We start from the raw sequence: 108127 nt of genomic DNA on the forward strand, positions 1-108127 counted from the left end.
TGCCCGACATGCTCGCCAACCGGGCGGACGTGTGGAATCTGGGCGAGGTGCTGTCCGGCCGCGAGGACACCTTCGCGCTGAGCTTCGTGGAGAACGCGCTGACCGCCAATCCGGTCCTCGCCCCGCTCGCCGGCCGCTCCCGCGAGGACCTGGCGCTGCTGCTGCGGCTCGCCGCCGAGGACCCCACGGCCCGTCCGGACCAGCTCGAACACCCCTACGCGCCCGCCGAGGTGGACCGGATCACCGCCGTGCTGCGGCATCTGCTGCGGGCCCGGGACACGGTGCTCGCGGTCAACGCCGCGTACATCGCGTCCGCCGCGCAGACCGACGCCACCCGCACCGAGCCGCCGTTCCGGCTCCAGGGTTCTTACCGCAACATGAACCGGATCGCGGAGCGGATCGCGCCCGTGATGAACGACGCCGAGCTGTCCGCCGTCGTGGACGACCACTACGCGGGCGAGGCGCAGACGCTCACCAGCGGCGCCGAGGCCGCGCTCCTGAAGCTCGCCGCGCTGCGGGGCACGCTCACGCCCGCGCAGACCGAACGGTGGGCGGCGCTCTGCTCCTCGTACGTCCGCACCCAGGCGCTCGGCGGGCCCGAGGGCGATCCGATGACCCGCGCGGTGGCGGCGCTGGGGCTGCTCGCGGACCGGATCGCGGCCGTCGAGACGGCGATCGGGCGCGCCGCCGACCCGCGCCACCTGCTGGCGCGGCACCCCGAAGACCGCTGACCGTCCTCGATCAACGGAAGGGAGCAAGGCATGCTGGGTCACGTGTCCTTCCCCCAGCAACCCCAACCCTCGCCGCTCTACGGCCACATGGTCGTCTGCGGAGACGACGCGCTCGCCCAGCGGCTCGCCGTGGAGCTGCGGTACGTGTACGGGGAGCGGGTCACCCTCGTCGTGCCGCCGGAGCCGGGTGCGGTCAGGCCGGACGAGCCGCTGAGCGGGCGCGGGCGGGCGGCCGCGCTGTTCGGGCGGATGGCGTCCGCGATGAACCGCAACGGCGGCGGGCTGTTGCACGGCGCGGACGGGGACTCCCTCGCGGGCGTCGAGGCGGTGCGCATCCTCCAGGCGGCCGAGCCGTCCGACGAGGCGCTGGCCGATGCGGGCATCGCCCGGGCCTCGGCGGTCGCCCTCGTCTACGACGACGACGAGCGCAACATCCGGGCGGCGCTGACCGCGCGCCGGCTCAACCCCCGTGTGCGGCTGGTGATCCGCCTCTTCAACCGGAAGCTGGGCCAGCATCTGGAGACCCTGCTCGACCAGGCCGCCGCCGTCGCGTCCCCGGGGCTCGACCCGGCCGCGATCGACGCCTCCACCACCGTGCTGTCCGACGCGGACACCGCCGCGCCCGCCCTCGCGGCGACCGCGCTCGCCGGGTCGACGCGGGTGATCCGGGCCGAGGGCCTGTTCCTGCGGGCCGCCGAGCGCACCCCGCCGCCGGGCGGCCAGGTCGCCAATCCCGGCCTGTGCACCCTGGCGCTGCTCTCCTCCACCACCCACGACCCGGCGGGCGCGGAGGGCTCCGACAGCAGCGGGGCGGAGGGGCCGCAGCTGCTGCCCGGGCCTGCGGAGATCGCTGCCGCGACCGGGCGCGGCACGGTCGTCCTGGAGGCCGTCACGCAGTCCGGACCCGCCGCCCCGAGGCCCCGGATGAGCGGCCGGAGCGCGCCGCTGAGCCAGTTCTTCTCGCGGCGGCTGCGGTGGTCGGCGCTGGGCGTCGGGCTGGCGGTGCTCGGGCTCGCGGTGGCGTCCTCCCTCACGACCGGCGACCATCCGCTGCACGCGGCCTATCTCACCCTGCTCGACCTGTTCGCGATGGGCGACCCGGCGATCGGTGAGCCCACCGCCCGCCAGGTGATCCAGATCCTCTCCGGCATCGCGGGCCTGATGCTCCTGCCGCTGCTGGTGGCGGGGGTCCTGGAGGCGTTCGGCTCGCTGCGCAGCGCGTCGTCGCTGCGGCGGCCGCCGCGCGGGCTGTCCGGGCACGTGGTGCTGCTCGGGCTCGGCAAGATCGGCACCCGGGTCCTGGTGCACCTGCGGGAGCTGGGCATCCCGGTGGTCTGCGTGGAGGAGGACCCGGACGCGCGGGGCATCCCCCTCGCCCGGCGGCTGCACGTGCCGGTGGTGCTCGGTGACGTCACGGACGAGGGGGTCCTGGAGGCGGCCAAGATCGGCCGCTCCCGGGGGCTCCTCGCGCTGACCAGCATCGACACGACGAACCTGGAGGCGGCTCTGTATGCGAGGTCCCTCAAGCCCAACCTGCGGGTGACGGTCCGCCTCTTCGACGACGAGTTCGCCACGGCGGTCTACCGCACGCTGCGCACGGCGCACCCGCGGGCGATCACCCGCTCCCGCTCGGTCTCCCACCTGGCGGGCCCGTCCTTCGCGGTCGCGATGATGGGCCGGCAGATCCTGGGCGCGATCCCGGTCGAGCGCAAGGTGCTCCTGTTCGCGGCGGTGGAGGTGGGCGGCCACCCCCAGCTGGAGGGCCGCACGGTGGACCAGGCGTTCCGCGAGGGCGCATGGCGCGTCCTGGCCCTGGACGTGGCCCCCGACGGCGCCCCCGAGGGCGCCCTCGTCTGGAACCTCCACCCCGGCTACGTGCTCCACCCCACGGACCGCGTGATCATCGCGGCCACACGCCGCGGCCTGGCGGAACTCCTGGGCCGCCGGGCACTCACGCGACGCTGAGGGGCGCCCCGGGCCGGGGCGCGGGGTTCCGTCCTCAAGCGCCGGACGGGCTTGAAATGCCCCCGCGGACCCGGCCCAGCTGGGCAAACCCAGCCCGTCCGGCGCTTGAGGACGGAACCCTCCGCGCCGGTCCGGGGCGCGCCTCCTCTACGGGCGCCACCCCCGGCGGCACAGGACGACGCGGTACCCGTCCGGGTCCTCCACCGTGACCCCCCACTCGTTCCAGTACGGGTTCGGCGAGCTGACCCTCGTACCGCCGCAGGCGAGCAGGCGGGCCACCAGGTCCTCCGGGACCGGGCCGTCCAGGTACAGGACGAGCAGGTCCTCCTCGGTGGGCCGGGGGGCGACCGGGCCCCGCGTGAGCTCCAGATGCCAGGAGGCACCGGGGTGCCCCACCATGAGAAGGTCATGCGTTCCCGGCTCCCGCCCCGCGTCCGCGCGGAAGAGGACCGTCAGCCCCAGCCCCTCCACCCAGAACCGCTCGGCGGCGCCGAGATCGCGGGAGGGGCGGGCGAGGCGGACATGCGTCTCGGTGGTGAACGACACGGGGGTCCCTTCGTCGGGCGGCGCGGGGCCGCGTTGCCGCAGCGTACGAGGGCCGCCGCACCGCCCGCATCGGCCATCGGTCCTGGTCCCCGGGTCGGAAGGAATACCCGGCCCCCGCCCCCCGTTGTACGGGGCGTTCAGATAGTTCAAGGTTCAACAACAGCGACCAGGAGGCGGACGCCATGCAGTTCGGGATCTTCACCGTCGGGGACGTCACCACCGACCCCACCACCGGTACGACGCCGAGCGAGCACGAGCGGATCAAGGCCACCGTCGCCATCGCGCGGAAGGCCGAGGAGGTCGGGCTCGACGTCTTCGCGACCGGTGAGCACCACAACCCGCCGTTCGTCCCCTCGTCGCCGACCACCACGCTCGGCTTCATCGCGGCGCAGACGAAGAGCATCGTCCTGTCGACCTCGACCACGCTGATCACCACCAACGACCCGGTGAAGATCGCCGAGGACTACGCCACGCTCCAGCACCTCGCGGACGGCCGCGTGGACCTGATGATGGGCCGCGGGAACACCGGCCCGGTGTACCCCTGGTTCGGCAAGGACATCCGCCAGGGCATCCCGCTCGCCATCGAGAACTACGCCCTGCTGCACAAGCTGTGGCGGGAGGACGTCGTGGACTGGGAGGGCACGTTCCGTACGCCGCTCCAGTCGTTCACCGCGACCCCGCGCCCCCTGGACGGCGTGCCGCCGTTCGTCTGGCACGGCTCCATCCGCTCGCCGGAGATCGCCGAGCAGGCCGCGTACTACGGCGACGGCTTCTTCCACAACAACATCTTCTGGCCCATGGAGCACACGAAGAAGATGGTGCGGCTCTACCGCCAGCGGTACGCGCACTACGGCCACGGCACCGCCGAGCAGGCGATCGTCGGCCTCGGCGGCCAGGTGTTCATGCGGAAGAACTCCCAGGACGCGGTACGCGAGTTCCGCCCGTATTTCGACAACGCGCCGGTCTACGGCCACGGGCCCTCGATGGAGGACTTCACCGAGCAGACCCCGCTGACCGTGGGCTCGCCCCAGGAGGTCATCGAACGGACGCTGTCCTTCCGCGACGCGGTCGGCGACTACCAGCGCCAGCTGTTCCTGATGGACCACGCCGGACTGCCCCTGAAGACTGTGCTTGAGCAGCTGGACATCCTCGGCGAGGAGGTCGTCCCCGTGCTGCGCAAGGAGTTCGCCGCGCTGCGCCCGGCCGGCGTCCCCGAGACCGCGCCGCTGCACCCCGCCCACGCCGCCACGAAGGAGAGCTGACCGTGTTCGCCACCGAACCCGTGAGGATCGTCGCCGTATCGGCGGGCCTCAGCAACCCGTCCTCGACCCGGCTGCTGGCCGACCGGCTGGCCGCCGCCACCCGGGACCGGCTCGACGCCACGCAGGACCGCCCGGTCGACGTGCGGGTCATCGAGCTCCGCGACCTGGCCGGGGACATCGCGAGCCACCTGGTGTCCGGCTTCCCGCCGCCCGCCCTGGAGGACGCGCTCGCGGCGGTGACGGGCGCGGACGGCCTGATCGCGGTCACCCCGGTGTTCACCGCCTCGTACAGCGGCCTGTTCAAGTCGTTCTTCGACCTGGTCGAGAACACCGCGCTGACCGGCAAGCCCGTGCTCGTCGCCGCCACCGGCGGCACGCCCCGGCACTCGCTGGTCCTGGAACACGCCATGCGCCCGCTCTTCGCCTACCTGCGCGCCGTCACCCTGCCGACCTCGGTCTACGCGGCGTCGGAGGACTGGGGCGCGTCCGGCGACGAGTACACCGAGGGCCTGCCCGCCCGCATCCGGCGCGCGGGCGGCGAGCTGGCCGACGCCGTCACCGGCGGCCGGGCGGTGTCCCGGGCGCCCAAGACGGCCGGGCTCGACGACGAGGTGGTCCCCTTCGAGCAGCAGCTCGCGGCCCTGCGCACGGCCTGACCGGCCCCACGGAGATCGCCGTTTCGCCCGTTTTGACTAGAGTCGTACGGGAACACGTGATCCGAGCACAACCGCGGAACCGAGCTGGAGGCAGAGATGGGCAGGATCGTGGTGGGCGTCGACGGCTCCGAGTCGTCGGTCAAGGCACTGCACTGGGCCGTACGCCAGGCGGAGCTGACCGGTGACACGGTGGAGGCCGTCAACAGCTGGGAGTACCCCGCTACCAGCTGGGCGTCGATGATGCCGGGCCTCCCGGAGGACTTCGACCCCCAGGCCATGGCCACGGTGTCCCTCACCGAGACCCTGGAGGAGGCTCTGGGCGCCCAGGGCGCCGCCGCCGTCAGCAAGGTCGTCGTGATCGGCAACCCGGCACAGGCCCTGCTGGACCGGGCCGAGGGCGCCGACCTCCTGGTCGTGGGCGCGCGCGGCTACAGCGGCTTCAAGGCGACCCTGCTCGGCTCGGTCAGCCTGCACGTCACCCAGCACGCCTCGTGCCCGGTGACCGTCGTCCGCAACTGATCCGGTACGCGGGGGAGGGCCCCGCACCACGCGTGGTGCGGGGCCCTCCCCCGTACTCACAGCTCCACGACGTCCGCCACCGCGCACGCCACGTTGTCCGGCGCTCCGGCCGCCTCCGCCAGCTCGATCAGCGCGCCCACGGCGGTGGACGGCCCGTCCGCCCCGGCCAGCACCCGTGCCAGATCCCCGCCGTCGACCACCGCCGAGAGCCCGTCCGAGCAGAGCAGATAGCGGTCGCCGGGCAGCGCCTCCCGGACGTCCACATCGGGCCCGGAGCCGTACGGGCCGTCCTTGGCCAGCACCTTGAGGAGCATGGCGCGCTGCGGGTGCGAGAACGCCTCCTCCTCCGTCAGCGAACCGTCGTCGATCATCGACTGGACCAGGCTGTGGTCGTGCGTGATCCGGAACAGCTCGCCCCCACGCAGCAGATACGCCCGCGAGTCCCCGATGTGCACCAGCCCCAGCTGGGAGCCCGTCCACACCATCGCCGTCAGCGTCGTGCCGGACTCGTCCGGCGCCGCGCTCCCCGCCACCGCGTCCCGTACCGCGAGCGCCGCCCGCTCCGCCGCGTCGTGCAGGGTGTTCAGCAGCTCGCCCGCCGGCACCGCGCCCGGCGCGACCGGCTTCAGGGCCTCGATCGCGGCCGTGCTGGCCCCCGCCCCGCCCGCACCGAACCCGTCGGCGACCGCGAGCAGCCGGGCACCGGCGTAGACCGCGTCCTGGTTGGTCTCGCGCACCGCCCCCGTGTCCGTGCGGGCCGCGTAGCGGATTCCGAGTGTGCCCACCGATGTCATGACGTCCTCCGTCGACAGCTGGTCGATGAGGAAGGCCGCGAGGTCACGGCGGGCCGCCGTCTCCGCCTCGACGCGCGCCCAGTACGCCCGGATCGCCGCGGCGGCCGCGCCGGAGTCCAGCGCGATCACCTCCCTGATCCGGGCGAGCGGCATCCCGATCCGGCGCAGCCAGGCCACCAGCCGGGCCGCCCGCACCTGCGCCGGGTCGTAATACCGGTAGCCGTTCACCGGATCGACCAGGGCCGGCGGAAGCAGGCCGAGCTCGTCGTAGCGGCGCAGCGCCTTCGCGGACAGCCGGGACAGCCGGGCGAACGCCCCGATCGTCACCAGCGCCGCGCCGGGGCCCCGCCCCTGCCCGTCCTCCGTCACCGCACGCCTCCTCATACCGGGCGGACTTCCCGCCCCGGCACACTCGATCCTTGGCCTTCCCCCATGGAGAAGGTCAAGGATCGTTGACGTGCGGGTGGGCGCGGGCGTCACTCCCGCGTATAGAAGTAGTAGTACGCGGCGAGCAGTCCGCCGGCTCCGAGGATCAGCCCGATCACCGACGCCGCCAGGATGCTCGCGCCGGACAGGCTGTAGAGGAAGCCGATCGAACCGCCGGTCAGCACCCCGTACGCGGCGGCCCGCAGCTCGCGCGGCAGCCTGTTCTGGATGCGGCCGAGCCCGAAGCAGAGCACCGCGAGCACGGCGCCCGAGACCAGCCCGAGGGCCAGCCGGGTGCCCGTGAGGACCCCGCCGCCGCGGACGATGGCGGTCGCGTAGCAGCCCATGATCACGCCCAGCGTGACCGGGATCGCCCAGCTGAGGACCGGGCGGTGCCGGGCGGGCGTCGCGTGCCTCCCGCGTGCCGGCACCGAAGCTTGTGCGGCCATGGCAGAGAGCTCCTTCCGTCACCCCCGCTTTCCCTCCAGAGCACACCTGGTCGGGCCGCCCGGCAACTCGGATGGCCCACGGCCCGGGGCGCCCCGGCCCCATCCGGGATTCCCTGGAGGGGTGCGGACGTATTTCTCGGTGGCCCTGTCGGCGGTACTGCTGGTGCTGCTGGCCGTCCTGGTGCCACTGAGCGCGCTGTCCGCCTGGGTCGACCTGGAGATCGACGACACGGACCGTTACGTCTCCGCCGTCGCCCCGCTCGCCGACGACCCGGATGTGCAGTCCACCGTCGCCGATCTGATCACCGACAACGCGATGAAGCAGATCGACGTCGGACCGCTCCAGAGCACCGTGCGCGAGTTCCTGCACCAGGCCGTGGAGTCCTTCACCACCACGGAAGCCTTCCAGGACGCCTGGACCGCCGCCAACCGCAGCGCACACGAGACGGTCACCGCCGCGCTGGACGGGCAGAGCGGCGAGAGCGTCACCATCGACCTGGCGCCCGTCACGGAGCAGGTGAAGCAGAACCTGGTGGACAACGGGGTGCCGTTCGCCGACCAGATCCCCGTCCAGCACACCGATATCCAGCTGGTCTCCGCCGACCGCGCCGACCAGCTGCGGCAGAGCTTCCGATGGCTGCGGACCGCGAGCGTGTGGCCGGCCGTCGCGACGATCGTCTTCGCGCTGCTCGCCGTCGCGCTCGCCTGGCTGCGCGGCGGACCCGGCCGCCGGGCCCGCGCCCTGGCCACGCTGTCCGGCACAGCCGTGGCCGGCGCGGGCTTCGCGCTCGGCGCGCTGGTGCTGCGCGGGCTGCTGGCGCTGGCCCGTGACCGGGTGCTCGACGAGGTCCCGGACAGCGACACGGGCGCCGCCGCCGCCGTCTTCGACGCGCTGACCTCCTCGCTGCGCACCACGGTGTGGATCGTCTTCGGCCTGGGCCTGGCCGTCGCGGTGTGCGCGGTGGCGGCCCGGATCTGGGCCCAGCGGGTGCTGCCGGCCCCGCCGGCCCCGGCGGAATGAGGCGGCCGCTCCCGCCGGAGCGGCACGACTGGGAGGTGTACGGATGCGAGCCATCGCCGTCAGCGCGCTGCGGGCCGACCCGGTGCTGGTCGAGCTGCCCAAGCCGGAGCCCCGGCCCGGCGAGGTCCGGGTGCGGGTCGAATACGCCTCGCTCAACCCGCTGGACTGGCAGGTCACGGACGGCTCCGCCGGTGAACTCGCGCCGGTGCCCGGGGCCTTCCCGTTCGTCGTCGGCCTGGACTACGCGGGCCGCGTCGACATGATCGGCGGCGGCGGGAACCGCTTCCGGGTGGGCGACCCGGTGTTCGGGCGGGCGGACGTGGCCGAGGCGTGCGGCGCGTACGGGGAGTACCTGTGCGTGGAGCAGGACTCCGCCATCACCCTCGTCCCACGCGGCCTGACCCCCCGGGCCGCCGCCGCGCTGCCGTCCGCCGGGATGGCCGCCGCCCAGATCCTGGAGGCGGTCGCGCTGCGCGGCCACGAGACCCTGCTGGTCGTCGGGGCGGCGGGCGGGGTCGGCTGCTGTCTGACCCAGCTCGCCCGGGCGCGCGATGTCCGGGTGATCGCGGCGGTGCGCGGTGACGAGCGGTCCAGGATGGGGTCGTTGGGCGCCGCCGCCTCGGTGGACCTGACGGAAGGACCGCCCGCCGAAGCGCTGCGGAGGGCCTGCCCGGACGGCATCGACGCGCTGGCCGACCTGGCGTCGGCGGCCCCGGACGCGTTCGCGGCGTACGCGGCGGCGGTCCGGCCGGGCGGCATCGCGCTCTCCTCCCGGGGCGCCGCCGCCGGGGCCCGGCTGCCCGAGGGCGTCAGGGGCGTCGACTTCCGTCTCGACCCGAGCCCGGTCCTGCTGGACGTGCTGGCGGCGGGCGCGGCGGACGGCATCCTGCGGGTGCCCGTCGACGCGGAACTGCCTTTGGAGGAGGCGCCGTCGGCCCTGGCGCGCAACCGGGCGGGCGGGGCGCGCGGCAAGACGGTGATCGCGCTGCGCGGCTGAGGAGCGGGGCGCGGCTACTCCGTCGGGCCGGGGCCCATTCCGCGCAGCCGGTCCATCTCGCGGCGGTCCCGCTTCGTGGGCCGTCCCGCGCCCCGGTCGCGTACCGGGACCTCGATCGCGGCCTCGCGCGGCGGCGGGGGCGGGCTGTTGTCGATGAAGCACTCGGCGGCCACGGGCGGGCCCACCCGCTTCTTCACGAGCTTCGACACGACGACGACCCGGTCCCGGCCCGCGTGCCGGAGCCGTACCTCGTCACCGACGCGCACCGGCTGCGCGGGCTTGGCGCGTTCGCCCGCAACCTTCACATGACCCGCACGGCAGGCGGCAGCGGCCTGCGCCCGGGTCTTCGTGAGCCGGACCGACCAGATCCAGACATCGACCCGGACGCTGCCCTCCGACTGCGGAGCCTCACCCGAAACCATGCGTCCGACTCTAAGCGGTGGGCCCGGACGGTACGCTCCCGCGTCAACTCGACGCCTACGCGGTGCAGGTGAAGTGGGGGCACGGTGAACGCCCGTACAGGGCCTCAGGACTCGGTCCGGGCTCGGTTCGCTCTCGGTTGTCCCACATGCGGGCCGTGCCGTCGAACGGCCTTATCCGGCCGCTAACCTTACGTATCCGCCCTGGCCAGGGATCAATTCCCGCAGTACGGACATTCATCGCACCCAACTCACGCGAAAGGCTCGCCCATGGGCATTCGGAGCTTGCTGCGCAAGGTGTTCGGCCGTGACCGCACGGAGCAGGACGACCCGACGACGGCCACGGTCCCGCCCCAGGGCGCGCACTCGAGTGCCACGGAACCGGAGCCGGACGAGGCACCCGTCAGGATCTCGGTCCCCGCCCCCGCGTCGTCGGACGAGGACACGGAGGCGCCCTCGTCGGGCGCCAAGGCTGCGAACGAGGACGCCAAGGCGTCGGACCTGGTGGCCGCGGCCTTCGACAACCCGGCCACGCCCACGGTCCCGGCCCAGGGCAAGAGCCCGGACGCGGTGGCACCGGAGGCGCCCGAGGCGGAGACCCCGGCGGCGGCCGCCGAGGCGGAGGCCCCCGAGCCGGTCGCGGAGACGGCCGTGCCCGTCGCGGAGCCGGTGGCACCGGAGGCGGTGGCCGAGGCCCCCGCGCCCGTCGCGGAGCCGGAGCCGGTCGCGGAGACCGCCGCCCCCGTAGCGGAGCCGGAAGCCCCGGGCGCCGAGGCACCGGAGCCGGCCGCCGCGCCCATCGCGGCCCCCGAGCCGGTCGTGGCCACGGAGACCCCCGAGCCCGAGCCGGTCATCGCGAGCGAGACCCCGCAGCCGGAGCCGGTGGCCGAGCCGGCCCCCGTCGCGGCCCCCGAGCCGGAGGCCGCCGCCCCCGCGCCGATCGTCATCGACATGGACCCCGAGCCCGAGGCGGCCCCCGCCGCCCCCGCCGCCCCCGGCAAGCCCGCGCTCAGCCTCGCCAAGGTCAAGGCGCGGGCGCCCGAGCTGGCGGGGGCGTACAAGGCGGCGCAGGCCGGACTGAAGGCGCACGGGCTGACCGGGCTGCGCGCCACCGTCTACCTGGTCCTGGACCGCTCCGGCTCCATGCGCCCGTTCTACAAGGACGGCAGCGCCCAGCACCTGGGCGACCGCACGCTCGCGCTCGCCGCGCACCTCGACGAGAGCGCCACCGTGCGCGTCGTGTTCTTCTCGACCGACATCGACGGCACCGGCACGGTGGAGCTGGACGGACACGAGGGCCGGATCGACGCCCTCAACGCGGGCCTCGGCCGACTCGGCCGGACGAACTACCACCGCGCGGTCGAGGAGGTCGTCGCGCACTACGAGGCGTCCGGATCGACCGGCCCGGCGCTGGTGGTCTTCCAGACGGACGGGCCCCCGGACGTCCGGCAGTCCGCCCGCCAGGCGATCGACGCGGCGGCCCGGCTGCCGCTGTTCTTCCAGTTCGTCGCGTTCGGCGAGACGGACGCCAAGGGCTTCGACTTCCTGCGGAAGCTGGACGCCCCGAACACCGGCTTCCTCCACGCGGGCCCCGCCCCCCGCGAGATCCCGGACGCCACGTTCTACCGCGAGCTGCTGGCCGCGCTCCCCGCCTGGGTGGCCACGCGTTCCTGAGACGCCGGCAGGCGTACGGTCACGGCGAGCCCGCCCCCGGGGCCCGGCACCGCCGTGACCGTACCGTCGTGGGCGAGCGCGATGGACCGCACGATCGACAGGCCGAGCCCCGATCCCCGCCCCATCCGGTCCTTGCCCTCGCCCCGCCGGAACGGCTCGAACAGCCCGGGGATGTCCGCCGCTTCCACCACGGGACCCGTGTTGCGGACCTCCAGCAGGACCCCGCCGCCGGCCGGGACCACCGACACGTCGACGCTTCCGCCGGGCACGTTGTACGTCACCGCGTTGGCCAGCAGGTTCGCCACCAACTGGGCCAGCAGCAGCCGGTTCCCGCGCACCGGGCACGGCCGGGTGTCGAGCCGGACGCCCGGATGCCGGACCGCCTCCTCCGCCACCACCCGGGCCAGGTCCACAGGTTCCCGCTCGCTCCTGTCGAGCCCCCGCTCGCTGCGGGCCAGGACGAGCAGCCCGTCGATGAGCCGTTCGCTGCGCCGGTTGTTGTCCAGCAGCGTCTGCCGGGTACGGACCAGGTCCTCCGGCGTCGGATCGTCCAGACCGACCTGGATCGCCGCGCGCTGGGTGGCCAGCGGGGTGCGCAGCTCGTGCGAGGCGTTGGCGATGAACCGCCGCTGGCCGTCGAAGGCCCGCTCCAGCCGGGCCAGCAGTGCGTCGAGCGTGTCACCCAACTCCTTCAGCTCGTCGTCGGGCCCGCTGGACGCGATCCGCTCGTGGAGCGTGTGCGCGGAGAGCTTGCGCGCCTTGGCCGTCATCGCGTGGACGGGCCGCAGGACCCGCCCCGCCGTCCACCAGCCGACGCCCACCGCGCAGGCCGTCATCACCAGCAGCGCGGCGGCGGACCAGATGAGCAGCTGATGGCCGGCCGCGTCGCTGACGTGGTCGGTGAGGTCGTAGACGGTCGGTGGGCCGAGCCGCCGGTGGCTGACGAGCGGACCGTTGACCGCGTAGCCCGGCTGGACCACGACGGCGGTGTCCGCGATGGCCCGCGCCTGCGAGTCCGTACCGGCGCGGGAGGCCAGATTGACCGTGGCCAGCAGGGCCGTGCCGAGGACCAGGAAGACCCCGCCGTAGACGAGGGCGATGCGGGTCCTGATCGTGGAGTGCGGCAGCCGGGCCGGACGCTTCACAGGGCGTACCCCACGCCCTGGACGGTACGGATCACGGCCGGCTCGCCGAGCTTGCCGCGCAGCTTGCTCATGCAGACCCGGACCGCGCCCGTGAAGGGGTCGGCGTTGGCGTCCCAGGCCCTTTCGAGCAGCTCCTCCGCGCTGACCGTCCCGCCGTCCGCCTCAAGCAGCAGCTGGAGCACGGCGAACTCCTTCGGCGACAGGTCCAGATCCCGCCCGTCCCGGGTCGCCGACCGCCGTACGGTGTCGAGCCGGATGCCGTACCGCTCCAGCTGCGGCGGTACGGGGCGGGCGCTGCGCCGCCGCAGGGCGCGTACGCGGGAGACCAGTTCGGGGAACTCGAACGGCTTGCCCAAGTAGTCGTCGGCGCCCAGGTCGAGCCCGGCGACCCGGTCCTCCATGGAGCCGGCGGCCGTCAGCATCAGGATCCTGGTCCGGGAGCCGGAGGCGACGAGCCCGCGCGCCACGTCGTCGCCGTGCACCCGGGGCAGATCGCGGTCCAGGACGACCACGTCGTAGTCGTGCAGCCCCAGGTACGCCTGGGCGGCATCACCGCTGTACACCGTGTCGACGGCGAAGCCGGCCCGCCGCAGCCCGGTGGCGACCAGCTCCGCGAGGATTTCCTCGTCCTCGGCGACCAGTACCCGCATCGTGATGTCCCTCGCCTCGTGCATGCGTGTCCACTCCCTCCCAGGATGCGTCCTTGATACGGGAAGGGAGGTTTCGCAAAGCTCTCCGGCCGGGGGAGGTTCAGCGGCCCAGCGCCTCCGCGTCCCCCATCACGATGACGGGCTCCATGGCCGGATCGAGGGCGCCCAGGAGTTCCTTCATCCGGTCCTCGGTGACCGAGACACAGCCCTGGGTCGGCCCCCCGTGGTCCACGTGCACCCAGATCCCGCCGCCGCGCTCCTCGCCGAGGGGGCGGGCGTGGTCGAGCGGGGAGGTGCCGGGAACGCGGTTGTAGTCGATGGCGACGACGTAGTCGAAGGAGCCCTCCAGCGGCTCCCCGTGGAACCCCTCGCCCGTCACGCGGAAGTCCGGGCTCAGGTCGTACGGGAGGGCCGTGTCCGGGGGCGCGAGGCGGCCGCCCGCCGCGGTCAGCGTGAAGACCCCGACGGGTGAGCGCAGATCGCCCTCCCAGTGCTCGCCGGTCCAGCCGTTGAGGGCGTTGTGGGCGGGCCAGGGGCCCAGCGTGGCCCGCCAGCCCGGCCCGGCGGGCCCGTCCCGGGTGTAGAGGACGGCGGTCGACCGGTTGGAGTCCACCGAGTCCCCGGTCACCACGAACGCCTGCCGGGCCGTGGCCGGGACCGCCGCCCGGGTCTTCGGCCCGAGGCCGGGCAGCTCCGCGGGCTGCGGCGAGGCGGCCGGCGGCGACGGCATGAGCAGCGCCCCTCGCGGCAGGGGCCCGGCGACGGACGCGGCGGCCCCGGGCGGCCCCGGTACGCCGTTGATCCGCGCCTGCTCCGTGCCTCCACCGCTCATCTCCGTACCGGCGAAGCCACCCGCTCCGCAGCCGGCGAGCAGCACGAGCAGGACCAGGGAGCAGACGACGTGCGGCAGGCGCAGGGGAGCACGCGAAGGGGGCACGGGCACGGAGGGCTCCTCAGCAGTGAATGCGCCGGTGTCGGCCCACCCAGTCATTGCCGCCCGCGTGGCCGCCCAATCCGGGGCGGAGCCCATCCGGCCGTAGCCGTTCAGGTGATTCGTGTGCTTAATCGGAACCGCTCGGAGGTGAACCGGCGCCCGTCACGCGAACAGCCCCCGGCCAGTGGCGGCCGAGGGCTGTTTCACGTGAAACGGGCGGAACTACTTCTGCGCGTCCTTCGCCGGCGCGGCCGGCTTGCGGAGCTGGATGTTGAGCTCCCGGAGGCGGGTCTCCTCCAGGACGGTGGGCGCGCCCATCATCAGGTCTTGCGCGTTGCCGTTGAGCGGGAAGGCGATCGTCTCGCGGATGTTCGGCTCGTCGGCGAGCAGCATCACGATGCGGTCGACGCCCGGGGCGATGCCACCGTGCGGCGGGGCGCCGAGGCGGAACGCCTTGAGCATGCCCGCGAACTCGCGCTCCACGGTCTCGCGGTCGTAGCCGGCGATCTCGAACGCCTTGATCATCAGCTCGGGCTCGTGGTTACGGATGGCGCCGGAGGACAGCTCGATGCCGTTGCAGACGATGTCGTACTGCCAGGCGAGGATGTCCAGCGGGTCCTTCTCCTCCAGGTCCTTCAGGCCGCCCTGGGGCATCGAGAAGGGGTTGTGGGAGAAGTCGATCCGGCCGGTCTCCTCGTCCTTCTCGTACATCGGGAAGTCGACGACCCAGCAGAACCGGAAGACGCCCTCCTCGAAGTGGCCGGCCCGCTTGGCGGCCTCGACACGGACGGCCGACATGATCTTGGAGACCTCGTCGAACTCGCCGGCGCCGAAGAAGACGGCGTGGCCCGGGACGAGCGAGAGGCGCTCGGTGAGCGTCTTGATGTCGCTCTCGGTGAGGAACTTGGCGATCGGTCCCGCCAGCGTGCCGTCCTCGCCGACGCGGACCCAGGCGAGGCCCTTGGCGCCCTGCTGCACGGCGTAGTCGCCGAGGCCGTCGAAGAACTTACGGGACTGGCCCGCCGTGTCCGGCACCGGAAGGGCGCGGACGTGCTTGCCGGCGAACGCCTTGAACTCCGAGTCCGCGAAGACGTCGGAGATGTCGACCAGCTCCAGCTTGGCGCGCAGGTCCGGCTTGTCGTTGCCGTACTTCAGCATCGACTCGCGGAACGGGATGCGCGGGAACGGCGAGGTGACGTGGCGGCCGTTGCCGAACTCCTCGAAGAGCTCGGTCATGAGCTTCTCGATCGGCCGGAAGACGTCCTCCTGCTCCACGAAGGACATCTCGACGTCGAGCTGGTAGAACTCGCCGGGCGAGCGGTCGGCGCGGGCGTCCTCGTCGCGGAAGCAGGGCGCGATCTGGAAGTAGCGGTCGAAGCCGGAGATCATCAGCAGCTGCTTGAACTGCTGCGGGGCCTGCGGCAGCGCGTAGAACTTGCCGGGATTCAGCCGGGACGGGACGACGAAGTCACGGGCGCCCTCGGGGGAGGTCGCGGTGAGGATCGGCGTCGCCATCTCGTTGAAGCCGAGGGCGACCATCTTGGAGCGGATCGAGGCGATCACGGCGGAGCGCAGCATGATGTTGCGGTGCATGCGCTCGCGGCGCAGGTCCAGGAAGCGGTACTCCAGGCGCCGCTCCTCGTTCACGCCGTCCTCGGCGTTGATCGTGAAGGGCAGCGGGCCGGCCTCGCCCAGCACCTCGACCTCGGAGACCTCGATCTCGATCTCGCCGGTCGGCAGGTCCGGGTTGACGTTGTCGGCGCCGCGCGCGGAGACCTTGCCGTCGATCCGGACGACGGTCTCCTTGGTGAGCTTCGCCAGGGCCTCGTTGCCCGGGGTGCCGGGGCGGGCGACGAGCTGCACGAGACCGTAGTGGTCGCGCAGATCGATGAAGAGGATGCCGCCCAGGTCTCGGCGATTGTGCAGCCAGCCGCTCAGCCGGACGTCGGTGCCGACGTCAGAGGCGCGGAGCTCGCCGCAGGTGTGGGACCTGTACCGATGCATCGTCGTTCATCCAGTCTTCGCGGTTGGGGGAAATTCAGCCCTCCCAGGCTACCGCCCGCGACCGGAGCGTTTCATTGTCATTGTCCGCGCCAAGATCGTCCGTGCGCCGGCACCCGTGCCCTCGCCGCGCATGCCGGTTTAAAGTGGGGCAATGCGCACCGAGGATGTGCTGGCCGCGACCGCGACCGGGCTGTGGCGCTGGGACAACGGAGCCGGGACGGTCACGCTCGACGCGGAGGCCGCCCGCCTGCTTGAGCTGCCCGCCGAGCCCGGCGTCTTCCGCGAATCGGAGGTCCGCTCCCGCTTCCACCCCGTCGACTGGAACGAGATCGCCGGGGTGATCGGCCTTGCCGTGGCCGAGGGCACCCTCGCCGAGGCCCGGCTGCGCATCGTGGACGGCAGCGGCCGGGTCCTGCGCATCGTGCGCAGCCGCTCCAAGCCGGTCCCGGCCGGCGAGGACCGCGAGGACTACGTGCTCATCGGCACGCTCCAGGAGGTCGCCGAGCCCCCGCCGGGCGCCGCGGGCACGCACACCGCCATCACCGGCGACTGGCGGCGCTCCCGCGAGGCGTTCCTGCTGGACGCGGGGCGGGCCCTGGCGGAGGCCGGGTCCACCACGGAGGTGCTGCGGGTCGCCTACTCGCTCTCCATGCCCGGGTTCTCGCCGGACGGCCTGGCGGTCTTCGGCGTCGAGGGCGAGCGGCTGACGGTCGTCGGGCAGCACGGGCACTCCCTCAGCGACGAGGGCCCCTTCACCGACATGCCGCTGGACACGGACTACCCGGCCACCGAGGTCGTCCGGACGGGCCGCGCGATCTATCTGCCGACGCCGGAGGAGTACCGGGCCCGCTACCCCGCCATCTGGCCGCTGGCCCGGCGGTTCGGGCGCCGCTCCTGGGCCTTCCTGCCGCTGATCGTGTCCGGGCGCACGATGGGGACCTGGATGGCCGGCTTCCGGCACCCGGTGGCGTTCTCGCCGGACGAGCGGTCGGTGCTGACGACCGTGGCCCGGATGCTCGCCCAGGCGCTGGCCCGGGCGGGCGCGGCGGACACCGAGCGGGAGCTGTCGCTGGGCCTTCAGCGCACGATGATGCCCTCGCTCGGCCCGGGCATCCCGGGGATGACCGTGGCGGCGCGCTATGTGCCGACCGGCGGCGGCCTCCAGGTCGGCGGCGACTGGTACGACCTGATCCCGCTGCCCAGCGGCCGCATCGCCCTCGTGATCGGCGACGTCCAGGGCCATGACGTGCGGGCGGCGGGCCTCATGGGCCAGCTCCGGATCGCGCTGCGCGCGTACGCCTCCGAGGGGCACCGCCCCGACGCCGTGCTGGCGCGCGCCTCGCGCTTCCTCTCCGGCCTCACCGACCCGGACGAGGACGACGACTCCACGGCCGCCCGCTTCGCGACGTGCCTGTACGCGGAGGCGGACCCGGAGACCGGTGTGCTGGACATCGCACGGGCCGGCCACCCGGACCCGGTGGTGATGACCGCCGACGGCACCGCCGTCATCCGGCGGACCGAGGGCGGGCTGCCGCTGGGCGTCGAGGCGGACGCGGACTATCCGACGACCCGGGTCGTGCTGGAGGCCGGGGAGACGATCATGCTCTGCACCGACGGGCTGATCGAGACGGGCGGCCACGACCTGGCCACCGGCTGGGTCCGGCTCCGGCCGATCCTGGAGCGGCACACCGGCGACCTGGAGAAGCTGGCGGACGCGCTGGTGCAGGCGGTGCACGGGCCGGGCTCGCACTACACGACCGGGCCGCTCGCGGACCGGCGCGAGGACGACGTGGCGGTGCTGCTGCTGCGGCGCGAGGGCTCCCTCACCTCCCCGCCCGCGCCCCGGCGGACCGCGCTCTCCATCGCCCAGGCCGAACCGGAGCGGATCTCCACGGCCCGGCAGCTGCTGCGGGAGCTGCTGCACGACTGGACGGACGCGGACCAGGTCGACGCGGCGGTGCTGCTGCTCTCCGAGGTCGCCACGAACGTCCTGGTGCACACGGACGGGGACGCGCTGATGGTCGCCCAGGCCACCGGGACGCCGGGGGAGCGCTGTCTGCGGGTGGACGTGTCCGACGGCAGCGACGAGCTGCCGCACAAACGGCGGCCCGGCGAGATGGCCTCCAGCGGCCGGGGCCTGGTGCTGATGGAGATGCTCGCGCACAAGTGGGGGGTCGACCCGCAGGGCGCGGGCAAGTCGATCTGGTTCGAGCTGAACGAGGCCGAACACCCGGAACCGGCCTTCCCGGACCTGGATCTGGACTAGGGCCTGTCCGGCGGATCTTCGCGGGCCCGCGACGCCTGACAGGCTCTAGGAGCCCTCCTCCGGCGCGACGCGCCCGCCCTTGCGGAGTTCGCCGATGATGCCGAAGGCCGCCGCGCAGAGCGGCACCGCGAGCAGCATCCCGAGGATGCCCGCGACGCTCGCGCCCGCCGTGAGGGCGATGAGGATCATCGCGGGGTGCATCTGGACCGTACGGCTCTGGATCATCGGCTGAAGGATGTGGCCCTCCAGCACCTGGACGGCGAGGACCACGCCGAGCGCCCAGAGCGCGATCGCGAACCCCCGGTCCGCGAGGGCCACCAGCACGGCGACGGCCCCGGAGATGAACGCCCCGAGGTACGGGATGTAGGCGCCGACGAGCACCAGCGCGCCGAGCCCCACCGCGCCCGGCACCCGCAGGATCAGCAGCCCGACCGTGATGCAGACGGCGTCGATGAGGGCGATGAGCGTCGTCCCGCGCATGAAGCCCTCGACGGCCTCGAAGGCCCGCCGGCCCATCGCCTCGACCATGTCGCCGGTGCCCCGCGGGGCGATGCTGTGGGCGAGGTCGGCGGCGCGGTCCGCGTCGCGCAGGAAGAAGAAGGTCAGCAGCAGGGCCAGGACGCTGGTCGCGACGAGGGAGCCGAGGACGCTGATGCCGGTGAGGAGCCCGCCCGCGGCGGTCGCGCCGAACTTCTCGACCAGCTTGCGGCCGCTGGCCTCCAGGTCGTTCACGTCGATGTCGTCCGCGACCTGGAAGTGGTCGACCACCCACTGCCCGGCGTCCTTCAGCGACTGGACGATCTGGTCTCCGGTCTCGACCAGCGCGGCGACGACGATATAGCCGGCGCCGCCGACCACGGCGAGCAGCACCGCGCAGGTGACCGCGGCGGCCAGCGAACGGTTCACCCCGTGGGTGGTCATCCGGCGGTGGACGGGGCCGAGCAGCGCCGTACCGAGCAGGGCGAGCAGCACGGGGGTGACGGCGGTCTTGAGGATGACGCACAGCCAGACGGCGACGGCGGCGACACCGGTGACCAGCAGGACGACACCGCACCAGGCGGCGGTCCGGCGGGCGCCGTCGGGCAGGAGTGGCTTCGGGGTCTGCACCCTGCCAGCCGATCACGGCCCGGCAGCGGTGTCCCGCCCGCGCCGCCGTACGAGTGACGGAGCGTCACACACCGGCGGCGGGGGCGGAGGGCGGGTCACATGCCGTGGACGGCGGGCACGGTGCCGAGGCGGCCGGCCTGGAAGTCCTCGAAAGCCTGCTTCAGTTCGGCCTGGCTGTTCATCACGAACGGCCCGTAGTGCGCCATCGGCTCGCGGATGGGACGGCCGCCGAGCAGGACGACCTCCAGGTCCGGGGTGTGCCCGTCCTGCTTCTCGTCGGCGCGCACGGTCAGCGAGGAGCCGGCGCCGAAGACGGCGGTCTGGCCCATGTGGACCGGGCGGCGCTCCGCACCGACGGTGCCGCGCCCGGCGAGCACGTACGCGAGGCCGTTGAAGTCCTCGCGCCAGGGCAGCGTCACCTCGGCCCCGGGGCGCACGGTGGCGTGGATCATCGTGATCGGGGTGTGGGTGATGCCGGGACCCTCGTGGCCGTCCAGCTCGCCGGCGATCACGCGGAGCAGCGCGCCGCCGTCCGGGGATGCGAGCAGTTGGACCTGGCCGCCTCGGATGTCCTGGTAGCGCGGGGCCATCATCTTGTCGGCCTTCGGCAGGTTCACCCAGAGCTGGAGGCCGTGGAAGAGGCCGCCGGACATGACCAGGGACTCCGGCGGCGCCTCGATGTGGAGGAGCCCGGACCCGGCGGTCATCCACTGGGTGTCACCGTTGCCGATGGTGCCGCCGCCACCGTTGGAGTCCTGGTGGATGAAGCTGCCGTCGATCAGATAGGTCACGGTCTCGAAGCCGCGGTGCGGGTGCCAGGGCGTGCCCTTCGGCTCGCCCGCCGCGTACTCCACCTCACCCATCTGGTCCATCATGATGAACGGGTCGAGGTACTTGTAGTTGATCCCCGCGAAGGCGCGGCGGACCGGGAAGCCCTCGCCCTCGAAGCCGCTCGGCGCCGTGGTCACGGCGAGCACGGGACGGGCCGCGGCGTCGCCGGAAGCGGCCACCTTGGGCAGGGTCAGCGGATTCTCGACGGTCACTGCGGGCATGGGAGCCACCTCCGGGGGACGGTACTGCCATCAATTTAGTTGAATGGTGAACATCCTGCAAGGCGCTCTCCATTCCCGCACGGCCCCGGACAGCGGAGAGGGGCCCGTACCGACGGCGGTACGGGCCCCTTCCAGAAGCGTGGGGGCAGCGGGCGGCGGATCAGCCGTACATGCGGCGCATCGCGAAGTCGACCATCTGCTCGACGGCCTTGGCGTCGAAGACCATCCGGTGCTCGCCCTCCATGTCCAGGACGAAGCCGTAGCCGGTGGGCAGCAGGTCGATCACCTCGGCGCCGGTGATCACGAAGTACTTCGAGTCCTTGCCCGCGTACCGCCGCAGCTCCTTGAGCGTGGTGAACATCGGGATCACCGGCTGCTGGGTGTTGTGCAGCGCGAGGAAGCCCGGATTGTCGCCGCGCGGGCAGTAGACCTTCGAGGTCGCGAAGACCTGCTGGAAGTCCTCGGCGGCCAGCGAGCCGGTCGTGAAGGCCCGTACCGCGTCACCCAACGACGGCGGCGAGGGTTCGGGGTACAGCGGCTGCTCGCCGTAGCCGCCCCCCATCGGCTGCTGCGCGCCCTGGTTCTGGTCGTAGCCGTACATGGGACAAAGAGTAATCGGCCACATCCGGGGCTCAGGGGGTTGCGTCTTATTACTGACGGGTAGCATCATCGTAGAGGTCACCTGATAGGTCCGGGCCACCCCTCCACGGGGCGCTGCGCGCCACTGCTATTGATTACGGAGCCTTCCCATGGGGCACTACAAGTCGAATCTCCGCGACATCGAGTTCAACCTCTTCGAGGTCCTCGGGCGCGACAAGCTGTACGGCACCGGACCGTTCACGGAGATGGACGTCGACACCGCGAAGAGCATCCTTGAGGAGGTCGCCCGCCTCGCCGAGAACGAGCTCGCCGACTCCTACGCGGACGCCGACCGCAACCCGCCGGTCTTCGACCCGGAGACCAACACCGCGCCGGTCCCCGACACGTTCAAGAAGTCGTACCAGGCGTTCATGGACTCCGAGTACTGGCGCCTGGGCCTGCCGGAGGAGATCGGCGGCACCACCTCGCCCCGCTCCCTGATCTGGGGTTACGCGGAGCTGCTGCTCGGCTCCAACCCGGCCGTCTGGATGTACTCCTCCGGCCCGGCGTTCGCCGGCATCCTCTTCGACGAGGGCAACGAGGCGCAGAAGAAGGTCGCCGAGATCGCCGTCGAGAAGCAGTGGGGCTCGACGATGGTGCTGACCGAGCCGGACGCCGGCTCCGACGTCGGCGCCGGCCGCACCAAGGCCGTCGAGCAGGAGGACGGCTCCTGGCACATCGAGGGCGTGAAGCGCTTCATCACCTCGGGCGAGCACGACATGTCGGAGAACATCCTCCACTACGTGCTGGCGCGCCCCGAGGGCGCGGGCCCGGGCACCAAGGGCCTCTCCCTCTTCCTGGTCCCGAAGTACCACTTCGACTGGACCACCGGCGAGCTGGGCGAGCGCAACGGCGTGTACGCGACGAACGTCGAGCACAAGATGGGCCTCAAGGCGTCCAACACCTGCGAGATGACGTTCGGCGACCGCCACCCCGCCAAGGGCTGGCTCATCGGCGACAAGCACGACGGCATCCGCCAGATGTTCCGCATCATCGAGTTCGCCCGCATGATGGTCGGCACGAAGGCCATCGCCACGCTCTCCACGGGCTACCTGAACGCGCTGGAGTACGCCAAGGAGCGCGTCCAGGGCACCGACCTGTCGCAGTTCATGGACAAGGCCGCGCCGAAGGTCACCATCACGCACCACCCCGACGTGCGCCGCTCGCTGATGACGCAGAAGGCGTACGCGGAGGGCATGCGCGCCCTCGTCCTCTACACCGCCTCCGTCCAGGACGCGATCCAGGAGAAGGAGGCCGCGGGCGAGGACGCCAAGGCGCTGCACGGCCTCAACGACCTGCTCCTCCCGATCGTCAAGGGCTACGGCTCCGAGAAGTCGTACGAGCAGCTGGCGCAGTCGCTCCAGACATTCGGCGGCTCCGGGTACCTCCAGGAGTACCCGGTCGAGCAGTACATCCGCGACGCCAAGATCGACACCCTGTACGAGGGCACCACGGCCATCCAGGGCCAGGACTTCTTCTTCCGGAAGATCGTCCGCGACCAGGGCGCCTCGCTCAACGCGCTCTCCGAGGAGATCAAGAAGTTCCTCGCGGGCGCCCAGGACCACGAGGAGCTGTCCGGCGCGCTGGACAGCCTCGCGAAGGCCGCGGTGGACCTGGAGGCGATCGTCGGCACGATGATCACCGACCTCACCGCGACCGGCGAGGACGTCAAGAACATCTACAAGGTGGGGCTCAACACCACCCGGCTGCTGCTGGCCTCCGGCGATGTCGTCGTCGGCTACCTGCTGCTCAAGGGCGCGGCCGTGGCCGCCGAGAAGCTGCCGACGGCCTCCGCGAAGGACGTCCCCTTCTACCAGGGCAAGATCGCCGCCGCGAAGTTCTTCGCCGCGAACGTCCTGCCGGGCGTCGGCGCCGAGCGCGCGCTCGCCGAGTCCATCGACAACTCCCTGATGGAGCTGGACGAGGCGGCCTTCTAGAAGCCGCACAGCACGTCTGCCGGCCGCCGCCCCCGGGATTTCCTCCGGGGGCGGCGGCCGCATGATGGGCGCGGTGGGCCGGGGGGCGGCAGGGAATCCTTTCGGCCACGTCTGGCTACAGTGAAGAACATGAGCTCCTCCCTCCGCTTCGACCGCGGTCACACCGACGATCTGATGGCCTTCCTGATGGCCTCGCCCTCCCCGTACCACGCCGTGGCCACCGCCGCCGCCCGGCTGGAGAAGGCCGGTTTCCGGCAGGTGGAGGAGACCTCGGCCTGGGACGGGACCACCGGCGGCAAGTACGTCCTGCGCGGTGGCGCGATCGTCGCCTGGTACGTGCCGGAGGGCGCCGGGGCGCACACCCCGTTCCGGATCGCCGGGGCGCACACCGACTCACCGAACCTGCGGGTCAAGCCGCTGCCGGACACCGGTGCGTACGGTTGGCGCCAGATCGCCGTGGAGGTCTACGGCGGCACCCTGCTCAACACCTGGCTGGACCGCGACCTCGGTCTCGCCGGCCGGATCTCGCTGCGCGACGGCACGGACCGGCTGGTGTCCATCGACCGGCCGCTGCTGCGCGTACCGCAGCTCGCCGTGCACCTGGACCGGTCGGCCAACACCGACGGGCTCAAGCTGGACCGGCAGAAGCACATGCAGCCGATCTGGGGGCTCGGGGACGTCGAGGAGGGCGACCTCATCCGGTTCGTCGCCGAGGAGGCGGGCGTCGACGCCGAGGACATCACCGGCTGGGACCTGATGCCGCACCCCGTCGAGCCGCCCGCCTACCTGGGCCGCGACCGCGAGCTGCTGGCCGGGCCGCGCATGGACAACCTGCTCTCGGTGCACGCGGCGACCGCCGCCCTCGCCGCCGTCGCCGGACAGCCCGACTCCGAGCTGCCGTACATCCCGGTGATGGCCGCCTTCGACCACGAGGAGAACGGCTCGCAGTCGGACACCGGCGCGGACGGGCCGCTGCTCGGCACGGTCCTGGAGCGCTCGGTCTTCGCCCGGGGCGGCGGTTACGAGGACCGCGCCCGCGCCTTCGCCGGCACGGTCTGCCTCTCCTCCGACACCGGCCACGCGATCCACCCGAACTACGCGGAGCGCCACGACCCCACGCACCACCCGGTCGTCAACGGCGGACCGATCCTCAAGGTCAACGTCAACATGCGGTACGCCACCGACGGCAGCGGCCGGTCCGTGTTCGCCGCGGCCTGCGAGAGGGCGGGCGTGCCGTGGCAGACGTTCGTCTCCAACAACGCGATGCCCTGCGGCACGACGATCGGCCCGATCACCGCCGCCCGGCACGGCATCAAGACCGTCGACATCGGCGTCGCCATCCTGTCCATGCACAGCGCCCGTGAGCTGTGCGGCGCGGACGACCCGTACCTCCTCGCGAACGCGCTGGCGGCCTTCCTGGCCGGCTGACGGCCCGGGCTCCCGGGCGCGGGCGGGAGGCTCCCAACCTCCCGCCCGCGCATGCTCGTTGCCTGGCCGGGTACGCGCTCCGTACACGGCCCGGAGGTCCCGGGCCGCCTGGGAGGCGGAACTCATGGGACTCGGCGGATGCATTCTCCTCATCGGCGCGGGAGCGATCCTCGCCTTCGCGACCGACTGGCAGCTGGACAGCGTCAACGTCGACCTGGTCGGCTGGATCATGATGATCGTCGGCATCATCGGCGTCTTCGTCTACGCGAGCGTCATCCGGCGGCGCCGAATGGTCGTGCCGCCCACCACGACGGTCGTCTCGGACGACGAACGGCACCTGTGACCGGGGGCGATCCGGCCACACCCCCGGAACACCACGGCGGAATCCCCGATATTCTGGGCGCTTGTCCGTGACCCGGAACCGGGCGCGTCAGACGCCGAAGGGGAGCCGCTCGTGGAGTTCCGGCTGCTCGGCACCGTCTGCGTCGACACGCTGACCGGGCCGCTGCCCCTCGGCCCCGCCAAGCGCCGCAGCCTGCTCGCGGCCCTGCTGCTGCACGCCAACACCCCCGTGTCCATGGCACGGCTGACCGACTGCCTCTGGGACGAGGAGCCTCCGCTCCACGCCCGCACGGTCATCCAGGGCCATGTCTCCCGGCTGCGCGCCCTGCTGGTCGGCGCGGACGCGCAGGCGTACGGGGTCGAGCTGGCGACGCTCGGCGACGCGTATGTGCTCCGGGCGCCCGAAACCCTGCTGGACTCCCAGCGGTTCGAGGAACTGCTGATGCTGGCCCGCGAGCAGCGGGGCCCCGCCGACACGGTGCTGATGCTGAAGGAGGCCCTGTCGCTCTGGCAGGGCCCCGCCCTCACGGGCAGCTACGCGAGCGCCCCGCTCCAGGCGGCCGCCCACGCACTGGAGGAGTCCCGCCTCTCGACGGTCGAGCAGCTGGCCCGCGCGTACGGGGAGCTGGGCGAACACCACCGCGCGGCGGCGGTCCTGCGCGCGGAGGCCGTCGCCCATCCCCTGCGCGAATCCCTGGCGGCGGCCCTGATGACCGCCCTCCACCGCTCGGGCCGCCAGTCCGAGGCGCTTGACTGCTTCCACCGCACCCGCCGCCTGCTCGCGGACGAACTGGGCATCGACCCGGGCCGCGAACTGGCGGACGCGTATGCGCGCGTCCTGCGCGGGGAGGGTGGGCCCGGCGGGGCCGACGCTCCCGGGCACGCCGTGGGGGCCGGGGGCCCGGGCGGGGCGTCCGGCGGGCCGCAACCGGCCGACGGGACCGAGACCTCGCAGGCCGGTCGCCCGCCGCATGGCGGGACCGGCGGGTCCGCCGCACCGCGGGCCGGTTCGCCGGTGGTCGCCGACGCGGCCGCCTACGGCAGGCCCGGCGGGGTGCAGGCCGTCGTGCCGGTGCATGGGCCGCCCTCCCCGTACACCGCCGCGGGCGTACCCGCCGATCTGCTGCCGCGCGCGCCGCGCGGGTTCCACGGGCGGGGGCCGGAGCTGACCGCGCTGTCGCGGGCCGCGGCCGGGGAGGCGCCCGTCTGCCTGGTCACCGGGCCGGCCGGGGTCGGGAAGACCGCGCTGGCGCTGCACTGGGCGCGCCGGTCCCCCGCCGCCTTCCCGGACGGCCGGCTCTTCGCGGATCTGCGCGGGTTCGGGGAGACCGCCGAGCCGACCCCGCTCGAAGTGCTGCGGGAGTTCCTGCTCGCGCTCGGCGTCGCGCCCCGCCGGGTGCCGGAGTCCACATCAGGCGCGGCGGCGCTGTTCCGCTCGCTCACCGACCGGCTCAGCCTCCTCGTCGTGCTGGACAACGCCCGCGACTCCGCGCAGGTCAGGCCGCTGCTGCCGGGCGGTGCGGACTGCGTCACGCTGGTCACCAGCCGGCACCGGCTCGACGGTCTCATCGCCTCGGACGCGGCCGTCCCGGTCCCGGTGGACATACTCGAACCGACGGACGGCACCGCGCTGCTGGCCGGGGTCCTCGGCGAGGAACGGGTCCTCGCGGAACCGGTCGCGGCCCGGCGGCTCGCCGAACTCTGCGGCGGACTCCCCCTCGCGCTGCGGGTCACGGCGGCCCGGCTGGCGGGCCGCCCGCAGTGGACGCTGGCCGCCATGGCCGACGAACTCGCCGACGAGCGCAGCCGGCTGTCCTATCTGGACGTGGAGGACACCGGCGTCTCCGCCGCCCTGCGGCTCACTGTGCAGCAGCTGCCGCCGGACGCCGTCCACCACCTCGCCCGGCTCGGCCACCACCCCGGCAGCCACTTCGACCCGTACACCGCCGCCGCTCTCGCCGGCAGCGACCCGGTCACCGCCGGGGCGGCGCTGGAACGGCTGGCCGCCGCCCATCTGGTCACGGAGGCGGGCCCCGGACGCTGGATACTCCACGACCTGGTGCGGCTGTACGCGCGAGGGCTCGACCCGGCGGCGGCGCCGAACGCGCTCATCGGGGTGCTGGACCACTACATCGCGACCGCGCTCGCCGCTGCCGACACGGCGGAACCGGGCGGCGAGCCCTGCTTCGTGCTGCCCGACGGATTCCGCGCGCCCACCGCGACCCGGGACTTCACGGACCGGGCGGAGGCGATGAGCTGGCTGGCCGCCGAACGCGAGGACCTGACCCTGGCGGCCGCCGCCGCCCGGGCCGCCGGGCTGGACGACCGGGCGTGGCGGATCATCCTGCTCCAGTGGCCGCACATGGTCTGGCGGGTCCGGGACGGCTGGGTCCCGATGCTGGAACTCGCCCTGGCGGCGGCCGTCGCCCGCGAGGACCCGTACGCCGAGTCCCGGGTCCGCAATCTGCTCGGCTGGGTTCTGACGGAGGAGGGCAGGACCGGTGAGGCGGTCGCCACGCTGGAGCCCTCGCCCGGTCTCGCCCGGCAGGCGGGGGACCGGCTCGGCGAGGCGACGGCGCTCATCAACCTGGCCATCGTCCAGGCCGAGCGGGGCGGCCTGGACGTGGCGATGGAGGGCTGCGAACGGGCCCTCGAACTGGCCAGGAAGGAGCCCGACGCGCACACCGAGATGCTCGCGCTCCAGCACCTGGCCCGGATGCAGCTCACGGCGGGCCGCCCGCGGGACGCCCTGGACTCCGCCCGGACCGCCTTCGACCTGGGCCCCGAGCACGAGGAGGCGGCCCGCCGGGTGCTGCTGCTGTCCGTCAGCGGTGAGGCCCGCCTGGCCCTGGGCGCGGAGGCGGAGGGCATCCGGCTCCTGGACGAGGCCGCCGCGGAGGCGGAGCGCGCCGGCTACGACGAGGGCGCGGTCCGGGCCCTGGAGACGCTGCTCCGGGTGACGGCGAGCCCGGACCACGTACGCCGCCACACCGAGGCGACCCGCCGCCTCACGTCGGACGGCTGAGCCGCTACGCGTCCATCCCCGCGAGGACCAGCGGCAGCCGGGCCGCGCCGTCCTCCGTGACGCGGACCGGGACGCCCCAGTCCTGCTGGTGGACGTGGCAGGCCGGGTACTCGTTGGCCGGGTCGTCGTCGCAGGACGCGGCCATCGCGGAGACGTGCAGGACGCCCTCGGTGACGCCGTCCGCGAGGACGAGGTCGCGGAAGAGGTCGGTGCCGGCGCCCTCTCCCTCGGCCAGCAGCCCGGGCGGGGTGGAGGAGACCAGCAGTCGCGTCGAGGGACCGTACCGGGTGTCCAGCTTCTGCCCGGCGGGCGCCTGGAAGACGACATCGAGCCGGAGCGCGCCGGGGGCGACCTCGGTGGCGGCCCGCTGGGTGCGGTGCGCCTGCTCGGCGACGCGTACCGCCTCCTCGGGAAGCCGCAGCCGGGTCAGCCGGTGCCGGGCGGACTCCACGACGACGAGGTCCCCGTCCACCAGCACGGCGTCGCTGGGCTCCCGCAGGTCCGTGGCCACGGTGGTGACCTCACCGCTCGCCGGGTCGTACCGGCGCAGGGCGTGGTTGTACGTGTCGCAGACCGCGACGGACCCGTCGGGCAGGGCGGTCACGCCGAGGGGGTGCTGGAGCAGGGCCTGCCCGGCGGCGCCGTCCCGGTGGCCGAAGTCGAAGAGGCCGGTGCCCACGGCGGTGTGCACGGCGCCTTCGCGGTCGACCCAGCGCAGCGCGGACGTCTCCGCGTCGGCGACCCACAGCCGGTCCTCGGTCGCCGCGAGCCCGGACGGCTGCGCGAACCACGCCTCCGCGCCGGGCCCGTCGACCAGGCCCTCGTTGGTGGTCCCGGCGGCGACCCGTACGGTGCCGTACTCGGGGTCGTACGTCCACAGCTGGTGCACCCCGGCCATGGCGATCCAGAGCCGACCGTCGAACCAGGCGACGTCCCACGGCGAGGAGAGGTCCACCTCGCGGGCCGGGCCGCTGGTGGGCACCCCCTGCCACCACTGGCGGCCGGTGCCGGCCAGGGTGGTCGTCTCCCCGGTCGTGAGGTCGAGCGCGCGGATGGCGTGGTTGACGGTGTCCGCGACCGCGATCCGCCCGTCGGGCAGCAGGGCGAGCCCCTGCGGTTCGCTGAAGCGGACCCGGTCGGGCCCGCCGTCCGTGAACCCGCGCTCGCCCGCCCCGAAGTGCCGGCGCACGGTCTCGCCGTCCGGGTCCAGCTCGACCAGGCGGTGCCGGGTGGTGTCGGAGACCAGGAGGCCGCCGTCCGCGAGGAGCAGCGCCTTGCCGGGGAACCGCAGATGCGTGGCGACCGGCTCCGGAGCCACGTACGGCCCGTCGCCGCGTCGCAGGGTGCCCTTCGCCGCGTGCTCCGCCTCCAGCTCCTCGACCAGCTTCTCAATGGCGTGGGCGTGGCCCTCACCGGCGTGCTGGGCGACGACATAGCCCTCGGGGTCGATGACGACGAGCGTGGGCCAGGCACGTACGGCGTACTGCTTCCAGGTGGCCAGCTCGGGGTCGTCGAGGACCGGGTGGTGGACCTCGTACCGCTCGACCGCGTCCACGACGGCCTGGTGCTCCGCCTCGTGGACGAATTTCGGCGAGTGCACCCCGATGATCACGACGGTGTCGCGGTGCTTCTCCTCCAGCTCGCGCAGCTCGTCGAGAACATGCAGGCAGTTCACACAGCAGAAGGTCCAGAAGTCGAGGATGACGATGCGTCCTCGCAGGTCAGCGAGGGTGTACTGCCGGTCGCCTGTATTGAGCCAGCCGCCCTTGCCGATGAGTTCGGGGGCCCTGACGCGTGCACGTGTTGCCATAGGACAAGTCAACATCACCGTGGCGTTCCCGCATTCCACAGGTGGCTCGGGGAACCTGTGAGCCATGAGACTTCTCGTGCGTGAGCGCCTTTTCAGCATCGGTGACGACTACTGGATCGAGGACGCGGACGGCCGCAAGGTCTTCCTGGTCGACGGCAAGGCCATGCGGGTGCGCGACACCTTCGAGCTGAAGGACGCGCAGGGCCGGATCGTCGTGGAGATCCGCCAGAAGCTCCTGAGTATCCGCGACACGATGCTGATCGAGCGGGACGGCGAACAGCTCGCCAAGGTCAAGAAGAAGCATCTGTCGCTGCTCCGCAACCACTACCGCGTGACCCTCGCGGACGGCACCGAGCTGGACGTCAGCGGGAAGATCCTGGACCGCGAGTTCGCGATCGACTACGACGGCGAGCTGCTGGCCCAGATCTCCCGCCGCTGGCTGTCCATCCGGGACACGTACGGCATCGACATCGTGCGGGACGACGCCGACGCGTCGCTGCTGATCGCGGTGGCGGTGTGTGTGATCGTGCTCGCGGAGAAGGACCACGACGACTGATCGCGCCCACTGCGCGAAGGGCCCCTTGTTTCACGTGAAACCGTGAGACGAGGGGCCCTTCGCGCTTCAGATCTTCGGTGCGGCCAGTCCCAGCCGCCGGTCCTTGAGGGCCGGGAACTGCTCCCGGGTCGCCGCGACCTTGGCCGTGTCCAGCTCCACGGTCAGCACCTCCTCGTCCGCGCCCGCCTCCGCGAGCACCTCGCCCCAGGGGTCGACGGCGATGCTGTGCCCGGCCTGCTGAATGCCCGCGTGGGTGCCGGCGGAGCCGACCGCGAGGACGTACGACTGGTTCTCGACGGCGCGGGCCTGCGCGAGCAGCGTCCAGTGGGCGCGGCGGCGCTCCGGCCAGCCGGCCGCGACGACCAGGGTTTCGGCGCCGGCGTCGACCAGGCCCCGGAACAGCTCCGGGAAGCGGAGGTCGTAGCAGGTGGCGAGGCCGAGCGTGGTCCCCGGAAGGGGGACGGTGACCAGGTCCTCGCCGGCGCCCATCATGACCGCCTCCCCCTGGTCGAAGCCGAAGCGGTGGATCTTGCGGTAGGCGGCGGCCCGCTCGCCCTCGGGGGAGAAGACGAGCGTGGTGTTGTAGAGGGTGCCGTCCCCGGCCCGTTCCACGAAGGAGCCGGCGTGCAGCCAGACCCCGGCCTCGGCGGCGGCCTTGGCCATCACCTCGTGCGTCGGTCCCGTCAGCGGCTCCGCCTCGTCCTCGAAGGCCGTGTAGGCGAAGGCGCCGACCGGCCACAGTTCGGGCAGGACCACCAGATCCGCGCCCCGCTGCGAGGCCACCAGCGAGGCGGCGCGTTCCCTGCGGGAGTCGACGGGTTCGTCCGGGTCTACTGCGATCTGGATGAGGGAGGCGCGCACACTACCACCGTCCTGGCATTCGAGCCGTCAAGACCGGCCTACGATCGTCACACGAAAGCACTGCCGGGGTGCCTGCTCGCAGCGTAACTTAGCCACCGAACCTCATTGCTGCCCGCAGCCAGCAGCCCGACCGTCCGCGCCCAGTCGCCCATGCACCGCAGAACCGCACGAGGGGTCCCGTGACCGTCCATCCCAGCCTCCAGACCTACGCCGACGCCTGGACCCACTCCATCGAGTCGATAGCCGAGCTGGTGAGCCCGCTCGCCGAGGGGGAGTGGAACGGCCGCACACCCTGCCCCAACTGGTCCGTGCGCGACATCGTGTCGCACATCATCGGTATGGAGTGCGAACAGCTCGGCGACCCGCGTCCGATCCACACCCTGCCGCGCGACCTGTTCCATGTGCAGAGCGAGTTCGCCCGCTACATGGAGATGCAGGTCGACGTCAGGCGTCACCACACCGCGCCGGAGATGACCTCCGAGCTGGAGTACACGGTCATCCGCCGCTCCCGGCAGCTGCGGAACGAGACGCGGGACCCGGAGACCATGGTGCGGGCGCCGCTGGGCAAGGAGCAGACCCTGGAGACGGCGCTGCGGATGCGCGCCTTCGACGTCTGGGTGCACGAGCAGGACCTGCGGACGGCCCTGGGCAGGCCCGGCAACCTGGACTCCCCCGGCGCCCTGGTCGCCCGCGACATCCTGCTGCTGGGGCTGCCGAAGGTGGTGGCCAAGAGCGCGGGCGCGCCGGCCGACTCCGCCGTGGTGCTGGACGTCCACGGACCGCTGGAGTTCATGCGCACCGTACGGGTCGACGCCGAGGGACGCGGTTCGCTGGACGTCGCCCCGTCGCTCGGGCCCGCCGCGACGCTGTCCATGGACTGGGAGACGTACGTACGGCTGGCCTGCGGCCGGGTGCGGCCCGCCGCCGTGGCGGACCGGATCAAGACCGAGGGCGACCAGGAGCTGGCCGACGCCATCCTCCAGCACTTCGCCGTCACCCCGTAAGGCGTCTCGGCCGGGTCACACCGGCACGTGCACCGCTTCCACCCGGCTGATCACGTGGTGGTCGCGCTCGCGGCGCGCCGCCCTCGCGCGCAGCCGCAGGATCTGCGCGACGCCCAGCGCCTCCAGGACGAAGACCGACGAGAACGCCACCCGGTAATCGTCACCGGTCGCGTCCAGCAGCACGCCGACCGCGAACAGCGTGGTCATCGAGGCGACGAAGCCGCCCATGTTGACGATGCCGGACGCGGTGCCCTGGCGCTCCGGCGGGTTGGCCGGGCGGGCGAAGTCGAAGCCGATCATCGAGGCCGGCCCGCACGCCCCGAGCACCACGCACAGGACGACCAGCAGCCACATCGGCGCATGGTCCCCGGGGTGGAAGATCGTCACCGCCCACAGCGCGGCCGTCGTGCCGACCGTGCCGAGGGCGAGCGGGACGCGGGCCGCGTGGTGACGGGCGATCACCTGCCCGTAGACGAGCCCCAGCGTCATGTTCGAGAGCACCACCAGGGTCAGCAGCTCACCGGCGGTCCCCCGGCCGAGCCCCTGGTCCTCGACCAGGAACGGCATGCCCCACAGCAGCAGGAACACCATGGCCGGGAACTGCGTGGTGAAGTGCACCCACATCCCGAGCCGGGTCCCGGGCTCCCGCCAGGAGGCGGCGATCTGCTTGCGTACGTACGTCCCGCCGGCGTGCTGCGCGGGCGGCGGCTCGTACCCCTCGGGGTGGTCCTTGAGGAAGAGCAGGAGCAGCACCAGCACCACGACCCCGGCCAGCGAGCTGCCGACGAAGGTGGTCGTCCAGCCGAGGCCGTGCAGGGAGCGGGCGATGACCAGCGTGGAGATCAGGTTGCCCGCCATCCCGAAGAGGGCGGCGACCTGGCCGATCAGCGGTCCGCGCCGGGCCGGGAACCAGCGCGTCCCCAGCCGGAGCACGCTGATGAACGTCATCGCGTCGCCGCAGCCCAGCAGCGCGCGGGAGGCGAGCGCGGTGCCGTACGAGGGGGAGAGCGCGAAGCCGAGCTGGCCGAGGGTGAACAGGACGGCCCCGAGGGTCAGGACCCGCTTGGTGCCGAGCCGGTCGACCATCAGGCCGACGGGTATCTGCATGCCCGCGTACACGAGCAGCTGGAGGATGGAGAAGGTGGAGAGCGCCGAGGCGTTGACGTCGAACCGGTCGGCGGCGTCGAGTCCGGCGACGCCGAGGCTGGTCCGGAAGATGATGGCGACGAAGTAGACGGCGACGCCGATGCCCCAGATCCTGACGGCACGCCGGCCGCCGGGCGGGTCACCGGGCAGGGGCAGGGTGGGCGCGGCGGCGGAACTCACCGGTCCTCACCCCGGACCAGCACCTTGACCCGGCCGACGTGGCGGCGCACGACGTGGGCGGCGCCCTCCGCGTCACCGGACCTGATCGCCTCCAGCAGCTCGCCGTGCTCCGCGATGTTGGCGGCGATCCTGTCCGGGTGGGCCTCCATGACGGCGACGCCCATCCGCAGCTGGCGGTCGCGCAGCTGGTCGTAGAGGCGGGACAGGATCTCGTTGCCCGCGTGGCGGACGATCTCGGCGTGGAAGCAGCGGTCCTTCACGGAGACGGTGGCCAGGTCGCCGGCGTCGGAGTAGTGCCGCTGCTCCTCCAGGAGCGCTTCCAGCCGGCTGATCAGCTGCGGGGACGCGGGCACCGCCTTGCGGGCGGCGAACTCCTCGACCAGCAGCCGGGTCTCCACCACGTCCGCGATCTCCTGGGCGGAGACGGCGAGCACCAAGGCGCCCTTCTTCGGGTAGAGCTTGATCAGCCCCTCGACCTCCAGGCGCAGCAGCGCCTCGCGCACCGGCGTGCGCGAGACCCCCACGGCCTCGGCGAGGTCGCCCTCGGTGAGCAGGGTGCCGCCCTCGTAGCGGCGGTCCAGGACGGCGTCCTTGACGTGCGTGTAGACGCGCTCGGCGGCCGGGGGCCGCTTCGCGGGCGGGGTCACGGGTGCGGGTGCGGGGGCAGGCATGGACACAGCATAGATACAACATGCACGCAAGCACCGTCCGGTCCACGATGTGGGCGACAGCGAAGGCCCTAGCGCCCGACGGACAGCAGCAGCGTCGTGCTGCCGTCCTCCTCGGTGATGTCCCTGACGTGCTGGAGCCCCACCTTTCGCAGGGCCGCCAGCGAGGCCGTGTTCGGCTCGGCCACGGTCGCGTACACCTGGTCCAGGTCCAGCACCTCGAAGCCGTACGCGACGATCGTCCGCGCCAGTTCGGTGCCGAGGCCCTGGCCCCACGCGTCGGGGGCGAGGGCGTAGATCAGTTCGTGGCCTTCGACGACCTTCGACGGCTTGATCTCCGCGTGGCCGACTATCAGGCCGTCCAGGCGTACGGCCCAGACATCGAAGGCCCCGGGCTCGTACACATGCGTGAAGATGCGGGTGAACAGGGCGCGGTAGCTTCCCTCGGGCTCAGGGCCGTCGCCCATGTAGCGGGAGACCCGCTCGTCCAGGAAGAGGCCGACGAAGTCGTCCTCGTCGGCGGGCACATACGGTTCGAGGACCAGGCGCTCACTGCGCAGGGAAGGGGTCATGCCGGGGGACGCTATCCCAGCGGCTACGCGGACGTCCCGTCGTTTTCCACCAGCCGCAGCGTCGGGCGCTGGGGCGCGAACTCGCCGAGGCCGAGGGCCGCCTCGCGCCAGTGCGCGGCCAGTTCGAGCAGGCGCTCCTCGTCCTGGCGGTAGTCCGGCTCCGGCACGTCGGGCACGGTCCGCCACAGGATCGTCGCGGCGAAGCGGACCGCGTGCAGCGCGGCCGTCGTATGCGCCTCGACCCCGTCCTCGCCCAGCTGCCGCAGCGCCTCCAGGCGCTCGGCGAGGGCCACGAGCTCGCCGTAAGCCCTGACGGACTCCTGCGCACGCACGACATCGTCCACGACTGCCTCCGGCCTCTGGGGCGCTCGGATGTGACGCCGATGGTAGCCCCTGGCCACCGCGCGCCAGCGCCTCGTGGACGCCGCGGGCCGCCCCGGCGCCCCCGGATATCGCAAAAAATCACCCATGCGTGGGCCCAACCACGCGGGGCAGTCGTTCGTCTTATCAGCGCGGCGGCACCCTCATGTGGCCGCCTTTCAGGGGCATTTGGAGTGTTCACTGTGAAACTCGGCATTAAGGGCATAAGGCGCGGTTCGGCGACCGTGACGGTGGCCCTCACCACGGGCGCCCTGATCGCGGGCGGTGCGTTCGCCTCCACGGCACAGGCCGCCGCTCCCAAGGCGCCCTACTTCGCCAAGGCACGGGCCGCCGCGCCCAAGGCGCCCTCGATCGTCGCCAAGGGCGGCTTCGTGATGAACAACGGCACCGGAAGCACGCTGTTCACCAAGGCCGCGGACACCCGCCGCTCCACCGGCTCGACGACGAAGATCATGACCGCGCGCGTGGTGCTGGCCCAGAAGGGCCTGAACCTGGACTCCAAGGTCACGATCCAGAAGGCGTACAGCGACTACATCGTCTCCAAGGGCGCGTCCTCGGCGCGGCTGATCGTGGGCGACAAGGTCACCGTGCGCCAGCTGCTGTACGGCCTCATGCTGCCGTCGGGCTGCGACGCCGCGTACGCGCTGGCGGACAAGTTCGGCTCCGGTTCGACGCGCGCGGCGCGGGTGAAGTCGTTCATCGGCAAGATGAACAGCACCGCCAAGACGCTCGGCCTGAAGAACACGCACTTCGACTCGTTCGACGGCATAGGGAACGGGTCCAACTACTCGACCCCGCGCGACCTGACGAAGCTCGCGAGCAGCGCGATGAAGTACTCCACGTTCCGCTCGGTCGTGAAGACGAAGTCGACCAAGCAGAAGGTCACGACGAAGAGCGGCGGCTACCGCTACATGTCGTGGACCAACACGAACAAGCTGCTGGGCACGTACAGCGGCGCGATCGGCGTGAAGACGGGCTCCGGTCCGGCCTCCAAGTACTGCCTGGTCTTCGCCGCGACCCGCAGCGGCAAGACGGTGATCGGCACGGTGCTGACCTCGACGTCGGAGGCGACCCGCACGTCGGACGCGAAGAAGCTGATGGACTACGGCTTCAAGAAGTAAGCCGTTTGTACGGAGCTGGGCCCCGCACACCTCGGTGTGCGGGGCCCTTCGCTCTTCCCCGTGTCAGCCCGTCCCACACAGCTCCCGGTCGACGAGCGCGGTCATCGCCTTCTGCGTCTCCTGCCCACCGTCGCTGTTGATGTAGACCGCGGCGCTCCGCCTGCCGTCCGCCGTGGCACCGGTCCAGGTGGTGTAGCCGAGCAGTTCGCCCCGGTGTCCGAAGTAGGTGCCGCCGCAGGACAACGGGATCTCGGCGATCCCGAGCCCGTACTTCACGCCCAGCTCGGGTGCGTCCACGGCGTCCGTCAGCTCGGCCAGTTGCGCCGGAGCGAGCAGGCGGCCGCCCAGCAGTGCGGCGTAGAAGCGGTTCAGGTCGTGCGCCGTGCTGATGACCGCTCCGGAGCCGAAGGCCATGCTCGGATCGAGCGCCGTGACGTCGGTGGCCTCCTCGGTGCCGAACGCGGCGTAACCGTGGGCGTGCGGGCCAGGAACGAAGGGAAGAACGCCGGGCACGGAGGTGCCGCTCAGGCCGAGTGGCCTGATGATCCGCGCCTTCACCTCATGCGCCCAGCTCCGGCCGGTGACCCTCTCCACGATCATCGCGGCGAGGACGTAGTTGGTGTTCGAGTACGACCAGCCCTTGCCCGGCGGGAACCTGGGCGCGTCGCTCACCGCCAGCCGCACCAGTTCCCCGGGGGTGTAGGTACGAAACCGCTCCGCCCGATAGCCCGCCGCGCTGTTCAGCGCGGAGATCTCGGGGGCCACGTCCCGGAGGCCGCTGGTGTGTTGCAGCAGCTGTCGTACGGTGATGAGACGGCCGTCGTTGCCGTGGCCCCGGACCACACCCGGCAGCCACCGCTCGACGGTGTCGTCCAGGGACACACGGCCTTCCCCGACGAGTTGCAGGACAACCGCGGCGGTGAAGGTCTTGGTGGCACTGCCGATCCGGAACCTGCCGTTCCAGGGCATCGGCTTCCTGGTGCCCGCCACGGCCGCCCCGGCCCGCGCGATGGACCGGGCGCCCGGTCCGGAGACCTCGGCCAGCACGCCCACGGCCCCCGTCCCGTGAATCGCGTCCACCTGCCGTTGGAGCGGGTCGGCGGGACGGGGCGGTGCCGCCACGGCGGGCAGTCCGGTCGCTGTGGCGAGGAGGGTGGCCGTCAGCCCGGCCAGGACGGCGAGGCGCCGGCGGCGCCGTAGTAATGCGCGCATGATGGTCCGTTTCTCTGTGCCGGAACGGTGGTTCGCCGTCGCCGGTGATGGACCCTCATCGCACCAGCCGCGAAGCGGCCGGGCCATCCCGCGGCCCCCCGGAGGCCGGCGCGGTCAACCCCCGCGGGATACGGGGGCGTTCCCCCGAACCGGCCGCCTCAACCAGCCCTTCTTCAGCCCGCCGCCGGAATGAACCGCGTCCCCTCCACACCGCCGTACCGGTCGATCTCGATCGGGGCCGCGTTCGGGTCGGTCTCGCGGTCCTTGCCCGTCTCCCCGTCCAGGACGACCGGCCGTTCGCCCACCTCGCCGTACAGGGCACCGTGCCAGAAGCCGGTGACCCCCGGCACCGAACGCCCGGAGTCGGCGGCCAGGACCCACTTGCGCCGGAACGTGGTCGCGTCGATGACCACGATGCCCCGGTCCGAGACGTTGTAGCCGTCCTTGGAGCACGCGACCAGCGACCGCGCGTCGTCCAGGCAGCGGTAGTCCGGCTTGTCGATGATCAGGCGGAGCTTGCCGTCGACCGCGTCCACGACGTCCGTGTGGCCGTCCCGGTTCGCACTCAGCAACGCCGACGCGGCGCGGGCGGGCTGCCGGGCGCCCGCGACGGTCCACCGCTGCTTCCCCGTCTTCGCGTCGACGCCCAGCAGCCGGCCCTGGTGGTATCCGGTCTCCTCGCCGCCGGCCACGACGCCCTCGGCGAGATTCAGCGCCCGGTAATCGCCCTTCTTCCAGCGGACGGCCCCGGTGGCGGTGTCGAGGGCATACGTGGTGTCCGCGTCGGTGACCACCGCGGTGCCGGCGTCCACCCCGACGACCTGCGGCGCGAGGTTCCCGTCGGCGCCGATGGCGGTGGCGGCCATCCCGGTGGCGCTGGGGTCGGACGGGATCTCGGCCGACCACGCCCGCTTGCCGGTGGCCGTGTCGACGGCGGCCACCTCGATGACGAACCGGTCCGGCACGGTCCCCTCGCCCGGCACCCGGCGGTCCCACGCGGCGTAGACGGTCCGCCCGTCGTCCGAGACCAGGGGCGCGACCCGCTCCGTCCCGAAGCCGCCCCGCTCCCCCTCGTGCTTGGTCGCCACGTACCACCGGGAGTCGCCGGTCCGGGTGTCGATCGCGTCGATCCCGCGCTGGTCGTCGACGTACGCGACCCCGTCCGCAAGCGTCACCGCGGGCCGCAGGGCCTCGCCGCTCGACGTGCTCGGCTGCTGGGCGCCCGTCAGGTCGACCGCGTTCCCCTCGAAGCGCACGGGCGGGTCGTACGCGCGCCGCGCCGGCTTCTTCGCGTCCCCGCCACCCTTGGCCCCCTCGGCCGCCTTCGCACCCGCCGCACCGTCGCCGCCGCCCCCGCAACCGGTCAGCGACACCGCCGCCAGCACCGCCCCGGCCGTGGCGACCGCCCACCGGTGTGCCGTCCTTCTCCCGCCCATCGCTCCCCCTGGCCCGCTCTTCGCGCTCTTTGCGATCACAACGACCTTAACGGGCAAGGACTTTCGGGGACGAGGCCTCCCCGAAAACCGGTGGCGATCCGCAGGCCCGCGCCGCTACCGTCCAGCCCGGCCCCGCCGTTCGCGGCGCGGCGCCCCATCCGCCTTCCCCTGAAAGGGCGTTCCGTTGTACATCGCGTGAGACCTCCCCACTGCTGATCGGCCGCGCGTCGCACCCTGTGCGCCGTGCCGCTTCCCGCTGCGGATTTCTCACACGGAAACCGGTGTACACCTGTGCTCACCCATTGGGCCGTCATGCCCACACGCCTGCCCCTCGTCCTGCGCCGCTGCCACGCCTGCGCGTCCGGCACCTTCCGGGCGCACGGCAAGTTCCGCGTCAACGCGAACCACAAGCTGCTCGACGCCTGGCTCCTCGCGCTCTGCACGGGGTGCGGGGACACCACCAAGGTCACGGTCCTGGAGCGCACGCACGTCCGCTCCGTACGACCTGAGCTGCTGGACCGGATGCACGCCAACGACCCGGTCCTGGCCGGCGAACTCCTCCGGGACGGCGTCGTGCGGCGCCGCAACCGCATCGCCCTCGACTGGACGGGCGCCTGGCGCCTGGACACCGGGGGCGCGGATCACCTGGACCGCGAGGTGGCCGAGGTGTCGGTCCGCTTCGACGCGCCCGTCCCCGTCCGCCCGCTGCGCCTGGTCGCGGACGGCTTCGGCCTCTCGCGGGGCGAGACGGAACGCCTGCTGGCCGAGGGGAAGCTCGTCTCGCCGGTCCGCCTGACCGGGCGGACGTCGACGGACTTCGGCTTCCTGCTGAAGCGGTGAGGCGATGAGGCGGCGGGGGCCGGCGCCGCGAAGCACCGGCCCCCGCACCACCGTCAGTGCGCGGCGAGCCGCCCGACGAGCCCGATCGCGCGGGCCAGCAACGCGCGCTCCTCCTCGCTCAGTTCCGCGTCGATCGCGCGGGCCAGCCAGTCGGCCCGGCGCTCCCGCTCCTCCTCCAGGAGGGCGCGCCCGGCCTCCGACAGTTCGACCAGGCTCTTGCGACCGTCGGTGGGGTGGGCGCGGCGGGTGATCAGCCCCTGGTCCATCAGCAGCCCGACCGCGCGCGCCATCGACTGCGGCCGCACGCGCTGGTTGGCGGCGAGCTCGCTGGTGGTCAGGGCGCCGTTACGGTCCAGCTCGCCGAGCACGGCCACCTGACCGAGCGGCATCTGGTCCTCAAGCTTCACGCGACGGGTGAGCTTGCCCATCGCTGTGCGCAGCTCGGCGGCGATGGAGGCGGATTCCGGGAGGGGCATACCGCACTTTAACGCGGGGTCGGAATCAGGACAGTGGCACACACAGCAATGCTGTTCAGCACAACTGCACAGCTGTACTGAACAGCATTGCTGTAGAGTCGTTCTCGCCGGGTCCCGCGCCACTGTCGTCGCAGCCGGACCGCGGCACGCGACAACGGGAAGGACTCCCATGACCGCCATCACTTCCGTCACCGGCCGCCGCGTCCTGGACAGCCGGGGCAACCCCACCGTCGAGGTGGACGTGGTCCTGTCGGACGGCTCGCCCGGCCGGGCCGCGGTCCCCTCCGGGGCGTCGACCGGCGCCCGCGAGGCCGTGGAACTGCGCGACGGCGACCCGGCCCGCTGGCACGGCAAGGGCGTGGACCGGGCCGTGCGCCACGTCAACACCGAGCTCACCGAGGCCGTGCTCGGCCGGGACGCGGAGGACCAGGCCGGGCTGGACGCCGCGCTCGTCGCGGCCGACGGCACCGCCGCGAAGTCCCGGCTCGGCGCCAACGCGATCCTGGGCGTCTCGCTGGCCGCCGCCAAGGCCGCCGCCGCCGCGCACCGCCTGCCGCTCTACCGGTACCTGGGCGGGTCGGACGCCCGGCTGCTGCCCGTCCCGATGATGAACATCGTCAACGGGGGCGCCCACGCCGACAATCCGCTGGACTTCCAGGAGTTCATGATCGCCCCGATCGGCGCGGAGACCTTCGCCGAAGCGGTCCGCATGGGCTCGGAGGTCTTCCACACCCTGCGCCGCGACCTGCTCGCCGCCGGCCACTCCACGGGCGTCGGCGACGAGGGCGGCTTCGCGCCCGCCCTCCGTACGGCCGAAGAGGCGCTGGACTTCGTCGTGGCGGCCGTCGAGCGCACGGGGTACCGGCCGGGCACCGACATCGGGCTGGTCATGGACCCGGCGACGTCGGAGTTCTTCCGCGACGGGGTGTACGACTACGCGGGCGAAGGCGTACGCCGCACCCCGGCGGAGCACGCGGACTACCTGGTGAAACTGATCGACGCCTACCCCGTCGTGTCGGTCGAGGACGCGATGGCCGAGGACGACCTCGACGGCTGGCGCGAGCTGACCGCCCGCGTCGGCGACCGCTGCCAGCTCACGGGCGACGACGTGTTCTGCACCAACGACACGCTGCTCCGCGAGGGCATCGCCTCCGGGGTCGCCAACTCGATCCTGGTGAAGGTCAACCAGATCGGCACCCTGACGGAGGCGATGACCACGGTCTCCACCGCGCACCGCGCCGGCTACACGGTCGTCATGTCCCACCGCTCCGGCGAAACGGAGGACACCACGATCGCGGACCTCGCCGTCGCCACGGGCTGCGGCCAGATCAAGACGGGCTCCCTGTCCCGGTCCGACCGCACCGCGAAGTACAACCAGCTGATCCGCATCGAGGAGGAGCTCGGCGCGGGCGCCCGGTACGCGGGCACGGAGGCGCTGCGCGCCCGGTAGGCCCCCAGCACGCCGGCGTAGTGCGCGCCACGCCACCCGGCCCGTCGTCGCCGATGACGTCTGAGGCGTAAACGGCGGCCCAGGAGGTGCAGCACAGGGAGACCGGCCGAGCACTCCGGACGGCAGCACGGCGTCTGCCGCGATGCCGTCCGGGTGGAGCCGCCGCAGCCCGATGATCATCTGAGCCGTAGACCCCCGCTTCCGGGGCACACGCCTCCTATGACCTCATCGCGGAGTGGAGCGAAGGGCGGGGCCATCCTGGCCGGGTGCGCGCTGCTGGTGCTGACCGCCTGCGGGCACGGCGGGCCGGACGGGCGCGGCGGCACGGACGGGCGGCCGGGAGCGGAATTCCGGACGGCCTCCCTCGCGCAGGGCGCCCGGCTCGTCATCACCACCCAGGGCGGGGTGCGCGTCGTCGGGACGGACGGCGACCGTGTCACGGTGGACGACTCGGTCCTCGCCCACGGGGACGATGCCCACGGGGACGACGGGGACGGGGATACGTACACGCTCGACCTGCCCTGCGACGAGGGCGACGACCGGGCCAGGGCGAACTGCGGCGGGATGCCGCTCGTCCGCGTGCCCGCCGGGGTCTCGCTCACCGTGCGGGCGCGCAACGCCGGCATCGACGTCAGCGACGTACGGGGCGGGCTGAGCCTGAGCACCGTCAACGGCGACGTCACCGTGCAGGACTCCGGCACGAAGGACGCCCGCCAGCACCTGGTGACCCGGAACGGGTCCGTCCGCGCGACCGGCCTCAAGGGCGCCGGCGTCGAGGCGGAGACGGTCAACGGGGACGTCGACCTGGGGTGCGCCACCTCGCCGGGCACGCTCAGCGGCGTGACCCGCAACGGCTCCGCGCGCGTCACGCTCCCGGCCGGCACTCCCCCGTACGCCACCGAGGCGCACACCGTCAATGGCCGCTCGACCTCGGACATCCCGGTCGCCGAGCGCTCGGACGACGCGCACCGGCTCACCCTGCGCACGGTCAACGGCGACACGGAGGCCCGGCGGGGCTGAGGCGCAGGCCAGGACAGCGCGGACCATCGACCGTATATTCGTAAAATGCGCTTTGTGGACATCGCGCCGTTCCCGCCCGCCCGGCCGGGGGCCGTGGGGTGAGGGACCCCGGGAGGCTTGAGGCGCTGCGGCTGGCGGGGCTGACCGCGGCGGCCGATCCCGGCATGGACCGGTTCGCGCGGCTGGTCACGCGCGTCCTGCGCGTCCCCGTGTCCCTGGTCTCGCTGCTGGAGGCGGACCGGCAGGTGTTCCCCGGCATGGTCGGGTTGTCCGGCCACTGGGCGGACCGGCGCGAGACCCCGCTGAGCCACTCCTTCTGCCAGCACGTCGTCGCGGACGGCAAGCCGCTGATCCTCAGCGACACCCGGGCGCATCCCCGTACCTGCGCCAGCCTCGCCATCCCCGACCTCCAGGTGATCGCGTACGCCGGCATGCCGCTCACCGACGCCGACGGGCACGTCCTGGGCTCGCTCTGCGCGATCGACCACCGGCCCCGGGAGTGGACGGCGGACGAGCTGCACGACCTCGAAGACCTCACTGCCGCCTGCTCGATGGAGCTGCGGCTGCGGATCGCCTCGGAGCTGATCCAGCGGGACCGCGACCACGCCGGTCTCCTGCTGCGCGCCTCGATCGAGCTCGCCCATGCCCGCGATCTCACGGACCTGACCCGCCGCCTGCGCCACCTGTTCAAGGGGCCCGCCGAGCCCGCGTTCGTGGGCCTGATGCTGGCCGACGGCCCGGGGCTGTGGCGGGTGATCGACCCGGACGACGCGCGACCGGTGGAGAGCACCCTCCACCGGCTCGGCCGGGACGCGGACTTCCCCAGCGCGCAGGCCATGCGCGAACAGCGCACCGTCTTCGTCCCGGACCACGCGGCGCTGGTGGCCGGCTTCGGGCCCGAGGCCGTCGCCGGATACGACTCGCTGGGCCTCCAGTCCGTGCTGTGCGTCCCGCTGCCGAACGGCCACGGCGTGCTGACGTGGTGCTGGTCCCGCCCGCACGTCATGGCGCCGACCGAGGAGGCGGTGCTCACCACGGTGGCGGCGTACGTGAGCCAGGCCGTGGAGCGCACCCGCTTCGTCGCGAACCGGCTCAGCACCGCGGAGCAGCTCCAGGCCGCGATGCTGACGGAGCTGCCGGAGGTGCCCGGCCTGGACATGGCGGCCCTGTATCTGCCCGCCGCCGACCAGGACATGGTGGGCGGGGACTGGTACGACGCGTATCCGCTGCCCGCGTCGCTCATGATCTCGATCGGTGACGTGATCGGCCACGATGTCCGGGCCGCCACCGTGATGGGCCAGATCCGCAGCATGCTCCGCCAGGCCAGCCTGGACGACCCGGCCCACTCGCCCGCCGCCGCCCTGCACGCCATCGACAAGGCCATCGGCGTCCTGCCCCTCGGCATGGGCGCCACAGCGGTCCACGCCCGCCTCGACCTCGACGCCGACCGCTGGCGCCTTACCTGGTCCAACGCCGGACACCCCTCGCCGCTCCTCTACACCCCGGGCGCGGGCGTCACGCCTCTGACCGACCACGACCTCCTCCTGCTCGGCCTGCCGGACGCCCCACCCCGCGAGGACCACACCCACGACCTGCCCCCGGGCAGCGTGCTCCTCCTGTACACGGACGGCCTGGTCGAACGCCGCGACACGGACATCGACGCGAGCACCGCCCACACGGCCGCGCTCCTGTCCCACCACGCCGACAAACCCCTCCCCCTCCTCCTCCAGACCCTCTCCACCGGCCTCGCGGAGATCCCGCAGCGGGATGATGTGGCGGTGCTGGCAGTGCGGGTTACGCGGCCTGGCTCGACCACAGGAAAAGGGTGACGTCGGTGGTGGAAGAAGAAGCCAAAGACGACCCGGATGCGCTGGCATCCGCTCGGGAACACCGTTGGGCCGAGCGCTATCAGCACGATGAACCTCTGCTGCCCTACCTCGACTGGTGGCCCTGGCCCCTGGACGAGGTCGCCTATCGCGACGGGGACCCCGCGACCGGCATGGTTGCCGTGGACCTGCTACCCGTACGCGATGGCGTCGGCCCAGAGGCCGTCATCATCCGCCAGCCACGCCTGGCCCCGCCCTTCACGTACGGCTGGCCTGGCGCCGCCTGGTACCCGGAGGACGACCCGGACCTCATCGTGCATGCCTACGAGTGGGAAGAGGGGCCCTGGCGATGGACAGTCTTTGTGCAACGTGTCGCCCTCTCGGCCGAGGACGTGGGCCGAGTACGCGAAAGCATCGGCTGGCGACGCGGCTGGACCCTATGAGAGAGCAGCCGGTCCCACGCGGCTGAGTCCCCGAAACGGTGCTCGGGCGGGCCGAGCATCACCATGACGGCGGCTGGCAGTCGGTCACGGTTGCTGCCGGCGCAGCGCGGCCTGGAAGGCGTTCCACGCGGTGGGGTTGAGTACGAGGACGGGCCCGGCGGCCCGCTTCGAGTCGCGGACGGCGACGGTGCCGGGGACGTTACGGGCCACCTCTACGCACTCCTGACCATTGTTCCCGCCGCTGTAGCTGGACTTGACGAACTCATACGCGGGCACGCGGTCTACAGCTCCTTGAGGATTCCGTCGATGAGCACAAGCGAGTTGCGCTGTGCGAGCGCGACTCGCGTCATGCGATCGAAGAGCCGGTCATGGCGCTCGGCATCAGTATCGCTCTCCAGCCACAGAGTGGTCGAGGTGGTATCCATGTGGACCACATCGAGCGCCCCGGGTTCGGCGAAGGACACGATGGTGAACGCGCTCGTCATGCCGGGGTGCGCACCCGCGAGGTAGGGCATGATCTGGAGTCTCACGTTCGGGCGGCGGGCCATGTCCATCAGGTGGCCGAGCTGCTCCCTCATCACCTGTCGCCCGCCGACGAGTTGGCGCAGCGCGCTCTCCTGAACGAGCGCCCACAGCTCCAGCGGGCGGTCACCGGTAAGGCGGGCCTGCCGGGCCATACGGGCCTCGACGAAGGGTTCGATCTCGTCCGGGTCCTCCCAGGACCCGTTGCCCACGGCCAGCGCACGGGCGTAGTCGGCGGTTTGCAGGAGCCCCGGCACGATGGCCAGTTGCCAAGTCCGCAGCCCCGTGGCGATGTCCTCCAGCGCCACGTACTCGACCATCGCGTCGAGTCCCGGGTACTGGTTCCACCAGCCGCTGGCCTTGCGGCGTTCGCGGTCGGTCTTGGCGAGCGCCAGCAGCCTGCCCACCGTGGTCTCGTCGGTCTCGCCGTAGAGGTGGCAGAGGGCCCTGACGTCCGGGTCCCGCATGGGCACAAGCCCGCGCTCGATCTTCGCGACCTTGGCGACCGACGCGGTCAGCGCCTCCGCCGCGTGCGCCTGGCGCAACGAACGCGCCTCCCGCATGCGCAGCAGCTCGCCGCCCAGGCGGCGTCCGAGCACGGTGGAGACCGTACGGCCCCGATCCGGATTGCTACCCGCCACAGCCCACTCCCTCCCACGCGGTCCGCCTCAGTCTGAAGCTCCGATCCCTCGAACACCAATTAGGGCAGAAAATTCTCTGCGCGAATCACTTGCTGCCCATGCGCAGGCTCCACTACTTTCGGTTGCACGCAGATCACGCAGTGATACGCAGCGGAAGCGCACCGCCGTGCCTGCACAGGCACCGGCCGGCAATGCCACCGCTCCACCCAGAGAGGCCCCCGCTATGACCGCAGCCCAAGCCCTCCCCGACAGCAACCCCCCACTCCACGAGGACCGGCTCGACTACACCCCCACCGCCCGCAGCGTCACCCTCGCCCGGCGACGTGCCGCGCGGCTCGTCACCGCCTGGGGGCACCCCGAGCGCGCCGGGGAAGTCGCCCTCCTCGTATCCGAGTTGGCCACCAACGCGCTGATCCACGGCAGCCTGCGGGGGCGGCTCATCCGGGTGCGGGTCGTCCTCACCAGTGCCGCCCTCCGCGTGGAGGTCACCGACCCCCGGGGTGAGCGGCTGCCCGGGATTCGGGCGGCCGGCGGCGACGAGTGCTACGGGCGGGGGCTCGTCATCGTGGACGCCGTCGCCGACCGATGGGGCGTCGAGCCCCACACCGTCGGGAAGACCGTGTTCGCCGAACTGCGCCTCGCCACCGTCACCCCGCGACCTCGCGCCGCAGCGTGAACCAGAACGTCGGGAACGGATTCGTGCCCGGGGTCACGTCGGTCAGGCGCCACCCCGCGAACCGGGTCTCCAGCTCGTCGGCGGTGACGCCCGAGATCGGGTCGTCGAACACGTCGGGCCCGTACCCGAACATCAGCAGCGTCGCCCCCGGGGCGGCCCGCTCCGTGAGGCCGGCCGCGTACGCGTCGCGGCGGTGCGCGGGGATGCCGCAGTAGCAGCTCAGGTCGAAGAACAGGTCGTACGGGCCGGGCGCACCCACCTCGCCGAGCCGGGTGGCGTCCCCGCAGAGGATGTCGACGTCGACACCGGCCGCCTCGGCCCGCTCCCTCGCCTGCCGCACCGCACGGTCGACCAGATCGACGGCCGTCACCCGCCAGCCGTGGCGGGCCAGGTACACCGCATTGGTCCCCATGCCGCAGCCGAGCTCCAGGGCACGTCCCGGCCCGGGCGCGCCGGGCCCCTCCACCAGGGCGACGAGTTCGGGCGGGGTGACACCGGTGTCCCACGGCGGAGCACCGTCCCGGTAGTAGTCCTCCAGCATGCGTCGTACGGCGGCCTCCTGGTCGAGTTCGGCGGCCGTGCTGGGCTCACTCATCGCTCCTCCAGAATACTAGAGTCGAACTTCAGTGTTCGACTCTAGATATAGGCTCGCACCATGGACAGCGTCAAGGGACCCGGCACGCGGAACGCCAAGCGCCCCGACGGGCGGGCGGAGCGTTCACGGCTCACCCGGGAGAAGATCGTCACGGCGGCACGGGAGCTGTTCGTCGCGCAGGGGTACGGGGCGACGAGCCTCCAGGAGGTGGCGGACCGCGCCGGTGTGGCCGTCCAGACCGTGTACTTCGTGTTCCGGAACAAGCGCGCGCTGTTCAAGGACGTCGTCGACACGACGATCGCGGGCGACGCCGAACCGGTCGCCACGATGAACCGGGACTGGTTCCGCGACGCCTGCGCCGCACGTACCGCGAGGGAACAAGTAGCCGCCCACGTAAAGGGCGTGCGCGAGATCCTCGGCAGGGTCGCACCGATCGTGCCGGTCATCGCGACGGCCTCCGCGACGGATCCGGAGATCGCCGCGCAGTGGCCGGCGGACCCGGACCCGCGTTACGTCGTCCAGCGCGCGGCGGCCGAGGCGCTGGTCCGTAAGCCCGACGTGCTCCCCGGCGTCGACGCGGACCGCGCCGCCGACCTGCTGTACGGGCTGCTCAGCCCGGAGTTGTACCTGGTCCTCGTCCGCGACCGGGGATGGGCGCCCGACGCCTGGGAGGAGTGGGCCCGTACGACCCTGACCGCCCAGCTCTGCGGCGGGGCCGGTTGACCGCCCGGGCCCGGCGCCGGGACGAACGCCGCTACCGCGCCGGGCCTCCGGTGGACGCCGGACGAAGCGTACGGCTCAGCCGCCCTGCCCCGCGCTGCCGATCGGGCCGACCCTCACCGGGTCGCCGGAACCGTCCGTGACGGGCAGCGAGGGCTTGCCCGGCCAGGGGAGGGTGACCGGCTTCGTCTCGTTGGGCGGGGTCACCACCAGGCCGGTGATGCGGACGCCGGAGCCCCCCGTCTCGTTCAGCGGGTAGGTGACGGAGAAGGCGATCGACTTCCCGCTCTTGAGGACGTACGGATCTCCGGGCTCACCCTTGCGCTCGGCGGACAGCGTTCCCGCGTCGGTCTTCAGGTCGACGCCCGCGAATCCCGCGATCACACAGTCCTGACCACTGGTGTTCTTCATCTCCACCGCGACGGTCCCGTCGCGGTCGCCGTCGATGAAGTTGTCGATCGCCGTGATCTTCAGCCCGTCGGTGCGGCACTTGGCGGCCGTGCCGGACTGGTCGGTCCCGGTCCCGGCAGAGTCGTCCTTCCCGCCGGAACTCGCCTCGGGGGAGGCCGGGTCCGAGCCGCCCGAGCCCGAATCACCGCTGGACGGGGACGCGGTCGCCACGGACGACGGGTCGGTCTGCGCCGCGGCATCGTCGTCGTTCTGGCAGGCCGTGAGCGAGAGTCCTGCGGCGACGGCCAGGGCGGCGAAGGTGATCTTGTGAGCGCGCATCGTTTCGTCCTCGGTATCCGTTGACAGTTCCGATCAGCAAGAACCGTCCGGGGCGGGTACCCGTTGCGCCCAACCGGTGTCTCATACACCCTTGTTACAAAGCCGAGGGGCCCGCGCGAACCTCGCGCGGGCCCCTCGTACGGACGACTACGCCCAGGTGATCAGCCGCTTCGGCTGCTCCAGGATCGCGGCGATGTCCGCCAGGAACTTGGAGCCCAGCTCGCCGTCGATGAGACGGTGGTCGAACGACAGGGCCAGCGTGGTCACCTGACGGGGCTTCACCTTGCCCTTGTGGACCCACGGCTGGAGCTTGATCGCGCCGACCGCGAGGATCGCGGACTCGCCCGGGTTGAGGATCGGCGTACCGGTGTCGACGCCGAAGACGCCCACGTTGGTGATGGTCACCGTGCCGCCCGCCATCGCGGCCGGGGACGTCTTGCCGTCCCGGGCCGTGGCGACCAGCTCACCCAGGGACGCGGCCAGCTGCGGCAGCGTCTGGTCGTGGGCGTCCTTGATGTTCGGGACGATCAGGCCGCGCGGGGTGGCGGCGGCGATGCCCAGGTTCACGTAGTGCTTCTGGACGATCTCCTGGTTCGCCTCGTCCCAGACCGCGTTGACCCCGGGGTTCCGCTTGATCGCGACCAGGAGGGCCTTGGCGATGACGAGGAGCGGGTTGACCCGCACCCCCGCCATGTCCTTGTCCTCCTTCAGCTCCGCCACGAGCTTCATCGTGCGCGTCACGTCGACGGTCACGAACTCGGTGACGTGCGGAGCGGTGAACGCGCTGCCGACCATCGCCTGCGCGATCGCCTTGCGGACGCCCTTGACCGGGATACGCGTCTCGCGGGCACCCTGCTGAACAGGAACTTCCGCTTCCGCGACCACAGGCGCCACGGACGGCGCCGAAGGAGCCGCAGGTGCCTCCGGTGTCGCCGCCGCGTGCACGTCCTCGCGCGTGATGACACCGCCGACGCCGGTCGGGGTGACCGTCGCCAGGTCGATGCCCAGGTCCTTCGCGAGCTTGCGGACCGGCGGCTTGGCCAGCGGACGGGCCTCCGGAATCGCGGCCGTGCCCTGCCCGTTGAGCTCGGCCTGCACCGCGGCGGGCGCGGCGGCCGGGGGCGCGGTCTCGGCGCCCTTGCGGGCCCGGCGCTTCGTGGAGGACTCGGCCACCCCGTAACCCACCAGGACGGGCTGGCGGCCCTTGGGCGCCTCGGCCTCGGGGGCCGGGGCGGCGGCGGGCTCCTCGGCAACGGGGTCTCCCGACCCCGGCGCCACGTCCACCGCGATGATCACCTGGCCCACGTCGACCGTGGTGCCCTCGGGGAAGCGCAGTTCGTGGACGACGCCGTCGAACGGGATCGGCAGCTCGACGGCGGCCTTCGCGGTCTCGACCTCACAAACGACCTGGCCGTCCGTGACGGTGTCGCCGGGCTGTACGTACCACTTGAGGATCTCGGCCTCGGTCAGTCCCTCGCCCACGTCGGGCATCTTGAACTCACGGAAGCGAGCAGCGTTGGAAGTGTCGGTCATCGTGGTCACGCTCCTCTCTCCTCAGTACGCCAGCGAGCGGTCGACGGCGTCGAGCACCCGGTCCAGGCCCGGCAGGTACTCCTCCTCCAGGCGCGCCGGCGGGTACGGCGCGTGGTAGCCGCCGACCCGCAGCACGGGCGCCTCCAGGTGGTAGAAGCACCGCTCCGTGATGCGGGCGGCGATCTCGGCCCCGGAGCCGTAGAAGACGGGCGCCTCGTGGACGACGACCAGGCGGCGGGTCTTCTCGACGGACGCCTGGATGGTGTCGAAGTCGATCGGGGACATCGAGCGCAGGTCCACGACCTCCACCGACTTGCCCTCCTCCTGGGCGGCCGCGGCGGCCTCCAGGCAGACCTTGACCATCGGGCCGTACGCGGCGAGCGTGAGGTCCGTGCCGGTGCGGGCGACGGCGGCCGCGTGCAGCGCGCCCGGGATGGACTCGGTGTCGACCTCGCCCTTGTCCCAGTAGCGCCGCTTCGGCTCGAAGAAGATGATGGGGTCGTCGCTCTGGACGGCCTGCTGCATCATCCAGTACGCGTCCGACGCGTTGGACGGGGAGACCACCTTCAACCCCGCGACGTGCGCGAACAGCGCCTCGGGCGACTCGCTGTGGTGCTCGACGGCGCCGATGCCGCCGCCGTACGGGATGCGCACGACGACCGGGAGCTTGATCTTGCCGAGCGCGCGGGCGTGCATCTTCGCGAGCTGCGTGACGATCTGGTCGTACGCGGGGAAGACGAAGCCGTCGAACTGGATCTCCACGACGGGCCGGTAGCCGCGCAGGGCCAGGCCGATCGCCGTACCGACGATGCCGGACTCGGCGAGCGGGGTGTCGATGACGCGGTCCTCGCCGAAGTCCTTCTGGAGGCCGTCGGTGATCCGGAAGACGCCGCCGAGCTTGCCGACGTCCTCACCCATGATGAGGACCTTCGGGTCGGTGTCGAGGGCCTTGCGCAGCGACTCGTTGAGCGCCTTGGCGAGGGACATCTTTTCCACGGCCATGGTTACTCGCCCTCCTCGGCGAACGATGCCTGGTAGGCGGCGAACTCGGCGCGCTCCTCGTCGACGAGCGGGTTGCCATCGGCGTAGGCGTGGTCGAAGATCGCCATCCGGTCCGGGTCGGGCATCGCCCGTACCGCCTCGCGGACGCGCTTGCCGAGGGTCTCGCTCTCCTCGTCCAGGGCGGTGAAGAACGCCTCGTCGGCCGCGCCCTGCTTCTCCAGGTACGTACGCAGGCGCAGGATCGGGTCCTTCGCCTCCCAGGACGCGCGCTCCTCGTCGGCCCGGTACTTCGTCGGGTCGTCCGAGGTGGTGTGCGCGCCCATGCGGTATGTGAACGCCTCGACCAGGGTCGGGCCCTCGCCGCGCCGGGCCCGCTCCAGGGCGGAACGGGTGACGGCCAGGCAGGCCAGGACGTCGTTGCCGTCGACCCGGACACCGGGGAAGCCGAAGCCCTGGGCGCGCTGGTAGAGCGGCACCCGGGTCTGCTTCTCGGTGGGCTCGGAGATCGCCCACTGGTTGTTCTGGCAGAAGAAGACGACGGGGGCGTTGTAGACGGCGGAGAAGGTGAACGCCTCCGCCACGTCGCCCTGGCTGGAGGCGCCGTCGCCGAAGTACGCGATCACGGCCGAGTCCGCGCCGTCCTTGGCCACGCCCATGGCGTAACCCGTGGCGTGCAGGGTCTGCGAGCCGATGACGATCGTGTACAGGTGGAAATTGTTGGTGTTCGGGTCCCAGCCGCCGTGGTTCACACCGCGGAACATCCCGAGCAGATTGGTCGGATCGACGCCCCGGCACCAGGCCACACCGTGCTCACGGTAGGTCGGAAAGACGTAGTCGTCGTCGCGCAGGGCCCGGCCGGAGCCGATCTGGGCGGCCTCCTGGCCCAGCAGCGAGGCCCACAGGCCCAGCTCGCCCTGGCGCTGGAGGGCGGTGGCCTCGGCGTCGAAGCGGCGGGTCAGGACCATGTCCCGGTACAGGGCGCGCAGTTCGTCCGCGCTCAGGTCGATCGAGTAGTCCGGGTGCTCGACCCGCTCGCCCTCGGGCGTCAGCAGCTGTACGAGCTCGGGCGTCGAACCCTCCGGCGTCTTCGCGGGCGTTTTCGCGGCGCTGGTCCGCTTGCTGCTGCGTCGCGGTTTACGCGCGGCAGCAGTGCTCTCCACGGTCACGTGCGTGCTCCTCCGTCGGTCCGGCCCCCGGGGTCTGCCGGGAGACCAGTGCGGCTCGCCTGTGTCCGTACCCGTGCACGGGGTGGGTGCCGCTCGGTCCGGGAAACAGGCGTGACAGGTGCCCCGGCGAGCGCCCTGTCCAAGGCACGTTACCCAGTGGTTCCCGTATCTGCGAAACCCTCCCTGACCTGCGATTTTGCTTGGATATCCAAGTAAATCGAGGAATTCGGGAAGCCTCGCTGGTCACAGCACTGATCACAGCCTCGCAGGCCGCCGGAACAACGGCACGTTATCCCGCCCGGCAGCGGCAGGGAAGGGGTGAGTGTGTGAGACTGCGATTGTGCGCGAAAATGGAAAAATCACCGTATTCCTACTCGACGATCATGAAGTGGTCCGGCGCGGGGTCCACGAGCTGCTCTCGATGGAGGACGACATCGAGGTGGTCGGCGAGGCCGGCACGGCGGCCGACGCACTGGTGCGGATTCCGGCGGTCCACCCCGATGTGGCCGTGCTCGACGTCCGCCTGCCGGACGGCAGCGGGGTCGAGGTCTGCCGCGAGATCCGCTCGCAGGACGACTCCATCCACTGCCTGATGCTGACCTCTTACGCGGATGACGAGGCGCTGTTCGACGCGATCATGGCGGGTGCGTCGGGCTATGTGCTCAAGGCGATCCGGGGCAACGAACTGCTGGCGGCGGTACGGGACGTGGCGGAGGGGAAGTCGCTGCTGGACCCGGTCGCGACCGCGCGCGTGCTGGAGCGGCTGCGCGACGGGAAGCGCGGGCGGGACGACGAGAAGCTGGCGAACCTCACGGACCAGGAGCGCAAGATCCTGGACCTGATCGGCGAGGGGCTGACCAACCGGGTCATCGGCGAACGGCTCCACCTCGCCGAGAAGACGATCAAGAACTACGTGTCCAGCCTGCTCTCCAAGCTGGGCATGGAGCGCCGCTCGCAGGCCGCCGCCTACGTGGCACGGCTCCAGGCCGAGAAGCGCTGAGAGGGGACTTTGGTCCCGGCGAAACGGGGGCCCCGGCCTCTTATACGGGCCACACGCCCTGGCCGACAGTGGAAGGCATGTCCACCGAGGAACTCCACGCGATCGACCTGCTCGGCCGGGTCCCCTACGGCCGGCTGGCGACCAGCATGCGGGCCCTCCCGATGCTGACGGTGGCCCGGCACATCGTCATCGACGGGCGCGTCGTGCTGCGCATGCACAGCGGGCTCGGCCACCACGGCGCATGCGACGGCGCGGTCGTGGCCTACGGCGCGGACAACTTCAACACCGCCCCCGTCGGCACCGAGGACCTGTGGTCCGTGCAGTTCACCGGGCCCGCGCGGGTCGTCGAGCCGACCCCCGCCCAGCGCGAGCGCTTCGGGCCGCCGCCCGTCGAGGTCAACGGCGAGCCGTTCGCCCCCTCGTACCTCTGGCTCGAACCCCACTTCGTCACGGTGCACACTCTGGACTTCCACGCAAGCCGGCAGATCCGCAACGCAGCGTGATCTAACATCTGACGCGTGTCGCGCTCATCTGTCGCCTTCCCGCCGGTTCCGCCGGTCGGCGAGGTGCTCCGCCGCTACCCGGACGCCGGTACGCCGCTCACCTGCACCCCGCTCTCCCAGGGCCTGCTCAACCACGGTTACCGGGTGTCCACCACGCGGGGCTCGTACTTCCTCAAGCACCACTCGGACGACACCACCCGCGCCCGCGCCACCATCGTCCGCCAGCACCGCGCGACCCGCCGCCTCCAGTCACTCGGAGTGCCCGTCGCCCCGCCCGTCCGGGCCCGCGACGGCGAGACCGTCACCGAGATCGGCGGCCGCTGCTACGCCCTCCACCCCTGGGTCGACGGGCTGCACCGGGGCGGCGCCCAGCTCACCCTCGCCCAGTCGACGCGTCTCGGGACGCTCCTCGGAGCCGTACACACGGGTCTTGCGCGGGTCATGGGATCCGAGCGCGACACGGGGACCGGCGGCGGGCATCCGCCCGGGTACGCGAGCCCGGAGGCGGCCGACACCTTCGCGCTGATCGGCGACCTGCTCGCCGCCGCGCGCGGACGCGCCGGGCGGGACGCCTTCGACGAGCTCGCCGAGCACCGGCTGCGCGAGCGGCGCACTCTGCTGGAACGGTACGCCGACCGGCGGCCGCCCGACCCGGGGGCGCCCGCGACCGGCTGGGTGCACGGCGACTTCCACCCGCTGAACGTGCTCTACCGGGGCGCCGACCCGGTCGCGATCCTGGACTGGGACCGGCTGGCCGTCCAGCCCCGGGCGGAGGAGGCGGTCCGGGCGGCGGCGATCTTCTTCGTGCAGCCGGCCGGCGCTCTGGACCTGGCGAAGGTGCGCGCCTATGCCCGGGCCTACCGGCGGGCGGCCGGGGCGGACGCCGGCGAGCTGGCGGCGGCGGTGCACCGGGTCTGGTGGGAACGGCTCAACGACTTCTGGATACTGCGCTGGCGCTACTGCCTGGACGACCGGAGGGCCGACCCGCAGTTCCCCGCGGTGTCGGCCCTGGCGGTCTGGTGGACCCGTGAGTACGAGGCGGTGCGCGCGGCCTTCACGGGGTGAGCGGGGGTCAGTGAGCGGGGCTCAGTTGCCCGTTCCCGTGCCCGCCGTGCCCGCCGTCGTCCCGGCGGAGGCGCCTTCGGCGACGCCGCCCGGGGCGCCCTCCGAACCTTCGGCCGCGCCCTCGCTGGCACCGGCGTCGGTGCCCTCGCTGGTACCCGTGGTGCCGCCGTCGCTGGTACCGGTGCTGCCGCCCTCGGTGGTCGTACCGGTGTTGCCGGTGTTCCCCGTACCGCCGTTGTTGGAACCGTTGCCGCCGTTTCCGTTGGAACCGTTGCCGTTCCCGCCGGAGCCGTTGTCGTTGCCGCCGTTGTCCGTGCCGCCCGTGCCCGGCTGGGGCGAGCTGGCGGACGGGGACTCGGAGGTCTCGCTCGGGGTGGGCGACGGCGACCAGGTGTCGTCGTCCCAGCCGCCGCCGGTGCTGTCGCCCGGCTGCTGGGTGTCGTCCTGGGTGTCGTCGGGCGTCGGGGTGGGGGAGTCCTCCGTCGGCGTCGGCGTGCTGGAGGTCTCCGTGGGCTGCTTCTCGTGCTTCTGGCCGCCGCCGTTCGCCGCGTTGAGCGCGATGGCCACGCCCGCACCGACCGCGATCAGGGCGAGCACGACGAACAGCCACAGCTTGCCGCGGCCGCCACCGCCCTGCCGGGTGCTGCCCCCGTCGTAACCCCCGTCGTCCGGGTTCATCGGCGGCAGGATCGGGGACTGCGAGGTGTCGCCGTGCTGCGGGTAGCCGCCCATGGCGCGGGTGCCGGCCATGCCGCCGGGCGGGGTGCCGGGGCCGTCGTTGAGGACGACCGGGCCGGTGTTCCACGTGCCGGTGTGGCCGCCCTGCACCTGGAGCATCTGCAGGCCGTACTGGACCAGGCCGCGCATCTCCTCGGCGCTCTGGAAGCGGTCGTCCGGGTCCTTCGCCAGCGAGCGCATGACGAGCCCGTCCAGCTCCGGCGGCACCGAATCCAGGATGTTCGACGGCGGGACCGGGGTGTCCTGCACATGCTGGTACACCACGGACAGCGGCGTCTCACCCGTGAACGGGGGCCGCAGCGCCAGCAGTTCGTACAGCAGGCAGCCGGTGGCGTACAGGTCGGAGCGGTGGTCGACGGCCTTGCCGAGCGCCTGCTCGGGGGAGAGGTACTGCGGCGTGCCCATGACCATGCCGGTCTGGGTCATCGTGGACTGCGCGCCGTGCAGCGCGCGGGCGATGCCGAAGTCCATCACCTTGACCGCGCCGGAGTGCGTGATGATCACGTTGGCGGGCTTGATGTCGCGGTGCACGATGCCGTGCTGGTGCGAGTAGGCCAGCGCCTCCAGGACCCCGGAGACGATGATCAGCGCCTGCTCCGGCGGCGGGGCCTCGGCGTTGATCAGCAGGTCGCGGATGGTGCGGCCCTCGACCAGCTCCATCACGATGTACGGGACGGTCTGGCCGGCGACGGTGTCCTCGCCGGAGTCGTACACGGCGACGACCGCGTGGTGGTTGAGCCCGGCGACCGACTGCGCCTCGCGCGTGAAACGGGCCTTGGAGACCGGGTCCTCGGCGAGGTCGGAGCGGAGCAGCTTCACCGCGACGGTGCGCCCGAGCCGGACGTCCTCCGCCGCGAACACCTCGGCCATGCCGCCCCGGCCGAGCCGGTGGGTCAGCCGGTAGCGTCCGTCGCCGACGACCCCGCCGATGCCCCAGGAATCGGTGCCATCCGGAACGCCGCCGCCGTTTGCTTCGGGTTCGGGTGCCATCAGTCCTCGCCGTCGTATCTGTCCGCGTCTGTCCGCGCGTCCGCGCGTCCGCGGGGTCTCACGGTGCCTTGCTGCGTCGCCGGCTTCGCTGCCGGCCGCATTGCCCCGTCACGCTACAGCCTCGGTAGGACAGGCCGATTCGGCGCCGGACCGGCCATCCAATCGGCTGGCGCGCCGCCGACGCAAATTCCATGCTGATCCTGTAACGCTTCCGAGACGCTTCCAGCGCGTACGGTCACGGAACGGGCACCCGGCTTGACGTGTCGTACCCCTACGGCAGACTTGGCCAGTAATTACGGATGATCGCGTGAGTCGCGCGCCGAGTTCCCGGGAGTCGCGCGCCGAGGGGGAAGCAAGTCATGAGCCACGACGGCGGACACGGTTCGCAGGGTCGTTACGCGGGCGGGTCCGTCGCCGGCGGCCGCTACCAGCTGCGCGACCTGCTCGGCGAAGGCGGGATGGCGTCCGTATACCTGGCGTACGACTCCGCCCTCGACCGGCAGGTCGCGATCAAGACACTCCACACCGAGCTGGGCCGCGAGCAGTCGTTCCGTGAGCGCTTCCGCCGCGAGGCCCAGGCCGTGGCCAAGCTCCAGCACACCAACATCGTCTCGGTGTTCGACACGGGCGAGGACGAGCTCGGCGGCGCGCTGATGCCGTACATCGTCATGGAGTACGTCGAGGGCCAGCCGCTCGGTTCGGTGCTCGCGGCCGACATCCGCTCCCAGGGCGCCATGCCGGCCGACAAGGCGCTCAAGGTGACCTCGGACGTGCTGGCCGCGCTCGACACCAGCCACGAGATGGGCCTGGTGCACCGCGACATCAAGCCGGGCAACGTCATGGTGACCAAGCGCGGTGTCGTGAAGGTCATGGACTTCGGCATCGCCCGCGCCATGCAGTCGGGCGTGACGTCGATGACGCAGACCGGCATGGTCGTCGGCACCCCGCAGTACCTCTCCCCCGAGCAGGCCCTCGGCCGGGGCGTCGACGCGCGCTCCGACCTGTACTCGGTCGGCATCATGCTCTTCCAGCTGCTGACCGGGCGGCTCCCCTTCGACGCGGACTCCCCGCTCGCCATCGCGTACGCGCATGTGCAGGAGGAGCCGGTCGCCCCGTCGGCGATCAACCGCTCGGTGACGCCGGCGATGGACGCGCTCGTCGCCCGCGCGCTGAAGAAGAACCCGAACGAGCGCTTCCCGAGCGCCGCGGCCATGCAGGACGAGATCGCCCGCGTGCTGAGCGCCGGCACCCACACCGGTGCCCCGGTGATCGTCGGGGACGCCGGTGCCCCTGCCAACAGCGGTTCCGGCGTCGGCTCGGCGGTCTTCCCGCCCGTCGACCAGTCCGCGCCGGCCCCGCAGAGCGTCCAGACGCCGTACCAGCCGGGCCCGTACCAGACCCCCGGCCCGTACGGCCCGGCGACGCCGGCGCCCGTCACGAACCCGTCGTACGGCTACCCGCAGACGGGCGCCCCGGCCTACCAGAGCCCGGCACCGATGCAGCACCAGACGCCCGCGCCGTACACGGTGTCCCACCAGGCGCCCGCTTCGGGCGGCGGCTCCAAGCGGAACATGCCGGTGATCATCGGCTCGATCGTCGTGGCCCTGGTCGCGATCGGCGGCCTGATCACGGTCATCGCACTCAACGGCGACGACAAGGGCGGCGCGGACGCCAAGGCCACCGAGTCCCCGGCCGGCGATCACCGCGATCCGGAGCGGAACCGGACGATCGAGACCGAGAAGTGCACGGACGCGGACGAGAATCTCGACGATCCGAGCAAGGTCGACGCTCCGAACTTCATGTACAAGGACATCCTCTCGGTGCGCGCCTGCGCGGACGCGGCGGGCTGGACGCTCAAGGTGAAGAAGGTCCCGGGCAACGCGTACGCGGAGGACCAGGTCGTCAATCAGTTCCCGTCGTCCGGGGCCGCGATGTCGGAGACCGGCGCGCACTTCGAGCTGGAGATCGCGACGGGGGACCCCGCGTAGTTCCCCGCCCGCGGGCGGGAGCCATCCGTACGCCTCACCCGGGATGCCGGTCGTGCCGTCGCGTGTGACGGTGACCGCATGGCTTCGGGACGGCTCCGCGCGCGCTCCTCTCGGGGCGTGGCCTGCCTGGCGCTGACGGCGGCCGCGTCCCTGGGGGCGGCGGCTCCGGGCGCCTCGGGGACGCCTTCGTCCTCCGCTTCTCCTTCGCCGGGCGCTTCCTCTTCGTCCTCCGCTTCTCCTTCGTCCTCCGCTTCTCCTTCGTCCTCCGCTTCTCCTTCGCCGGGCGCGTCCCGGCCCGTTGACGCGCAGTCTCCGCTCGCCGGGTGGCCCGCCGGGGCGGGGCGGCAGCGGCCCGGGCGGTCGGCCGCCGAGGTGGCGCGGCAGGACGCGCTGGAGGACCGGGAGCCGCGGCCCTCGCCCTCCGAATCCGCCGCCGTGCCGGTCTTCACCCCCGACCCGGCCGACTTCCGCGATCCCCCGCCCGAAGGCCGGCAGGCCCTGAGCGGGACGACCGTGCGGCGGTTCCAGCAGCTGTCGCTCGGCGCGGGAATCGCCCTGGTCGGGCTGGGTCTCGGCTTCCTGGCCCTGCGGATGCGCCGGGCCCGCTGACCGTGCGGGGCTCCTTCCGAACCGCTCCCCGAAGACTTGCGTTGATCAACATACTCGGTATACATACTCAGTATGTCGATCCGTCATGGGCTCCTCGCCCTCCTGGAGCGCGGGCCGCGTTACGGCTCCCAGCTCCGCACCGAATTCGAATCGCGCACCGGCGCCACCTGGCCGCTCAACGTCGGGCAGGTGTACACGACGCTGAGCCGGCTGGAGCGCGACGGCCTGGTCGTCCAGGACGGCGAGGACGACCAGGGCCACGCCCTCTACTCGATCAGCGACGCCGGGCGCACCGAGCTGCGCGCCTGGTTCGAGACGCCGGTCGACCGCAGCAACCCGCCCCGTGACGAGCTGGCCATCAAGCTGGCCATGGCGGTCGGGGCGCCCGGCGTCGACATCAAGGCCGTCATCCAGGCCCAGCGCCACCACACGGTGAAGGCCATGCAGGACTACACCCGCCTCAAGGCGCGGTCCCTCGCCCAGGCCCCCGCCAACCGCGACGAGGTGGCGTGGCTGCTCGTCGTGGAGCAGCTGATCTTCCAGGCCGAGGCCGAGGCGCGCTGGCTCGACCACTGCGAGGCCCGGCTGATCCGTCTCGCCGAGGCCGCCGCCACGGAGCCGGAGGAGAGCCCGTCCCCGGGCCCGGCCGCCCGCACCGCCGCGCGGCCCTCCGCCCGCTCCCGCACGCGCCGCTGAGTCCGGCGCCTCTACATCCACCGTTCCGAGAGGGAACCATGTCCCTGCACGTCCCGTCGCCGTACGCCCCGCCGCTGCCGGTGGACGCACCGGTGCTCGAACTCCGCTCGCTCACCCGCACCCACGGCACCGGCATCGCCGAGGTCCAGGCGCTGCGCGGCATCAGCCTGTCGGTGCACGCCGGTGAGCTCGTCGCCGTCATGGGCCCGTCCGGCTCCGGCAAGTCCACCCTGCTCACCCTCGCCGGCGGTCTCGACACCGCGAGCGGCGGCCAGGTGATCATCGAGGGCCAGGACATCTCCGCGCTCGGCCGCAAGGGCCTCGCCGCCCTGCGCCGCCGCAGCGTCGGCTACGTCTTCCAGGACTACAACCTGATCCCCGCCCTGACCGCCGCCGAGAACATCGCCCTGCCCCGCGAGCTCGACGGCGTCTCGGTCCGCAGGGCCCGCAGGGAGGCCCGCGCCGCGCTGGAGGAGATGAAGCTCCTGGAGATCGCGGACCGCTTCCCGGACGAGATGTCCGGCGGCCAGCAGCAGCGCGTCGCCATCGCCCGCGCGCTGGTGGGCGACCGGCGCCTGGTCCTCGCCGACGAGCCGACCGGGGCACTCGACTCCGAGACCGGCGAGACCGTCCTCGCGCTCCTGCGCAACCGCTGCGACCAGGGCGCCGCCGGGGTGATGGTCACGCACGAACCGCGTTACGCGGCCTGGGCGGACCGGGTCGTCTTCCTCCGGGACGGTTCGATCGTGGACCAGACACTGACGGCCGGGGCCGACTCGCTGCTGGCCGCCGGGGGAGCCGAGTGAGCCTCTTCACGGGGTGGCGCGCCGCCCTCCGGATAGCCCGCCGCGACGCCCTGCGGGCCAAGGGCCGCAGCGCCCTGGTGGTCGCGATGATCGCGCTGCCGGTCCTCGGGGTGACGGCCGCCGACATCACGTACCGCAGCGCGGATCTGAGCCCGGCCGAGGAGCTGACGGCCGAGATCGGCGCGGCCGACGCGGTGTACAGCGATGTCGGCCTGGGTCCGATCCAGCAGATGCCCGACGGCAACATGTACGACAGGGCGAGCGGCAAGGAGCCCTCCGAGGCACCGAAGCCGGTCGACATGCGCGCCGTGTTCCCGAAGGGCGTACGGGCGATCAGCGAGCAGTCCGTGTCCGCGACCGTCACCACCTCGTACGGCATCGCGAGCACCGAGATCATCGAGCTCAGGACCTCGGACCGGATGGCCCGGAGCCGGATCGACCTCGCCGGGGGCGCGTTCCCGCGTTCCACCGGCGAGCTGGTGGCCACCGAGGCGTTCCTGAAGTCGGCGGGCCTGCATGTGGGCTCCGACGTCACGGTGACGACCTCCGGCAGGAAGTACACGATCACCGGCGCGGTGGAGCTGCCCGCCGACCTGGACGCGAAGGCGCTGTACGCGGAACCGGGCGCGGTGATCGCCCCTTGGGCGGCCCTGGCGAAGCACGACAAGAAGGTGCCGGCGCCCCAGCCGGGCGAGACGCGGTGGCTGGTCGAGGGGGCCGGGGAGGCCGGGATCGGCTGGCAGGACGTGCTGGCCGCCAACAAGGCCGGTGCCCTCGTCACCTCCCGGCAGGTCTTCGAGAACCCGCCGCCGGACTCCGAGATCCCGCTGCTGCGGACGAACCCGCAGTACGCCGCCGACCGCAGCTTCACGTCCGACGAGACCAGCACCGCGCTGATCACCGTGGTCGCGATGGCGCTCCTGGAGGTCGTGCTGCTGGCCGGGCCCGCGTTCGCCGTCGGCGCCCGCCGCTCCCGGCGCCAGCTCGGCCTGCTCGGCACGTGCGGCGGCGACCGGAGCCAGGTCCGTGCCGTGGTCCTCGGGGGCGGTCTCGTCCTCGGCGGCGTCGGCGCGGTCGCCGGTGTCGTGACGGGTCTGGTGCTGACGGTGGTGTTCCGGCCGATGATCGAGGGCTGGGCCGGTCACCGCTTCGGCTCCCTCGCGCTGCATCCGGCCGAGCTCCTGGTCATCGCCGTGCTCGGTCTGGTCACCGGCCTGCTGGCGGCGTTCGCCCCGGCGATCGTGGCCGGCCGGCAGTCCGTGCTGGAGTCGCTGACCGGCCGGCGCGGGGTGCGCCGAAGCTCCCGGGTGCTGCCGATCACGGGCGCCTGTGTGCTCGCGCTCGGTGTGCTCATCGCCGTGTACGGGGGCACCGGCGGCAACTCCACGCTGGTCGCCGGCGGTTCGGTCGTCGCCGAGCTGGGCCTGCTGGCCTGTATCCCGGTGATCGTCGGGCTGCTGGGCCGGCTCGGGCGCAGGCTCCCGCTGTCGCCCCGGATGGCGCTGCGCGACGCGGCCCGCAACCGGGGCCGTACCGCTCCGGCGGTGGCCGCCGTGATGGCCGCGGTCGCGGGCTCCGTCGCCATCGCGACGTACATGTCCAGCAATCTGGCCGAGAACGACTACGCCTATATGCCGATGCTGACCAAGGGCACGATCGCCCTGTCGGCCGGCGACCCCGAGGCTGCCGAGCGGCTTCCGGCGGCCCGTGCCGCCGTCGAGCACGACATGGCGGTGACCGGCCGCCGGGCCGACATCTCCCGGGTCTGGGCGGGCAGCGACTGCAACGTCTACTTCGAGGAAAACGGGAAGGGCTGCGGCGCCCTCTCGCTGGTCAAGCCGACCGGCAAGGGCCACACCTGCCCGCTCGACACCGAGGGCGCCAAGGAGCTGGCCACGCGGCTCTCCGCCGACGAGCACCGCGCGATGATGCGGACCCCCGCCTGCGTGGACGTGCACAACTCCACCGGGACCTTCACCGACGACAACATCGTCGTCGGTGACGCGGCGCTGCTCGGCACGTACGTGAAGCTGCACGACCCGGCGGCGGCCGCCGCCCTGAAGGCCGGCACCCCGGTCCTGCTCAACGAGGCGTACGCGGAGAACGGCGAGGTCACCCTCAAGGCCGTCCACACGTACAACGCCAAGGACAAGAAGAACCGCAGGCTGCACCCCGGGCCCGCCCGGAAGACGACGGACCGGCTGAAGGTGTACATCGCGAAGGCCGAGTACGCCACCACGCCCGGCCTCCGCATGATCCTCCCGCAGCGGGCCGCCGAACGCCTCGGCCTGCACACGGAGCCGCTCGGCAGTGTGTACGCCGTCGGCCACGACCCCACGGACGCGGAGAGCCAGCGGGTCTCCGCGTCCATCGACCAGGCCGGGGGCGGTCTCTGGGTGCAGACCAACTCCGGGCCCAACGACCGGGGCAGCACGATCCTGCTGATCCTCACCCTGTTCGCCGGGGTGGTGACGGTGGGCGCCGCCGCGATCACGACCGGTCTGGCCAAGGCGGACGCGGAGGCCGACCTCACCACGCTCAGCGCGGTCGGCGCGCCCCCGCGCGTGCGGCGCTCGCTCTCCGGGTTCCAGTGCCTGGTGGTGGCGCTGACCGGGGTGCTGCTCGGGACGGTGGCGGGTCTGGTGCCCGCGGTGGCGCTGCGGCTGGTCGATCTGCGCGAGGCGATGGAGTACATGCGCGAGCAGCCCATGGAGTCCGCGTACACGCCGATCGTGCTGCCCTGGGCGACCATCGGCCTGCTGGCCGTGGCGGTCCCGCTGCTGGCGGGCGGCCTCGCGGCGGCCTTCACCCGCTCCCGGGTGGCCCTGGCGAGGCGGGCCGGCTGAGAAGCTGCGCCGTTCGGTGCCCCCGGGGACGGTGGATCACCCGTTTCCGGGGGCACCACAGTGTTGAACACCATGTGTGCGAGACAATGGCGGCATGGAGATGCCGAGGAATGAACGGTCGCAGGAGCACCCCCAGGTCCTCGTAGTGGGGCAGGACGGAATGGCGATCGGCGGCGGTGGCACGGACGACGAGTCGCGGGAGGTCCCGGTGACGGAGATGGTCGAGCAGCCCGCGAAGGTCATGCGGATCGGCAGCATGATCAAGCAGCTCCTGGAGGAGGTCAGGGCCGCTCCTCTCGACGAGGCGAGCCGGGTGCGGCTCAAGGAGATCCACGCCGGTTCCGTCAAGGAGCTGGAAGACGGCCTCGCGCCGGAGCTGGTGGAGGAGCTGGAGCGGCTGTCCCTGCCGTTCACCGAGGACTCGGTCCCCTCCGAGGCGGAGCTGCGGATCGCCCAGGCCCAGCTGGTGGGCTGGCTGGAGGGCCTGTTCCACGGCATCCAGACCGCGCTGTTCGCCCAGCAGATGGCGGCCCGCGCCCAGCTGGAGCAGATGCGCCGCGCCCTGCCGCCCGGCAGCGGCCCGGAGGAGGACGGCGGAATGGACCCGCACGGCCCGGTCCGCTCGGGGCCGTACCTGTAACCGACCACGCACCAAGGGCCCGGCACACGACGGTGTGCCGGGCCCTCTCCGTACGCGTGTTTTCAGGCGGTCGTCGGCGGCTGGAGCAGCACCTTGCCGATATGGGTGCTGGACTCCATGACGCGGTGGCCCTCGGCGGCGTCCCGCATCGGCACCGTGCGGTCGACCACCGGCTTCACGACGCCCTCCTCGATGAGCGGCCAGACGTGCTCGCGGACGGCCGCCACGATCGCCGCCTTCTCGGCGAGCGGGCGCCCGCGCAGCGACGTCGCGGTGACGGCCGCCCGCTTGTTGAGCAGCATGCCGAGGTTCAGCTCGCCCTTGGCGCCGCCCTGGAGCCCGATGATCGCGAGCCGGCCGTTGACGGCGAGCGCCTGCACGTTCCGGTCGAGGTACTTCGCGCCCATGAGGTCGAGGATGACGTCCGCGCCGGCCCCGGCCGTGGTCTCGCGGATCTCCTCCACGAAGTCCTGCTCGCGGTAGTCGATCAGGATGTCCGCGCCCAGTTCGGCGCAGCGCGCCAGCTTGTCGGGGCTGCCGGCGGTCACGGCGACCCGTGCGCCGACGGCCTTGGCGAGCTGGATCGCCATGGTGCCGATACCGCTGGACCCGCCGTGCACCAACAGGGTCTCGGCGGGCCGCAGATGGGCCACCATGAACACGTTGGACCAGACCGTGGCCGTCACCTCGGGCAGCGCCGCCGCCCGCACGAGGTCGAGACCCTTGGGTACGGGGAGGAGCTGGCCGGCCGGGACGGCGACCTTCTCCGCGTAACCGCCGCCCGCGAGGAGCGCGCACACCTCGTCGCCGACGGCCCAGCCGGTGACCCCGGGCCCGAGGGCCGAGACGCGGCCGGAGCACTCCAGGCCCGGGTAGGGGGACGCTCCCGGCGGCGGGTCGTAGAAGCCCTGGCGCTGGAGAACATCGGCCCGGTTGACCGCACTGGCCACGACGTCGACGAGGACCTCGCCGTCGCCGGGGACGGGATCGGGCACCTCGGCCCAGACGAGCGCCTCGGGGCCACCGGGTTCGGGGATCGTGATCGCATGCATGGCCGCGAGGCTACTCCGTGGGCGGGCCGGTCTCAGGAACGCGGGATGCCCTGGTGCGGCGGGTGGGCGGGCGGCTCGTTCGAGGCGCGGACGATGGTGATCAGGCGGTCCGTCAGCTGCAAGGGGCTCGCCGCCGGGTCGTCGTAGCCGAGGAGCCGGTGGCCCCGCAGCACGTTGACGACGAGGTCGTCGGTCTCCCGGACGCTCTTACCGACCTCGCTCTTTATCACCGGCCGTTCGACCAGATCGAGGCCGCTGCCCTGCTGGATGAGGTCCTCCATGACCGTACCCGCGCTGGGGCTGAGCACGGAGAGGCCGAGCAGCCGGCCCGCCGCGCTGGCACTGGTGATGACGGCGTCCGCCCCGGACTGGCGCAGCAGCGGGGCGTTCTCCTCCTCGCGGACCGCGGCCACGATCTTCGCGCCCCGGTTGAGCTGGCGGGCGGTCAGCGCGACCAGCACCGCGGTGTCGTCGCGCTGGGTGGCGATGATGACCTGACGGGCCTTCTGGAGCTCGGCCCGCAGCAGCACATCGCTGCGCGTGGCGTCCCCGAGGACACCGGTGAAGCCTTCGGCGTTGGCGACCTCTATCACCTTGGACGCCGGATCCACGATGACGATCTGTTCCTTGCTCAGCCCGGTGGCGCACAGGGTCTGGATGGCCGAGCGGCCCTTCGTGCCGAACCCGACGACGACAGTGTGGTCACGCAAGTTGGTTCTCCAACGCTTCAGCCGGAAGTCCTCCCGGGTCCGCTCCGTGAGGACCTCAAGGGTGGTGCCGACCAGGATGATGAGGAAGAGCACGCGCAGCGGTGTCACGAGCACCACATTGATGAGACGGGCCCCGTCGCTGTACGGGGTGATGTCGCCGTACCCGGTGGTCGAGAGGGTGACCGTCGCGTAGTACACCGAGTCCAGCAGGTCGACCTTGCCGTCGGCCGCGTCGTGGTAGCCGACCCGGTCGACCCAGACGATGAACACGGTGATGGCCAGCACCATCAGAGCCATCATCAGCCGCTTGGCGACCTGGCGTGCCGGCCCGTCCACGACCCGGCGCGGAAGCATCACCCGGGTGGGGACGACCTGTTCGTCGGCCCGCCTGGCCATGGCGTCATGGCCGGGAAGTTTCACGTGAAACACCCTTCAGTCCACGGCGTCGCCGAGGCCCACGGTAGATCGAGGATCTCCACCTCGGTGCCGGACCGTACCCCGCCCGGCTCCACGACGGCCAACCCGTCTGCGGCGGCGATCCCGCGCAGCATGGCGGGACCGTTGTAGTGCAGTGGTACGACGTGCTCTGCCCCGCCCGCGGTTCCGGGTTCTCCGGCCGCCGCCCGGTGGACCACGGGCACCAGCCGGGTGTCATGTGGGTGCCCGTGCACATCGTCGCGCACGGCCACCCGGTACGGGTCGTCGGGGGTGCGCCCGGCCAGTCCGCCGAGGAGCGGCCCGGCCAGGGTGAGCAGTCCGGAGACGGCGGCCAGGGGGTTGCCGGGCAGCCCGACGAGCCAGGGCCCGTCGGAGGGGAGCCGGGCCAGCAGCATCGGATGGCCGGGACGCACGGCGACCCCGTCGACCAGGAGCTCGGCCCCGATCCGGTCGAGGACGCGGTGGACGTGGTCGACGGGCCCGGCGGCGGTGCCACCGGTCGTGACGATCAGGTCGGCCTCGGAGCCGGTGAGCGCCTTCTCCAGAGCCTCCGCGTCGTCGCCGAGGCGCTGCGGTGGTGTGGCCTCGGCGCCCAGCGCGTGCAGCCAGGGCCCGATCATGGGGCCCAGCGCATCGCGGATCAGCCCGTCGTGCGGCAGCCCGGCGGTCAGCAGTTCGTCGCCCAGCACCAGGACGTCGACGCGCGGCCGGGCGCGGACGGGCAGCTCGTCGTACCCGGCGGCCGCCGCAAGACCGAGCACGGCGGGCGTGACGACCGTCCCGGCGGGGAGCAGGATCTCCCCCGACCGGCATTCCTGGCCGCGCGGCCGGATGTCCTGACCCTGGCTCACGGACCGCTGTGCGTACAACAGCCCCTTGGCCTCGTGCGCGTGCTCGCTGCGGATGACGGCGGTGACCTCGGCGGGGATACGGGCACCCGTGGCGATGCGCACGGCCTCCCCGTCCGGCAGCGGGGCGCGCGCGCCGTGCCCCGCGAGGATGCCGCCGCCGTCCCGGATGCGCCAGGGGCCCGGCCCCGCGACGGCCCACCCGTCCATGGCCGAGGTGTCAAAGGACGGCAGATCGGTGAGCGCGGCCAGCGGCTCCCCCAGGACCCGCCCCAACGCCGCCCCGAGCCCGAGCAGCTCGGTACGCACGGCACCCCGCTGCCCGGCCCGGGTGGCGACGGCCCGCGCCGCCCGCCAGGAGACCGCCTCGTGTTGAGGGGCGCCGGGCCGGCCCCCGGCGGAGGAGGCGTCGGGCCGACGGCTCGGCCCGCCTCCGGCGCGGGGGGCTTCGGACGGGGAGTCGTCCGGCCGGGCGGACGCGTCGGAGCCGTGACTCTCCGGCCGATCCGAGCGGCCGGGGCCGCTCAGCGGGGCGTCCGGCCGGGGGTCCGGCGCGGCGGCGGGGCGGTCGCCCGGACCAGCGGGACGGCGGGGGGCGCCGCCCGCATGGGCGGCGGGTACGCCGGGGCCGGGGCCTGTCGGCCGGTCGGCGGGGTCGGGGCCGGGGCCTGTCGGCGCGGCGGGGCGGTCGCCCGGCTCAGCGGGACGGCGGGGGGCGCCGCCCGCATGGGCGGCGGGCACGCCGGGGCCTGTCGGCCGGTCGGCGGGGTCGGCGCGGTCGGCGCGCTCACCGGGGGCCGGGGCATCCGACCAGTCGTCGTGGAGGCTGGTGAGCCAGTCGCCCGGCGAGGGGGAGTGGTCGCTCGGGGGCCCGGCGGGCCCATCGGACGGCGGCACGTCCTCCGCGTTGCGGGGCGACTGGTTCACGAGGGCCAGCGCCTGGGCGACGGCCCGCTCCTCGTCGGCCCGCGTCTCCGCCTCGGCGGCGGCGCGCGTCTCCGCGACGGCGCGCGGGCGGCCCTCGGCGCGCTGGCCGCCCCCGGCGCGACGCCCGTCCGCGGACGCCGCGTCGCCGCCGAGGTCGCCGGAGCCTTCCGGCGTCCCGGACCCCCCGGCCGCCTCGGAGCACCCGACACCGCCTCCCGGAGCAGCGGGTCCCCCGGACCCCGTCACGGTGTCTCGTTCTCGTCCGCCCACCGGAGCGCGAGCGCGGTCGCCTTGCGGGCGGCCTCCGCCACGGCCTCGGGCCCTCCGCCGTCGCCGCTCGCCTTCGCCGCCGCGTATCCGACGAGGAAGGTCGTCAGGGGCGCGGCGGGCCGGGCGACGCCATGGGCGGCGTCACGGGCGAGGTCGAGCAGGAGGCCGGTGTCGACGTCGAGGTCGATGCCGAGTTCTTCCTTGACTGTGGTGATCCATTCGTCCAGCACCGTCCCATGTTCTCTGATCCGGGCCCGGGCCGAAGCGATGTCCTCCCAGGTGTCGCAGTCGAACGAGGCGAGGGGGCCCGCCGCCACCCGGCACAGCGTCAGCTCCTGCGTGAGCAGCCGCAGCGGCAGCCCGCCCAGCCCTCCGTGCTCGGCGGCGAGACAGGCCAGTTCGCGACGGAGCGGCTCGCCCCGGTAGACGGCGACGAGCGGCTGGTCGCGCCCGCCCTCGTCGGAGCAGAGGGCGCCCTCGAAGCCGTCCCGCCCGGAGGCGGCCAGCAGGGCCGAGACCGTATCGGCGCCCAGGAACGGCAGATCGGCGGAGAGCACGAGCACCCGCTCCGCCGAGGTGTGCCTGACCCCGGCCCCCAGCGCGGCCAACGGGCCTCCGCCCGGAGGGGCTTCGCGCGCCCAGGTCACCGCACGCGCGGTGGGCCGCCGGTCCCCCACCACCACGGTGGTCCCGGCGTCGGGGCAGGCGGCGAGGACCCGGTCGAGGAGCGGACGGCCGCCCACCCGCACGGCGGGCTTGTCGGCACCGCCCAGCCGCTTGGCGGCCCCTCCGGCGAGAACGATGGCGTCGTACGCGGTCATGGACCGAGTATGCGGGGCCCGGGCACCCGGGCCCGCGCCGCCCTACACGCTCCGCAGCAGCAGCGCCGGCTGCTCCACGCAGTCCGCCACGTACCGCAGGAAGCCCCCGGCGGTGCCGCCGTCGCAGACCCGGTGATCGAAGGTCAGCGAGAGCTGGACGACCTGGCGCACGGCGAGTTGGCCCTCGTACACCCACGGCTTGGGGACGATCCGGCCGACGCCCAGCATCGCGGCCTCGGGGTGATTGATGATCGGCGTCGAGCCGTCCACCCCGAAGACTCCGTAGTTGTTGAGCGTGAACGTGCCGCCGGTCAGCTCGGCCGGGGTCAGCGTGCCCGTTCTGGCCGCCTCGGTCAGCCGGGCGATCTCGGCGCCGATCGACTCCGTGGTGCGGGCATGGGCGTCCCGTACGACGGGCACGACCAGGTCCCGGTCGGTCTGCGCGGCGAACCCGAGGTGGACCTGCGGCAGCCGGACGATCTCGCGCGCCTCCTGGTCCACCGTGGAGTTCAGCTCCGGGTGGCGGGCCAGGGCCGCCGTGCAGATGCGGGCGAGGAGGGCGAGCACCGACACCTTGGGCGCACCGGCCCCGGCGGCGCCGTTCATCGCCGCGCGCGCGGCCATCAGCTCGGTCGCATCGGCGTCGACCCAGCAGGTGGCGTCGGGGATCTCCCGCCGGCTGCGGGCCAGCTTGTCGGCGACCGCTCCCCGTACACCGCGCAGCGCGACCCGCTCCCCGGCGGGCGCGGAGGAAGCGGCGGGCTCCGGGGCGGGCGCCTCGGCGGCCGACCGGATCGCGGACTCGACATCGGCGCGCAGGATCAGCCCGTCGGGCCCCGACCCGGCGAGCCGGCGGAGATCCAGATCGTGCTGCCGCGCGAGCCTGCGGACCAGCGGGGACACCACAGCGACCGGCCCGGACGCGAGGTCGGCGACGGGGGCAGGGGCCTGGGCAGGTGCCGGGGCCGCAGCCTGGACGGACACAACGGGCACGGCGACGGCCGCCTTCAGCCCCTCCGGCCGGACCCGCCGGCGCCGCACCGGCGGCGCCCCGGTCCCGTACCCCACCAGCACGTTCCCGGACCCGGAATCCGTGCCTGAGTCCGTACCGGAGTCCGCGTCCGCGCCGCCCCCGGTGCCTTCCACGGGCGATCCCACGGCCACGGTCAGCAGCGGCGCGCCCACCGGAAGCTCGGTGCCCTCCTCGCCGAAGCGGGCGGTCACCACACCCCCGTACGGGCAGGGCACCTCCACCATCGCCTTGGCCGTCTCGACCTCGACCACCGGCTGGTCGATGGCGACGACGTCCCCGACCTCCACCAGCCAGCGCACGATCTCGGCCTCGGTCAGGCCCTCGCCGAGATCCGGGAGCTTGAACTCAAGAACCTGAGGCATCAGTTGTCCGCCTCCCACTGGAGCCGCGCCACGGCGTCGAGGACCCGGTCCACACCGGGAAGGTGGTGCCGCTCCTGCATCGGCGGCGGATACGGGATGTCGAACCCGGCGACCCGCAGCACCGGCGCCTCCAGGTGGTGGAAGCACTGCTCGGTGATCCGGGCCGCGATCTCGCCGCCGGGGCCGCCGAAGCCGGTGGACTCGTGGACGACGACCGCGCGCCCGGTGCGGCGGACGGAGGCGGCGACGGTCTCGTCGTCGAACGGCACCAGCGAGCGCAGATCGACCACTTCGAGGTCCCAGCCCTCGTCGACCGCCGCCTGCGCGGCCTCCATGCAGACCGGCAGGGACGGCCCGTACGTGATCAGCGTGGCGCTGCGACCGGGGCGGCGCACGACGGCCCGGCCGATGGGCTCCACGGCGGTGGGGTGCTCCGGCGACCAGTCCGCCTTCGACCAGTACAGCCGCTTCGGCTCCAGGAAGACCACCGGGTCGTCCGAGGCGATCGAGGCCCGCAGCAGCCCGTAAGCGTCCTCGACGGTGGCAGGGGTGACGACATGGAGACCGGGGGTCGCCATGTAGTACGCCTCCGAGGAGTCGCTGTGGTGCTCGACGCCCCCGATGCCACCGCCGTACGGCACCCGCACGGTGATCGGGAGCGGCATCGCGCCCCCGGTCCGGTTCCGCATCTTGGCGACATGGCTGATGAGCTGCTCGAACGCCGGATACGCGAACGCGTCGAACTGCATCTCGACCACAGGCCGCAGCCCGTACATCGCCATCCCGACCGCCGCCCCGAGGATGCCCGCCTCGGCGAGCGGGGTGTCCGTGCAGCGCTCGTCGCCGAACTCCTTCGCCAGGCCGTCCGTGATCCGGAAGACCCCGCCGAGCGTCCCGACGTCCTCCCCGAGGACGTGCACCGTGGGGTCCTCGGCCATCGAGTCGCGCAGCGCGCGCCCCAGCGCCTGCGCCATGGTGGCGGGCTTGGCCTTCGCCGTCCGTTCGCCGGCCGTCACCGCTGCCGTGGTCATCGCGCCGCTCCCCCATCCGTGCCGTGCTGGTCGTTCTCCGCGGCCAGCTCCTGGCGCAGCCGGGCCGCCTGCTCCCGCAACTGCGCCGTCTGCTCCGCGTACACATGGGTGAAGAGGTCCATCGGGTCGAGCTCCGGGTCCGCGTTCATCCGCTCCCGCAGCGCCGCCGCCATTCGCTCGGCGGCCGCCCGTGCCTCTTCCACCCCCTCCTCGTCGAGCAGGCCGCGCCCGGTCAGCTCGCGCTCCAGGAGCTGGACGGGGTCGTGGTCCCGCCACGCCTCGACCTCGCTGTCGCCGCGGTAGCGGGTCGCGTCATCGGCGTTCGTATGGGCGTCCATGCGGTACGTGACCGCCTCGACCAGCGTCGGACCGCCGCCGCTCCTGGCCCGGGCGACCGCCTCGGAGAGCACCTGGTGCACCGCCGCCGCGTCGTTCCCGTCGACCAGTCGGCCGGGCATGCCGTACCCCACGGCCTTGTGGGCCAGGGACGGCGCCGCCGTCTGCTTGGCCAGCGGTACGGAGATGGCGAAGCCGTTGTTCTGCACGAGGAAGACCACCGGGGCCTTCCAGACCGCCGCGAAGTTCAGCGCCTCGTGGAAATCGCCCTCGCTGGTGCCGCCGTCGCCGACCATCGCCAGCGCGACCACGTCGTCGCCCTTCAGCCGCGCCGCGTGGGCCAGGCCCACGGCATGCGGCAACTGGGTGGCGAGCGGGGTGCAGAGCGGGGCGATGCGGTGCGTACGCGGGTCGTAGCCGGTGTGCCGGTCACCCCGCAGCAGCGTCAGCGCCTCGACCGGATCGAGGCCCCGGGCCACCGCCGCGAGCGTGTCGCGGTAGCTGGGAAAGAGCCAGTCCCGCTCCTCCAGGACCAGGGCGGCCGCGATCTCGCACGCCTCCTGGCCCGTGCTCGACGGATAGACCGCCAGCCTGCCCTGCTTCGTCAGGGCCGTCGCCTGGGCGTTGTACCGCCGCCCGCGCACCAGCTCCGCGTAGAGCCGCAGCAGCAGCTCGGGATCGGCGTCGGCCACCGCGTCCGTACCGAGGACCCGGTACGGCTCCGGGTCCGGGAGCAGCGGCGCGGGATCGGTCAGCGGCTTCCAGGCCGGGGGCGGCGTGGGCCGGTAGGCGGCAGCACCGGGCAGCTCTTGGACCGTCATGACAGGCACCTCCGAGCATCGAGGGGTGTCGACATATGGTGATATATCGAAAACAGCGTGAAGCACAGGTGTGGCGTGCCTCACCTACCGATTGTTCGGTCGCGAGCGCATTTTGGCTACAGGCACCGCCAGCCTGTGGACAAACGGTTTTCCACAGCCTGGGATAGGGGCAGGTCGTCCAGGACGGGGAGGCGCGGGAACATGCCAGCTGAACAAATGGCCGACGGGGCCGAGGGGCCGGGCCAGGTTCCACCGGCACGCCCGCTCGATTCCATCGACCACGCCATCCTGCGACTGCTCCAGACGGACGGACGCGCCTCGATACGGTCGGTGGCCGACCGCGTCCATGTATCGCGCGCGAACGCGTACGCCCGGATCAACCGGCTCATCGAGGACGGCGTGATCCGGGGCTTCGGCGCACGGGTGAACCACGAGCGGGCGGGGCAGGGCGCCTCCGCGTACATCACGCTCAAGATCGTCCAGAACTCCTGGCGGACGGTCCGCGAACAGCTCCAGGCACTGCCGGGGGCCACCCATATCGCACTGGTCAGCGGCGACTTCGACGTCCTGCTCCTGGTGCACACGCCGGACAACCGGACGCTGCGCGAGCTGGTGCTGACCCGTATTCAAGCCATTCCGGAAGTACTGTCCACGCGCACGCTGCTGGTGTTCGAGGAAACAGACCTGGACCCGGGCCCGGACCGCCCCACAGAGCTCGCCTGAGCGGATACGGGCAGGTCGGCCTATGCGGTGGTCAACGGCGGTCCGGACCGGCCTTCATGCCGTCCAAGGCCAGCCGCACCACCGTGTCGGCGAGGCGTTCCCCGTCCGCGCCGCCGTCGGGCAGCGGGCGGTACCACTCCACGAGCGAGTTGACCATCCCGAACAGCAGCCGCGTCGCAAGCCGTATGTCCACGTCGGAACGGAGATCGCCGTCCGCGACGGCCGCCTTCAGCAGTTCGGCGACCCGCTGGTCGAACTCGCGCCGCCGCTCCAGGGCCCAGCGCTCGGTCTTCGTGTTGCCCCGGACCCGCAGCAGCAGCGTGACGTAGGGGAGTTCGGCTATCAGTACCTCGACGGTACGGCGCGTGACGTACTCGACCCGCTCGATCGCGCGGCCCCGCGTCGCCCCCGGCTCGTCGAGGATCCCGAACAGCCCGTCGAGAGCCCGGCTGACCGCGCGGCGCAGCAGCTCCTCCTTGCCCGCGACGTGGTGGTAGATGGACGACTTGGAGATTCCGGCCGCCTTGGACAGGTGCTCCATGGAGGTGCCGTCGTAGCCGCGCTCGTTGAACACACGGACGGCGACGGTCAGCAGAGTCTCCGGTGTGTACGTGTCCCGCTTGGCCGTGGTCATGTCCGCGATCCTCCCCTACGAGTTGTCCACAGGTTTCGTGGGCCCCCTTGTCCCGACCGATCGTTCGGTTACTCTAACTCTGTCCGCCCGTCCCTGCCCAGCTCGATGAGGAGTTGGTCCGCCCATGGCCGCCGAGCTCTCCCCGCACCTGCTGTCCGAGAAGCACCGCCCCACGCTGGACCGGGCCCTCGAAGCGATCCGCACGCGTGACTACTGGTCCCCGCACCCCGAGCACCCGAAGGCGTACGGAGAGGGCGGCGCTCCGGGAAGCCTCGGCGCCGCCGAGGGCAAGGCCGCCTTCGACGCCGTGCTGCGCGGCCGCCTCGACCTCGGCCAGCCGGGCACCGACGGCTGGACGGGCGGGGAGGTCTCTCCGTACGGCCCCGAGCTCGGCGTCGAGTACCCGCACGCGGATCTGGACGTGCTGCTTCCGGCGATGCGTGCGGGCATGCCGGCCTGGCGCGAGGCGGGCCCGGAGACCAGGACCCTGGCCTGTGTGGAGATCCTGGCGCGGATCAGCGCCCGCACCCATGAGTTCGCCCACGCCGTGATGCACACCAGCGGCCAGGCGTTCATGATGGCGTTCCAGGCCGGCGGCCCGCACGCCCAGGACCGTGGCCTGGAAGCCGTCGCCTACGCCTACGAGGAGCAGCTCCGCGCGCCCCGGACGGCCGACTGGTCGAAGCCGCAGGGCAAGCGCGATCCGCTCGCGCTGCACAAGACGTTCATCCCGGCGGGCCGCGGCATCTCGCTGCTGATCGGCTGCAACACCTTCCCCACGTGGAACGGCTACCCGGGCCTCTTCGCCTCCCTCGCCACGGGCAACCCGGTCCTGGTCAAGCCCCATCCGCGCGCGGTGCTTCCGCTGGCCCTGACGGTCCAGGTGGCGCGCGAGGTGCTCGCGGAGGCCGGTTTCGACCCCAATCTCGTCGCCCTGGCCGTCGAGCGCCCCGGCGAGGGCATCGCCAAGACGCTGGCGGTCCGCCCCGAGATCAAGATCATCGACTACACGGGCTCCACGGAGTTCGGCGACTGGCTGGAGGCCAACGCCCGCCAGGCCCAGGTCTACACGGAGAAGGCCGGCGTCAACACGGTCGTCGTGGACTCCACGGACGACTACCGCGGCATGCTCGCCAACCTCGCGTTCTCGTTCTCCCTGTACAGCGGCCAGATGTGCACCACCCCGCAGAACGTGCTCATCCCCCGCTCCGGCATCACCACGGACGCCGGTGACAAGTCGTACGACGACGTGGTCGGCGACATCGCCGCCGCCGTCACCGGCCTCCTGGGCGACGACGCACGGGCGAACGGCCTGCTGGGTGCCCTGGTCAGCCCGGATGTGAAGGCCCGCCTGGAGTCGGCGACCCACCTGGGCGAGGTCGCGCTCCCGTCCCGCGAGGTGACCAACCCGGACTTCCCGGACGCCACCGTCCGCACCCCCGTGATCGTCAAGCTCGACGCCGCCAAGACGGACGGCGAGGCCCCCTACCTCTCGGAGTGCTTCGGCCCGGTCTCCTTCGCGGTCGCGGTCGACTCGACGACGGACGCCCTGGGGCTACTGCGCCGCACGATCCGCGAGAAGGGCGCGATGACGGTGGGCGCGTACACCACGTCCCCGGAGGTGGAGCGCGCGGTGGAGGACGTCTGCCTGGACGAGTCCGCCCAGCTCTCCCTGAACCTCACCGGCGGCGTGTACGTCAACCAGACGGCAGCGTTCTCCGACTACCACGGCTCAGGCGGCAACCCCGCGGCCAACGCAGCCCTCTGCGACGGCGCCTTCGTCTCCAACCGCTTCCGCACGATCGAGGTCCGCCGCCAGAACTGAGACCGCACGAAACCCACAGCGCATCCCACCCTCGCCTGCGTACATTCCAGCCCCGCCGGCGTTTGAGGCGCGGGGTCCGGGGCGGAGCCCCGGTTTCGGGAAGGGGCGGGTAGGGGAAAAGGCCCGCCGCAGGCGCCTGCCCCCCCCCCCCCGCCCCCCCCCCCCCCCGGCCCCCCCCCCCCCCCCCCCCCCCCCCCACGACCGTACGCGAGGGCTACTCGCCCACCACCACCTCGGCGACCTGCGGCGCGGCCGAACCGGCCTTCCAGGCCAGCCGCACCGCGTCGGCGGTGCGTCCGGCGGTGTCGATGGCGGTGTACGCGCCGTGCAGCGCGCCCACGGTGTGCCAGCTGCCGTCCGCCGTACGCAGCTGGACGTCGGCGGCGGCCTCGGAGCCGGAGGGCCGCAGCACCGTCACCGAGCCGACCGGCCGCGCGGCGACGAGGTCCACCTCCAGCGACTCGCCCTTCGCGGCCGCCCGCGCGCCCCGGTACACGGTGCCCGGGTCTCCGTCGGCGGCCGCGCGGAGCGAGGAGCCGGTGGCGGCGGGCGGGTTGCCGGTGACCGCGCCGTCCGTGGTCGTGACCTGGAATTCCCGGACCACGACCCAGCTGCTCTGCCCGGCGGTGGCCCGGGCCCGCACATAGCGCGCCTTCGTCCCGGCGGGCGGGTCCGCCGTCACGTCGGGCTTCCCGGAGAAGTCCGCGAGCTTCTGCCAGCTCTTGCCGTCCGCCGAGTACTCCAGGACTCCTTCGTGGAGGTAGTCGTCGGTGCTGCCCGGCTTGGCCATGGCGAGCGCGATGGGGCCGATGGCCCGGGACTCGCCGAGGTCGACGGTCAGCTGGTCCCCGACCGCGGGCGCCCCGTCGCTCCAGAAGTACGTGGAGTCGTCGCCGTCGAGCATCCGGGCGGCGGTGTTGCTCTGGTACGTGCCCAGGCTGGTCGAGGCCGTGGGCCTGCCGCTCACGCCGAGCAGCCGGTCGTACTCGGCGGTGGCGGCGTCGGTGAACCCGTCCAGCTGCCCGTCGCCGACCAGCGCCGGCACCTTGCGCCCGTCGAGCCCGGTGTACGTGAACGAGGCGGCGCGCTCCACCTGTGCGGGCAGCCGCTGCCGGAGCTCCCACGCCTGGGCGCCCTTTCCGGCGCGGGCGGCCTCGACCATGCGCAGGGCGGTGCGTGCGGCGGTGGCCCAGGACTCGGTGGCGTCCAGCCAGGGGCCGGAGTCCGCGATGAAGCCCCGGTCCGGGAGAGCGGCGCGCAGCCGGGCGGGGGCCGCGCCCAGCGAGGCCAGGACGGCGTCGAGCCGCCTCGCGTCCCCGGACTCCCAGTAGCGGGCGAAGGCGGCGGACAGCTCGGGTGCCTTCGCGGTGTTGAGCGCGGAGCTGTAGTTGACGTCCGCGAAGGCCCGCAGCGCCTTCGCGGTCCGGGCGTCGCCGCCCGCGTACTCCTCGATGCCCTTGCCCCAGGACTCGCGCGGGTCGTAGGCGGCGTCGTTCCAGGAGTAGTCCGCGACGGTGTACAGCGAGAGCTTCGACGCGTACGGCTGGATCATCGGGTTGGCGGTGATACCGGCGAGCCGCCCGGGCAGCCCCTTCTCGCGGCCGTTGAAGGGGCCGAGCAGCAGCCGGTCGGTGGCGTAGTCGTTGACCGGGTAGTTGTCCCAGGTCAGGATCGGGTGTCCGAACACCTTCCGGGCGGCGTCCGCCTGAGCGACCGTCATGGTCGGCGCGACGACCCCGACACCGGTCCACTCGACCAGCACATCGGGGTCGAGCTGTTCGGAGAGGGCCGTCTTGTACGCCGACGGGCTGACGTTGTAGTACTCGGTGGGGACCATCTGGAGCGGCTGGGCCCCGGGGTGGGTGGCGATGAACTCCTGGTTGACCCGGTTGAGCAGGTGGGCCTGGGCGGCGCCCGCCGCGCCGCCGCCGGTCCCCCACTTCGCCTTGTCGGCGTCGCAGTTCCAGTCGGTGTAGCTGATGTCGTCCAGCGGGACCGCGAAGGTGCGGACGCCGATGTCCCACATCGTCCGGAACTTGTCGACGAGCGCCTTCACGTCCGCGTCGGAGCTGTAGCACACCGAGAGGCCGGGCGAGAGGGCGTAGGTGAACTCGACGTGCCGCAGGGCCGCCCGGTCGGCGAGGTCCTTGATCTGCGCCAGCCGGTCGGCGGGGTAGGGCTCTCGCCACTTGGCCCGGAGATAGTCGTCGTCCTTGGGCGAGTACACGTAGATGTTCATCTTGTGCTCGCCGTAGTAGTCGAGCTGGTCGAGGCGGGCCTCGTGCGACCAGGGGGTGCCGTAGAAGCCCTCGATGACCCCGCGCAACGCGGTGCCGGGCCAGTCGCGCACGGCGAGTCCGGCGACCTGGCCGCCCGGGTGTCCCCGGTGCGGCAGGACCTGGCGCAGGGTCTGCGCGGCGTAGTAGGTGCCGGTGGCGTCCTTGCCGGCGAGGACGATCCGGCCGGCGCCGATCCCGAGGACGTAGCCCTCGGCGGGCAGTTCGGCGGGCCCGTCGAGCTTCTGCGCGGCGAGCGCGGCGGTGTCACCCGCGTACACGGTGAGCCTGCCGGGGACGGGGCGCCGCGCGCGGACGACGTGCTGGGCGCCCGCCTTGCGCAGGGCCGTCTCCACCACGTCGAGCGTGGGTGCGTCGGCGGTCCCGCCGGCGATCAGGGTGACGGTGGGGGTGAGGGTCACCCGGTCGGGGCGGGGCTCGGCGGACTGGGGGGTGGGGGTGATCGTGGGTGTGTCCCGGGCCTTGGCCGGTGCGGGTGGGGCATCTGCTGCCCGGGCGGACGGTCCGGCGGCCAGCATGCCGCCTGCGAGCAGGGCAGCGGCGGCGGTGAGAGCGGTGATGCGGGGCGGGCGAGGCGTCACAGATCCTCCATTGGTCACTCAAGACACCAAAGTCGCGCAACACAACGGGACCGAATGCAACATCCTGGCGCTTACATGTCAATGGTCTGGACAACATTAATCCGCTGACCTGCGGCTTCATGGCCGACCGACCCTTGCGTGACTACCGGGCGAAGAGCTCGAAGGGGACCGCCGGACGCCCGCCGAAGCGCTCGGAGGCGGCCTCGGCGTTGCCGGTGAGGAAGGTGCGGCAGTAGGTCTCGGGGTCCTCGTCCGTGAGGACTTCGATGTAGGTGCGGTGGGCCAGAAGGGACTGCACGGACCGCTCCAGACCGGCGGTCGCGTCCACCGCGTGAGTGGGCGTGGACGATCCCGCCACGGCCACCCAGCGCACCCCGTCCCACGGTTCGAGGCCCTGCGCCCCCAGCTCCGGGAAGATCCAGCGGTTGCCCGCGTCCGCCGCCGCGTCGAGCGTGGCGCGGCCGACGGCGCGGTGGTCCGGCGTGTTCCACGCGACACCGCCCCAGGTGTCACGGTGGTTGAGCGTGATCACCAACTCCGGGCGGTACCGCCGCATGGCCGCCGCGATGTCCCGGCGGAGCGGGATGCCGTACTCGATCACCCCGTCGCGGTGGTCCAGGAACTCGACCCGGGAGACCCCGACGGCCGCCGCGCTCGCACGCTGCTCCCGCTCGCGCAACGGCGCGCACTTCTCCGGTTCGAGGGTGTCGATACCGGCCTCGCCCCTGGTCGCGAGCAGATACGTGACCTCGCGTCCGGCGTCGGTCCAGCCGGCCACCGCGGCCGCGCAGCCGTACTCCAGGTCGTCGGGATGTGCGACCACGGCGAGCGCGCGCCGCCAGTCCTCGGGCATGGGCTTCAGCTGCTCGGTCATATCCGCAGGCTAACGGGCAAGGCGACGGTGAGACCCGTGACACGGCGGACTGCGATACCCAGGGGGGTATCCTTGGCCGTCCGGGGCAGGAGAGAGCGAGACCTGTCCCGTACCCCGGTGAACGAAAGGAACACAGCTCGTGACCAGCCCCGTATCCCTCTCCCCCGCCCAGGCGGCCGCCCGCCTCACGGAGTTCACCGTGATCGACGTACGCGCACCCGGCGAGTACGCGGCGGGGCACGTGCCGGGGGCGCTGAACATACCGCTCGACCGGCTCGACGAGGCGCTGCCCGCGCTCAAGTCCGCGTCCGCCCGGGGCGCGCTGCTCATGGTCTGCGCCTCGGGCAACCGCTCCACGCGCGCCTGCGACCTCCTCTCGGCGGCCGACATCCAGGCGGCGACGCTCACCGGCGGCACCTCCGCCTGGGCGAGCGAAGGCCACGGCCTGGAGCGTCCGGAGGGCGCGCGGGCCACCTGGCCGATGGAGCGCCAGGTCCGGCTGGCGGCCGGCTCGCTCGTGGTGGCCGGGCTGCTGGCGGGCGTCAGGTACCCGGCCGCGCGCTGGCTGTCCGCCGGTGTCGGCTCCGGTCTCGTCTTCTCCGCCGTCACCGACACCTGCGGGATGGCAGCGGCCCTGTCGAAGCTCCCGCACAACCGCGCGCCGCGCTCGGCGCCGGACCTGAACGCGACGCTGGACGCCCTCCAGGGCTGAGCCGTCGCGGGGCCGGTCCCGTACGGCCGGCCCCGGACAGTGTGCGTCAGGCCTCGTCGCGGACCAGCGCGAGCAGCCGGTCCAGGACGCGGGGCCCGCCCGCGCGCAGTCCGTCGTGCTCGAACTCGTCAGTCACCCAGGTGCGCAGCCCCCGGATCGCGGCGGCGGTGCGCAGCGCGTGGGCGGTGTCCACGTACATGTCGTCGTGGTAGACGGCGGCGGCCACCGGGACCTCGTTGGCGGCCAGGCGCTCGGAGTCGTACAGCGGCTCCCAGTCGCTGCGGGCGGCCAAGAGCGCGGCCGTCTCGCGCAGCGGGCGCAGTGCGGGGTCCACCTCGAAGTGCCAGGGGTGGATGGACTCGCCCGTGAACAGGACCGGCCCGTCACCCGCGAGGGCCGTCGCGGCGTCGAAGCGAGGGAACTCGGCGCGGACCCGCTCGGCCGCCCAGTCCGTGGGGCGCCCGCCCTGGCCGTAGATGGCCTCGTGCATGAGGGCGTACAGGGGGTGTCCGGCGAAGGAGGTCGCCGTGCGCATGGCCTCCTGGAAGGTGTCGGAGAGCTCGGTGCCGTGCGGGGTGCGGACGAAGGCGTTCTCCAGGAGGTAGTGCAGCTGGTGGCTGCCGCTGCCGCCGCCGAGCATGATGCCGAGGGACTGGAAGCTCTCGGGCGTCAGCCGGTGCCCGGCGCTCTCGGGGCGGTGCTCCGCGAGGTGAGCGGTGATCTCCCGGGCGCGTTCGACGTCCTGCGGGTAGCGGGCGTAGTGCGCGGCGACCTTCCGCTCGATACGGGGATACGCGGCCCGGTAGACGTCGTCCGCGTGGGCGTCGAGGGAGGGCAGGCCGCCGGTGATCAGGACGGTGTTCAGTCCTTCGGGGGCGGACGAGAGGTAGCGGACGGCGCAGAAGCCGCCGAAGGACTGGCCGAGTACGGTCCAGGGCGCGCCGCCGGTCAGCTGCGGGCGGATGAACTCGCAGTCGCGCACGATGTTGTCCGCGCGGAAGTGCGCGAGGTAGTCGGCCTGCTCGCGCGGCCCGCCCCGCAGCGGCAGGGTCTGCCGGTTGGCCGGCGTCGACAGGCCGGTGCCGCGCTGGTCGAGCAGGAGCACCCGGAATTCCCGCACCGCGCGCCCGAGCCATGCCTCCGCGCCGGTGAAGCGCCGGGCGCCGAAGCCGGGACCGCCCTCCAGATACAGCAGCCAGGGCAGCTCCTGGCCGGCCCTGGACGCGGCCACGATCTCCCGGCCGAAGACCTCGATCTGCTCACCGCCGGGGTCGGCGTGGTCGAGCGGGACGGTGAAGCGGTGGTCGGTGAGGACGAGGCCGGGCTGCCGGTAGCTGTTCAAGGGTGCTCCTGGATCGGACGGTTCCCGGACAGTTCAGCACACCGGTGTGCCCCGGACGGTCGCGGCCCGTGTGCGGCCGGGGCGGCGGGCTCCTACCGTGCTCTCATGATCCGGTTCGAACAGGTCGGCAAGGTCTATCCGGACGGCACGGCCGCGGTCGACGCCCTTTCCTTCGAGGTCGCCGAGGGAGAACTGGTCACCCTGGTGGGCCCTTCGGGCTGCGGCAAGACGACCACGATGATGATGGTGAACCGGCTGATCGAACCGACCTCGGGCCGCATCCTGGTGGACGGCCGGGACATCATGAAGACCGACCCGGTGAAGCTGCGGCGGGGCATCGGCTACGTCATCCAGCAGGTGGGGCTCTTCCCGCACCGGACGGTCCTCGACAACACGGCGACCGTGCCGGCGCTCGTCGGCTGGAAGCGGTCCCGGGCCCGGGAGCGGGCGGCCGAGCTGCTGGATCTGGTGGGGCTCGACCCGTCGGTGTACGGCTCCCGCTATCCCGCGCAGCTCTCCGGCGGCCAGCGCCAGCGCGTCGGCGTGGCGCGGGCCCTCGCCGCCGACCCGCCGGTGCTCCTGATGGACGAGCCGTTCGGCGCGGTGGACCCCGTGGTGCGCGAGCGGCTGCAGAACGAATTCCTGAAGCTCCAGTCGAGGGTGAGGAAGACGGTTCTGATGGTCACCCACGACATCGAGGAGGCCGTCCGGATGGGTGACCGGATCGCGGTGTACGGGCAGGGGCGCATCGAGCAGTTCGACACGCCGGGCGCGGTGCTCGGCTCGCCCGCGACCCCGTATGTGGCGGAGTTCGTCGGCGCGGACCGGGGGCTGAAGCGGCTGTCGGTCACGGCGATCGAACCGGACGACCTGGAGCAGCCGCCGCTGGCCCGCCTCGACGAACCGGCGGGGGCGGCGGCGGCCCGGCTGGCCGCGGCCGGTGCGCGCTGGGCGGTCGTGCTGAACGAGGCGGGCGAGCTGCACGGCTGGGTGTCGGCGGACGCGCTGCGGATCGCCGGGGACGAGGGCACGGTGGGTGAGCTGGCCCGCCGGATGGACGCGTGGGTGCCGGTGGGCGCGCCGCTGAAGCGGGCGTTCAGCGAGATGCTTCAGCGGGACGCGGGGTGGATCGCGGTGCTGGACGGGGCCCGGTTCCTCGGGGTGCTGACTCCGGCGAAGCTCCATGAGGCCCTGCGGCGTTCGGTGGACGCGGACGCGCAGGGCGTGGGGCGCGACGAGGTGCGGTTCGACTCGGTGGCGGACGCCTGAGGGGCGCGCCGGTGCGGGTCAGGCGTCCGCCGCGTACTGCCAGAAGTCGCGCATCAGCGCCGGCGGGGTGGGGCCGGTCATCTCCACCTGGCTGAGCATGATCGCGGCCGTGCCGGTGGCCGGGACGATGTGTGCCGTGGTGCCGGTGCCGCCGACCCAGCCGTAGCGCCCCGGCACGTTGTACGGGGCGGTCCTGTCGACGTCCACCGCGCCGCCGAAACCCCAGCCCTGGCCCTCGGTGAACAGCCCGCTGGCCTCGCGCTGAGCGGGGGTCAGGTGGTCCGTCGTCATCTGTCGCACGGACGCGGGTGACAGGAGGCGCCGGCCCTCCACCGTGCCCTCACCGAGCAGCATGCGGGCGAAGGTGTGCAGGTCGTCCACGGTGGAGACCAGGCCACCGGCTCCGGACGGGAAGTCCGGCATGCTGCTCCACTGCCCGGCCGGGGTGTCGACCAGCACCAGCCCGCCGTCCGCGCCCGGCCGGTACAGGGCGGTGAAGCGGCCGCGCTTGTCGGCGGGGACCGTGAAGCCGGTGTCGCTCATGCCGAGCGGTCCGAAGATCCGCTCGGCGAGGAACTCCGGCAGCGGCTGCCCGGCGACCCGGGCGATGAGCACGCCGAGGATGTCGGAGCAGGTGTTGTACAGCCACTCCCGGCCCGGCTGGGCGAGCAGCGGGATGCGCGAGAGCGTGTCCATCCAGGCGTCCGGGGGCGCGACATCGCGCGGCAGCGGCGAGCCCTGCTTCAGCTCGCTGAACAGGAGGCGGGCGGCGGGCAGTGAGAAGTCGGACGGGAAGCCGTACCCCGCGCGCGAGGTCATGAGGTCGAGCAGGGTGAGGGGGCGTGACGCCGGGACGACGTCGTCCGGTGGGCCGTCCGGGGCGCGGACGACGACGGGTGCCGCCAGCTCGGGCAGCCAGGGCGCGACCGGGTCCTCCAGCGCGATCCGCCCGTCCTCGACCAGGATCATGGCCGCGGCGGCGACGACCGGTTTGGTGACCGAGGCGATCCTGAAGACCGCGTCCCGGGTCATCGGCCTGCCGTCGTCCGTACCGGCACTCCCCACGGCCGCCACCTCCACGCGGCCGCCGCGCGCCACCAGGCCCACGGCGCCGGGGACCGATCCGTCGTGGACGTACTTCTCGAGAACTTCGCGCAGGGTGCTCATCGCTCCGCCTTGTCCGGGGGTATCGAAGGGTTGACCGGTGCGGCGGCCCGGACTCATCGGTCCGCGCGCCGCAGTGCGGGCTCATCCCTTCTCGCCGGGGATGAGGTGCTCGGAGCGCAGATAGGCGCGGGCCACGTCCTCGGGGAGCCGGCGCCAGCTGTCGACCTGTTCGTTGAGCCGGGCCAGGTCCGCGGTGGTCAGTACGGTGTTCAGCTTGCCCAGGGCCTTGCGCACCCCGGCGCCGCCGGCGCGGGCCCGGTTGACGACGGGGACGAGGTAGTCGGCGTTCTGGAGGTGCTTGTCGTCGGCGAGGAGGACGAGCCCGAAGTCGTCCAGGGTGGCGTCGGTGGTGGTGGTCAGCACCATCTGGTCGCGGCCGCTCTGCACGGCCTGCTTGGCCTGCGTGGTGCCGACGCCCTTGGGGTCGACGGCGGTGATGTCGATGCCGTACGTCTTCTTCAGGCCGGGCGCGCAGTACGGGCGCTGGACGCACTCGTCGCCGGCCGCGAGGCGTACGGGCAGTCCCGAGCGGCCGAGGTCGCTCAGGGTCTTCAGGTGGTGCTTGCGGGCGTAGGCGGCGGTGACCGCGAACGCGTTCTGGTCGACGGCCCGGCCGGGGTCGAGGACGGTGAGCCCGCGCGGTGCGGCCAGGGCGCGCAGGGCCTTCATCGTGGCGGCGAGGTCCGGTGAGCCGACGGGGGCGGCGTCGGCGCCGTGCTCCTTGGCGTTGAGCCAGTCGGCGAAGGTGGCCGCGTATTCGGGGACGACGTCGATCTGGCCGTTCTCCAGGGCGGGTTCGTAGATCTCCCGGTTGGTGACCGAGATGATCTTGGTGGAGTATCCGGCGCGGTCCAGCAGCAGGGCGTACATCTGGGCGAGCAGGTCGCTCTCGGTGAATCCCGCGGAGCCGATGGTCAGGTGCTTGCTGTCGCCGGGCGGGGCGGTGACCGCGCCCTGGTTCTCCAGGGCCGGTCCGCTGGTGCAGGCGGTGGCCGCCAGCAGCAGGAGCGCGGCGAGCGGGCGGGCGGCCCTCATGCGGTCTCCTCCGCCACGCGCAGCCCGAACCGGCGCGGCGCGAACCGCTGGGCCGCCTCGAAGACCCCCTCCACGACCAGGGCGAACGCCGCGACCAGGACCGCTCCGGCGACCACCTGCGGGGTGGAGGCGAGGTTGAACCCGGCGGTGATGATGCGGCCCAGCCCTCCGCCGCCCGCGAGCGCCGCGATGGTGGCCGTGGCGACGAGTTGCACGGCGGCGATGCGCACCCCGGTGAGGATGAGGGGCAGGGCGAGCGGGACCTCGACCTGGAGGAGCAGTTGGCGGCCCGTCATACCCATGCCCCGGGCGGCTCGGACGACGTCCCGGTCGACCTCGCGCATGCCGACGTACGCGTTGGTGAGCAGCGGGGGCACGGCGAACAGGACGAGTGCCACGACGGTCGGGCCCTCGCCCCAGCGGCCGACCGGGGTGAGCAGGAGCAGGACCAGCACGGCGAAGGTGGGCACGGCGCGCCCCACGTTGGAGATGTTGACGGCGAGCGCGCCGCCCCGGCCGAGGTGGCCGAGGAGCAGGGCGACGGGCAGCGCGATGAGGCAGCTGATCAGCAGGCAGACGGCGGTGAGGTAGAGGTGCTGGCCGAGCCGGGCCCAGATGCCGTCCTGGCCCTGCCAGTGCGCGGAGGTGGTGAGCCAGGACCAGGCGTCCGTCAGGGTGTTCACGACCGGCTCCTCGTCCACGGGGTGAGCAGGCGTTGCAGCAGCAGGAGGAGCAGGTCGGCGGCGACGGCGATGACGACGCACAGGACGGACGCGGTGAGCACCTGGGCCTTGAAGTACGTGTTCATCCCGGCGTAGATGAGGTTGCCCAGCCCGCCGTAGCCGACGATCGCGCCGATGGTGACCAGGGAGACCGCGGAGACGGTGGCGATGCGCAGCCCGGCCATCGCGGCGGGCAGGGCGAGCGGGAGTTCGACGGCGACGAGCAGCCGTACGGGGCCGTAGCCCATGCCCCGCGCCGCCTGCCGGGTCTCCTCGGGGACGGCGCGCAGCCCGGCGAGTACGTTGCGCACGAGCAGGGTCAGCGAGTAGAGGACGAGGCCCGCGACGACGAGCGAGGCGGAGAGTCCGTACACCGGCAGCAGCAGGGAGAACATGGCGAGCGACGGGATGGTGTAGAGGATCGTCGTCACGCCGAGGACGGGTCCGGCGGCCCAGTGCCAGCGCCGTGCGGCGAGGGCGAGCGGCAGGGCGAGGGCGAGGCCGATGAGCACGGAGACCGCGGTCAGCTGGATGTGTTGCAGCGCCGCTTCCCAGAGGATGTGGCGGCGGCTGCTCAGATAGGCGCCGCAGACCCACTCGTTGCGCGCGAGGCAGTCGTCGGGGGGCGCGGTCACCCGTCCATTGCAGCCCGTACGGCGCGGGGGCGCGCGCCCGGATCGGCCGATCGGGCCGCCGCGCCCCCGTTCGACCGTCAGGAGGCGGCGGCCTTGTCGAGGATCGCGGCCAGTTCGTCGGGGCGGGAGATCATCGGCCAGTGGCCGGTGTCCATCGTGACCAGCTCCCACCGCTCGCTCGTCAGCAGGCGGGCCGCGTCCTCGCTGGGTTCGGGACCGTCGAGGAGGCACTTGATGTAGGTCGCCGGCAGCTCGCCGAGCGGGCGGTCCAGCACGGCGGGGTCGCTCAGGGCGGCGCCCGGGTGCGGCGTCGCGCCGGCCAGGAAGCGCGCGATCTGTTCGTCGGTCATGTCCTGGCCCTCGAACTCGGCGGCCTCCGGGAGGGCCCAAAGGCCGCCGTTCGCGTCGAGCTGCGCCTGGAGCGCGTCCGGCCCCTGCCACCACGCGGAGACGAACGACTCGCCGTCGGTGGGCACGCCGGCGTCCACGAAGACGACACGGGTCAGCCGGTCGCCCAGGCGCGCGGCGGCCTGGCCCACGGGAATGCCCGAGTAGCTGTGGCCGACGAGGACGACGTCGCGCAGACCGAGCCGCTCCACCTCCTCGACGATGTCGTTCACATGGGTCTGCCGGCCGACCGGCCGTTCCCGCTTCTCACCGAGTCCGGACAGGGTCACCGGATGGACACCGTGCCCGGCCGCGCGCAGGCCCGACGCCACGTCGTCCCACACCGATCCGTTCAGCCAGGCGCCCGCCACCAACACGAATTCAGTCATGCCGGGGACCCTAACCGAGGGGTCCGACAACGACCTCAGACCGCGTCGGCGCCCATCGCCCGTGCCGGGGAACGGAGTTCCAGGATCTCCAGGACGCGCCCGCCCCAGCGCAGGTTCTCCTCCTCGAAGGACCGCCCGCGCATCAGGGTCAGATAGGGGCCGACGCGGTCGGTCTCCGCGAGAAAAGCCGCCTCGTCCCGGCCGTCGAGCAGGCGCAGGCGCAGCCGTTCGTAGCGGGCGAGTTTGGCGCGCGCCCACTCCATGCGCTCCTCGACCGAAGCCCGTACCGCCTCGGTGTCGCCGACGTCCACGGCCTGGATCATCACGAGCAGTTCGTCCCGGATGGCCGTGGGCCGGGGCGCCTCGGCGGTGAACGCGCCGAGCGCGTCGCGGCCGGCCGGTGTCAGCGTGAAAAGGCGCTTGTTCGGCCGGCGCTCCTGCTCGACCACGCGCGCCTCGATCAGGCCGTGCTCGGCGAGCCGGTCCAGTTCCCGGTAGAGCTGCTGGGGGGTGGCCGACCAGAAGTTCGCCACCGAGACGTCGAAGACCTTCGCCAGGTCGTACCCGGACGCCTCGCCTTCGAGCAGGGCTGCCAGGACCGCGTACTTGAGGGACATCTGGACACGCTAGCACCCATGTGATTAATGTCGTTCGCACCTATTCAACAAATTGACTATGGAGGTCGGGATGCTCGCTTTCCGCAAGGCGGTCGAGGCGCACGATCTGGCGGCGGTCGAGGCCGCGCTGGCCGATGACGTCGTCTTCACCAGCCCGGTGGCGTTCAAGCCCTACCCGGGGAAGCCGGTCACGGCCGCGATCCTGCGGGCCGTCTCGGAGGTGTTCGGGGACTTCCGCTACGTACGGGAGATGGCGAGCCCGGACGGGCGCGACCACGCGCTCGTCTTCACCGCGAAGGTCGGTGACCGGGAGATCACCGGCTGCGACTTCCTGCATCTGAACGAAGAGGGCCTGATCGACGACCTCATGGTGATGGTCCGCCCCCTGTCGGCCGCGCAGGCGCTGGCCGCGGAGATGGGGGCGCGGTTCGAGCGGATCAGCCGGGAGGCGGCGGCGGGCTGACCGGCGCGGGGAAGCACGCCGGGGCGGCCGGTATCGCGGTGTCGCATGCGCAACGTGGGCGTATCGTCACTTTTATGGGCAATCGCGGTCACGCGACGGATTCGGCGGAGTCCCGTCTCGACGCGGTGGTGGAGCGCGCCATGCGGGACACGGGCGCCACCGTCGCGCTCCTCTACGTGCTGCCGCCCGGGACCTCGATCCTGCGGCTGGCCGTACTCGCCGGGGTCCCGTCCGAGATCGCCGACCCCTGGGTAAGGGTTCCGCTGTCCGCGCCGCTGCCGGTGTCGGACGCGCTGAAGGACCGAGGGCTCGTCTGGCTCGGCAGCCAGGAGGAACTGGCCCGGAGGTATCCACGACCCGCGCTCGTCCTGCCGTACAACTTCTCGCTGGCCGCCTCCCCCGTCTTCGCCGGTGCCGAGAGCCTCGGCGGTCTTGTCCTGCTGTGGCCGAGCTCGCACCCCGAGCAACTGACTGAGCAAGAACGGGCGACGGTGCGCGGCATCTGCGACGACGCGGCCCGGGCGCTGGTCCGGGCCCGCGAGCGGGGGCATCCGATCACCGCCGACCACGGGCTGTGGGTGATCCCTCCGGTCGCCGCCGCGCCTGCCGCCCCCGTCGAAGCGGTCGCTGCGGCGGACTTCGTCGCACGGCTGCCGGGCGGCTTCTGCACCCTGGACACAAGCGGCCGTATCACCCACATCAACGAGGCCGGAGCCGATCTGGTAGGGGCGCGCGCCGAGGAACTGAGGGGGACTGTTCCCTGGGAGTCGCTGCGCTGGCTCGCCGACCCGCACTCCGAGGACCGGTACCGGGGAGCCCTGGTCAGCCGGGAACCGGCGTCTTTCGTTGCTCTGCGGCCACCGGATCACTGGATCTCGTTCAGCCTGTATCCCGACGCCTCCGGCATCAGCGTGTACATCACGCCGGTTGACAGGGGAGCGCCACCCGCAAGGATCGCCGGCCACGCCCCGCCCTTCACCCCGGGCAGGGCATTCGCCCTCTACCACCTGATGCACCTCGCCGCGACGCTCACGGAGGCCGTGGGCATCCAGGACGTGGTCGAGCTGATCGCCGAACAGCTGGTGCCCGCCTTCCGCATCCAGGCGCTCGCCGTGCTGACCGTGGCGGAGGGCCGGCTGCGCATCGAGGGGCACCGGGGCTTCGGCGACGAGCTGATGGAGTGCTTCGAGGGCGCGCCCCTGACGTCCGACGCCCCCGTGGCGCAGGTGCTGAGCACCGGCGTGCCCGCCTTCTACCGGACCTTCGACGAGTTCCGGCGCGCCTTCCGGCCCGCGTCCCTCCAGGAGGGCCTGGCCGCGTGGGCCTTCCTGCCGCTGTTCGCCTCCGGGCGCCCGGTCGGCACGCTGGTGTTCGGTTACGACCGGACGCGCCCCTTCGAACCGGAGGAACGGGCCCTGCTCACCTCGATCGCCGGGCTCATCGCCCAGGCTCTGGACCGGGCCCGCCTGTACGACACCAAGGAGCAGCTGGCCCACAGTCTCCAGGCCCATCTGCTCCCCCACACGCTGCCCCGGATCGGCGGGCTCGACGTGGCCGCCCGCTATCTGCCCGCCACCCGGGGCATGGGCATCGGCGGCGACTTCTACGACGTCATCCCGCTCGACTCCACCACCGCGGCCGCCGCCATCGGCGACGTGCAGGGCCACAATGTGACGGCCGCCGCCCTGATGGGGCAGGTGCGCACGGCGGTGCACGCCTCGGCCGGCGCACCGCCCGCCGAGGTACTGGCGCGCACCAACCGGCTGCTGGCCGACCTCGACGCGGACCTGTTCACCAGCTGCCTCTACGTCCATCTGGACCTGGCGGGCCACCGCGCCCTGCTGGCCACCGCCGGCCACCCGCCGCCGCTGCTGCGCCACCCCGGCGGGGAGACGGAGGTGCTGCGGCTGCCGCCCGGGCTGCTGCTCGGCGTCGACCGGGACGCCCGGTACCCGACGACCGAGATCCCGCTGCCGCCGGGCGCCGCGCTCGCGCTGTACACGGACGGGCTCGTGGAGGTCCCGGGCATCGATATCGACCGGTCGACGGCGGCGCTCGCCGAGCAGTTCGGCCTGAACACCGGCCGCCCGATGGAGGCCGTCGCCGACAGCCTCGTCCGGTACGCGAAGGACGCCACCCCGGGCAGCGACGACATCGCGCTGCTCCTCATCGAGGCGCTGAGGGACGAGGGCGGCTGAGGCGGGGCTGCGGGCGCTTCAGCCCGCCGCCCCGAACGACCGGTCCGCCGCCACGAGTTCCCCGGTGCACGGGTGCTCCGGCGCGCCCAGCACCCGCCCCGCCGCCCCCGTCTCCACGATCCGGCCGTCGTCCATCACCGCGATCCGGTCCGCCCGGGCGGCGGTCGCCAGGTCGTGGGTGATCAGGACCAGCGCGTCGGTGTGTCCCGAGCGCAGGAGTCCGCCGAGCAGGCCGAGCACCGCGTCCCGGGTCAGCGGATCGAGCCCGGAGGTGATCTCGTCGCAGACCAGGACCCGGGGGCGGGCGAGGACCGCGCGGGCCAGTGCCGCGCGCTGGAGTTCGCCGCCGGAGAGGTGGGCGGGCAGGCGCGCCGCCTTCGCCTCCGGGAGCCCGAGGGCGCTCAGCAGTGCCAGCGCCTCGCGCCTCGCCCCGGCCGGGGCCGCTCCGCGCAGGCGTACCGCCGTCCGCGCGACCTGGTCGAGCACGGGGCGGTACGCGTCGAAGGCCGCCTTCGCGTCCTGGAACACGTACTGCACAGCGGCCACCTGGCTACGGGACCGGTCGCGCAGGCCGGCCGGCAGGGGCTCGCCGTCGAGGAGCACGTCTCCGTCGTGGCGGGGGTGCAGACCGGCCACACAGCGGGCCAGGGTCGTCTTGCCGCTCCCGGACCGGCCCACGACGGCGAGGCATTCACCGGCGCGGACGGCGAGCGAGACGCGGTCGAGCACGGGCTTCCGGCCGTGACGCGCGACGAGGGAACGCACGTCGAGCACCACGCCGTGCCGCCCCGCACCGCCCAGAGGTGCCCGGTCCCGCCCGTCCCCCGGGCGCGCCTCCCGCACCCGGCCTTCCTCCAGGACCACCACCTCGTCGGCCAGCGCCCGGACGACGTCCGCGTCGTGACTGAGCAGGAGTACGGCGATCCCCTGCCGGGCCACATCGGCCAGCAGGTCCACGATCCCGCGCTTCGTCAGCGGGTCCTGACCGGTGGTCGGCTCGTCCGCGACGACGGCGCGGGCGCCGAGCAGCAGCACCTGGGCGAGGACGACGCGCTGTTGCTGGCCTCCGGAGAGCTGGTGCGGGAAGCGGCGCAGGAGCCGTCCGTCCGCCGGCAGCCGGACGCGGGCGAGCGCGTCGAGCACGCGTTCCCGCGCCGCCGCCCGGCGCGCCCGCCGGGGCAGGTGCCGGACGCGGTCGCGCGCCACGTCCAGGAGCAGCGCGCCGATGCGGCGGGCCGGGTTGAGCACGGCTGCCGGATGCTGCGGCACGTAGCCGATGAGGCCCTGCGGGGCCCGTACGCTGCCGGTGACCCGGGCGCCGGGCGGGTACTCGCCGAGCAGGGCGAGCCCGGTGGTGGTCTTGCCGCTGCCCGATCCGCCGGTCAGCGCGGTGATCCGGCCGGGCCGCAGGCTGAGGTCCACGCCGTCGAGCACGGCACGCCCGGCAACCTCCACCCGCAGCCCCTCGATCACGGCGACCGGCTCGCGCGCGGCGGTACGTACAGGGGTCATCGGTTCTTCTCCGTGCGGTGCGGGCGGATGAGCGCGGCGTCGGCGAGCAGGTTGCCGCCCATGGTGAGCGCGACGATCAGCAGGGCGGGGACCACGGTCGCCCACGGCTGCACGGACAGGCCGGTGCGGTTGCGGTCCACCATCACGGCCCAGTCGGCCGCGTCCGGGGCCACGCCCACGCCGAGGAAGGCGGCGGTGGCCACGAGGTACACCGTGCCGGTGAGGCGGACGCCGATGTCCGCGGCGAGGGTGCGGCCGATGGACCGCCCGACGTAGCCGAGGGCCAGGCGCGCCCAGCTCTCGCCCTGCATGCGCAGCGCCTCGACGGCGGGCCGCGAGGCCGCCTCCGCCCCGGCGGCCCGGACGATCCTCGCCGCGTCCGGGATGCCGACGAACGCGACCACGGCCGCGAGCCCGGCCGGGCCGGGCCGCACGGCGGCGGCCACCAGCAGGACGGCGAGGAGGGACGGCACGGAGAGCAGGACGTCCAGGGGACGCATCAGCACCTCCTCCAGCCAGGTCCGGCGGGTGAGGGCGCAGACGAAGCCGACGGGCAGCGCCACCGCGTACGTCAGGGCCGTCGCCGCGACGGCGACGGTGACGACGGACCGGCCGCCGAGCAGGACCTCCCGCAGTACGTCGCGCCCGATGAAGTCGGTGCCGAGCGGGTGACCGGATCCGGTGGTCAGCGAGGTGCCGCGCGGTCCCGCGTCACCGGCGAACAGCGGCCCCGCCAGGGCGATCAGGAGCGGAACGCCGAGGACGAGGAGGCCGGGGACGAGCCGTGCCGCGCCCGGGGTGCGGGGGTGCGGACGGCCGACGACGATGCGCTTCAGCCCGCGCCGGGAGCGGGCCACGGCCACAGCCATCATGCGGCCACCTCGGTACGGGGGGCGAGGCGGTGGGTGACCAGGTCGGCGCCCAGGTTGAGCAGGACGGTGACGAGGCCGAACACCACGGCGAGCCCCTGCACCGTGGGCAGATCGCGCTCCGCGACCGCGTTCATCAGGACGGTGCCGAGCCCGGGGACCACGAACAGGGCCTCCACGACGACCACTCCGCACAGCAGCCAGTCGACCGTGCGGGCCAGTTGCTGGGTGGCCGGGGTGAGGGCGTTGGGGAGGGCGTGCGCGTAACGGACACGGGTGCGGGAGATCCCGCAGCGGCGCGCCTGTGCCACGTACGGGGAGGCCAGCGCGTCGAGCATGCCCGCGCGGACGAGCCGGGCGAGGGAGCAGACCGGGCGCGCGAGCAGGACGAGGACGGGCAGGACGAGCGCGGCGAAATGGGAGGCGAGCTCGGTGCCGTACCCGACCGCGGTCGGCGGGAACCAGCCGAGCCGCAGGGCGAAGACGGTGACCAGCAGGGCTCCCAGGGCGAATTCGGGAACGGCGTACAGGGTGAGCAGCACCGCGCTGATGGTCCGGTCCGCCTTCCCGCCCTCGCGCCGGGCCGCCAGGACGCCCAGGCCGATCCCCGCCGGGACCAGCAGCAGGACCGTCGGTACGGCGAGCAGCAGGGTGGGGCCGATCCCGTCGGCGAGCGCGGCGGCGACCGGCCGGCCGGAGGTGAGCGAGGTGCCGAGGTCGCCGTGGAGCAGACCGGCCGTCCAGTCGAGGAGGCGTTCGTGGGCGGGCCGGTCGAGGTGCATGGCCGTACGGACGGCCTCGATGCGTTCGGGGTCGGGCTGGTCGCCGGCGAGGGCGACGGCGGCGTCACCGGGCAGGGCCTCGGTGGCGGCGAAGACGAGCAGCACCACGGCGGCGGTCTGCGCGCCCCCGAGCAGCAGCCGGCGCGCCGCCCAGCGTCCGGTCGCGTTCACGCCAGCCACACCTTGTCGAAGCGGGCCCAGTCGAGGGTGTTGGCGGGGGCCTGCCGCTCGATGCCCCGGACAGTGCGGGCGGTGCCGAGTATCCAGTCGGCGAAGCCCCAGATGAGGAACGGCCCCTCGGTGTACAGGCGGCGCTGCATGCGGGCGTAGACGTCCGCGCGCTGTCCCGGGTCCTTCGTGGACTGGGCCTGCCGGTACAGGTCGTCGAAGTCCTGATGGCGCCAGTGGGTGGCGTTGGTGGTGGAGTCGGTGAGCAGCCGCTGCGAGAGGTGCGACTCGATGGGCATCGCCCCGGACCGGTAGCAGCACAGCGTGCCGGAGTCGAGGATGTCCTTCCAGTACGTGTCCTTGCTGCCGGTCCGTACGCGGACGGTGATGCCCGCCTTCGCGGCCTGGTCGCGGAAGACGGCGGCCGCCTCGGTGAAGCCGGAGGCGACCGGTGAGGTGTCCAGCGTGATCCGCAGGTCGTCGGCGCCCGCCTCCTTCAGCAGCCGCCGGGCGCGCCCGAGGTCCTGCTCGCGCTGCGGGAGGCCGTCCGCGTAGTACTCGTACCCCTTGCCGAAGAGGTCGTTGCCGATCTCGCCGGCGCCGGAGAGAGCACCGCGTACGAGCTCCGCGCGGTCGGCGACGAGGAACAGCGCCTGGCGGACGCGGCGGTCGTCGAAGGGCGGCCGGTCGGACTTCATGGCGAAGGACTGCATGGCGCTGTTGCGGAGCCGCACGATGGTCACGCGCCCGCCGTGCTCATGGGCGCGGGCGGTGGCGGGGTTCAGCTCGTGGGCGTACTCGACCTGGCCGCCGAGCAGGGCGTTGACGCGCGCGGACTCCTCGTCGGCGACGACGAATTCGAGCTCGTCCAGATGCGGCGCGCCCTCCCAGTAGGCGTCGTTGCGGCGCAGGAGGGTGGAGCGGCCCGGTGCGAAGGAGACGAGGCGGAAGGGTCCGCTGCCGACGGGTGCGTGGTCGAAGTCGCCCTCGCGCGCCGACGCCGGGATGATGTACGCGCCGAACGCGGCCATGATGTTGGGGAATTCGGCGGTCGGGCGCTTGAGGACGAACTCCACGGTCCGCTCGTCCAGAGCCCGGCTGGCGGCCAGGTCGATCGGTTCGAGCGAGGCCCTGGCCCGGAAGGCGCGCTTCGGGTCGGCTATGCGGCGGTAGCTGTGCAGGACGTCGGCGGCCGTTACGGGTGTGCCGTCGTGGAAGACCGCGGAGCGCAGGGAGACCTTCCACCGCTTCAGGGTGGCGTCCGGCTCCCAGGAGGCGGCGAGGCGGGGCTGTGCGGAGAGGTCGGCGCCGTAGTCGGCGAGCTTGTCGTAGAGGGCCTTGGCGCGGGCGGCGTCGGCGAACAGGTTGCTGAGGTGCGGGTCCAGGGTCTCGCTCGCCCCTCCCCCGGCGAAGGCGGCCCTCAGCCGGCCGCCGCGCTTCGGGGTGCCTGCTTCTTCCTTCGCGTCGGAGGTGCCGGGGGTGCCCGCGCAGCCGGCGAGGGCGAGGGCTCCGGCCGCGCCGGCGGCTCCCGAGGCGATCAGGAAGCCTCTGCGGTGCGGACCGGGGAAGTGGTCGTCGTGCATCACGGGTGTCCTTGCTGTGGGGTGGGTTTCGGGGACCGGCTCAGGCGCGCCGGGCGATGAGGTGGAGTCGGTCGCCGGTCGTCGTGCCCGCCGGGACCGCGCCTTCGCGCCAGGCGGGTTCGGTGCGGGGTCCCGGCCCGTCGTGCAGGGCCAGCACCTCGAATCCGGCCCCGGTGACGGTGCGGTGCAGTTCCTCGGGGAGCAGCAGGCGCCAGGCGGAGCGCTGTTCGACCGGGGGCGAGCCGTCGTCCGTGGTCCAGGTGCGGGACCGGTGCAGGAGGCGTCCGGCGGCGTCCACGCGGAGCCGGGTGACGGAGCCGTAGGTGACGCCCTCGTGGGTGAACGCATGGGTGGCGGGGGCGCCGTCGCGGTGCGCGCGGCCGAGGAAGTAGGCGCCGTTGCGCATCTCCGCGACGAGCAGCCCTCCGGGGGCCAGCGCCCGGTGACAGGCGGCGAGGCATCCGTCGAGTTCCGCGTCGGTCCGGCAGTAGAGCAGGGCGCTGTCCAGGCAGACCACGGCGTCGAAGCGCCCCGCCCCCAGGTCGAAGCGGCGCAGGTCCGCGCGGAGGTAGCGGGGGCCCGGGTGGTGCCGGGCGGCGTACCGGAGCATCGCCTCGGAGAGGTCCGCGCCCGTCACCGTACGGCCGGCCGTGTGGAGATGGGCGGCGTCGCGGCCGGTGCCGCAGCCGATGTCCAGGACGCGGGCGCCGGACCCATGGGTGCGCAGGCAGTCCTCGGTCCAGCGTCCGGCGAGCCTTTCGGCGTCGGGGAAGCGGGCCTCGTACAGGGCCGGGTTGTCGGTGAGCAGGTTCCCGTCCTTCATCGCGGCCCCCTCACGCCCGGACCGGCAGGGGCGCCGGCGCGGCGGGCAGGGCCCCGGCGCGGTGCAGCCGGGCGACGGCGGCCGCCGAGGCGAGCCCGAGGCCGGCACAGCACACCCAGGGCAGCCAGCCGGCGCCCGTGCGCGCTCCGGTGTCCATCGCCCAGCCGACGGCGGCGTTGCCCAGGGCGGCCGCGATGCCGGAGACCACGTAGAAGACGCCGAAGTAGGTACCGGTGAGGCGGGACCGGCCGAAGCCGGGCACCAGCTCCATGACGAAGGGCTGGGCGACCATGAGGCCGGTCTGGAGAAGCAGGGCACCCAACAGGACGGGGACCATGCGCAGCGCGGTGCCGGGCATGTCTCCCGGGTCCGTGCCCGGTCCGGAGGTCACGAGCAGGGGCGGTACGAAGGCCGCGGCCATGAGCGCGAGGCCGCAGCTGATCCAGCCCGCCCGGCTGCCACGCCGTTGCAGCGCCCTGGTGATGCGCAGCTGGAACCCGAGCCCGGCGAGTGTCGCCACGACGAGGACCGGTCCTGCCGCGCCGTCCCATCCGGTGGCCCGGCGGGCGCCCTCGGGGAGCAGCAGATAGAGCTGGCTCTCCAGGGCGATCATGGCCACCATGGCCAGGGCGAACGCCATGAACGCCCGGTTCCCCACCACTTCGCGCCAGTCGGCGAGCACGCTCTCCTTGGCCGGGGCGACCTGTCCGGCGGGCAGCATCAGGGCCTGGGCGACGGTCAGGAGCGCGAAGAGCCCGGCCGCCGTGAGGGCCGCCGCCCGGAAGTCGACCAAGAGCAACGCGCTGCCGAGGAGGGGGCCGACGAGGGCCCCGGTCGTCGCGAACACGTTGAACAGGGCGAACGCCTCGGCCTTGCGCTCCCCCGACTCCTGCGCGAGGTAGGCGCGGACGGCCGGGTTGAACAGCGCGCCGGCCAGCCCGCTGAGCACGGAGGCCGCAAGCAGCACGGCCGTTCCGTCGCCGAGGGCGAACAGGCCGAAGCCCACGGTTCGCAGCGCGCACCCGGTGATGATCACGCCCCGCGCGCCCAGCCGGTCCGCCGCCGAGCCGCCGATGACGAAGAGCCCCTGCTGGCTGAGGTTGCGCACGCCGAGGACGGTGCCGACGGCGGCGGCGGACATGCCGAGGTCGCGGCTCAGGTGGACGGCGAGGTAGGGGATGAGCAGGTAGAAGCCGGTGTTCACGCCGAGTTGGTTGACCAGGAGGAGGCGGACGGCGGGGCTGAAGCTTCGGATCTCGCGCCAGGTCGTCACGGCCGCACCTCTGCCGGGGCGGGCGCCGGGCTCGGATGTACGCCGAGCCCCGGCCGCGCACTCGCGCGTACGGTTCCGTCGTCGCCGCCGATGCCGGTCCAGGGGTCGTGGGCGAGCAGGAGATGGCCGTCCAGGTCGGTCCACCGGGCCCGGTCGGCGAGGTGGACGGCGGGGGCGATGCCGAGTGAACTGGCGGTGAGGCAGCCGAGCATGAGATCCGTTCCGCTTCCGGCGATCAGTGCGGCGATGCGCAGGGCCGCCCCGGGTCCGCCGCACTTGGCGAGCTTGACGTTGATGCCGTGGACGCGGCCGGCGAGGCGGCGGGCGTCCTCGAAGGAGACGGCGTCCTCGTCCGCGACGACCGGCAGCGGTGACCGCGCGGCGAGCCGGGCCAGCCCTTCCGGGTCGCCGGGGGCGACGGGCTGTTCGACGGCCTCGACGCCCAGTTCGGCGAACCGCCCGAGCAGCCGGGGCGCGGCGGACCGGCTCCAGCCGCCGTTCGGGTCGAGCAGCAGGCGTACGCCGGGGGCGGCGGCGCGGACCGCGCGGACCCGGGCGATGTCGTCCTCGGGGTCCGCCGATCCGGCCTTGACCTTGAGCACCGTGAATCCCTGGTCCGCGAGGCGGCCGGCGAGGGCGGCGGCCCGGGACGGCGTGGTGATGCCGATGGTCCGGGCGGTGGCGGCGGTGGGCGCGGCGGCGGCGCCGAGGAGCCGGTGCGCGGGTTTCCCGGCGCGTTTGCCGACGAGGTCGAGCAGCGCGGACTCGACGGCGGCCGTGACCGCCGGGGGCGCGTCGGTGGCGATCTCGGGCAGTGCGGCGAGGGCGGTCTCGGGGTCGGGGAAGCGGGCGAGTGCGCGGGAGGACCGCTGCAGCCACTGGTGCAGGGCCCCCGTGTCCAGTCCGTAGTACACGCTGGTGACGGCTTCGCCGTGGCCGTGGAGTCCCTGGTGCCCGACGGAGAGCCGGACGGCGTGCCGGGCGGTCGTGGTGGACCGGGAGATCCGCAGCGGCTCGGCGAGCCGGAGTTCGACGGTGGTGAGGGCGCACTTCATCGGAGCTCCCGGGGGCCGGTGACCGTGGTGCAGCGGGTCCAGCCCGTGGCCTCCGCCGCGCCGGGGTGGGAGATCTCCACGGGGCGGGTTGCCGGGGCGTGCGTGCGCAGGCCGTGCAGCGCGTTGAAGCCGTCGTCGAAGATGCTGCCGAGGTAGCGGTGCGGTCCGTCGGGGAAGACGGTGGCCACGACCGCGCCCGGGTGCACCCGGGCGGCCCAGGCGGCGACGAGGGCGACGGCCCCGGTGCTCCAGCCGCCGCTGACGAAGTTGCCCCGGGCGAGCCTGCGACAGCTGTCGGCGGCTTCGGCCGGGCCGACCCAGTGGACCTCGTCGAAGCGGTCGTGGGCGACGTTGCGGGGATGGATGCTGCTGCCGAGGCCGCGCATGAGCCGGGGGCGGGCGGGCTGGCCGAAGATGGCCGAGCCGGTGGCGTCGACGCCGATGAGCCGCAGCGCGGGCCAGTGTGCGCGCAGCGGGGCGGCGGTGCCGGCGCTGTGTCCGCCGGTGCCGACGCTGCACACCAGCACGTCCACCCGGTCGAGCCGGCCGGCGATCTCGGCGGCGAGCGAGGCGTATCCGGCGGTGTTGTCGGGGTTGTTGTACTGGTCGGGCCAGTAGGCGTCGGGCAGTGTGGCCCGCAGTTCGTGGAGCCGGGCGAGGCGGGCCGCCTGCCAGCCGCCCCGCTCGGCCGGGCGGTCGACCAGTTCGAGCCGGGCGCCGTGCGCGCGCAGCAACTGCCGCATGGACGGTTCGAGTTCGGAGTCGCCCACCAGGATCACGGGGTGCCCGAGCGCCTGGCCCGCGAAGGCGAGGCCGATGCCGAGGGTGCCGGACGTCGACTCCACGACCGGTGCGCCGGGGCGGAGTTCGCCGCGCTCCTCGGCCCCTTGGAGCATCGAGACGGCGGCGCGTGCCTTCATGCCGCCCACCCCGGAACCTTCGAGCTTGGCCCAGAAACCGGGGTGCGGACAGGGCAGGGGCGCGGTGATCCGGGCGAGCGGGGTGCGCCCGACGAGGCCGAGCAGTTCGCGGTTGCCGGCGGGGCGCAGGAGTGCTGTGGTCACCGGGTGCCTCCGTACTGGTGGATGGTGCCGGGGCCGCCATCGAGCCAGAAGAAGGGGTACGGCTCCGCGGACACGGCGGTGACCCCGGAGCCGATGAGCCGGGGCAGCACCGCGCTGCCCGTCTGGGCGAACATCACGAGCTGCTTGCCGTGCCGCAGGGCATGGACCCTGAGCTGTTCGAAGGTGCCGTTGCCGAGGGTCATCCCGGAGGCGAGGACGGCGTCGCAGCGGGTGAGCAGGTCCGGGGCGTCCGTGCGGACCGGCTCGTCCCACTCCGTGGCGCCGCCCTTGAGATCGCAGGGCACGTACCGCAGTCCGCGCTCACGCAGCGCCTCCAGGAGCGAGTTGACGACGCCGACGACGAGCACCGTGCGGCCGGGCGGCAGGTCGAGCAGGCCGACGACGGCGCGCGCCCTGGCCCGCGACTTCTCCAGGGATCCCCCGGCGGGCAGCGGCGATGGCCGGGCGCCCGAGGCGGGGCCGTGGGGCAGGGCGTGCATGAGGACGGTGTCGAGTGCGGCGATCCGTACCGGCCGCAGCGGGTGGGCGAGGAGCGTGGCGGCGTCGGTCCCGACGCAGTCGTCGGCCGTGCCTTCCGGCAGCTCGTCCGGCTCGACCGCGCAGGAGCCGACGGCGGCGCCGATGCGCAGGCTCAGCACCTCGTTGCGGTAGCCGCCGGCCCGCCCCGTATGCCGGACGGACTGGCGGGTGGTGAAGGCGGTGCTGACGCGGAGGGCCCTCGGATCTTGCCCGTACGCGCCGGCCAGGACCCGGGAGACCAGCTCCTCGCACGAGCCGGGGGCCGGGGCGGTGGCGGTGTGCGCGGTCATCGGGACACCACCCGGGGGCGGAGGCCCGCCAGCAGCGCTTCCACGCGGGCGCGGGCGCCCGGCCCGTCGGTGTCGCCCGCCATCACATGTCCGAGGTATCCGTTGTTGCTGCCCTCGGCGGTGACCCGGGTGCCGGGCGCGGCGAGGCTGAGCTCCAGCACGTCGTCGGCCTCACCGACCGCGTCGCCGCCGCCGACGCCGTCCAGCACTCCCCCGGTGCCGGGCACCAGGAAGCCGATGGCGGCGCTGCGCAGTCCGGTGTCGTGCGGCCGCAGATCCGGCTCCTCGCCGAGCGCGACGCTCACACAGGCGGCGGCGAGGTCGATACCGGTGACGTGCCGGACGAGTTCGGTGATGCGGTTGCCGGCCGGGCGGGGGTTGACCTCCACCACGCGGGGTCCCGCGGGCGTCAGCTTGACCTCGGTGTGCGCCACCACGTCGTCCAGGCCCAGCGCCTCGATCGCCCGGACCGCCGTGTCCCGGGCCGCGTGGGCGTCCTGTTCGGTGAGGTCCGCCGGGAACATGTGCCCGGTCTCCACGAAGGCCGGGGCGCCGCCGATGCTCTTGTCGGTCACCCCGATCACCCGGGTCCGTCCCCGGTGGGTGACGGTCTCGACGCTGACCTCGGGGCCGTGCAGCAGCTCTTCCAGCAGGACCACCGGGGAACGGCGCTGCCCCCGCGCGTTGACCGGGAAGTCGGCGAGGGCGCGGTGGGCTTCGGCGAGCTGCGCCTCGTCGTCCACGCGGCGCACCAGCATCCCCGCGCACAGGTCAACCGGCTTCACGACCAGCGGCAGCCCGATCCGCGCCGCCGCCTTGGCGGTGCCGGGCCAGTCGGCGCAGACCGCGTAGCGCGGTCCGGGCACTCCGGCGCGGGCGAGGACGTCGCGGGTGGCGTCCTTGCGGCAGGCGTTCTCCATCGCTTCGGGCGCGGGGCCGGGCAGGCCCAGACGGGCCGCGATACGGGCGGCCACCGGCAGGTAGTAGTCGCAGGAGGAGACCACCGCGTCGAAACCCAGGGCCCGGTGGGCGCGTTCCGCGAACGGCAGCAGGAGGTCCGGGTCGTTGGTGGGGGCCGTCAGGACGTTCCGGGCCGAGAGCAGCGGGTGCCGGGTGCCCTCGGGCGCCGAACGCAGGTAGTGGTGCAGATCGCGGGTGAGGAAGGTGAACTCGTGCCCGCCCTCCCGGATGGCTCTCGGCAACAACCTGCTCATCGACCCGACCCAGCTCTCGACCATCAGCAGATGAGCCACAACTCCCCCTGTTCGGACGCACGGTTGCGTAATTCCGGGCACACGTCGGCGGACGGCCGACAGGCTGCGCACCCGACCCCGCATACGTTAACGACAATCGTTTTCATTGTCATCTACGTGTCGGAGTCCCGTGCTTTTCCGCCGATTTGCGCGGGCCCGGCGGGCGCGGTTGATTGGAATGAGGTACGTGCGTCGCCCGGCGAGAGACGGGTGACCGCCGAGAGACGAGTGACCGCCGTGCGTGGTCCGCGATGTGGGGTGAGTCCCGTGCTGTTCGCCGACCGGACCGACGCGGGCCGGCGGCTCGGCGAAGCCCTCCGGCCCCTCGCGCAGAGCGATCCCCTCGTGCTGGGGCTCCCGCGCGGCGGTGTGCCGGTGGCCTTCCGTGTCGCGCAGGAGCTCGACGCCCCGCTCGACGTCATCGTGGTCCGCAAACTCGGCGTCCCGCGCCACCCGGAACTGGGCTTCGGGGCCATCGGGGAGGGCGGGGTCCGGATCATCAGCGACGACATCGTGCGCCGGGCCGGCGTGTCGGACTCCGAGATCGCGGCCGTCCAGGAGGCGGAGGAGACCGAACTGCGGCGGCGGGCCCGGGAGTTCCGGGGAGATCGGCCCCGCGTCCCGCTCGCCGGGCGCACCGTGGTCCTGGTGGACGACGGGATCGCCACCGGCGCGACCGCCCTCGCCGCCTGCGCGGTGGCCCGGGCGCAGGGCGCCGCCCATGTGGTGCTGGCCGTGCCGGTCGCGCCGCCGTCCGCGGCGGCCCGGCTGCGGAAGGAGGCGGACGAACTGGTCTGCCTGTCGTCACCGGCCGCCTTCTCGGCGGTGGGCGAGTGGTACCGGGACTTCGGCCAGACGCCGGACGAGGAGGTCGTCGCGCTGCTGGCCCTGGCCGCCCGGCAGACCGGTCCCCGGCTGACCAGCGACGTCCTGGTGGAGGCCGGCGGGGTCGACCTGCCCGGCACCCTCACCCCGGCCGGTGGCTCCGGGGCGCTCGTGGTGTTCGCCCACGGATCCGGGAGCAGCCGGCACAGCCCACGCAACCGGTCGGTCGCGGCGGCGCTGAACCGGGCCGGCCTCGGCACGCTGCTGTTCGACCTGCTCACCGCGGACGAGGAGGCGGAGGGCGGCCATGTCTTCGACATCTCGGCCCTCGCCGGCCGCCTGGTGGACGCCACCGCCTGGGTGCGGGGCCATGCGCCCGGGCCCCTCGGCGTGTTCGGTGCCAGCACGGGCGCGGCCGCCGCGCTCCAGGCGGCGGCCGTCACGGGCGCGGACCGGGACACCGGCATCGGGGCGGTCGTCTCGCGGGGCGGCCGGCCCGATCTGGCGGGGGCCCGCCTGGGCGAGGTCCGCTCCCCCACCCTGCTGCTCGTGGGCGGTCGGGACACCCGGGTCCTGGACCTGAACCGCCGGGCTCAGGCGGAGCTGCGCTGCGAGAGCCGGCTCGACGTCATCCCCGGTGCGACGCACCTCTTCGATGAGCCGGGGACACTGGACGAGGTCGCGGAGCGGGCCCGCGACTGGTTCGTCGAGCACTTGGCGGACGGGGCCGCCTGACGGGGCCACGAGCACCCAGGTCCACCGTTCCGACGACAATTCCCGGGACGAGGCAACCCCGGGCGCCGATCCGTGGTCTTGATCCACAGCAAGGCGGCACGCCGCACACACGACCACTCTCGCCCCTCCCCCCTGAGCACGGACCGGAGAACCGGCCAACTATACGCTACGTGTATACATGCACTGCATAGTCATGGCCGCGGCCGCCCGTGCCCGCGCGAAAGGCTTCCATGCACAGCAAGGCACTGGCGCCCGAATACCAGGGCGCCCTCACCAAGATGTCCGTGAACGCCTCACTCACGGACGTACTCGCCGAGGGCGTACGCCACTTGGAAGAGGCCGAACGCTCCGGCTCCGCCCGGGAAGTGGCCCGCGCGGGTCTCGCCGTGGCCGAGGCGCACCGCAGGCTCGGCCAGGTCCGGGACGCCGACTCAGCGTGGAAGGCGAGTTACCGCGCCGCCCGCTCGGCGGACGACGTCGGGGCGATGGCCTGGGCCCTGTGGAGCGGCGGCACGCTGGCCCGCCAGCGCGGCCGGCTCCGGCTCGCGTTCCGGCTCCTGGGCCTGGCGGCGGACATGGGCAAGAGGGGCGGGGACGTCGTGGCCCGGGGCTACTCGCTCGCCGGCCTCGCGGAGACCGGGCGCATCCAGGGCGACTACCGGACCGTCGCCGCGCTGCACGAGCAACTGCTCGCCGAGGCCCGGGCACGCGGCGAGGCGCGCCACACCGTCTGGGCCCTGGAGGGCATCGCGCAGATCCACCGCAACACCGGTTCCTTCGACACCGCCCTGGCGATGTTCGAGGAGGCGGCCCAGCTCGCCGGTGACGCCGACGACCGGCGGGGCCGGGCCTGGGCGCTGCGCGGCATGGCCGACATCATCTCCGTACGCGACAACGACCCGGACCGTGCGCTGGAACTGCTGGCCGAGGCCGAGGTCACCTGCCGCGAGATGAAACTGTCGAGCGCCCTGGCGTACAACCACAAGATGCGCGCCAACGTGCTCTACCGCGCCGGACGCCATGAGGAGGCCCGGCAGGGCTACGCGGGTGCGCTGGAGGAGTTCCGGGCGATGGCGGAGCCCCGCGGCGAGGCGCTGGCGCGGCTCGGACTGGTGAAGTCGCTCGCCCGGCTCGGGCGGGACGCCCGGGAGACGGCCGCCGACCTGGACGCGCTGCGGGCCACGCTCGACCGGATCGGGCTGCTCAACGCCCGGGACATGGTCGACCGGGCGTACACGGAGCTGGGCGTGGAGCGGGCCGGGGACAAGGCGGCGGACGCGGGCGGTGGGCGATGACGTCCCCGACGGCCTCCTCCCCGGTGACCGCACCGCGCATCCTGGCCCGCTGCCGCGCCCTGGTCCGCCCCGCCCTGTCCCGGGCCGTGCGCCAACTGCACCCGTGGCACGCCGAGATCACCGCGTTCTCGCTCGGGTGGGACGGGGTGGACGGCGACGACGTGCCGGGCGCCCAGGGCAAGGGCGTACGCCAGGCGCTGGCCGTGCTCGGCGCGGAGGCCGTCGGGGCGGAGGCCCGGGACGCGGTGCCCGGAGCGGTCGCCGTCGAGCTGATCCACACCTTCTCGCTGCTCCACGACGACATCATGGACGGCGACGAGACGCGCAGGCGGCGTGCCACCGCCTGGAAGGCGTACGGAACCGGCCCGGCGGTCCTCGCGGGGGACGCGTTGTTCGCCCAGGCGGTGCGGACACTCACCGACGCGCCGGGCAGGCAGTGCGCGCCGGCGATGCGGCTGCTCGCCGGGACCCTCACCGACCTGGTGCACGGCCAGGCCGACGACCTGCTCTTCGAGTCGCGGCCCTGGACCGGTCCCGACGCCGTGCGGGCGCACGAGTACCGGCAGATGGCCGAGCGCAAGACCGGTGCGCTGCTGGGCTGCGCCGCCGGTCTGGGCGCCCTGCTCGGGGGCGCCGGGCGCACGGAGGCCGACGCGCTGGCCGCGGCGGGGCGCCACCTGGGCGTGGCGTTCCAGGCGGCGGACGATGTGCTGGGGATCTGGGGCGATCCCGCGGTCACGGGCAAGCCGGTGCACGGCGACCTCGGGCGCGGCAAGAAGACCTATCCGGTGCTCGCCGCGCTCGCCGCCGGCGGACCGGCCGCGACGGAGCTGGCGGCGCTGCTGCGCGGCGGACCGCTCGACGAGGAATCGGTGCGGCGGGCCGCCGGGCTGGTGGAGGAGGCCGGCGGGCGGGCGGCCGCCACGGCGGAGGCGCACGGTCACCTGGAGCGGGCGCGGGCCTGCCTGGAGAGCGTCGCGTCGGCGCCCGGTGCCCTGGAGGAGATGCTCACGCTGTTCCCGTACGTCGTGGACCGCGCCCTGTGACAACGGCCGCGCCGCCCCTCGTTCCGGCGGGCGGCGCGGCCGCCGTCACCGGTGCATCGACGCGCCCTTGAGGATCTTGTCCACCGCGTTGCGGGGGCCGTGCACCACGATCCCCACCAGGTCCAGCGAGTCCCGGTGCACCGCGCGCACCGCGGCGCGGTTGTCCCGGTCGTTGCCCGTCGCGAAGAGGTCCGAGGTGAACACGGACAGCGCCACGCCCCGGGAGACCGCACGGGTGTGGGCGGTGGTGAGCGTCTCCTTCGGGCCCTCGAAGACCATGACCGGCTGGCGGAACATCGGCAGGTACGGGGTGTCGTCCGCGTCGGTGTAGGGCTCGCCGATCAGCTCCGGGGCGGCCGTGGCGAGACCGCTGACCAGGAAGGCGGTGACGTTCAGCCGCTGCCAGGTCTCCAGGTCGTCGCGGAGCAGCACGGCGATCTTGGTGTCGAAGCGGACGGGGGCGGGTGCGGTGGTCTCGGCTGTCATGCCCCCGAGCCTGCCGGGCCGCCCGGGGCCAGGTCTTGTACGAACTTTGCACGTGGGGGCGCGGCGTACGATCGGCGTATGGCCGCAGCACGTCCCGAGATCACCGCGTGGTCGCCGCCCGTGGAGGGGATCGCCGAGGTCTTCCACGCCCATTTCACCGACCACGCCTACCCCATGCACACGCACGACGCCTGGACGCTGCTGGTCGTGGACGAGGGCATGGTGCGCTACGACCTGGACCACCACGAGCACGGTGTGCTCACCCACACGGTGACGCTGCTGCCGCCGCACGTCCCGCACAACGGTGAGGCGGCCACCCCCGAGGGCTTCCGCAAGCGCGTGCTGTACCTGGAGACCGGCCAGGTGGACGAACGGCTGATCGGCCGGGCGGTGGACCGGCCCGTGCTGCACGACCCGGCGCTGCGCACGCGTATCGACAGCCTCCACCGCACGCTCGCGGACCGGGGTGACGAGCTGGAGGCGGCGAGCCGGCTCGCCCTCGTCGCGGAACGGCTCGGGCAGCATCTGCGCGACCGGGTCGGCTCCGCCCCGTACGTCCACGACGGCAGGATCGCGCACCGGCTGCGCGAGCTGCTGGACGCGACGTACGTCGAGGGCATCACGCTCCAGGAGGCCGGTGTGCGGCTGCACGCCCATCACGCCCATCTGGTACGGGCGTTCAGCCGCGAGTTCGGGATGGCACCGCACCAGTACGTCACGGGCCGGCGGGTCGACCTGGCGCGCCGGCTGCTGCTGCGCGGGGTCCCGGCGTCGGCGGTGGCCGCGTCGGCCGGGTTCTACGACCAGTCCCATCTGACCCGCCACTTCAAGCGGATCGTGGGCACGGGCCCGGGCCACTACGCCCGTACGCGCGGCGCGTGAGCCTCCGCTAGCGGCGCTCCAGCACACCCCGGACGAAGGCCGCCTGGCCCGCGTGCTGGAGGTCGTCCGACAGGACGCTGACCAGCCGCACTCCCAGGGTGACGGGCGGGTCCCACCCTTCGTCCACGACGCGGCTCAGCGCGTGGCCGTCCAGGCCGCTGATGTAGGCGAGCGTGTTCTCGTGGACGGCGTCGTAGTAGCCGAGGAGCAGATCGGCCGAGCCCACGCGGACGGCCGCGACCTCCTTGCTGCTCTGCCCGTAGCCGGTGGCGTCGGCCGGGAGCGGCAGGTCGAAGCGGCCGGCCCAGTCCTGGGCGGTCCAGAGCTGTTCGGTGCCGGCCGCGTCCGCGATGTGGTCGTCCTGGACGCGGGTCAGATGCCAGACGAGCCAGGCGATCGAGTTGGCGTCGTCGTCGAGCCGGGCGTGGAGGTCGTCGGGGGCCAGGCCCTCGACGGCCGCGTGCACGGTCTCCTGGATGCGGGCGTACCCATCGGTCAGGATGTCGGTGACGTTCATGCGTTCAACCATGGCCGTTCGTCTTCCCCCGTGCGGCCACCGACACGCGCCGGGGCGGGGGGGGGGGGGGGGGGGGGGGCCGCCCCCCCCCCCCCCCCCCCCGCCGGGGGGGGGGGGGGGCCACACCCAGGGGGGCCCCCCCCCCCCCCCCCCCC

The 108127-nt window shown here is 73.1% G+C and carries 99 protein-coding genes (1 of these 99 only partly in view); 42 read left to right on the forward strand and 57 right to left on the reverse strand.

Going from position 1 to position 108127, the window contains the following annotated elements; translation table 11 throughout:
* On the forward strand, positions 1–731 hold the final stretch of the coding sequence (locus tag ACIQZN_RS18740) for a DNA repair ATPase (RefSeq protein WP_403994652.1). It extends 4147 nt beyond the left edge of the window; only the last 731 of its 4878 coding nucleotides appear in the window; its start codon lies off the left edge, out of view; the stop codon is at positions 729–731.
* 30 nt (positions 732–761) lie between these two features.
* Positions 762–2696, forward strand: a complete 1935-nt coding sequence (locus tag ACIQZN_RS18745; protein WP_403994655.1) for an NAD-binding protein — start codon at positions 762–764, stop codon at positions 2694–2696.
* Positions 2697–2843: 147 nt separating this feature from the next.
* Here ACIQZN_RS18745 and ACIQZN_RS18750 read toward each other — a convergent pair whose 3' ends face one another.
* Positions 2844–3242 (reverse strand): VOC family protein, encoded by a 399-nt coding sequence (locus tag ACIQZN_RS18750; RefSeq protein WP_403994658.1) that lies wholly within the window; start codon positions 3240–3242, stop codon positions 2844–2846.
* 182 nt (positions 3243–3424) lie between these two features.
* Between ACIQZN_RS18750 and ACIQZN_RS18755 the strand changes: the two genes are divergently transcribed.
* The 3 genes from ACIQZN_RS18755 to ACIQZN_RS18765 all read left to right on the forward strand — a co-directional run bounded on the left by ACIQZN_RS18755 (position 3425) and on the right by ACIQZN_RS18765 (position 5679).
* On the forward strand, positions 3425–4504 hold the full coding sequence (locus ACIQZN_RS18755) for an LLM class flavin-dependent oxidoreductase (protein WP_403994661.1): 1080 nt from the start codon (positions 3425–3427) through the stop codon (positions 4502–4504).
* A 2-nt stretch (positions 4505–4506) separates the two neighbouring features.
* Positions 4507–5160, forward strand: coding sequence for an FMN reductase (locus ACIQZN_RS18760; RefSeq protein ID WP_403994664.1), 654 nt, complete (start codon positions 4507–4509; stop codon positions 5158–5160).
* A 96-nt stretch (positions 5161–5256) separates the two neighbouring features.
* The gene (locus ACIQZN_RS18765; RefSeq protein WP_328901065.1) at positions 5257–5679 is read left to right on the forward strand and encodes a universal stress protein; all 423 of its coding nucleotides are present in this window, start codon (positions 5257–5259) and stop codon (positions 5677–5679) included.
* A 56-nt stretch (positions 5680–5735) separates the two neighbouring features.
* On the opposite strand, the gene ACIQZN_RS18770 is transcribed toward ACIQZN_RS18765, so the two are convergent.
* Both ACIQZN_RS18770 and ACIQZN_RS18775 read right to left on the reverse strand, forming a co-directional pair.
* Complete coding sequence (locus ACIQZN_RS18770) at positions 5736–6857, reverse strand: MerR family transcriptional regulator (protein WP_403994667.1); 1122 nt, start codon at positions 6855–6857, stop codon at positions 5736–5738.
* A gap of 92 nt (positions 6858–6949) precedes the next feature.
* A complete protein-coding gene (locus ACIQZN_RS18775; RefSeq protein ID WP_403994670.1) occupies positions 6950–7348 on the reverse strand; it encodes a hypothetical protein in 399 nt (132 codons plus the stop codon).
* 121 nt (positions 7349–7469) lie between these two features.
* Here ACIQZN_RS18775 and ACIQZN_RS18780 point away from each other — a divergent pair, with 121 nt between their 5' ends.
* On the forward strand, positions 7470–8369 hold the full coding sequence (locus ACIQZN_RS18780; RefSeq protein WP_403994673.1) for a hypothetical protein: 900 nt from the start codon (positions 7470–7472) through the stop codon (positions 8367–8369).
* A gap of 43 nt (positions 8370–8412) precedes the next feature.
* The gene (locus ACIQZN_RS18785; protein ID WP_403994676.1) at positions 8413–9366 is read left to right on the forward strand and encodes an NADP-dependent oxidoreductase; all 954 of its coding nucleotides are present in this window, start codon (positions 8413–8415) and stop codon (positions 9364–9366) included.
* Positions 9367–9380: 14 nt separating this feature from the next.
* On the opposite strand, the gene ACIQZN_RS18790 is transcribed toward ACIQZN_RS18785, so the two are convergent.
* Entirely contained in the window at positions 9381–9788 is a 408-nt protein-coding gene (locus ACIQZN_RS18790; protein ID WP_403994679.1) for an RNA-binding S4 domain-containing protein, read from the reverse strand.
* Between the two features lie 267 nt (positions 9789–10055).
* Here ACIQZN_RS18790 and ACIQZN_RS18795 point away from each other — a divergent pair, with 267 nt between their 5' ends.
* Positions 10056–11459: a VWA domain-containing protein gene (locus tag ACIQZN_RS18795; protein WP_403994682.1), complete on the forward strand. Its 1404-nt coding sequence runs from the start codon at positions 10056–10058 to the stop codon at positions 11457–11459.
* Here ACIQZN_RS18795 and ACIQZN_RS18800 read toward each other — a convergent pair.
* The 4 genes from ACIQZN_RS18800 to aspS all read right to left on the reverse strand — a co-directional run bounded on the left by ACIQZN_RS18800 (position 11408) and on the right by aspS (position 16192).
* Positions 11408–12604: a sensor histidine kinase gene (locus ACIQZN_RS18800; RefSeq protein ID WP_403994685.1), complete on the reverse strand. Its 1197-nt coding sequence runs from the start codon at positions 12602–12604 to the stop codon at positions 11408–11410. The genes ACIQZN_RS18795 and ACIQZN_RS18800 overlap by 52 nt on opposite strands.
* Complete coding sequence (locus tag ACIQZN_RS18805) at positions 12601–13254, reverse strand: response regulator transcription factor (RefSeq protein WP_403995112.1); 654 nt, start codon at positions 13252–13254, stop codon at positions 12601–12603. Before ACIQZN_RS18805 ends, ACIQZN_RS18800 begins: the two co-directional genes overlap by 4 nt.
* 100 nt (positions 13255–13354) lie before the next feature.
* Complete coding sequence (locus ACIQZN_RS18810) at positions 13355–14197, reverse strand: L,D-transpeptidase family protein (protein WP_403994688.1); 843 nt, start codon at positions 14195–14197, stop codon at positions 13355–13357.
* 213 nt (positions 14198–14410) lie between these two features.
* On the reverse strand, positions 14411–16192 hold the full coding sequence (aspS, locus tag ACIQZN_RS18815; RefSeq protein ID WP_403994691.1) for an aspartate--tRNA ligase: 1782 nt from the start codon (positions 16190–16192) through the stop codon (positions 14411–14413).
* 151 nt (positions 16193–16343) lie between these two features.
* On the opposite strand from aspS, the gene ACIQZN_RS18820 reads away from it, so the two are divergent.
* Positions 16344–18458, forward strand: a complete 2115-nt coding sequence (locus tag ACIQZN_RS18820) for a SpoIIE family protein phosphatase (RefSeq protein WP_403994694.1) — start codon at positions 16344–16346, stop codon at positions 18456–18458.
* 45 nt (positions 18459–18503) lie between these two features.
* Here the strand turns inward: ACIQZN_RS18820 and ACIQZN_RS18825 are convergent, their stop codons facing one another.
* The 3 genes from ACIQZN_RS18825 to ACIQZN_RS18835 form a co-directional block, all read right to left on the reverse strand.
* Positions 18504–19565: an AI-2E family transporter gene (locus tag ACIQZN_RS18825; protein ID WP_403994697.1), complete on the reverse strand. Its 1062-nt coding sequence runs from the start codon at positions 19563–19565 to the stop codon at positions 18504–18506.
* 95 nt (positions 19566–19660) lie between these two features.
* On the reverse strand, positions 19661–20617 hold the full coding sequence (locus tag ACIQZN_RS18830; RefSeq protein ID WP_403994700.1) for a pirin family protein: 957 nt from the start codon (positions 20615–20617) through the stop codon (positions 19661–19663).
* A gap of 160 nt (positions 20618–20777) precedes the next feature.
* The gene (locus tag ACIQZN_RS18835; RefSeq protein WP_018101996.1) at positions 20778–21218 is read right to left on the reverse strand and encodes an SseB family protein; all 441 of its coding nucleotides are present in this window, start codon (positions 21216–21218) and stop codon (positions 20778–20780) included.
* 148 nt (positions 21219–21366) lie between these two features.
* On the opposite strand from ACIQZN_RS18835, the gene ACIQZN_RS18840 reads away from it, so the two are divergent.
* The 4 genes from ACIQZN_RS18840 to ACIQZN_RS18855 all read left to right on the forward strand — a co-directional run bounded on the left by ACIQZN_RS18840 (position 21367) and on the right by ACIQZN_RS18855 (position 27988).
* Positions 21367–23193, forward strand: coding sequence for an acyl-CoA dehydrogenase (locus ACIQZN_RS18840; protein ID WP_403994703.1), 1827 nt, complete (start codon positions 21367–21369; stop codon positions 23191–23193).
* A 129-nt stretch (positions 23194–23322) separates the two neighbouring features.
* Complete coding sequence (locus tag ACIQZN_RS18845; RefSeq protein WP_403994706.1) at positions 23323–24621, forward strand: M18 family aminopeptidase; 1299 nt, start codon at positions 23323–23325, stop codon at positions 24619–24621.
* A 124-nt stretch (positions 24622–24745) separates the two neighbouring features.
* Complete coding sequence (locus ACIQZN_RS18850) at positions 24746–24964, forward strand: DUF6458 family protein (RefSeq protein WP_403994709.1); 219 nt, start codon at positions 24746–24748, stop codon at positions 24962–24964.
* Positions 24965–25075: 111 nt separating this feature from the next.
* Complete coding sequence (locus tag ACIQZN_RS18855; protein WP_403994712.1) at positions 25076–27988, forward strand: BTAD domain-containing putative transcriptional regulator; 2913 nt, start codon at positions 25076–25078, stop codon at positions 27986–27988.
* Between the two features lie 4 nt (positions 27989–27992).
* Here ACIQZN_RS18855 and ACIQZN_RS18860 read toward each other — a convergent pair whose 3' ends face one another.
* Positions 27993–29798: an NHL domain-containing thioredoxin family protein gene (locus tag ACIQZN_RS18860; RefSeq protein ID WP_403994715.1), complete on the reverse strand. Its 1806-nt coding sequence runs from the start codon at positions 29796–29798 to the stop codon at positions 27993–27995.
* Between the two features lie 64 nt (positions 29799–29862).
* On the opposite strand from ACIQZN_RS18860, the gene ACIQZN_RS18865 reads away from it, so the two are divergent.
* Entirely contained in the window at positions 29863–30354 is a 492-nt protein-coding gene (locus tag ACIQZN_RS18865) for an LURP-one-related/scramblase family protein (protein ID WP_403994718.1), read from the forward strand.
* 66 nt (positions 30355–30420) lie between these two features.
* On the opposite strand, the gene ACIQZN_RS18870 is transcribed toward ACIQZN_RS18865, so the two are convergent.
* The gene (locus ACIQZN_RS18870; RefSeq protein ID WP_403994719.1) at positions 30421–31215 is read right to left on the reverse strand and encodes a carbon-nitrogen family hydrolase; all 795 of its coding nucleotides are present in this window, start codon (positions 31213–31215) and stop codon (positions 30421–30423) included.
* Between the two features lie 179 nt (positions 31216–31394).
* Here ACIQZN_RS18870 and ACIQZN_RS18875 point away from each other — a divergent pair, with 179 nt between their 5' ends.
* Positions 31395–32219 carry a maleylpyruvate isomerase family mycothiol-dependent enzyme gene (locus ACIQZN_RS18875; RefSeq protein ID WP_403994722.1) on the forward strand — a complete coding sequence of 275 codons (825 nt, stop codon included), beginning with the start codon at positions 31395–31397 and terminating at the stop codon, positions 32217–32219.
* A gap of 15 nt (positions 32220–32234) precedes the next feature.
* Here ACIQZN_RS18875 and ACIQZN_RS18880 read toward each other — a convergent pair whose 3' ends face one another.
* The 4 genes from ACIQZN_RS18880 to ACIQZN_RS18895 all read right to left on the reverse strand — a co-directional run bounded on the left by ACIQZN_RS18880 (position 32235) and on the right by ACIQZN_RS18895 (position 35129).
* The gene (locus ACIQZN_RS18880) at positions 32235–33545 is read right to left on the reverse strand and encodes a nitrate/nitrite transporter (RefSeq protein WP_403994725.1); all 1311 of its coding nucleotides are present in this window, start codon (positions 33543–33545) and stop codon (positions 32235–32237) included.
* A complete protein-coding gene (locus ACIQZN_RS18885) occupies positions 33542–34216 on the reverse strand; it encodes a GntR family transcriptional regulator (RefSeq protein ID WP_403994728.1) in 675 nt (224 codons plus the stop codon). Before ACIQZN_RS18885 ends, ACIQZN_RS18880 begins: the two co-directional genes overlap by 4 nt.
* A gap of 68 nt (positions 34217–34284) precedes the next feature.
* The gene (locus ACIQZN_RS18890) at positions 34285–34785 is read right to left on the reverse strand and encodes a GNAT family N-acetyltransferase (protein ID WP_403994731.1); all 501 of its coding nucleotides are present in this window, start codon (positions 34783–34785) and stop codon (positions 34285–34287) included.
* A 23-nt stretch (positions 34786–34808) separates the two neighbouring features.
* Positions 34809–35129 carry a hypothetical protein gene (locus ACIQZN_RS18895; protein ID WP_403994734.1) on the reverse strand — a complete coding sequence of 107 codons (321 nt, stop codon included), beginning with the start codon at positions 35127–35129 and terminating at the stop codon, positions 34809–34811.
* Between the two features lie 219 nt (positions 35130–35348).
* Between ACIQZN_RS18895 and ACIQZN_RS18900 the strand changes: the two genes are divergently transcribed.
* Positions 35349–36287 (forward strand): D-alanyl-D-alanine carboxypeptidase family protein, encoded by a 939-nt coding sequence (locus tag ACIQZN_RS18900; protein WP_403994737.1) that lies wholly within the window; start codon positions 35349–35351, stop codon positions 36285–36287.
* Between the two features lie 63 nt (positions 36288–36350).
* Here the strand turns inward: ACIQZN_RS18900 and ACIQZN_RS18905 are convergent, their stop codons facing one another.
* On the reverse strand, positions 36351–37499 hold the full coding sequence (locus tag ACIQZN_RS18905; RefSeq protein ID WP_403994740.1) for a serine hydrolase domain-containing protein: 1149 nt from the start codon (positions 37497–37499) through the stop codon (positions 36351–36353).
* Positions 37500–37672: 173 nt separating this feature from the next.
* Entirely contained in the window at positions 37673–38935 is a 1263-nt protein-coding gene (locus ACIQZN_RS18910; protein WP_403994743.1) for a PQQ-binding-like beta-propeller repeat protein, read from the reverse strand.
* A 291-nt stretch (positions 38936–39226) separates the two neighbouring features.
* Between ACIQZN_RS18910 and ACIQZN_RS18915 the strand changes: the two genes are divergently transcribed.
* Complete coding sequence (locus ACIQZN_RS18915; RefSeq protein ID WP_403994746.1) at positions 39227–39775, forward strand: DUF1062 domain-containing protein; 549 nt, start codon at positions 39227–39229, stop codon at positions 39773–39775.
* Between the two features lie 53 nt (positions 39776–39828).
* Here ACIQZN_RS18915 and ACIQZN_RS18920 read toward each other — a convergent pair whose 3' ends face one another.
* Positions 39829–40251: a MarR family winged helix-turn-helix transcriptional regulator gene (locus ACIQZN_RS18920; protein WP_018101980.1), complete on the reverse strand. Its 423-nt coding sequence runs from the start codon at positions 40249–40251 to the stop codon at positions 39829–39831.
* Between the two features lie 169 nt (positions 40252–40420).
* Here ACIQZN_RS18920 and eno point away from each other — a divergent pair, with 169 nt between their 5' ends.
* The 4 genes from eno (at position 40421) to ACIQZN_RS18940 (ending at position 44990) form a co-directional block, all read left to right on the forward strand.
* The gene (gene eno / locus ACIQZN_RS18925) at positions 40421–41701 is read left to right on the forward strand and encodes a phosphopyruvate hydratase (protein WP_403994749.1); all 1281 of its coding nucleotides are present in this window, start codon (positions 40421–40423) and stop codon (positions 41699–41701) included.
* A gap of 219 nt (positions 41702–41920) precedes the next feature.
* On the forward strand, positions 41921–42721 hold the full coding sequence (locus tag ACIQZN_RS18930) for a DUF4097 family beta strand repeat-containing protein (protein ID WP_403994752.1): 801 nt from the start codon (positions 41921–41923) through the stop codon (positions 42719–42721).
* 98 nt (positions 42722–42819) lie between these two features.
* Positions 42820–44550: a GAF domain-containing SpoIIE family protein phosphatase gene (locus ACIQZN_RS18935; RefSeq protein WP_403994755.1), complete on the forward strand. Its 1731-nt coding sequence runs from the start codon at positions 42820–42822 to the stop codon at positions 44548–44550.
* Positions 44547–44990 carry a hypothetical protein gene (locus ACIQZN_RS18940; RefSeq protein ID WP_403994758.1) on the forward strand — a complete coding sequence of 148 codons (444 nt, stop codon included), beginning with the start codon at positions 44547–44549 and terminating at the stop codon, positions 44988–44990. The genes ACIQZN_RS18935 and ACIQZN_RS18940 overlap by 4 nt, the downstream gene beginning before the upstream one ends.
* 84 nt (positions 44991–45074) lie before the next feature.
* Here ACIQZN_RS18940 and ACIQZN_RS18945 read toward each other — a convergent pair whose 3' ends face one another.
* Complete coding sequence (locus tag ACIQZN_RS18945; RefSeq protein ID WP_403994761.1) at positions 45075–45266, reverse strand: DUF397 domain-containing protein; 192 nt, start codon at positions 45264–45266, stop codon at positions 45075–45077.
* 5 nt (positions 45267–45271) lie between these two features.
* Positions 45272–46153: a helix-turn-helix domain-containing protein gene (locus tag ACIQZN_RS18950; RefSeq protein WP_403994764.1), complete on the reverse strand. Its 882-nt coding sequence runs from the start codon at positions 46151–46153 to the stop codon at positions 45272–45274.
* A gap of 223 nt (positions 46154–46376) precedes the next feature.
* On the opposite strand from ACIQZN_RS18950, the gene ACIQZN_RS18955 reads away from it, so the two are divergent.
* Positions 46377–46829, forward strand: a complete 453-nt coding sequence (locus ACIQZN_RS18955) for an ATP-binding protein (protein ID WP_403994767.1) — start codon at positions 46377–46379, stop codon at positions 46827–46829.
* On the opposite strand, the gene ACIQZN_RS18960 is transcribed toward ACIQZN_RS18955, so the two are convergent.
* Entirely contained in the window at positions 46801–47424 is a 624-nt protein-coding gene (locus ACIQZN_RS18960) for a class I SAM-dependent methyltransferase (RefSeq protein ID WP_403994770.1), read from the reverse strand. The two genes, ACIQZN_RS18955 and ACIQZN_RS18960, sit on opposite strands and share 29 nt — an antisense overlap.
* Positions 47425–47484: 60 nt before the next feature.
* Here ACIQZN_RS18960 and ACIQZN_RS18965 point away from each other — a divergent pair, with 60 nt between their 5' ends.
* Positions 47485–48147 carry a TetR/AcrR family transcriptional regulator gene (locus ACIQZN_RS18965; protein ID WP_403994773.1) on the forward strand — a complete coding sequence of 221 codons (663 nt, stop codon included), beginning with the start codon at positions 47485–47487 and terminating at the stop codon, positions 48145–48147.
* A gap of 75 nt (positions 48148–48222) precedes the next feature.
* Here the strand turns inward: ACIQZN_RS18965 and ACIQZN_RS18970 are convergent, their stop codons facing one another.
* The 4 genes from ACIQZN_RS18970 to pdhA (ACIQZN_RS18985) form a co-directional block, all read right to left on the reverse strand.
* The gene (locus tag ACIQZN_RS18970) at positions 48223–48873 is read right to left on the reverse strand and encodes a DUF4232 domain-containing protein (RefSeq protein WP_403994775.1); all 651 of its coding nucleotides are present in this window, start codon (positions 48871–48873) and stop codon (positions 48223–48225) included.
* A gap of 147 nt (positions 48874–49020) precedes the next feature.
* Positions 49021–50415 carry a dihydrolipoamide acetyltransferase family protein gene (locus tag ACIQZN_RS18975; RefSeq protein WP_403994778.1) on the reverse strand — a complete coding sequence of 465 codons (1395 nt, stop codon included), beginning with the start codon at positions 50413–50415 and terminating at the stop codon, positions 49021–49023.
* 12 nt (positions 50416–50427) lie between these two features.
* Entirely contained in the window at positions 50428–51408 is a 981-nt protein-coding gene (locus ACIQZN_RS18980) for an alpha-ketoacid dehydrogenase subunit beta (RefSeq protein ID WP_403994781.1), read from the reverse strand.
* Positions 51409–51410: 2 nt separating this feature from the next.
* Positions 51411–52574: a pyruvate dehydrogenase (acetyl-transferring) E1 component subunit alpha gene (pdhA, locus tag ACIQZN_RS18985; protein ID WP_403994784.1), complete on the reverse strand. Its 1164-nt coding sequence runs from the start codon at positions 52572–52574 to the stop codon at positions 51411–51413.
* Positions 52575–52914: 340 nt separating this feature from the next.
* On the opposite strand from pdhA (ACIQZN_RS18985), the gene ACIQZN_RS18990 reads away from it, so the two are divergent.
* The 3 genes from ACIQZN_RS18990 (at position 52915) to ACIQZN_RS19000 (ending at position 55142) form a co-directional block, all read left to right on the forward strand.
* Positions 52915–53574 carry a response regulator gene (locus tag ACIQZN_RS18990; protein WP_403994787.1) on the forward strand — a complete coding sequence of 220 codons (660 nt, stop codon included), beginning with the start codon at positions 52915–52917 and terminating at the stop codon, positions 53572–53574.
* Between the two features lie 77 nt (positions 53575–53651).
* A complete protein-coding gene (locus tag ACIQZN_RS18995) occupies positions 53652–54077 on the forward strand; it encodes a pyridoxamine 5'-phosphate oxidase family protein (protein ID WP_391264968.1) in 426 nt (141 codons plus the stop codon).
* Positions 54078–54140: 63 nt separating this feature from the next.
* A complete protein-coding gene (locus tag ACIQZN_RS19000) occupies positions 54141–55142 on the forward strand; it encodes a phosphotransferase (RefSeq protein WP_403995115.1) in 1002 nt (333 codons plus the stop codon).
* A gap of 21 nt (positions 55143–55163) precedes the next feature.
* On the opposite strand, the gene ACIQZN_RS19005 is transcribed toward ACIQZN_RS19000, so the two are convergent.
* Positions 55164–56870, reverse strand: coding sequence for a protein kinase (locus ACIQZN_RS19005; protein ID WP_403994791.1), 1707 nt, complete (start codon positions 56868–56870; stop codon positions 55164–55166).
* Between the two features lie 359 nt (positions 56871–57229).
* Here ACIQZN_RS19005 and ACIQZN_RS19010 point away from each other — a divergent pair, with 359 nt between their 5' ends.
* The 6 genes from ACIQZN_RS19010 (at position 57230) to ACIQZN_RS19035 (ending at position 64455) form a co-directional block, all read left to right on the forward strand.
* Positions 57230–58858 (forward strand): protein kinase, encoded by a 1629-nt coding sequence (locus ACIQZN_RS19010; RefSeq protein ID WP_403994794.1) that lies wholly within the window; start codon positions 57230–57232, stop codon positions 58856–58858.
* A gap of 372 nt (positions 58859–59230) precedes the next feature.
* Entirely contained in the window at positions 59231–59467 is a 237-nt protein-coding gene (locus ACIQZN_RS19015) for a hypothetical protein (protein ID WP_403994797.1), read from the forward strand.
* A 72-nt stretch (positions 59468–59539) separates the two neighbouring features.
* Positions 59540–60163, forward strand: coding sequence for a PadR family transcriptional regulator (locus ACIQZN_RS19020; RefSeq protein WP_403994800.1), 624 nt, complete (start codon positions 59540–59542; stop codon positions 60161–60163).
* Between the two features lie 38 nt (positions 60164–60201).
* A complete protein-coding gene (locus ACIQZN_RS19025; protein ID WP_403994803.1) occupies positions 60202–60969 on the forward strand; it encodes an ABC transporter ATP-binding protein in 768 nt (255 codons plus the stop codon).
* A complete protein-coding gene (locus ACIQZN_RS19030) occupies positions 60966–63815 on the forward strand; it encodes an FtsX-like permease family protein (RefSeq protein WP_403994806.1) in 2850 nt (949 codons plus the stop codon). Before ACIQZN_RS19025 ends, ACIQZN_RS19030 begins: the two co-directional genes overlap by 4 nt.
* A 94-nt stretch (positions 63816–63909) precedes the next feature.
* Positions 63910–64455: a bacterial proteasome activator family protein gene (locus ACIQZN_RS19035; RefSeq protein ID WP_403994808.1), complete on the forward strand. Its 546-nt coding sequence runs from the start codon at positions 63910–63912 to the stop codon at positions 64453–64455.
* Positions 64456–64517: 62 nt separating this feature from the next.
* On the opposite strand, the gene ACIQZN_RS19040 is transcribed toward ACIQZN_RS19035, so the two are convergent.
* From ACIQZN_RS19040 to pdhA (ACIQZN_RS19070), 7 genes are all read right to left on the reverse strand, one after another.
* Positions 64518–65507, reverse strand: a complete 990-nt coding sequence (locus tag ACIQZN_RS19040; protein WP_403994810.1) for an NAD(P)H-quinone oxidoreductase — start codon at positions 65505–65507, stop codon at positions 64518–64520.
* 32 nt (positions 65508–65539) lie between these two features.
* On the reverse strand, positions 65540–66613 hold the full coding sequence (locus tag ACIQZN_RS19045; RefSeq protein ID WP_403995118.1) for a potassium channel family protein: 1074 nt from the start codon (positions 66611–66613) through the stop codon (positions 65540–65542).
* 20 nt (positions 66614–66633) lie between these two features.
* Positions 66634–68400 (reverse strand): molybdopterin-binding protein, encoded by a 1767-nt coding sequence (locus ACIQZN_RS19050; protein WP_403995121.1) that lies wholly within the window; start codon positions 68398–68400, stop codon positions 66634–66636.
* Between the two features lie 272 nt (positions 68401–68672).
* Positions 68673–69521 (reverse strand): NTP transferase domain-containing protein, encoded by an 849-nt coding sequence (locus ACIQZN_RS19055; RefSeq protein WP_403994813.1) that lies wholly within the window; start codon positions 69519–69521, stop codon positions 68673–68675.
* A gap of 42 nt (positions 69522–69563) precedes the next feature.
* Positions 69564–70916, reverse strand: coding sequence for a dihydrolipoamide acetyltransferase family protein (locus ACIQZN_RS19060; protein WP_403994816.1), 1353 nt, complete (start codon positions 70914–70916; stop codon positions 69564–69566).
* Positions 70916–71947: an alpha-ketoacid dehydrogenase subunit beta gene (locus ACIQZN_RS19065; protein ID WP_403994819.1), complete on the reverse strand. Its 1032-nt coding sequence runs from the start codon at positions 71945–71947 to the stop codon at positions 70916–70918. Before ACIQZN_RS19065 ends, ACIQZN_RS19060 begins: the two co-directional genes overlap by 1 nt.
* Entirely contained in the window at positions 71944–73104 is a 1161-nt protein-coding gene (gene pdhA / locus ACIQZN_RS19070; protein WP_403994822.1) for a pyruvate dehydrogenase (acetyl-transferring) E1 component subunit alpha, read from the reverse strand. The genes ACIQZN_RS19065 and pdhA (ACIQZN_RS19070) overlap by 4 nt, the downstream gene beginning before the upstream one ends.
* Before the next feature lie 216 nt (positions 73105–73320).
* Here pdhA (ACIQZN_RS19070) and ACIQZN_RS19075 point away from each other — a divergent pair, with 216 nt between their 5' ends.
* Entirely contained in the window at positions 73321–73827 is a 507-nt protein-coding gene (locus ACIQZN_RS19075; protein WP_383165682.1) for an Lrp/AsnC family transcriptional regulator, read from the forward strand.
* Positions 73828–73858: 31 nt separating this feature from the next.
* On the opposite strand, the gene ACIQZN_RS19080 is transcribed toward ACIQZN_RS19075, so the two are convergent.
* Positions 73859–74461 carry a TetR/AcrR family transcriptional regulator gene (locus ACIQZN_RS19080; protein ID WP_018101939.1) on the reverse strand — a complete coding sequence of 201 codons (603 nt, stop codon included), beginning with the start codon at positions 74459–74461 and terminating at the stop codon, positions 73859–73861.
* Positions 74462–74585: 124 nt separating this feature from the next.
* On the opposite strand from ACIQZN_RS19080, the gene paaN reads away from it, so the two are divergent.
* Complete coding sequence (gene paaN, locus ACIQZN_RS19085; protein ID WP_403994825.1) at positions 74586–76286, forward strand: phenylacetic acid degradation protein PaaN; 1701 nt, start codon at positions 74586–74588, stop codon at positions 76284–76286.
* A 214-nt stretch (positions 76287–76500) separates the two neighbouring features.
* Here paaN and ACIQZN_RS19090 read toward each other — a convergent pair whose 3' ends face one another.
* Both ACIQZN_RS19090 and ACIQZN_RS19095 read right to left on the reverse strand, forming a co-directional pair.
* A complete protein-coding gene (locus ACIQZN_RS19090) occupies positions 76501–79164 on the reverse strand; it encodes a beta-N-acetylglucosaminidase domain-containing protein (protein WP_403994828.1) in 2664 nt (887 codons plus the stop codon).
* A 142-nt stretch (positions 79165–79306) separates the two neighbouring features.
* The gene (locus tag ACIQZN_RS19095) at positions 79307–80038 is read right to left on the reverse strand and encodes a PIG-L deacetylase family protein (protein ID WP_403994831.1); all 732 of its coding nucleotides are present in this window, start codon (positions 80036–80038) and stop codon (positions 79307–79309) included.
* A gap of 139 nt (positions 80039–80177) precedes the next feature.
* Between ACIQZN_RS19095 and ACIQZN_RS19100 the strand changes: the two genes are divergently transcribed.
* Entirely contained in the window at positions 80178–80750 is a 573-nt protein-coding gene (locus tag ACIQZN_RS19100) for a rhodanese-like domain-containing protein (RefSeq protein ID WP_403994834.1), read from the forward strand.
* Positions 80751–80796: 46 nt separating this feature from the next.
* On the opposite strand, the gene ACIQZN_RS19105 is transcribed toward ACIQZN_RS19100, so the two are convergent.
* Complete coding sequence (locus ACIQZN_RS19105) at positions 80797–82092, reverse strand: alpha/beta fold hydrolase (protein WP_403994837.1); 1296 nt, start codon at positions 82090–82092, stop codon at positions 80797–80799.
* Between the two features lie 105 nt (positions 82093–82197).
* Here ACIQZN_RS19105 and ACIQZN_RS19110 point away from each other — a divergent pair, with 105 nt between their 5' ends.
* Positions 82198–83361, forward strand: coding sequence for an ABC transporter ATP-binding protein (locus ACIQZN_RS19110; protein ID WP_403994840.1), 1164 nt, complete (start codon positions 82198–82200; stop codon positions 83359–83361).
* 18 nt (positions 83362–83379) lie between these two features.
* Here ACIQZN_RS19110 and ACIQZN_RS19115 read toward each other — a convergent pair whose 3' ends face one another.
* From ACIQZN_RS19115 to ACIQZN_RS19140, 6 genes are all read right to left on the reverse strand, one after another.
* Positions 83380–84528, reverse strand: coding sequence for a serine hydrolase domain-containing protein (locus ACIQZN_RS19115; protein WP_403994843.1), 1149 nt, complete (start codon positions 84526–84528; stop codon positions 83380–83382).
* 81 nt (positions 84529–84609) lie between these two features.
* Complete coding sequence (locus tag ACIQZN_RS19120) at positions 84610–85563, reverse strand: ABC transporter substrate-binding protein (RefSeq protein ID WP_403994846.1); 954 nt, start codon at positions 85561–85563, stop codon at positions 84610–84612.
* Complete coding sequence (locus tag ACIQZN_RS19125) at positions 85560–86246, reverse strand: ABC transporter permease (RefSeq protein WP_403994849.1); 687 nt, start codon at positions 86244–86246, stop codon at positions 85560–85562. Before ACIQZN_RS19125 ends, ACIQZN_RS19120 begins: the two co-directional genes overlap by 4 nt.
* Positions 86243–86920: an ABC transporter permease gene (locus ACIQZN_RS19130; RefSeq protein ID WP_403994852.1), complete on the reverse strand. Its 678-nt coding sequence runs from the start codon at positions 86918–86920 to the stop codon at positions 86243–86245. The genes ACIQZN_RS19125 and ACIQZN_RS19130 overlap by 4 nt, the downstream gene beginning before the upstream one ends.
* 77 nt (positions 86921–86997) lie before the next feature.
* Positions 86998–87696: an alpha/beta fold hydrolase gene (locus ACIQZN_RS19135; protein WP_403994855.1), complete on the reverse strand. Its 699-nt coding sequence runs from the start codon at positions 87694–87696 to the stop codon at positions 86998–87000.
* A 35-nt stretch (positions 87697–87731) separates the two neighbouring features.
* Complete coding sequence (locus tag ACIQZN_RS19140; RefSeq protein ID WP_403994858.1) at positions 87732–88313, reverse strand: PadR family transcriptional regulator; 582 nt, start codon at positions 88311–88313, stop codon at positions 87732–87734.
* A gap of 70 nt (positions 88314–88383) precedes the next feature.
* Between ACIQZN_RS19140 and ACIQZN_RS19145 the strand changes: the two genes are divergently transcribed.
* Positions 88384–88776, forward strand: a complete 393-nt coding sequence (locus ACIQZN_RS19145) for a nuclear transport factor 2 family protein (RefSeq protein ID WP_403994861.1) — start codon at positions 88384–88386, stop codon at positions 88774–88776.
* 74 nt (positions 88777–88850) lie between these two features.
* Complete coding sequence (locus tag ACIQZN_RS19150) at positions 88851–90974, forward strand: SpoIIE family protein phosphatase (protein WP_403994864.1); 2124 nt, start codon at positions 88851–88853, stop codon at positions 90972–90974.
* 18 nt (positions 90975–90992) lie between these two features.
* On the opposite strand, the gene ACIQZN_RS19155 is transcribed toward ACIQZN_RS19150, so the two are convergent.
* The 10 genes from ACIQZN_RS19155 to ACIQZN_RS19200 are packed head-to-tail and all read right to left on the reverse strand — an operon-like array spanning position 90993 to position 102186.
* Complete coding sequence (locus ACIQZN_RS19155; RefSeq protein ID WP_403994867.1) at positions 90993–92486, reverse strand: ABC transporter ATP-binding protein; 1494 nt, start codon at positions 92484–92486, stop codon at positions 90993–90995.
* Positions 92483–93355: an ABC transporter permease gene (locus ACIQZN_RS19160; protein WP_403995125.1), complete on the reverse strand. Its 873-nt coding sequence runs from the start codon at positions 93353–93355 to the stop codon at positions 92483–92485. The genes ACIQZN_RS19155 and ACIQZN_RS19160 overlap by 4 nt, the downstream gene beginning before the upstream one ends.
* Positions 93355–94308, reverse strand: a complete 954-nt coding sequence (locus ACIQZN_RS19165; protein WP_403994870.1) for an ABC transporter permease — start codon at positions 94306–94308, stop codon at positions 93355–93357. Before ACIQZN_RS19165 ends, ACIQZN_RS19160 begins: the two co-directional genes overlap by 1 nt.
* Complete coding sequence (locus ACIQZN_RS19170) at positions 94305–95888, reverse strand: ABC transporter substrate-binding protein (RefSeq protein ID WP_403994873.1); 1584 nt, start codon at positions 95886–95888, stop codon at positions 94305–94307. The genes ACIQZN_RS19165 and ACIQZN_RS19170 overlap by 4 nt, the downstream gene beginning before the upstream one ends.
* A 40-nt stretch (positions 95889–95928) precedes the next feature.
* A complete protein-coding gene (locus tag ACIQZN_RS19175; RefSeq protein ID WP_403994877.1) occupies positions 95929–96711 on the reverse strand; it encodes a class I SAM-dependent methyltransferase in 783 nt (260 codons plus the stop codon).
* A 10-nt stretch (positions 96712–96721) separates the two neighbouring features.
* Positions 96722–97984, reverse strand: coding sequence for an MFS transporter (locus ACIQZN_RS19180; RefSeq protein ID WP_403994880.1), 1263 nt, complete (start codon positions 97982–97984; stop codon positions 96722–96724).
* On the reverse strand, positions 97981–99039 hold the full coding sequence (locus ACIQZN_RS19185) for an enolase C-terminal domain-like protein (protein WP_403994883.1): 1059 nt from the start codon (positions 99037–99039) through the stop codon (positions 97981–97983). Before ACIQZN_RS19185 ends, ACIQZN_RS19180 begins: the two co-directional genes overlap by 4 nt.
* Positions 99036–100103, reverse strand: a complete 1068-nt coding sequence (locus tag ACIQZN_RS19190; protein WP_403994886.1) for a PLP-dependent cysteine synthase family protein — start codon at positions 100101–100103, stop codon at positions 99036–99038. Before ACIQZN_RS19190 ends, ACIQZN_RS19185 begins: the two co-directional genes overlap by 4 nt.
* Complete coding sequence (locus ACIQZN_RS19195) at positions 100100–100933, reverse strand: Rossmann-like domain-containing protein (protein ID WP_403994889.1); 834 nt, start codon at positions 100931–100933, stop codon at positions 100100–100102. The genes ACIQZN_RS19190 and ACIQZN_RS19195 overlap by 4 nt, the downstream gene beginning before the upstream one ends.
* The gene (locus tag ACIQZN_RS19200; protein ID WP_403994892.1) at positions 100930–102186 is read right to left on the reverse strand and encodes an ATP-grasp domain-containing protein; all 1257 of its coding nucleotides are present in this window, start codon (positions 102184–102186) and stop codon (positions 100930–100932) included. Before ACIQZN_RS19200 ends, ACIQZN_RS19195 begins: the two co-directional genes overlap by 4 nt.
* Before the next feature lie 267 nt (positions 102187–102453).
* On the opposite strand from ACIQZN_RS19200, the gene ACIQZN_RS19205 reads away from it, so the two are divergent.
* The 3 genes from ACIQZN_RS19205 to ACIQZN_RS19215 all read left to right on the forward strand — a co-directional run bounded on the left by ACIQZN_RS19205 (position 102454) and on the right by ACIQZN_RS19215 (position 106087).
* On the forward strand, positions 102454–103746 hold the full coding sequence (locus tag ACIQZN_RS19205; RefSeq protein WP_403994895.1) for a phosphoribosyltransferase family protein: 1293 nt from the start codon (positions 102454–102456) through the stop codon (positions 103744–103746).
* A 230-nt stretch (positions 103747–103976) separates the two neighbouring features.
* Entirely contained in the window at positions 103977–105041 is a 1065-nt protein-coding gene (locus tag ACIQZN_RS19210) for a tetratricopeptide repeat protein (protein WP_403994898.1), read from the forward strand.
* Positions 105038–106087, forward strand: a complete 1050-nt coding sequence (locus ACIQZN_RS19215) for a polyprenyl synthetase family protein (protein WP_403994901.1) — start codon at positions 105038–105040, stop codon at positions 106085–106087. Before ACIQZN_RS19210 ends, ACIQZN_RS19215 begins: the two co-directional genes overlap by 4 nt.
* 45 nt (positions 106088–106132) lie before the next feature.
* Here ACIQZN_RS19215 and ACIQZN_RS19220 read toward each other — a convergent pair whose 3' ends face one another.
* Positions 106133–106573, reverse strand: a complete 441-nt coding sequence (locus tag ACIQZN_RS19220) for a DUF2000 family protein (RefSeq protein ID WP_403994904.1) — start codon at positions 106571–106573, stop codon at positions 106133–106135.
* 78 nt (positions 106574–106651) lie between these two features.
* On the opposite strand from ACIQZN_RS19220, the gene ACIQZN_RS19225 reads away from it, so the two are divergent.
* Complete coding sequence (locus ACIQZN_RS19225; protein WP_403994906.1) at positions 106652–107455, forward strand: AraC family ligand binding domain-containing protein; 804 nt, start codon at positions 106652–106654, stop codon at positions 107453–107455.
* 7 nt (positions 107456–107462) lie between these two features.
* Here ACIQZN_RS19225 and ACIQZN_RS19230 read toward each other — a convergent pair whose 3' ends face one another.
* Positions 107463–107972: a DUF664 domain-containing protein gene (locus ACIQZN_RS19230; protein ID WP_403994909.1), complete on the reverse strand. Its 510-nt coding sequence runs from the start codon at positions 107970–107972 to the stop codon at positions 107463–107465.
* Positions 107973–108127: the final 155 nt, after the last annotated feature.

The sequence above is a fragment of the Streptomyces sp. NPDC097595 genome (genome assembly GCF_044761525.1).
GTDB lineage: Bacteria > Actinomycetota > Actinomycetes > Streptomycetales > Streptomycetaceae > Streptomyces > Streptomyces drozdowiczii_A.

Excerpts from the sequence above, each read along its gene's own strand:
- ACIQZN_RS18745 (WP_403994655.1), top strand. The coding sequence starts at position 762 with ATGCTGGGTCACGTGTCCTTCCCCCAGCAACCCCAACCCTCGCCGCTC.
- ACIQZN_RS18755 (WP_403994661.1), top strand. The coding sequence starts at position 3,425 with ATGCAGTTCGGGATCTTCACCGTCGGGGACGTCACCACCGACCCCACC.
- ACIQZN_RS18765 (WP_328901065.1), top strand. The coding sequence starts at position 5,257 with ATGGGCAGGATCGTGGTGGGCGTCGACGGCTCCGAGTCGTCGGTCAAG.
- ACIQZN_RS18770 (WP_403994667.1), bottom strand. The coding sequence starts at position 6,857 with ATGAGGAGGCGTGCGGTGACGGAGGACGGGCAGGGGCGGGGCCCCGGC.
- ACIQZN_RS18775 (WP_403994670.1), bottom strand. The coding sequence starts at position 7,348 with ATGGCCGCACAAGCTTCGGTGCCGGCACGCGGGAGGCACGCGACGCCC.
- ACIQZN_RS18785 (WP_403994676.1), top strand. The coding sequence starts at position 8,413 with ATGCGAGCCATCGCCGTCAGCGCGCTGCGGGCCGACCCGGTGCTGGTC.
- ACIQZN_RS18790 (WP_403994679.1), bottom strand. The coding sequence starts at position 9,788 with ATGGTTTCGGGTGAGGCTCCGCAGTCGGAGGGCAGCGTCCGGGTCGAT.
- ACIQZN_RS18795 (WP_403994682.1), top strand. The coding sequence starts at position 10,056 with ATGGGCATTCGGAGCTTGCTGCGCAAGGTGTTCGGCCGTGACCGCACG.
- ACIQZN_RS18805 (WP_403995112.1), bottom strand. The coding sequence starts at position 13,254 with ATGCGGGTACTGGTCGCCGAGGACGAGGAAATCCTCGCGGAGCTGGTC.
- aspS (WP_403994691.1), bottom strand. The coding sequence starts at position 16,192 with ATGCATCGGTACAGGTCCCACACCTGCGGCGAGCTCCGCGCCTCTGAC.
- ACIQZN_RS18820 (WP_403994694.1), top strand. The coding sequence starts at position 16,344 with ATGCGCACCGAGGATGTGCTGGCCGCGACCGCGACCGGGCTGTGGCGC.
- ACIQZN_RS18830 (WP_403994700.1), bottom strand. The coding sequence starts at position 20,617 with ATGCCCGCAGTGACCGTCGAGAATCCGCTGACCCTGCCCAAGGTGGCC.
- ACIQZN_RS18835 (WP_018101996.1), bottom strand. The coding sequence starts at position 21,218 with ATGTACGGCTACGACCAGAACCAGGGCGCGCAGCAGCCGATGGGGGGC.
- ACIQZN_RS18840 (WP_403994703.1), top strand. The coding sequence starts at position 21,367 with ATGGGGCACTACAAGTCGAATCTCCGCGACATCGAGTTCAACCTCTTC.
- ACIQZN_RS18845 (WP_403994706.1), top strand. The coding sequence starts at position 23,323 with ATGAGCTCCTCCCTCCGCTTCGACCGCGGTCACACCGACGATCTGATG.
- ACIQZN_RS18850 (WP_403994709.1), top strand. The coding sequence starts at position 24,746 with ATGGGACTCGGCGGATGCATTCTCCTCATCGGCGCGGGAGCGATCCTC.
- ACIQZN_RS18860 (WP_403994715.1), bottom strand. The coding sequence starts at position 29,798 with ATGGCAACACGTGCACGCGTCAGGGCCCCCGAACTCATCGGCAAGGGC.
- ACIQZN_RS18865 (WP_403994718.1), top strand. The coding sequence starts at position 29,863 with ATGAGACTTCTCGTGCGTGAGCGCCTTTTCAGCATCGGTGACGACTAC.
- ACIQZN_RS18885 (WP_403994728.1), bottom strand. The coding sequence starts at position 34,216 with ATGCCTGCCCCCGCACCCGCACCCGTGACCCCGCCCGCGAAGCGGCCC.
- ACIQZN_RS18890 (WP_403994731.1), bottom strand. The coding sequence starts at position 34,785 with ATGACCCCTTCCCTGCGCAGTGAGCGCCTGGTCCTCGAACCGTATGTG.
- ACIQZN_RS18905 (WP_403994740.1), bottom strand. The coding sequence starts at position 37,499 with ATGCGCGCATTACTACGGCGCCGCCGGCGCCTCGCCGTCCTGGCCGGG.
- ACIQZN_RS18910 (WP_403994743.1), bottom strand. The coding sequence starts at position 38,935 with ATGGGCGGGAGAAGGACGGCACACCGGTGGGCGGTCGCCACGGCCGGG.
- ACIQZN_RS18920 (WP_018101980.1), bottom strand. The coding sequence starts at position 40,251 with ATGCCCCTCCCGGAATCCGCCTCCATCGCCGCCGAGCTGCGCACAGCG.
- eno (WP_403994749.1), top strand. The coding sequence starts at position 40,421 with ATGACCGCCATCACTTCCGTCACCGGCCGCCGCGTCCTGGACAGCCGG.
- ACIQZN_RS18930 (WP_403994752.1), top strand. The coding sequence starts at position 41,921 with ATGACCTCATCGCGGAGTGGAGCGAAGGGCGGGGCCATCCTGGCCGGG.
- ACIQZN_RS18955 (WP_403994767.1), top strand. The coding sequence starts at position 46,377 with ATGACCGCAGCCCAAGCCCTCCCCGACAGCAACCCCCCACTCCACGAG.
- ACIQZN_RS18960 (WP_403994770.1), bottom strand. The coding sequence starts at position 47,424 with ATGAGTGAGCCCAGCACGGCCGCCGAACTCGACCAGGAGGCCGCCGTA.
- ACIQZN_RS18965 (WP_403994773.1), top strand. The coding sequence starts at position 47,485 with ATGGACAGCGTCAAGGGACCCGGCACGCGGAACGCCAAGCGCCCCGAC.
- ACIQZN_RS18970 (WP_403994775.1), bottom strand. The coding sequence starts at position 48,873 with ATGCGCGCTCACAAGATCACCTTCGCCGCCCTGGCCGTCGCCGCAGGA.
- ACIQZN_RS18980 (WP_403994781.1), bottom strand. The coding sequence starts at position 51,408 with ATGGCCGTGGAAAAGATGTCCCTCGCCAAGGCGCTCAACGAGTCGCTG.
- ACIQZN_RS18995 (WP_391264968.1), top strand. The coding sequence starts at position 53,652 with ATGTCCACCGAGGAACTCCACGCGATCGACCTGCTCGGCCGGGTCCCC.
- ACIQZN_RS19005 (WP_403994791.1), bottom strand. The coding sequence starts at position 56,870 with ATGGCACCCGAACCCGAAGCAAACGGCGGCGGCGTTCCGGATGGCACC.
- ACIQZN_RS19010 (WP_403994794.1), top strand. The coding sequence starts at position 57,230 with ATGAGCCACGACGGCGGACACGGTTCGCAGGGTCGTTACGCGGGCGGG.
- ACIQZN_RS19020 (WP_403994800.1), top strand. The coding sequence starts at position 59,540 with ATGTCGATCCGTCATGGGCTCCTCGCCCTCCTGGAGCGCGGGCCGCGT.
- ACIQZN_RS19025 (WP_403994803.1), top strand. The coding sequence starts at position 60,202 with ATGTCCCTGCACGTCCCGTCGCCGTACGCCCCGCCGCTGCCGGTGGAC.
- ACIQZN_RS19035 (WP_403994808.1), top strand. The coding sequence starts at position 63,910 with ATGGAGATGCCGAGGAATGAACGGTCGCAGGAGCACCCCCAGGTCCTC.
- ACIQZN_RS19040 (WP_403994810.1), bottom strand. The coding sequence starts at position 65,507 with ATGCATGCGATCACGATCCCCGAACCCGGTGGCCCCGAGGCGCTCGTC.
- ACIQZN_RS19045 (WP_403995118.1), bottom strand. The coding sequence starts at position 66,613 with ATGGCCAGGCGGGCCGACGAACAGGTCGTCCCCACCCGGGTGATGCTT.
- ACIQZN_RS19055 (WP_403994813.1), bottom strand. The coding sequence starts at position 69,521 with ATGACCGCGTACGACGCCATCGTTCTCGCCGGAGGGGCCGCCAAGCGG.
- ACIQZN_RS19060 (WP_403994816.1), bottom strand. The coding sequence starts at position 70,916 with ATGCCTCAGGTTCTTGAGTTCAAGCTCCCGGATCTCGGCGAGGGCCTG.
- ACIQZN_RS19065 (WP_403994819.1), bottom strand. The coding sequence starts at position 71,947 with ATGACCACGGCAGCGGTGACGGCCGGCGAACGGACGGCGAAGGCCAAG.
- pdhA (WP_403994822.1), bottom strand. The coding sequence starts at position 73,104 with ATGACGGTCCAAGAGCTGCCCGGTGCTGCCGCCTACCGGCCCACGCCG.
- ACIQZN_RS19075 (WP_383165682.1), top strand. The coding sequence starts at position 73,321 with ATGGCCGACGGGGCCGAGGGGCCGGGCCAGGTTCCACCGGCACGCCCG.
- ACIQZN_RS19080 (WP_018101939.1), bottom strand. The coding sequence starts at position 74,461 with ATGACCACGGCCAAGCGGGACACGTACACACCGGAGACTCTGCTGACC.
- paaN (WP_403994825.1), top strand. The coding sequence starts at position 74,586 with ATGGCCGCCGAGCTCTCCCCGCACCTGCTGTCCGAGAAGCACCGCCCC.
- ACIQZN_RS19095 (WP_403994831.1), bottom strand. The coding sequence starts at position 80,038 with ATGACCGAGCAGCTGAAGCCCATGCCCGAGGACTGGCGGCGCGCGCTC.
- ACIQZN_RS19110 (WP_403994840.1), top strand. The coding sequence starts at position 82,198 with ATGATCCGGTTCGAACAGGTCGGCAAGGTCTATCCGGACGGCACGGCC.
- ACIQZN_RS19115 (WP_403994843.1), bottom strand. The coding sequence starts at position 84,528 with ATGAGCACCCTGCGCGAAGTTCTCGAGAAGTACGTCCACGACGGATCG.
- ACIQZN_RS19120 (WP_403994846.1), bottom strand. The coding sequence starts at position 85,563 with ATGAGGGCCGCCCGCCCGCTCGCCGCGCTCCTGCTGCTGGCGGCCACC.
- ACIQZN_RS19135 (WP_403994855.1), bottom strand. The coding sequence starts at position 87,696 with ATGACTGAATTCGTGTTGGTGGCGGGCGCCTGGCTGAACGGATCGGTG.
- ACIQZN_RS19140 (WP_403994858.1), bottom strand. The coding sequence starts at position 88,313 with ATGTCCCTCAAGTACGCGGTCCTGGCAGCCCTGCTCGAAGGCGAGGCG.
- ACIQZN_RS19145 (WP_403994861.1), top strand. The coding sequence starts at position 88,384 with ATGCTCGCTTTCCGCAAGGCGGTCGAGGCGCACGATCTGGCGGCGGTC.
- ACIQZN_RS19150 (WP_403994864.1), top strand. The coding sequence starts at position 88,851 with ATGGGCAATCGCGGTCACGCGACGGATTCGGCGGAGTCCCGTCTCGAC.
- ACIQZN_RS19155 (WP_403994867.1), bottom strand. The coding sequence starts at position 92,486 with ATGACCCCTGTACGTACCGCCGCGCGCGAGCCGGTCGCCGTGATCGAG.
- ACIQZN_RS19160 (WP_403995125.1), bottom strand. The coding sequence starts at position 93,355 with ATGGCTGTGGCCGTGGCCCGCTCCCGGCGCGGGCTGAAGCGCATCGTC.
- ACIQZN_RS19170 (WP_403994873.1), bottom strand. The coding sequence starts at position 95,888 with ATGCACGACGACCACTTCCCCGGTCCGCACCGCAGAGGCTTCCTGATC.
- ACIQZN_RS19175 (WP_403994877.1), bottom strand. The coding sequence starts at position 96,711 with ATGAAGGACGGGAACCTGCTCACCGACAACCCGGCCCTGTACGAGGCC.
- ACIQZN_RS19185 (WP_403994883.1), bottom strand. The coding sequence starts at position 99,039 with ATGAAGTGCGCCCTCACCACCGTCGAACTCCGGCTCGCCGAGCCGCTG.
- ACIQZN_RS19195 (WP_403994889.1), bottom strand. The coding sequence starts at position 100,933 with ATGACCGCGCACACCGCCACCGCCCCGGCCCCCGGCTCGTGCGAGGAG.
- ACIQZN_RS19210 (WP_403994898.1), top strand. The coding sequence starts at position 103,977 with ATGCACAGCAAGGCACTGGCGCCCGAATACCAGGGCGCCCTCACCAAG.
- ACIQZN_RS19215 (WP_403994901.1), top strand. The coding sequence starts at position 105,038 with ATGACGTCCCCGACGGCCTCCTCCCCGGTGACCGCACCGCGCATCCTG.
- ACIQZN_RS19220 (WP_403994904.1), bottom strand. The coding sequence starts at position 106,573 with ATGACAGCCGAGACCACCGCACCCGCCCCCGTCCGCTTCGACACCAAG.
- ACIQZN_RS19225 (WP_403994906.1), top strand. The coding sequence starts at position 106,652 with ATGGCCGCAGCACGTCCCGAGATCACCGCGTGGTCGCCGCCCGTGGAG.
- ACIQZN_RS19230 (WP_403994909.1), bottom strand. The coding sequence starts at position 107,972 with ATGAACGTCACCGACATCCTGACCGATGGGTACGCCCGCATCCAGGAG.